Origin of the sequence: Paraburkholderia sp. RAU6.4a (assembly GCF_050435625.1) — a bacterium.
Taxonomy (GTDB): domain Bacteria; phylum Pseudomonadota; class Gammaproteobacteria; order Burkholderiales; family Burkholderiaceae; genus Paraburkholderia; species Paraburkholderia tuberum.
In genome coordinates, this window is sequence record NZ_JBNDKQ010000003.1 from 2,702,376 (window position 1) to 2,817,718 (window position 115,343).

Below are 115,343 nucleotides of genomic sequence, written 5' to 3' on the forward strand. Positions count from 1 at the left end.
CTGGTCGCGTTTTCATATGCGCCACGAAGTCGTGCTGCATCGCGCGCGTTGCGACGCGGACGGCGTGATCGTCGAAGTCGGCGACAGCTGGGGCGACGTCGAAGGCGCGCTGCTCAGGCAGCCGCGCTTCGTGTCCGACGAAGACCTGTCGATCCTCCGCGGCCTATGGCTCGGTCGCTCGCGCGAGGACCTGGGCCAGTTCGTGCTGCGAGGCACGAGTGGCGCGGAAACGCTGCAGAAGCTGATCGCGACCGGGCGCCTGTTCTTCGACTTCGGGATCGCGCCGGGCCAGGCCGGACCGACGCCGCTCGCGCGCGCCGCCGACCGCCTCGGGCGCATCGAATGGGAGCCGCTCGCCGACGAGCGCCTGCGCCCGGTACTGCGCACCGAACCGCGCGCGAGCATGGTGCTGCCGACCGAGCCGGTCTGGTACGTGGACGGCGTCGCCAACGAGGCGGGCGTCGTGCCACTGTCGCTGCCGTTCCAGCAACTGCCTGACTACCTCGCGATGCCGCCGATCTCGCTCGCCGAGGCGCCGCTCGTCGCGTCGGTGCTGCGCGAGATCGCTCCCGAGCTGCCGCTGCCGCCGACCCACGACGCGCCCGCGATTCGGGTGATCGACGTCGAACCGGTGCCGGTGCTGACGCTGAACAGCCATGCGCTGCCCGGCTCGGGGAAGGGCATCAAAACGGCGAAAACGGCGAAGGCCGCGAAGGCCGCGGAGCGCAAGTCCGCCGCGGTAGAGCTGGCGGCCGCGAGCTTCGACTACGACGGTGTCAGCATCAACGCCGACAGCAGCGTGACGCTGGTGCCGTTGCCGGGCGGCGACGTGATTCACATCCGCCGGCGCTACGACGCCGAGAAAAAGCGTCTGCTGGAATTGCGCAAGACCGGTCTGCAAAAGGTGCCGACGCGCAACCTGCATGCGTCGCGTCTGTTGCCCGACACGATGCTCGGTCTGCCCGACACCGACGCGTGGTCCGAGTTCGTCAACGACGCGGTGCCGGATCTGGTCGCGAAGGGCTGGCGCGTGACGATGGCGCCCGAGTTCCGCTACAACGTGATCGAGATCGACGCGATCGACGGCACCGCGCAGCAGGCCGGCGACGGCTGGTTCGATCTGGAGATGGGCATCCGCGTCGGCGAGCGCAACGTGCGGCTCGAACCGCTGCTGGCCGATCTGTTCCGGCGCGACCGGCGCTGGCTCTCCGGCGCGCTGGAGCGTATTCGAGACGACGAGCCGATCGAGCTGAAGACCGAGGAGAACAAGCGCCTGCGGTTGCGCGCCGATCGTCTGAAGCCGGTGGTGCGCGTGCTGGTCGATCTGTTCGATTCGCTCGGCGGCGCGCTTGCCGAAGGCGCGCCTCTGCGCGTGCCCGCGGTCGATGCGGGTCGCCTCGATGCGCTGCACGACACCGGCCGCTGGCAGTTCAGCGGCGACGATTCGATCCGCGAGCTCGCGCGCCGTCTGCAAGCCGGTCCGGGCCTGCGCGAAGTGCCGGTGCCGCGCGGGCTGAAGGCTGAGCTGCGCGGGTACCAACACCAGGGCCTGAACTGGATGCAGTTCCTGCGCGAACAGGATCTGGCCGGCGTGCTCGCCGACGACATGGGCCTCGGCAAAACCGTGCAGACGCTCGCGCACGTTCTCGCCGAGAAGGAAGCGGGGCGGCTCACGCATCCCGCGCTGATCGTCGTGCCGACCACGCTCGTGCACAACTGGCGCGAGGAAGCGCGCCGCTTTGCGCCGGAGCTGAAAGTGCTGGTGCTGAACGGGCCGCAGAGAAAGGAGCGTTTCGAGCAGATCGGCGAAGCCGAGCTGATCCTGACCACTTATGCGCTGTTGTGGCGCGATCAGAAGGTGCTCGCCGAGCACGACTATCATCTGCTGATTCTCGATGAGGCGCAGTACGTGAAGAACGCGACCACCAAAGCCGCCCAGGCGATTCGCGGCTTGCGGGCGCGGCATCGGCTGTGCCTGACGGGCACGCCGCTCGAGAATCATCTCGGCGAGCTGTGGTCGCAATTCGATTTTCTGCTGCCGGGCTTTCTCGGCAGCCAGAAGGACTTCACGCGACGCTGGCGCAATCCGATCGAAAAGAACGGCGACGACGTGCGCCGCGCGTTGCTCGCGCGCCGCATCCGGCCGTTCATGCTGCGCCGTCGCAAGGACGAGGTCGCGAAGGAGCTGCCGCCGAAGACGACGATCGTATGTCCGGTCGATCTCGAAGGCGCGCAGCGCGACCTGTACGAAACCGTGCGCACCGCGATGCAGCAGAAGGTGCGCGCGGCGGTCAGCGCGCAGGGGCTCGCGCGCAGCCACATCATCGTGCTCGATGCGTTGCTGAAGCTGCGCCAGGTGTGCTGCGATCCACGGCTCGTGCGCACCGCCAGCGGTATCGGGGACGGCGCTGCCACGGGCGGCGGCGAGCGCGCGATGCGCTCGGCCAAGCTCGATCTGCTGCTGTCGATGCTGCCCGAGCTGATCGAGGAGGGACGCCGCGTGCTGCTGTTCTCGCAGTTCACCGGCATGCTCGCGTTGATCGCCGAGGCGCTCGACGAAGCCGCGATCCCGTACGTCATGCTGACGGGCGACACGGCCGATCGCGTGAGCCCGGTCGAGCGGTTCCAGCAGGGCGAGGTGCCGCTGTTCCTGATCAGCCTGAAGGCCGGCGGCGTGGGGCTGAACCTGACCGCCGCCGACACGGTGATCCACTACGACCCGTGGTGGAACCCGGCCGCCGAGAACCAGGCGACCGACCGCGCGCATCGGCTGGGACAGGACAAGCCGGTATTCGTGTACAAGTTGATCGCGGCCGGCAGCATCGAGGAAAAGATCGTCGCGTTGCAGGAGCACAAGGCCGGGCTCGCCGACAGCATTCTCGCGGAAGATGCGGCCGGCGCCGCAAAGTTCTCGGACGACGATCTCGACGCGCTGTTCGCGCCTATGCCGGACCTCGAAGGCGCGCGTTGAACGCGTGGGCAAGCGACCGAACGAGGCAACGCAGACGGGCCACGCAGACACGCAAGGGGGAAATCTGACGCGCCGCGGCAACGACAATCGGGGCCACACTGTAACAAAGCGTCTGTGTATGTAAATTACCGTCGATGGGACTTCAAACTCATACCAATTTCGAACTCGCGCTGTGTAAGGCTTGCGCGTCGCGCGCGCTGGTGCGGCGCGTAATAACTACTTCGCCAACGGTTACAAAGGAAGTTCTTTCATCTTGAGCACGGCTGTTCTTCCAGCTAACGTGACGTTACTCGTGCGGTTAGACCCCGGCGAGCGTGTGTAGTGTTTGTGGGCGGCGTTGCTTCGACAGGGGCAGCGCCGCATTTTTTTTGCCGGCGACCCTAACGCTGCGCATCACCCGCTGACGGCCCGTCTCGCGGCGCGTCATCGCGTCGGCCAACAATGTGAAGCAGTCGAATGCCTCATGCAATACGAGGGCTTTGAGTCGCTCGCCCGACCAGGCCGACTGCCTCGAATGACAACTCGACCGGGACAAAATCTAACAATGTTTAAACGATTTCTTTTGAGATTATTCTTATACTGAACGCGCAATTGTTAAATAAGAGTACCTGAAAGGAATCTTAAAGCCGATAAGCGGGCGTGGTCAAAAAGCCGCTCCAGCAAGGATCTTCCGTCCGCAGTGTCACTTCCTTCCGGCGCCGGCTAGTGGTGGCAGACCAGAAAAACCTGAAAAGCGCGTCAGCCGTTTCTGATTAGGGTTTTTCGCGACGGATTGCTGGTACACGGCAAACGGGAAGAAAGAAGGTTTTCGATTATCATGATCTGCCCTGCATAATCGCTATGGAAATTACATTTATGCGCTGATTTCCGCTTCATGAAAGCAGCGTCATGGCGGGGGACGGCGAGGGACCATTAATCAGAAACTAACAGCCGGAATTTTTTGGGAAGCCGGATCGGCGGTGCTGCGCCGTCATCCCGGTCGTCAGCCGGTATACCGGCCGTCAGCCATGAAGGCGCTGTTGCGTTGTGGGGTGTTATGAGAATTGCAGTCCTCGATGATGATTCGGCTCAGGCCGACCTTGTGTGTCAAACGCTGTCCGCCGCTGGACACGTCTGTCACGCGTATGGCGCAGGGCGCGAACTCGTGCGCCAGTTGCGTCGTCAGACGTTCGATCTGCTCGTGCTCGACTGGAACGTTCCCGACATGTCCGGCGAAGAAGTGCTTCGCTGGGTGCGCGAAAGCCTGTCCGAGCGCCTGCCGGTGCTGTTCATGACGAGCCGCGGCCGCGAAACCGACATCACTTCGATTCTGAATACCGGTGCCGACGACTATCTCGTCAAGCCCGTGTCGGGCGCCGTACTGCTCGCGCGGGTTGGTTCGCTGCTGCGGCGCGCGTATTACCTGAAGCCGCCGGCAACGAGGGAAGTATTCGGCGACTTCGAGTTCGACCTGAGCGTCAAGCACGTCGTGGTCCGCGGCACCCCGGTCTCCGTCACGCAGAAAGAGTTCGAACTCGCGCTGCTGCTGTTCCAGCATATGAGCCGGCCGTTGTCGCGCGCACACATTCTCGACGTGATCTGGAAGCAGGCCACGGACATCCCATCGCGCACGATGGACACTCATGTGTCGATGTTGCGCAGCAAGCTCGGTCTGCGCCCCGAGCACGGTTATCGGCTCACGCCGATCTACGGCTATGGCTACCGCCTCGAGCGGATCGAAACCGACACACCACCGGCCGCCGACGACGAACCCACTGAAGAAGCGGGGGAAGCGTGACGGTCTGCGTGGATGGGGCGGCATCGGGCAGCGCCGCCATGCCCGGCCGCCGCGCCGCCGCGTGGCTTGCCGTGGCCTGTCTGATGGCAACGGGCGCGACCGGCTGGAGCGCGCTCGCGCACGCGCAGCCCGCGCGCGGCAAGACCGGAGCGAAGGCCTCGCCGGTCTACGCTTCGTACACGACGCACGAGGGCGACACGCTGTATGACATCGCCGCCCGCTACATGGCCGATCCGACCGACTGGGCGCTGTTGAGCAGCCTCAATCACGTGCCCGCGCCGCGCCGCATGGCGGCCGGCATCGTGCTGCGTTTGCCGTCCCGAAGGCTGCGCCAGGATCGGGACACGGCTCGCGTGGTCGCGACCAGCGGTCCGGTCGAGCACGCGTTCGACTCGAGCCCCTATCTGCCGCTGAAAACCGGTGAAACGCTTGCCGAAGGCGATCGCTTGCGCACCGGCGCGAACGGGTTCGCGACGCTCGAGCTGCCCGGCGGCTCATACGTGACGGTCGCGCAGAACGGCGAACTCAATATCGAGAGACTGCGGCACGTCACGCTGACCGGCGTCGCCGATCGCGTCTTTGAGCTGCGCGCCGGCGAGGTCGAGAGCCAGGTCACGCATGCGAAGCGACGCGATGATCGCTTCCAGATCCGTTCACCTTCGGTGGTCGCCGGAGTGCGCGGCACGCGTTTTCGCGTCGATTACGACGGCGACACGCAAACCACCGCGGTGGCGGTGCTCGACGGCGCGGTCGGCGTCGATCCGGCCACGCAGCATGGCCAGAGCGCCGCGCCGGCGCCAGGCAGGCCGTTGCAGGCGTCCGAGCAGCTGGTCGAGGCAAGCTTCGGCAACGTCACGCACTCGGGCGGCGCGGTCGGCAGTCCGGTCCAGCTGTTGCCCGCACCCGCGCTCGCGCGGCCGGCGCGCGTGCAGGACGGCAAGAGCGTCGCGTTCGACGTCAACCCGGCCGAGCACGCGGTCGGCTATCGGCTGCAGATTTCGCACGACGCCGATCAACTGGACCTGGTGCGAGACCTGCGTGTGAGCGCGCCGCATGCCGACTTCGGCGATCTGCCCGACGGCACGTACTTCGTGCGCGTCGCGTCGACCGATAGCAACGGTCTCGACGGCCTGCCGAACGTGTACGCGTTCGAGCGCCGCCAGCTGGGGCTGGACGCTTCGGCCGCGCAGCGCGCGGGTGGCCGCGACTACGAGTTCCGCTGGTTCGTCAGCCGCAGCAACGTGCCGACCCGTTTCCGCTTCCTGCTCGCGAACACGGCCGAACTGAGCCATCCGGTAATCGATCGCCCCGATCTGCCGGGCGGCGAACTCGTGATCAGCGATCTGCCTCCGGGCGTCTACTACTGGACGATCGTCGCCGAGCAGTTCGACAACGGCCGCTTCTACGAAAAGAGCAGTCCGGTCCGCTCCTTTACGCTTGCGCGCTGACGCTGGTAGATTCTCGGGGCCGGCCCGCTGGCCGGTCCGTCCTCCCGTTCCCGACTACATCGTCCCGTGCCCGCCACTTCTACGCGACTGAGCCTCGATCCGCGCACCCGTCTCGGACGGCGGGCGGGCCGGCGCTTTCTGATCGAGTGGGTCAGCGTTGGCTGTCTCGGCTTCGTGGTGATCCTGCTGACGTCGTTCGGGCGCGTCGGCGCCGGCATCGATCTGCTGGTGTACGACCAGTTTCTGAAGCTGCGCGAGCAGCCGCGGCTGTCCGACATCGTCGTCGTCGAGATCGACAACGCGAGCATCGACGCACTCGGCCGCTGGCCGTGGCCGCGCAGCGTGCACGCGCGGCTGCTCGAGCAGATCGCCGCGGCCAAACCTGCCGCGGTGATCTACGACGTGCTGTTCACCGAGCCCAATGTCGACGACGCCCAGCTCGCCCACGCCATTGCGCTGAGCCCGACCTATCTGCCCGTGCTGCTGACGCCGCCCGATGCAAGCGGCAAGCGCACCGTCGATGAACCCGTCGCGCCGCTCGCGCAGGCTGCTGCCGGGCTCGGTCACATCAATTTCGAAGTGGACAGCGACGGCATCGTGCGCAGCGTCGCGCGCTTCCAGGGCGATGAGCGCTCGCGCTGGCCGCAACTGACGGTGCTCGTCGCCGACGCGGTCGAACACGGCAAGCTGCATCTGCGCGGCGGCCTGCCGCCGCGCTCCTCGAACGAGCCCGCACGCGGCAGCGACGACGGCGGCGAAGAGCGCTTCCTGATTCCGTTCGGCCCGAACGCCGCGAACTACCCAAAGCTCAGTTTCGCCGACGTGCTCGCCGGCAAGGTGCCGGCCGATCAGTTGCGCGGGCGCATCGTCGTGATCGGCGTGACGGCGTCGGGTCTGTACGACCGCTTCGCGACACCGGTATCGGGCGAGCTCGGTCCGCTGCCCGGCGTCTACATCCACGCGAACGTGCTCGACACGCTGCTGAGCGGCCGCGAGATCCAGCCGGTCGCGCTGTGGGTCGTGTTCGCGGCGGCGCTCGGGCCGCTCGCCGCGCTGCTCGCCGGCTTCCTCGTGCTGTCGCCGCGCCGCTCGTTGTTGCTGACCGGCGCGCTGGTGCTGCTCGCCGCGACCGGCAGCGCGCTGCTGCTGTACGGCGGCAGGCTGTGGATCTCGCCGGTGCCGGCGATCCTCGGCGTCGTGATCGTCTATCCGATCTGGAACTGGCGACGCCTCGAAATGACGATGGCGTATCTGCGCGGCGAACTGCAGCGTCTCGCCGACGAGCCGCATCTGCTGCCCGAGACGCCGAAGCGCCGCCGCGAATTCGGCGGCGACGTGCTCGCGCAGCACATGGCGCTGATGGCTCAGGCCGCGCAACGGGTGCAGGACATGAAGCGCTTCGTGTGGGGCAGCCTCGATAGCGTGCCGGAGCCGATTCTCGTCAGCGACGTGGCCGGCGTCGTGCTGATCGCGAATCACGCGGCGAAAGCGCATTTCGCTCGGCTAGGCGCGCCGATGCCCGAAGGCCAGCCGATGCAGAGCGTGCTCGGTGGTCTCACGCTCGTGAAGACGATCGATACCGGCGCGGCCACGGACAACGAGCGCAGTCTGTCCGCGCACGCGCACTGGCCGGCGCTCCTCGATCCGACGCGCGGCGAGTTCGCGGCGCTGATGGCGCAGGGCGTCGAGGTGCGCGACGCGAACGAGCGCGACCATCTGCTGCGCTATGCGACCTGCACCAACGCGCAGGGCGAGACGACCGGCTGGATCGCCGGTCTCGTCGACGTGTCGGCGCTGCATGCGGCCGAGCGTCAGCGCGAAGACGCGCTGCGGCTGCTGTCGCACGACATGCGCTCGCCGCAGGCGTCGATCATTGCGCTGGTCGAGATCGAGCGCGCGCGGACCGAGCCTGCGCTCGCGCGCAGCGTGCTGGAGCGCATCGAACGCTACGCGCAACGCGCGCTCACGCTTGCCGACGACTTCGTGCAACTGGCGCGCGCCGAATCGCAGGCCTATGTGCTCGAGCCGCTGAGTCTGACCGAACTCGTCATCGATGCGAGCGACGAGGTCTGGCCGCAGGCGCATGCGAAGCGCATCGCGCTGCATACGGAATCCGCCGACGACGCCGACGACGATCCCTGGATCTGCGCCGACCGCTCGCTGATGACACGCGCGCTCGTCAATATCCTGAACAATGCGGTCAAGTACAGTCCGCCCGACACGCGCATCGTATGCAGCTTCGCTGGCCAGCCGGCGGCAAAGCGCGCGGGCAGCGAGGCGCCGCGCGTGTCGTGCACGATCCGCGACCAGGGCTATGGCATTCCTGAGGAGCAGCAAGCGGGATTGTTCGAGCGCTTTCGCCGTTTTCACGAGGCGGAGCGGCCGGAAGTGGGCGGCGCGGGACTCGGCATGGCGTTCGTCAAAACCGTCGTCACGCGCCACGGTGGCAGCGTCGAAGTCGTCAGCGCGCCCGGCGAGGGGACGGCCTTCACGATCTGGCTGCCCGCGCTCGACGACGCGCCCCTCGACGAATCGATCGCACCGCGCGTCTGATGCGCCTTTGATGTATTCGATGTACTAGAGAGAAAACAAACAATGGCAAAGATCGCTCACCTCTGTGCCGCGCTGGCCGCGGCGAGCCTCACCGCTTGCGCGGGCCTGAGCGCCGACGTGCACACCGTCTCCGCTAACGGCGCCGACCGCGCCGTTGCGCTGCAAGGCGAGCAGACCTATTCGCTCGCGCGCACGCAGCCGCAGGACGACAGCGCCGATCATCCGCAAGTCGAAAAGCTGTTGCGCGACGAGTTGGCGAAACACGGGTTCGTCGATACGGCGGGCAAGCCCGCGCATTATCTGCTGTCGATGGCGTATAGCACGCGGCCGGCGTCGATCGGCATCGGCGGTGAGGATTGCGCGCCCGCCGATTGCGGCGCGGGCAGCGACGGTCCAGGCGCGCTGCTGTTTGGGCGCAAGTATCAGCACGCGCTGACGCTGCGCTTTTTCGACTACGCGAGCGGCGCCGAGCGCTACAAGGTCGGCGCGGTGTTCATGGATCGCGACGCGGACCCGCTGCATGCACTGCCGTTGCTCGTGAAAACCGCGCTCGCCAAGCTGCCGTTCGATGCGCCGGCCGACTGGCGTGTGAAGCTCAGCATCGACAAGACGAGCGGTGTGCCGAACGTCGACTCGATGGAGCCGCTACAGCGTTAAAACACAGCCTCAGGTCGCCGGGGCCGCGAGTATCAGTTATTCCTGCGCCGGCTCGTCTTGCGGCCAGCGGTTTTCGAACACGCAATCGGCGAGCGGCAGACGGCTCGCCCAGCGCTGCGTTTCGAGCATCGGCTCGCTATAGAAGGCAGCGACGTGGCCGAGGCACAGAATCGCGACCGGCCGCGCGCCTTCCGGCATCGCCAGTAGCTGGTGCACCGCGTCGACATCGAATAGCGACACCCAACCAAGCCCGAGTCCTTCCGCGCGCGCGGCGAGCCACATGTTCTGGATCGCGCACGCGACCGACGCGAGATCCATCTCCGGCAGCGTGCGGCGGCCGAAGACGTGTCGCTCGCGCCCGTCCATCAACGCGATCACCAGCAGCTCCGCGCATTCGCGCATGCCTTCCACCTTCAGCTTCATGAACTCGTCGCGGCGCTTGCCGAGCGCGTCGGCGGTGGCGAGCCGTTCGCGCTCGACGATGTCGCGCAAGCCCGTGCGCAGCGCCGCGTCGGTGATGCGCACGATGCGCCACGGCTGCATGTAGCCGACGCTCGGCGCGTGATGCGCCGCGTCGAGCAGACGCCGCAGCACCGCCGGATCGACCGGATCGGGCACGAAGTGGCGCATGTCGCGGCGTTCGTAAATCGCGCGATAGACCGCTTCGCGCTCGGAGTCGTCAAAAGGCTTCGCCATGAAAGAGGGCGGCCGTGAAAGCCGGGTTGGAGGGCCAGTAAGCGTGCATATAGGTTGCCACAATCGGGCCCACGCGGAACACCGCTTCGCCGGGCGTGTCGCTGTGCGCGCGCGTGGCGAAGCGCTGCGGCGCGAGCGGCGTCGCGAGCTTCGAGTAGTGGAACGTGTGGCCGGTCAGCGTGCCGTGGACGCCATCGATCTGCTGCATGCCGAGCGACGTGAAGCGCGTTTGCATCGTCGCGTGACCGGGCAGCAGGCCCAGCATCGGCGTGCTAGTGCCTTGCGCGTCGGTCAGCGTGTCGAGCAGATAGAGCATGCCGCCGCATTCGGCGACCACCGGGTTGTCCGCCTCGACGTGCGCGCGGATCGATGCCGCGCTGGTCGAGTTGCCCGCGAGCGTCGCCATATGCAACTCGGGGTAGCCGCCCGGCAGATAGAGCGCGTGCGTGCCGGCGGGCAACGCTTCGTCGGCAAGCGGCGAGAAATAGCTGAGCCGCGCGCCGAGCGCTTCGAGCAGCGCGACGTTGGCCGGATAGATGAACGAGAACGCGGCGTCGCGCGCGATCGCGATGTGCTTGCCTTCGAGCAGACGCGGCAGCACTTCGGGCGCGGGCACGCCGAAATCGACCGGGCGCGGCAGTTCGGCGAGCGCGGTCGACGCGAGCGTATCCGCCGCGCGTTCGAGGCGCGCTTCGAGATCGTCGATTTCATCGGCCTGGTGTAGGCCGAGGTGGCGGTCGGGCAGCGTGATCTCGTCGCTCGCGGCGATGTGGCCGCACCAGCGCAACTCGGGCGGCAGTGCTTCCTGCAACATCTGCGCGTGCCGAGCCGAGCCGACGCGATTCGCGAGCACGCCGTGGAACGGCAGTTGCGGTCTGAAGCGCGCAAGGCCGAACGCGACCGCGCCGAAGGTCTGCGCCATCGCCTGCGCGGAAATCACCGCGAGCACCGGCACGCCGAACGTGGTCGCCAGATCGGCGCTGCTTGGCGTGCCGTCGAACAGGCCCATCACGCCTTCGATCAGGATCAGATCGGCTTCTTGCGCCGCCCGCGCGAGCAGGTTGCGGCATGCGCTTTCGCCGACCATCCACAGATCGAGCGACAGCACCGGCGCGCCGCTCGCGCGCGCGAGGATCATCGGATCGAGAAAATCCGGCCCGGTCTTGAACACGCGCACGCGACGTCCGAGCCGCCGGTGATAGCGCGCGAGACCGGCGGTGATCGTGGTTTTGCCTTGTCCCGACGCGGGCGCGCTAATGAACAGCGCGGGGCACGCCCCGAAGGAAGTCCCCTGGGGGGGCGCCCCGGACGAAGCCCAGTTGGGGGATGCCGACATCGCTCAGAACTCCACGCCGCGCTGCGCCTTCACACCTTGCTCGCGATACGGATGCTTGATCGCGCGCATTTCGGTGACGAGGTCGGCGGCTTCGATCAGCGCGTCCGGCGCATGGCGTCCGGTCACGACGACGTGCAACATCGGCGCACGCGCGTTGATCACCGCGAGCACTTCGTCGAGCGGCAGGTATTCGTACTTCAGCACGGTGTTCAGCTCGTCGAGGATCACCATCTGGTAGTCGCCGCTTTCGATCATCCGCCGCGCTTCGTTCCAGCCTTTGCGCGCGGTCGCCATGTCGGCCTCGCGGTTCTGGGTGTTCCACGTGTAGCCGTCGCCCATCGTGACGAAATCGCATTGCGCGATCGCGCCGAGGAAATCGCGCTCCGACGTATGCAGCGCGCCTTTGATGAACTGCACGACGCCGAGCCGCATGCCGTGGCCGAGCACCCGCACGGCCATGCCGAACGCGGCCGTGCTCTTGCCCTTGCCGGTGCCGGTGTTGACGATCAGCAGGCCTTTTTCGACGGTCGCGCCGGCCTGCTTCTTTTCGTGGCCTTCGCGGCGGCGTTCGGTCATGCGTTGATGCGATTCCGGATCGGTTTTCATCGAGGGTCCTGGTTTTGAGGGGCGGGATGGGATGGGGGCGCGTCGCTAAGGGCAGCATTGTTCACCGCTGCGATCGCCACCGTGATGCCGGCGTGCGCGGTCTTGCGTACGATTAGGCGCGCGTTTTGCGCGGTTGTGGTGGAGTCCGGCGCCGTTGCCGCCAGCAGCGCACACGGCTCGCACACACCGTCGACGCCGAGCTGCGCGTGTGCCGCCGCCGACGGCGACGCGATCGGTACCGCGGCGATCTGCTCGCGGCTGAACAGTTGCAGCGGCAGCTGATGACGTGAGCAGAATTCGAGCAGACCGGCTTCGTTGGCTTTGGTGTCGATCGTCGCGATCGCGCGGATCTGCTCGAAGGCATTCGATCCGAGCGCTGCGCGGACGGCGGCTTCGATCTCAGCGGCTTCGCTGTGCAAGCGGCAACCGATGCCGACGCTCAGCGTTTTGATCGCGCGTCCGAGTCCGTGTCGTGTCGCGCTCGCTGCCAGTTCGTGAGCAACGCCGGCGTCGCGTTTGGCCGCATCACGCGCCAGTGCGAGCGACGCCACACCGCCGATCACGACGATCGCCGGCGAGCCGAGCCCCGCGCGCGCCACCGCCTCGGCGAACTCGCGAAGCGGCGCGAGCACATGACGCTGCTCAGGCCGCGTCGCCGACTCGATCGCCGCGCACGGCGTGTCGGCGGACATGCCGGCCGCGAGCAATGCGCGGGCGATCTCGCCGAGCCGGCGCATGCCCATGTAGATCACCAGCGTCATGCGCGTCGCGGCGAGCGCGGCCCAGTCCGGTTCGCCACTGCCGGCGCCGTGGCCGGTGACGAACACGACGCCCTGCGCGTGATCACGATGCGTGACCGCGATACCGAGCGCCGCGGGCGCCGCGATGCCGGCCGTGATGCCGTTGATCACGTCGACTTCGATACCCGCGGCCTGTAGCGCCTGCAACTCTTCGCCGCCGCGGCCGAACACGAACGGATCGCCGCCCTTGAGCCGCGCGACGCTGCGCCCCGCGCGCAGATGCCCGAGCATTTGCGCGACGATGTCGGCTTGCGGCGTCGACGGATGGCCGCCGCGTTTGCCGACGTACACGACTTGCGCGCCGGTGCGCGCGAACTGCAGCACGTCGGGATTCACCAGATCGTCGACGAGCACGACATCGGCCTGCGCGAGCGCACGGGTGGCCTTCAGCGTGATCAGCTCGACGTCGCCGGGACCGGCGCCGATCAGCCAGGCGCGCGTCATCGCGGCGTGCATGGCGCGCGCCATGCGGTGATGGAAGAAGAGAAGCGGCGTGCGACAGCGCGCGCGGCGGTGAATATAGAGGTCATGCGCAACTGCGAATCCGGGCACGCGCGATGCCGCGCTGCTACGCCTTCACATCCGTTCCCCGCGGATTCCGGCGGCCGGCGGCGCCACGTGATGCACGGATGCAATGCGGCACCGCCTCCGCGTCTGGCCGGTATCCGGGCTGGCGGCCTCATGCGCTTCGCCTTCCCGTCCCGGTTTGTGGATTCGCGGGACAGTGGCATCAAAAAACGCATGCGCAGCACGGCGGAATCGAAGGCGAATCGAATCGCGCGCCGCAGGTCGCTTACCGTTGCGGGAACAGCACAGGTTGAACGCGCGAGGCGCTGCCTGTTTCCCGTTTAACTGCACACGCGAGCGCATGTGCGGGCACCAAACGCGCGCATACGATAGCACATGGCGCCTTGCCGGATAAGCCTCGGCGGCGCTTTCCGGCTCGCTGCGTTGCTTGACTGCGCAAGGCCGCGGGCCTACACTCGCACGCACTTTGGGTGCTCGCGTGCGCGCTCGTGCGCATGCAGTTAAACGGGAAACAGGGAGCCACCTGCTCTGGAGCGGCTAACCTGTGCTGTCCCCGCAACGGTAAGCGAAAAGCGGTTCCGGCTTGATAGCCGGGCACCGCAGTGCCGGCTTCGATGTCCTCGCGCAAGCTCGCGTGGACATTTCACCACTGGACGAGAAACCACTCGGCCGGGAAGGGGAAGCGGCGCTTTCGCCAGCCCGGATACCGGCCCAAAGAAGCAGAACGACCGCCGCGGGGATGCGGCGGCGCGTTCATGACCTCAGTTCCGCTTTCTGTATTTCCGTTGTCGCGGCAATGCCGTCGTTCGTCCCCGTGTCTGGTGATCGCTGGTACTGCTGCGCGTGCTTCATTCGCTCCATTCGCCAGCCGACGCGGACCCACGCGCGGACTTTCCGGCATACCGATCAACGCCAAGGGATGGACCTCACGATGCAAACTCAATTGCGCAAGATCCCCGTCACGATCGTCACGGGCTTTCTCGGCAGCGGCAAAACCACGCTGCTGCGGCACATTCTTCAGCATGCGGGCGGCAAGCGCATTGCGGTGATCGTCAACGAGTTCGGCGAGCTCGGCATCGACGGCGAAATCCTCAGGGGCTGCGGCATCGGTTGCGATGAAAACGGCGTCGAGACCGAAGCGCAATTGTATGAACTCGCGAACGGTTGTTTGTGCTGCACCGTGCAGGAAGAATTTTTCCCGGTGATGGAAAAGCTCGCGGAGCGCCGCGATGAACTCGATCACGTGCTGATCGAAACGTCGGGGCTCGCTTTGCCGAAGCCGCTCGTGCAGGCGTTCAACTGGCCGCAGATCCGCAATGGCTTCACGGTCGACGCGGTGGTGACGGTGGTGGACGGCCCGGCCGCCGCGAGCGGCCAGTTCGCCGATAACCCGCTCGCCGTCGATGCACAGCGCAAGGCCGATCCGAATCTCGATCACGAGTCGCCGCTACACGAGCTGTTCGAAGACCAGTTGTCGGCGGCCGATCTGGTGATTCTGAACAAGACCGATCTGATCGACGACGCGCGGCAGCACGAGGTCGAAGCCGCGATCCGCGCGGAGATTCCGCCGCAGGTGAAGATCGTGCGCGCTCAGCAGGGGCGGCTAGACCTGCATACGCTGCTGGGCCTCGAAGCGGCGTCGGAAGAGACGATCCACCTGCGTCATGACCACCACGGTTCCGCCGACGACCCCGATCATCACCACGATGAATTCGATTCGGTCGTCGTGCAGGCATCCGTACCGTCGCGCGACACGGCGCTCGCCGCCTTGCAGGCGCTCGTCGAAACCCACACGATTTACCGTGTCAAAGGCTTCGCGGCACTGCAGGGCGCGGCGATGCGTCTCGTGATCCAGGGCGTGGGGCGGCGCTTCGACAGCTACTTCGACCGGCGCTGGCAAGCGGGTGAAAATGGCGACGGCGCGTTGAGCCGCTTCGTGCTGATCGGCGCAGACCTCGACCAACACGCGCTGCAACAGGCGTTCGACGCGGCGCTCGGCGCGACGTCGAACGCGACGGCATAAACGGGCGCACCAGCATGCATCTGCTGCGCACGACGCCGGGCGGCTTCGTCGACGATACGCAGGGCGTGATCCGCATCGATCAGCAGCCCGCCGAGATCGTCGTGCTCAGTTCCGCCGACACCACGCTGTCGCTGCTCGCAAGCGTGGTGCCGCGTCTCGGCGACGGCTTTCCGAGCGTGCGGCTCGCGAACGTCACGTATCTGCGTCAGCCTGCCTCGGTCGATTTCTATCTGGACGACGTGTTGCAGCATGCGCGCGTGGTCGTCGTCGATCATCTCGGCGGCGAAACGTATTGGCCGTACGGCATCGAGCAGGTGGTCGCGCTCGCGCAGCGCAAACAGCAAACACTCGCGATGTTTTCCGGCGATCTGCAGGAAGACCCGAACCTGCTCGCGCGCAGCACCGCGAGCGCCGAGTTGTGTCAGCAGCTGTGGCGCTATCTGCGCGAGGGCGGTCCGCAGAACGCCGAGGCGTTTTTGCGCTGCATCGCGTATCGCGCGCTCGACTGGGGGCGCGAACCCGATCCGCCGCGCGCGTTGCCGGCCGCGTCGCTGTATCACCCCGAGCGCGATACCCCCATCGTCGCCGACTGGCAGGCGCGTTGGCGGCAAGACGCGCCGGTCGTCGCGATTCTGTTCTACAAGGCGCATCTGCAGGCCGCCAATACCGCGGTGTTCGATGCGCTGATCGACGCGCTCGAAGCGCAAGGGCTCAATCCGCTGCCGCTCGCGATCACGTCGCTGAAGGATGCGGTGAGCCGCGATGTCGTGCAGTCGCTGTGCGCGCAACATGGTGTCGCGCTCGTGCTGAACACGACCGCGTTCGCCGCTTCCGCGATCGACGACCCGGAACCGCTCGCGCTCGCCGGCGACGCGCCGGTGTTCCAGGTGATCCTGAGCGGCGGCAATCGCGAAGACTGGCTGAAGGACAACCACGGCCTCAATTCGCGCGACATCGCGATGCATATCGCGCTGCCCGAAGTGGACGGGCGCATCATCACGCGCGCGATCAGCTTCAAGGGGCTCGCGTATCGCTGTGCGCATACGCAGGTCGACGTGGTCCGCTATCAGCCCGACCTCGAACGGGTGGGCTTTCTCGCCGAGCTGAGCCGGCGCTGGTGCCGTTTGCGTTCGCTCGATAACGCCGACAAGAAAGTCGCGTTGATTCTCGCCAACTATCCGATGAGCGAAGGGCGCATCGGCAATGGCGTCGGGCTCGATACGCCGGCGTCGGTGGTCGGCATTCTGTCGATGCTGCGCGATGAAGCTTATCGTGTCGGCGAACTACCCGAAAACGGCGACGCGTTGTTGAACAGGCTGACCGAAGGCGTGACCAACGATCCGGTCGTACGCGATCTGCGTCCGGCCCTGCAAAGCCTCGCACTCGACGACTATCTCGCGCATTTCAACGCGTTGCCGGCGAGCGTGCGCGACGCGTTGAACGCTCGCTGGGGCAAGCCCGAGCAGGACCCCACGCTGCGGCGCGGCCGCTTCATGATCGCCGGCTGGCGCTGCGGCCAGGTGTTCGTCGGCATTCAGCCTGCGCGTTCGCGCGAGCACGGCGACTACGCGAGCTATCACGATGCGGAGCTCGTACCGCCGCACGCATACCTCGCGTTCTATTTCTGGCTGCGCCATCAGTTCGGCATCGACGCGGTCGTGCACGTCGGCAAGCACGGCAACCTGGAATGGCTGCCGGGCAAAAGCGTCGCCTTGAGCGACGCGTGCTGGCCCGATCTGATTCTCGGACCGATGCCGCATCTGTATCCGTTCATCGTCAACGATCCGGGCGAGGGCAGCCAGGCGAAGCGGCGCGCGCAGGCGGTGATCATCGATCATCTGATGCCACCGCTTACACGCGCCGAAAACTATGGGCCGCTGCAGGACCTCGAACGCCAGGTCGACGAATACTACGAAGCATTGATGGTCGATTCGCGTCGCGCGAAGCTCTTGCGTCGCACGATTCTGACGACGATCGTCGAGCATCGGCTGCACGAAGAGCTGAGTCTCGCGGCGCCGAACCGACAGGACGATGAAGACGCGCTGCTCACCCGCGTCGATGCGTGGCTGTGCGAGCTGAAGGAAGCGCAGATTCGCGATGGCCTGCATACGTTCGGGCAGTCGCCGCGCGGCGTGCAGCGGCGCGACACGCTGCTCGCGCTCGGGCGCTTTCCGGTCGGCGATGGGCGGGCCGGCAAGGCGGGGCTCGTCGACGCGCTGGCGCGCGATCTGCGCATCGATCATCGGTTCGACCCGTTGACGGTGGATTGGGCCGCCGCATGGGACGGTCCGCAACCCGAGGTATTGCAGCGGGTCAGCGATGCGCCGTGGCGACATTACGGCGATACGCGCGAGCGGTTGGAATTGCTCGCGGGCGAGCTGTTGCGCGGTGTCTGCAATGTCGATTGCGATGATGCGGATCGTTCGCAGGCCGTCCCCGTAGCTGACGAAAATCTGCCGCAAGCGGCACAGGTGATCGCACGCCTGCGCGACGACGTGCTGCCGCGTCTCGACGCCTGCGGCCCGCAGGAAATGACGCAGCTAAAGCGCGGCCTCGAAGGACGTTTCGTGCCGCCAGGTCCGAGCGGTTCGCCGTCGCGCGGTCGGCCCGACGTGCTGCCAACCGGCCGCAACTTCTATTCGGTCGACACGCGCGCGGTGCCGACGCAAGCCGCGTGGGCACTCGGCCTGAAATCGGCGCAGCAACTGATCGAGCGGCATCTGCAGGAGCACGGCGATTATCCCCCGCGCGATCGGCCTGTCGGTCTGGGGCACCGCGACGATGCGCACCGGCGGCGACGATATCGCGCAGGCGCTCGCGCTGCTCGGCGTGCGGCCGAAATGGGCGCCGGGCAGCCACCGTGTGACGGACTTCGAGATCATGCCGATCGACGCGTTCGATCGGCCGCGTATCGACGTCACGTTGCGCGTATCCGGTTTTTTTCGCGATGCGTTCGCGAACGTGATGCATCTGTTCGATGCGGCCGTGCAAGCGGTTGCCGAACTCGACGAGCCCGCGGAGCTGAATCCGATTCGCGCGCGCGTGCAGCGCGAACGCGATGCGTTGATCGCGCGCGGCATGGACCCGGTCGAAGCGCGCAAGCGCGCCGGCTGGCGCGTGTTCAGCGCGCGGCCGGGCACGTACGGCGCGGGTCTGCAGCAGATGATCGACTCGCGCCAATGGCAGACCGACGCCGATCTCGCGAACGCGTATCAGGCATGGGGCGGATATGCGTACGCGCAGAAGAGCGCGGGCGAGGAGGCGCATCAAGCGTTTGGCACGCGCCTCGCAGTGATGGACCTCGTGCTGCAGAACCAGGACAACCGCGAGCACGACGTGCTCGATTCGAACGACTACTACCAGTTTCAGGGCGGCATGGTCGCGGCGGTGCGGCATCTGGCAGGTCAGCAGCCGCGGGTCTATCACGCGGATCACAGCAATCCGGCCGCGCCGCGCGTGCGGACGTTGCAGGAGGAGATCGCGCGCGTGATCCGCTCGCGCGTGGTCAATCCGAAATGGCTCGACGGCGTGAAGCGCCACGGCTACAAGGGCGCGGCCGAGATCGCCGCGACCGTCGATTATCTGTATGGCTACGACGCGACCGCGCGCGTGATCGCGGATCATCAATACGCGCTCGTCGCCGATGCTTATCTGAATGACGCCGATACGCGCGCGTTCATGCAACGGCACAATCCGCATGCGCTGCATTCGATCTGCGAGCGTTTGCTCGAGGCGATGCAGCGGGGGCTGTGGCAGCAGCCGGGTGACTATCGCGCGCAGGTGGAAACGCATCTGCTTGCGAGCGAACAGCAGATCGAAGGAAGACAAACATGAATGGAGCGATGCGAGGAACGGGCGACGCAGGTAGCTCCGCCTGTGTATCGGGTACGGCGGCGCGCCCCTTTTTTCCGTTTGCGGCGCTGATCGGCCAGGCCTCGTTGCAGCAGGCGCTGGTGCTCGCGGCGATCGATCCGGGCTTGGGCGGCGTATTGATCAGCGGACCGCGTGGCACCGCGAAGTCGACTGCCGCGCGCGCGCTTGCGGAACTGCTGCCGGAGGGAGAGCTCGTGAATCTGCCGCTTGGCGCGAGCGAAGATCGTCTGATCGGCACGCTCGATATCGAAAGCGTGCTGCGTGACGGCTCGGTGCGCTTCTCGCCGGGGCTGCTCGCGAAGGCGCATCGCGGCGTGCTGTACGTCGACGAAGTCAATCTGCTGCCCGATGCGCTCGTCGATGCGTTGCTCGATGCGGCGGCGAGCGGCGTGAATACCGTCGAACGCGATGGCGTGTCGCATAGTCATGACGCGAGCTTCGTGCTGATCGGCACGATGAATCCCGAAGAGGGCGAGTTGCGGCCGCAATTGATCGACCGCTTCGGTCTGATGGTGGAGTTGCAGAACGCGTTCGAGCCGCAGGTGCGGCAGGCGATCGTCAAAGCGCGGTTCGCGTTCGATCTCGATCCCGCTGGGTTTCGTACCGTCTACGCGGAGCAGCAGGCTTCATACGTGCAGCGAATTCGCTCGGCGCGCGCGGCGCTGCCGCTGCTGTCGTTCGATGACGCCGTCCATGCGCGCGTGAGCGCGCTATGCATCGACGCGGCCGTCGACGGTTTGCGCGCCGACCTCGTGATGCTGCGCGCGGCGCGCGCGCTGGCCGCATTCGAACGGGCAGGCGCGGTGACGGTGCGGCATGTGGAGCGCGTTGCCGATCCGGTGCTGCTTCATCGGCGGCGTCAGCATGATTCGCAACATGCGAATCAGCGCCGGCCAGAAAGCGAGGCGCCGGCACGGGACGTCGCTGAGGGTGCGTCTGGCGATACGGCTGCATCCACGACACCTTCCACCGACTCCGACTGGGGCTACCTGCCGCCCGAGCCGGCGGCGGCTTTGCCTGTCAAAGGCGTCATTGCGCTCGACGCAAAAAAACGCTGAGCCATCGGAAAGGCGCCGCCGCTGACTCGCGCAGCGGTTTTCGATGGCGACAAGGCGTGGGGGCGGATTCGCGCGACACGTCGCGCGGCGAACCGGGCAGGCGCATTGCATGGCCACCGACGCTCGCCGCGATGCGCGAGCACACGCTGCGTCGTGAGTATCTGCGCTTCGTACGGGAAGTGCCGCGTGGCGGTGTGCTGCATTGTTTCGTGCTCGATTGCTCCGGGTCGATGCTGGCGGGCCAACGCCTCGCGTTGGCGAAGGGTCTACTGACTGCCTTGTTCGACCGTGCGAGTGCGATGCGCGCTGAGGCTGCGCTGATCTGCTTCGGCGGTACGGGAGCGGATGTGCGCTTCGGCCCCGCCGTGCCGCGCTGGTGGAACGAGCGATGGCTCGCGCCCGTGGGCGGAGGCGGCGGTTCCCCGCTCGCGTCGGGCGTGCGCAGCGCCGCGCAACTGCTCGAACGCTGCGCGCGGCGACGGCCGGCCCAGCAGCGCTGGTTATGGATTCTGACCGACGGCCGCACGAGCGACGAACCCGCGCGGCCGGCCGACGTCGATGAAGTCGTGTTCGTCGATTTCGAGCGTGGTGCGATACGGCTCGGTCGTTGCGAGGTGCTCGCCAATGCCTGGGGAGCGCGGCGGTTGACGCCGGAAGAGTTGCTCGGCTGATCGATGTGTGCGCAGCGAGGTCGACGCTGCTGTGTCCGCACGCGCGTTGCTTTTGTGGCCGTACCGCTTATTTCAGTCCGTTGGACCAGTGCTGCACATCCTCCTGACGATCGAACACGAACACCTTCATCGCCATCTGTTGAACGGAATCGAGTTGATCCAGTTCGAGCCCATGCATGGACGGCTCGCCAGGCGCTTTGCCCTTCTGAACGTTGCGGATCACCGCCGTCGTCTCGATCTGTGAATCGTATTCGGCCGACTTCAGCCGGAACGCGATGCGCAGCCGCTCGCCGACTTCGCCCAGTGTCCATGACGCACTCAACGACATGCCGAGCGCGCTGATGCCCTTGGCGAGTCCAAGGCCTTCGTAAGTGTCACCGCTCCCACCGATGCCAAACCGCACGGGCAGGTGCGCATGGACGCGGATCGATTTGCGCTCACGGAGCCGGCGGACCATACCGGGCCTCGACAACACGGCATAGTCGAACGGCACGCGGCAGACCGCTTCGACCGTGCAGACGAAACGGAACACGGCCTGACTCGCGATCGCGACGACCTCGACGTTCTCGCCGGGCGTGAGCGGCAGCGGTTGGCCCTGCAGCATCGGCGGCGTGACGAACAGCGCATGATTCGGCGCGAAACCGATGATGCCGCAAGGTTGCATCGGCGCGCCGCTGCCGGGTTGCGAACGCATGCCGATCAATGTGCCGATCTCGAGGTGCATGTCCTTCAGCGTCAACTCACCGGCGTGGTCAGGCTGGGCGGTTGGCGCCGGCGGTTGTTGTGCGCCGAGGTCGAACAGGTCGCCGCGTTGCGGGCGGAAGTGTTGAAACAGAAAGGCGCGCTCGTCGGTGGTCGCGAGCGTCGTCGCGCTTGCGAAGAGCAGCGTGCCGTCGGCATCGACGATCGGCCATGGGAGCGGCGTGCCTACCGGCACCGTATCAGGCTCGAGCATCGGGGATGCCGCGGCGGGCTGGGTGTCCTCGACGTGTGCGTCGACGAGATTGTCCATAGTCGGCAGCTAATTTAAGTGGCGGGATGATCTGATTGACGGCGGGGAAGGGTAGAACTTTAATTTGGGGAGCCGTGGTGAGTTCGAGCCGTGCTCGGACTACTTTGTTTTGTCGGTATCAGGACTTCGGCAGGTTGAATCGGATGACTAACTATTTTCGCTGATTTCTTGGTCTGGCCAGAGTTGACTCTTTTGAGGGCTGGCGGCAATGCGATGGAGATGGCAGTCTTTGTTCCCAAAAGAAATTCGCAGAAGGGTATTGACGTGTTGTTGACCGCTCTCCATAATCTCGTTTCTCTGCTGCAGACGCAGCGACGCAAACGAAGCGGTGCCGGGTAGTGGTGGTTCAGGCGCGGCGGGTTTGGCGGACCGATCTTTAAAAACTAACAGTCGATAAGTGTGGGCACTTGATGCGGGATGCGGCGGCGGATTCTCCGGAGTCTGCTGTCAGGCAGAAGTATCAGAAGCCTCACACAGTATTAGAGGAAGGTTTGTCTGTCGAAAGACGGATCAATCATCGTCAGTACGTTGAGTGAGCGACCGGGTTCGAGAGAACCCGAACACAGTAACAGGTTTGAACTGAAGAGTTTGATCCTGGCTCAGATTGAACGCTGGCGGCATGCCTTACACATGCAAGTCGAACGGCAGCACGGACTCCGGTCTGGTGGCGAGTGGCGAACGGGTGAGTAATACATCGGAACGTGTCCTGGAGTGGGGGATAGCCCGGCGAAAGCCGGATTAATACCGCATACGCTCGGGAGAGGAAAGCGGGGGATCTTTCGGGACCTCGCGCTCAAGGGGCGGCCGATGGCAGATTAGGTAGTTGGTGGGGTAAAGGCCTACCAAGCCGACGATCTGTAGCTGGTCTGAGAGGACGACCAGCCACACTGGGACTGAGACACGGCCCAGACTCCTACGGGAGGCAGCAGTGGGGAATTTTGGACAATGGGCGCAAGCCTGATCCAGCAATGCCGCGTGTGTGAAGAAGGCCTTCGGGTTGTAAAGCACTTTTGTCCGGAAAGAAAACCTCGTGGCTAATATCCGTGAGGGATGACGGTACCGGAAGAATAAGCACCGGCTAACTACGTGCCAGCAGCCGCGGTAATACGTAGGGTGCGAGCGTTAATCGGAATTACTGGGCGTAAAGCGTGCGCAGGCGGTGCTGTAAGACCGATGTGAAATCCCCGGGCTTAACCTGGGAACTGCATTGGTGACTGCAGCGCTGGAGTATGGCAGAGGGGGGTGGAATTCCACGTGTAGCAGTGAAATGCGTAGAGATGTGGAGGAACACCGATGGCGAAGGCAGCCCCCTGGGCCAATACTGACGCTCATGCACGAAAGCGTGGGGAGCAAACAGGATTAGATACCCTGGTAGTCCACGCCCTAAACGATGTCAACTGGTTGTCGGGCCTTCATTGGCTTGGTAACGTAGCTAACGCGTGAAGTTGACCGCCTGGGGAGTACGGTCGCAAGATTAAAACTCAAAGGAATTGACGGGGACCCGCACAAGCGGTGGATGATGTGGATTAATTCGATGCAACGCGAAAAACCTTACCTACCCTTGACATGTATGGAATCCTGCCGAGAGGCGGGAGTGCCCGAAAGGGAGCCATAACACAGGTGCTGCATGGCTGTCGTCAGCTCGTGTCGTGAGATGTTGGGTTAAGTCCCGCAACGAGCGCAACCCTTGTCCCTAGTTGCTACGCAAGAGCACTCCAGGGAGACTGCCGGTGACAAACCGGAGGAAGGTGGGGATGACGTCAAGTCCTCATGGCCCTTATGGGTAGGGCTTCACACGTCATACAATGGTCGGAACAGAGGGTTGCCAAGCCGCGAGGTGGAGCCAATCCCAGAAAACCGATCGTAGTCCGGATCGCACTCTGCAACTCGGGTGCGTGAAGCTGGAATCGCTAGTAATCGCGGATCAGCATGCCGCGGTGAATACGTTCCCGGGTCTTGTACACACCGCCCGTCACACCATGGGAGTGGGTTTTACCAGAAGTGGCTAGTCTAACCGCAAGGAGGACGGTCACCACGGTAGGATTCATGACTGGGGTGAAGTCGTAACAAGGTAGCCGTATCGGAAGGTGCGGCTGGATCACCTCCTTTCCAGAGCTGTGCATTCATTGCACTCAAGTGCTCACGCTTATCGGCTGTGGTTAGAAGCAACGCAGACAGGCTCAGGGTCTGTAGCTCAGCCGGTTAGAGCACCGTCTTGATAAGGCGGGGGTCGATGGTTCGAATCCATCCAGACCCACCAGTGTCTTGTCTGGTGAGCTGAAGGGCTGGGGCCGCTGGACTATCTGTGGGACTGGGGGATTAGCTCAGCTGGGAGAGCACCTGCTTTGCAAGCAGGGGGTCGTCGGTTCGATCCCGTCATCCTCCACCAATCCTCAATGCGCAGGGTTCTGCATGAAGGCAGAGCGTTGCGCATTGGCGATTGAGCCAGTCAGAGCGGTATGAGGCACAGGCTTCATACCGGCTGCCGTTCTTTAACAATCAGGAAGAAGTAGTAAAGAGATTCACGAAAGCGTACCTGGAGATGGGTGTGTGAGTAGGTGAATCAGGGTTGTGATTGTATCGATGTATTTTAAAGGTGATCGAGAGATCGCTTTGGAATACGGCGCAACACGAATACTCAACCTGTAGCGAGTGCGTCTATCCCCTCCGGGGATGGGACCCACGTAAGCGCTAAAGCGCTAACGTGGGTCGACACAGAGACACACCCGTTATAGGGTCAAGCGAACAAGTGCATGTGGTGGATGCCTTGGCGATCACAGGCGATGAAGGACGCGGTAGCCTGCGAAAAGCTCCGGGGAGCTGGCAAACGAGCATTGATCCGGAGATGTCCGAATGGGGAAACCCACTCCTAATGGAGTATCCGTAGCTGAATCCATAGGCTGCGTGAGGCGAACGCGGTGAACTGAAACATCTAAGTAACCGCAGGAAAAGAAATCAACCGAGATTCCCAGAGTAGTGGCGAGCGAAATGGGATCAGCCGGTACACGTTATCCGTATTGTTAGTCGAACGCTCTGGAAAGTGCGGCCATAGCAGGTGATAGCCCTGTAGACGAAAACAGCATGGAAGAACTGGGTGTACGAGAAGTAGGGCGGGACACGTGAAATCCTGTCTGAAGATGGGGGGACCATCCTCCAAGGCTAAATACTCGTGATCGACCGATAGTGAACCAGTACCGTGAGGGAAAGGCGAAAAGAACCCCGGGAGGGGAGTGAAACAGATCCTGAAACCGCATGCATACAAACAGTCGGAGCCTCTGCGAAGGGGTGACGGCGTACCTTTTGTATAATGGGTCAGCGACTTACATTCAGTGGCGAGCTTAACCGATTAGGGCAGGCGTAGCGAAAGCGAGTCCGAACAGGGCGTCCAGTCGCTGGGTGTAGACCCGAAACCAGGTGATCTATCCATGGCCAGGTTGAAGGCACGGTAACACGTGCTGGAGGACCGAACCCACTAACGTTGAAAAGTTAGGGGATGAGCTGTGGATAGGGGTGAAAGGCTAAACAAACCTGGAAATAGCTGGTTCTCTCCGAAAACTATTTAGGTAGTGCCTCGTGTCTCACCTTCGGGGGTAGAGCACTGTCATGGTTGTGGGGTCCATTGCGGATTACTACGCCATAGCAAACTCCGAATACCGAAGAGTGCAATCACGGGAGACAGACATCGGGTGCTAACGTCCGGTGTCAAGAGGGAAACAACCCAGACCGCCAGCTAAGGTCCCCAAATATGGCTAAGTGGGAAACGAAGTGGGAAGGCTAAAACAGTCAGGAGGTTGGCTTAGAAGCAGCCACCCTTTAAAGAAAGCGTAATAGCTCACTGATCGAGTCGTCCTGCGCGGAAGATGTAACGGGGCTAAGCCATATACCGAAGCTGCGGATGCACAGTAATGTGCATGGTAGGAGAGCGTTCCGTAAGCCTGCGAAGGTGCACTGGAAAGTGTGCTGGAGGTATCGGAAGTGCGAATGCTGACATGAGTAGCGATAAAGGGGGTGAAAGGCCCCCTCGCCGTAAGCCCAAGGTTTCCTACGCAACGTTCATCGGCGTAGGGTGAGTCGGCCCCTAAGGCGAGGCAGAAATGCGTAGCTGATGGGAAGCAGATTAATATTTCTGCACCATTGTGAAATGCGATGGGGGGACGGATCGCGGAAGGTTGTCCGGGTGTTGGAAGTCCCGGTCCTTGCATTGGAGAAGGCGCTTTGGCAAATCCGGGCGCGGGATTCAAGGGTGCGAGGCGAGCCACTTCGGTGGCGAAGCAACTGGAAGGGGTTCCAGGAAAAGCCTCTAAGCTTCAGTTTCACAGTGACCGTACCGCAAACCGACACAGGTGGGCGAGATGAGTATTCTAAGGCGCTTGAGAGAACTCGGGAGAAGGAACTCGGCAAATTGGTACCGTAACTTCGGGATAAGGTACGCCCTCATAGCCTGACTGGCCTGCGCCAGAAGGGTGAAAGGGTTGCAATAAACTGGTGGCTGCGACTGTTTAATAAAAACACAGCACTCTGCAAACACGAAAGTGGACGTATAGGGTGTGACGCCTGCCCGGTGCCGGAAGATTAAATGATGGGGTGCAAGCTCCTGATTGAAGTCCCGGTAAACGGCGGCCGTAACTATAACGGTCCTAAGGTAGCGAAATTCCTTGTCGGGTAAGTTCCGACCTGCACGAATGGCGTAACGATGGCCACACTGTCTCCTCCCGAGACTCAGCGAAGTTGAAGTGTTTGTGATGATGCAATCTCCCCGCGGCTAGACGGAAAGACCCCATGAACCTTTACTGCAGCTTTGCATTGGACTTTGAACCGGTCTGTGTAGGATAGGTGGGAGGCTATGAAGTTGGGACGCCAGTCTCAATGGAGCCGTCCTTGAAATACCACCCTGATCTGTTTGAGGTTCTAACCTTGGCCCGTGATCCGGGTCGGGGACAGTGCATGGTAGGCAGTTTGACTGGGGCGGTCTCCTCCCAAAGTGTAACGGAGGAGTACGAAGGTACGCTAGGTACGGTCGGAAATCGTGCTGATAGTGCAATGGCATAAGCGTGCTTGACTGTGAGACTGACAAGTCGAACAGGTGCGAAAGCAGGTCATAGTGATCCGGTGGTTCTGTATGGAAGGGCCATCGCTCAACGGATAAAAGGTACTCTGGGGATAACAGGCTGATACCGCCCAAGAGTTCATATCGACGGCGGTGTTTGGCACCTCGATGTCGGCTCATCTCATCCTGGGGCTGTAGCCGGTCCCAAGGGTATGGCTGTTCGCCATTTAAAGAGGTACGTGAGCTGGGTTTAAAACGTCGTGAGACAGTTTGGTCCCTATCTGCCGTGGGCGCTGGATATTTGAAGGGGGCTGCTCCTAGTACGAGAGGACCGGAGTGGACGAACCTCTGGTGTACCGGTTGTCACGCCAGTGGCATCGCCGGGTAGCTATGTTCGGAAGAGATAACCGCTGAAAGCATCTAAGCGGGAAACTCGCCTTAAGATGAGATATCCCCGGGGCTTCGAGCCCCTTGAAGGGTCGTTCAAGACCAGGACGTTGATAGGTCAGGTGTGCACGTACAGTAATGTACTGAGCTAACTGATACTAATTGCCCGTAAGGCTTGATCCTATAACAGGTGTGTCTCCCCGAAGGGGATTGGTGTGAACTCCCGCGGGAGCTCACAGAAACGCACGGTTGGGATTCAGTGTTGTGCCAGAAACAACACAACCCCCCACACTCGAATCCTTTACGCTTCTTCCCGATTGGCTGTGGCGCAACCGGTTGACTCCAGCCCTGCGACGCAGCAACCCGTCATGCCTGATGACCATAGCGAGTCGGCCCCACCCCTTCCCATCCCGAACAGGACCGTGAAACGACTCCACGCCGATGATAGTGCGGATTGCCCGTGTGAAAGTAGGTAATCGTCAGGCTCCCCCCCAGTCAGAAACCCCACCCGCCGCGGTGGGGTTTCTGCGTTTACGCGGCCGACTTTGCGCGCTTCACTACTTTCCGATCCGCAACGCATCCGCGTAACCCGTCAGTTCCAGATAGGCTCGCCCTACATCCGCATTCTGTTGACTCACCCGTACCGCGCCTTCCCAATACACGGCACCGGTCGACTGTCGTGAGTCGAGTTCCTGATCGTCCATCAGCGGATCGAGTTGCCATGTCAGCGTTCCCGCTCTAACCGTCATCGAGACCGGATACGAGGTATTCGTGTGCGGCGAGCGCCACATGCGACGCGGCGTGAAGTCGACTTCACCGGGGTCGAAATTCGTTACCTGACCATCGGGTCTGCGAAGCGTCGCGTGGGCCCATATTGCATGTCCGTCGCGGCTGCGGATCTTGAATGCCATTAGCGCCGAGCCGTCCGTCAAATTGGCGCCGAGCCAATCCCACCCGACCGCATTGGCGTCGAGCAACGTGCTCGACCACTCGTGATCGAGCCATGCGGTCCCCGTCACTGCTGCATCGCGCGTCGTGTCGTTTCCACCTCCGGCTGGGCGCACCACAGTGCCCGTCACGCGGAGTTGCGGTTCGCTGTAGTAATAGCTCGCCTGTTCGGGCCGCGGTCCTTTGCGCGAGTAACCGCGCTCGCCCTGAATCAGCGGAGGCTGCGTTGGCGTGAGTTGGAGGTGTAGCGAGAATCCACTTGCATCGGCGGTGACGTCGTAGTGGCCGTCCGCGGCGCGAATCATTTTCCAGGCGTCGAGTTTGACGTCGGTGTTGGCGGTCTTCGCGTAGGCGAGCCCGAGACCCTGCCGAGCGATGCGTTGATCGTGAACGAGGTGTCCGATGGCCGGATCGCTCAGCGCAGCGTGCGCGATGATCAGTTGCGACGGGGCGAAATCGCTTGGATCGGCGGCATCGTGACCAGTCGCCGTACGGAAGAACGTGATCTGGAATCCGAGCGGTCGGTTGTCGGGCGTCGTGAGCCAGCCTGTCGCGTACCACCACTCGGTGCGGAAAGCCGGATGAGCACCGCTGTCCCGCGGAAACGAGATCGGATGGTCTGGCGTGACTGCCGCGAAGGCGACCGGGGTGGATCCAGTGGAGTCGCTACTAGCGGCGAAAGAGGGCGACACAGCGGCTATGCCAATCCAAAGTAGCCCTCGGAAAAAAAGCTGAAGGCGCCGCGGAGGTGACCCGCCGTGTCGGCGCGCGATGCACGTCGCGCAGCCATCGAGCGCAGAGCAAACCTCGCGAATGGCCGCGCTATCCCAGATCAACCGCATTTTCCACGCACGCCGCGCAACTGGCATCACCAGTCCTCCTTCACCGCGCGCACTGCATCCACCGACACCGCGCCGCGTCCCGCGACCACCGCCGTCGTACACGACAGCACCAGCATTACCAACGCGACTGTGCCAAGCACTAACCACGGTACATGCAGCGACATGCTCCAGTGAAACGACTGCGGATTGACGACGAACACGAGAATCAGGCTGATCGCGAAACCAAGCGCGAAACCGAGCGCAATGCCGCATGCGGTGAGCAGACCGCCCTCCGAAGCGAGGATCGCGAGAATCTGCGCGCGCGTCACCCCGACGTGGCGCAACATCCCGAACTCACGGGCGCGCGCGAGCGTCTGCGCGGAAAACGTCGCTGCGACGCCGAACAATCCGATCACGATCGCCACCGCCTCGAGCAGATACGTGACCGCGAAACTGCGATCGAAGATCACCAGCGTGCGCGCACGGATCTCGCCCGGTTGCGACACCTCGAGCGAAGCGCCGAACGGCAACGCCTTCAAACTTGCGACGACGCGTTCGACAGTCACGCCCGGCTCGACGGTCACGGCGACATCGGTCGCGGTGGAGTCGCCGGTCAGCCGCCGATAATCGGCAAGCCGTATCTGGATCGCGCCGCTCTGCCGCGCGTAGTCGCGCCAGACGCCGGCTACGACGAACGTCTGGCCATGCTCGCCGAGCGACAACCGCACGCGTTGACCTAACTCATACCCATACAGGTCGATCATTGCTTCGGAGACCCAAATAGGTATGTCGCCGGCCCGAAGCGCGGACGGCGGCAGCACCGCGCCGGTCATCTGCAGAGTCGCGCCCGGATCGGTCGCGTCGATTTCGCGGGCGAGCAGCGCGACGTCCGGGCGCGCGGGATCGAGCGTCAGATGTGTGATGCGCGCGAACGCGGCGTTGCCGATGCCGGGCACCCTCGCGATGCGCGTCTGTTCGTCGGGCCGCAAGCCGCCACTGTCGCCGCTATTGCCGCCCGACGCCACGCGCACATACAGATCGGCGGACAGCAGATGCGTGATCCAGTCGTCGACAGACACGCGGAAGCTGGCCACCATGATCGCCATCGCGACGATCAGCGCGAAGCTCGACAGCACGCCGCCCATCGCGATCGACGCCTGCCCCGGCGCATTCGCGAGACGCGCAATCGCGAGCGTGCCCGTCGCGCCCGCGCGGCGTCGCGTGCCGCGCGCGCGGCCTGCCGCGCCGAATATCAGCGCGGTCACGCGCGGCATCAGCGCAATGCCGCCGACGAGCAGCAACGCGACCGCCAGATAACCGGCGATCGGCGCATCGAACCACGGCGGCACGCGCGTCAGCGCGGCGGCCGCCAGCAAACAGCCGAACGCCGGCCACGGCGTGGCGAGCCGCGCCAATGCGCTTTCCTCGGCACCGGCCTTGAGTGCCGGGGCAGGCCGTGCGCGCGCCGCGTCGATGGCGGGCGCGACGCTGCCCAACACCGACACCGCGATCCCGAGCGCGAGAAACACCGCGCTCGCGAGCGGCTCGAAGCCGACTCGCGGTTGCACGCCCGGAAAATAGCCGCCGCCGAGATCGCTGCCGAAGAAGCGCAGCGCACCGCTGGCCATCGCGTAGCCGAGCGCAAGTCCACACAACGAGCCGAGCAACCCGAGCAGCGCGCCTTCAAGCAGGATCTGCCGCAATAGCTGAGCTCGCGTGAGCCCGAGCACGCGCAGCATCGCGAATTGCGATCGGCGTCGCACGACACCGAGTGCCTGAGTCGAAAACACGAGGAACGCGCCCGTGAACAGCGCGACCAGCGCGAGCACGTTCATGTTGATCCGGTAAGCACGCGACAGGCGATCGGTGCGGCTCTCGGTGTCGCGCGTCTCGGCGACTACCCATGTGCTGCCGAGCTGCTGTTGCAGATCGCGTTTGAAGCGTTGCCGATCGACGCCGCGTGCGAGTTGCACGTCAACGCGCGTCAGCTTGCCCACCTTGCCGAATCGCCATTGCGCGGCGGCGATGTCCATCACCGCGAGCCGCTGACCCGGCCGCGTGCGCACGAGCCCGCCCGCGACGCGCAGATGCAGATCCGACGTACCGCGGCGTAGCGTGACGTCGTCGCCGGTCTTGACGTTCAGCCATTGCTGCGCGGCCGTCGACAGAAATATCGCATCGGAGGCGAGCGTGTCGAACGGGCGATCAGGCGAGGGCACGCCGATCAGATCGGGTGTGATCGACCTCGCCTTGAAGACGTCGATGCCGAGAACGGGCAGTGCACCGGTGCGGCCCGGCACCGCGACGTCGAGCGCGAGCACGGGACTCGCCAGCACCACGCCCGGTTCGTTGGCGAGTCGCGGATAGAGGGACTCGTCGACGAAAGGCTGCGCGCCGCGCACCTGCAGATCCGCTTCGCCTGACAGACTGCGCGCGGCCGCCGAGAATTCGTTGAAGGCGGCGCTGTTGATCAATTGCACCGCGTAGCCGAGCGCGACGCCTAGCGCGATCGTCGCGATGGCGACGATCGCGCGTCCGCGATGACTGCGCCATTCCGCGACCATCAGCCAGCGCGCGAGAACACGATATCCCGGCGCGCGCGGCAGTGGACGAAGGTCAACGGCCATCGTGGGTCGAGCGGGCCGCGGCGTGCGCGACGTTCGCGGCCTTGTCGCGCGCGCCATGCAAGTCGCCGTCGCTGAGGATCAACACGCGGTCCGCCACGGCGGCCGCGGCCTCGGAATGCGTGACCATGATCGTCGCCGCGCCGGTCGCCTTGCTTTGCGCGCGGAACAGGCCGAGCACGTCGCGCGCGGTGGCAGGGTCGAGGTTGCCGGTCGGTTCGTCGGCGAGAAGCAGCGTCGGACGATGCACGAGTGCGCGTGCAATGGCTACACGCTGCAACTCGCCGCCGGAGAGATCGCGCGGAAAGTCGTCGCCGCGTCCGCCGAGGCCGACCGCCGCGAGCATGTCGAGCGCGGCGGCCGTCGGTAGATCATTGAGCAGCAGTGGCAGCGCGACGTTCTGCGCGAGCGTCAGATGCGGCAGCACGTGAAACGCCTGGAACACGAATCCGAGCTTCTGGCGCCGCAGTCGCGTCGCGGCGTTGTCATCGAGTTGTTCGACCGGGCGTCCGTCGATTAGCACGCTGCCGCTATCGGCGCGGTCGAGCCCGGCGATCAGGTTGAGCAAAGTCGACTTGCCGACGCCCGAGTCGCCCATGATCGCGACGAACTCGCCCGCAGCGAGTGTGAAGTCGAGCCGCGCGAGCACGATGCGGCCGGTGCCGTACCGCTTGCTGAGGCCGCGGCATTCGAGTGCGGGTACGACGTCGTCACGAAGCGCCATGCGAGGAGGTCCGGAAAAGGAGTCGGGCGAGGGGAGCCCGCTGCGCGAATTGAGTGTGCCTCGCCGCGCGAGTTTCTGCAGCAGTTACCATGGCGCGGCGCTGGTCCGTGTAAGGAAAACGGAAGATTCGTGCGCCTGGAGTGGAACATTTTCAGCGCACCTTGATCGAGGCGCGCGGCACCGCTGGCGACCTCCTCGTCGGTCGGTTTAGACCGCTCGTACAAAAATTTTTTTATCGCCGACGAGGCAAATTTTTGTTTGGTTGCCGCCCGTCCGCGGCCGTCCAAAAGCATTCGACAGCACGATCCGTTCCAGTCGAACCAGCCCCATAAACAGCGAATGTCTAACAGCGGCCAACCTCCGGCTAATTGCCAGCTTTTGCTGCCAAACTGCCAAGGCCTAACGACGCATTTGTAACAATGTGCAAGTGCACATTTCGATCCATTTTGCAAGCGTCCACGTCGCAACAATGTATTGTGGCGCGGATTTCGCGGCTGTTGCGATGCAAAATTATTCTTATCTTGGTAATCTCCCACCCTTGGTCAGTCGGCTGCGGGTAAACGTGTAGCGGGAAACCGCTCCACGCGTCAATTTCAGCGAACTCCAACTTACATTTCCATTTCAATGTCTGCTTGTTTCAGGGGGCGTTGACGCGGCGTTTTGTACTTCAAGTTTTGACAGAGCACATGCCATTGCCTCTCCTAAGTCTTCTCATCTGGATCCCCATCGTCGCCGGGTTCGTGGTTCTGCGCGCCGGGTCGGACGCGGCGCGTAATCGCACACGCTGGCTCGCGCTGATCGGCGCGGTGGCGGGTTTCTTGCCGGTGATCCCGCTCGTGACGAGTTTCCGTAACGACGTGACCTCGATGCAGTTCGTCGAGAACGTCCGCTGGTCGCCGACGTTCGATATCGCATGGCATGTGGGAATCGACGGGATTTCGCTGTGGCTCGTCGCGCTGACCGCGCTGACGACGATCATCATCGTGATCGCATCGTGGGAGTCGATCACGCAGCGCACCGCGCAGTACTTCGGCGCGTTCCTGATGCTGTCGGGCTTCATGCAGGGTGTGTTCACGTCGCTCGACGGCATGATGTTCTTCATTGCGTTCGAGGCGACGCTGATCCCGCTGTATCTGCTGATCGGCACCTACGGTCACAAGAACCGCACGTACGCGGCGGTGAAGTTCTTCTTCGTGTCGTTCCTCGGCTCGCTGATGATGCTGATGTCGCTGCTCTATCTGTATAGCCTGACGCACAGCTTCGACCTCGCCGTGTGGCGCGAAGCGCACCTCGACATGGTGCCGCAGGCGCTGATCTTCCTCGGCTTCCTTGCCGCGTTCGGCGTGAAGGTGCCGATGTGGCCGCTGCACACGTGGCTGCCCGACGTGCACCTCGACGGCCCGACGGGCGCCGCGGTGATGATCGGCATGCTGAAGATCGGCGGTTACGGTCTGCTGCGTTTCGCGCTGCCGATCGCGCCGCAAGCGAGCCATTTCTTCGCGCCGATGATGATCACGCTGTCGCTCGTCGCGGTGATCTATTCGAGCCTGCTCGCACTCGTGCAGACCGACATGCGCCGCCTGCTCGCGTATTCGACGGTCGCGCATATGGGCCTCGTCACGCTCGGTCTGTTCGTTTTCAACCGCTTCGGCCAGTCCGGCGCAATCGTGCAGATGATCTCGTACGGCGTGGTGTCCGGCGCGATGCTGTTGTGCACCGGCATGCTCTACGACCGCACGAAATCCGCGTCGATCGCCGAATACGGCGGCGTCGCCAACACGATGCCGCGCTTTGCGGCTTTCGTGATGCTGTTCTCGATGGCCAACATCGGTCTGCCGGGCACGTCGGGTTTCGTTGGCGAATTCATGGTGCTGATGGGCGCGATCCGCTTCAACTTCTGGATCGGTGCGATCGCCGCGACCACCCTGATTCTGAGCGCGGCCTACACGCTGTGGATGTACAAGCGCGTGATCTTCGGTGCGATTGCCAACGCGCGCGTCGCGAAGCTGAAGGACCTCGGCAAGCGCGAGTTCGCGCTGCTCGGTGCGTTGGCGCTGCTAGTGCTCGCGATCGGTCTCGACCCGAAGCCGTTTACCGATGCGATCGATCCGTCGGTCGCCACGCTGCTCGCGCAATCGGAACGCTCGGCGCTGCCTTCGGACTCCGTGCCGACGGAGGGCGGCGAGCATCTGCAGGCAGCGGCGCCCGGACCGGTTCCCGTCGCTACGCAGACTCCGGGTTAAATGAACAGAGCGCAAGAGTCGTTGTCGCATCCGCGCGTCAGGATGCGGCGACGCTCTTGCGCTTTTGCGCGTCGTTATCAATCCCTTTGTGAATGCATGCGTGTTGCAGTACGTCGAAAACCGCTGCGCGTCCAGCGATTTTTTAGCGCTTATTTCAGGGGACTTTTGCGATGCGTCAGCTTTTCGATGCTTCGTTTCGAAGCGTCGCAAACGACGCTGGTGAATAGGGGCGCGGGGAAATGCGGCAACGTGTCGCACTGCGTCGCGACGCAATAGTTCGTTGCTAAATCGAGTGTTTATTAGCATCCGATGCCCCCCTATTATGCGAGCGCTTATTAATGGAGAGCCGTCGAATGACGTTCGTTGAAGTCAAAAAAACGAGGCAGTGGATATGAAAGGACGGACGCTGAGAAGGCCGGCAAGTTTCATTTCCGCCAGCCTCATGTTGCTGCTTTCGGGTTGCAGCAACCTCGATATTCTGAATCCGAAGGGGAGTGTGGGACTCGCGGAGCGTGATCTGATCGCGACTTCGGTGTGGGCCATGCTGATCGTCGTGGTGCCGGTGATTCTGATGACACTGTTTTTCGCGTGGCGTTACCGCGCATCGAACAGGAACGCCGACTACCAGCCAGGGTGGACGCATTCCACCGCGGTTGAAGTCGTCGTCTGGACGATTCCGACTTTGATCATTCTGTTCCTCGCAGTGTTGACGTGGCGGACGACGCATGAGCTCGATCCGTATCGCCCGCTCGAATCGCAGGTCAAGCCGATCAACGTCGAAGTCGTCGCGCTCGATTGGAAGTGGCTCTTCATCTATCCGGACCTCGGCATCGCGTCGGTGAACCAGCTCGCGATCCCGGTCGGCACGCCGGTGAACTTCCGGATCACGTCGGACACGGTGATGAACTCGTTCTTCATCCCGCAGCTGGGCGGCCAGATCTACGCGATGGCGGGCATGCAGACGCGCCTGCACCTGATCGCCGATCACGCCGGCGACTACGCGGGCACCTCGGCAAACTTCAGCGGCAAGGGCTTCTCGGACATGAAGTTCCGCACGCTCGCCAGCTCTCCTGAAGACTTCAACGCGTGGGTCGCCAAGGTTCGCGCTTCGTCGGATCGTCTCGACATGGACCGCTATCACGCGGTGTCCGAGCCGAGCGAAAAGGACCCGGTGCGGTACTTTTCGACGGTCGATCCGAAGCTGTTCAACAACATCATCGCCCGCTACAACAACGGCAACGTCCTCGACAACAAGGACGCTAACTGTGCGCCTAAGGGGTAACGCATGTTCGGAAAACTAACGCTCGATGCGATCCCGTATCACGAGCCAATCATCGTTACGGCGGGCGCGGGGATGATTCTCGCTGCGCTGGCCGTGCTCGGCGCAATCACGTATTTCGGCAAATGGCGCTACTTGTGGGCCGAATGGTTGACCTCGGTCGACCACAAGAAGATCGGTGTCATGTATATCGTCATTGCCTTCATCATGCTGCTGCGCGGCTTCGCCGACGCGATCATGATGCGTATGCAACTGGCGCTGTCGTACCTGGCCCCGGGCTTTTTGCCGCCGCATCACTACGACCAGATCTTCACCGCGCACGGCGTCATCATGATCTTCTTCATGGCGATGGCGTTCATGGTCGGTCTGATGAACCTCATCGTGCCCCTGCAGATCGGCGCACGCGACGTCGCGTTCCCGTTCATCAACTCGCTGAGCTTCTGGATGACGGCAATCAGCGCGATCCTGATCAATATCTCGCTGGTGATCGGTGAATTCGCGCAGACGGGCTGGCTCGCTTATCCGCCGCTGTCCGAATTGCAGTTCAGCCCCGGCGTCGGCGTCGACTACTACCTGTGGAGCTTGCAGCTCTCCGGTATCGGCACGTTGCTGACCGGGGTGAACTTCTTCGTGACCATCGTGAAGATGCGCGCGCCGGGCATGTCGTTCATGAAGATGCCGGTGTTCACGTGGACCGCGCTGTGCACCAACGTGCTGATCATGGCGTCGTTCCCGATCCTGACCGTCACGCTCGCGCTGCTCGGTCTGGACCGTTACCTCGGCATGCACTTCTTCACGAACGATGCCGGCGGCAACGCGATGCTGTACCTGAACCTGATCTGGGCATGGGGTCACCCCGAGGTGTACATCCTGATCCTGCCGGCGTTCGGTATCTTCTCGGAAGTCGTCGCGACCTTCACTAAAAAGCCGCTGTTCGGCTACAAGACGATGGTGTGGGCGACCTGCGCGATCATGGTGCTGTCGTTCCTCGTGTGGTTGCACCACTTCTTCACGATGGGTTCCGGCGCGGACGTCAATGCGTTCTTCGGTATCGCGACGATGATCATCTCGATCCCGACTGGCGTCAAAGTGTTCAACTGGCTGTTCACGATCTACAAGGGCCGTCTGCAATTCACGACGCCGGTTTTGTGGACGATCGGCTTCATCATCACTTTCACGATCGGCGGTATGACCGGCGTGATGATGGCGATTCCGGGCGCGGACTTCATGCTGCACAACAGCCTGTTCCTGATCGCTCACTTCCATAACGTAATTATCGGTGGCGTGCTGTTCGGCTATCTGGCCGGCTTCAACTACTGGTTCCCGAAGGCGTTCGGCTTCAAGCTGAACGAGAAGCTCGGCAAGGCCGCGTTCTGGTTCTGGCAGATCGGCTTCTGGGTTGCGTTCACGCCGCTGTACGTGCTCGGCTTCATGGGCATGACGCGCCGTCTGAACCACTACGACAACCCGACCTGGCATCCGTGGCTGATCGCCGCCGCGTTCGGCGCGGTGCTGATCGCGATCGGTATCGCTTGCCAACTGCTGCAACTGGTCGTCAGCATCCGCGATCGCAACCTGAAGGAAAACCGCGACCTCACGGGCGATCCGTGGGACGGTCATACGCTGGAATGGGCGACGAGTTCGCCGCCGCCGGCTTATAACTTCGCGCACATCCCGGACGTCCGCTCGCTCGACGCGTTCACCGAAATGAAGTCGCGCAAGGGCGGTGTGAAAGTGCCGGCGTATCGCGACATTCACATGCCGTCGAATACGTCCGCGGGTCTGTTGGTGGGTCTGTTCTCGCTGGTGCTCGGTTTTGCCGGTGTGTGGCACATCTGGTGGCTTGCGATCGTTGGCGCGGTCGGCGCGATCGCCACCGTGATCATCTACAGCTTCATGGACAACGACGGCTATTACATTCCTGCCGACACTGTTGCGCTGATTGAAGAGAATCGCAACGGCGGTGCTGGTGCCGTGGCCGGTGTCGGCGCAAGCGCCGGCAAGCAGGTCGCGCTGGAGGTGGACTGATGTTACAGAAGACAATTGCGGTTGAGCCGCAACTCGCGCCGGACCATGTGCCGTCGCACTCGGTGTTCGGTTTCTGGCTGTACCTGATGACCGACTGCATCATCTTCGCGGCGCTGTTCGCGGTGTTCGCGGTGATGAGCCACCAGTTCGCGGGCGGTCCGAGCGGCAAGGACCTGTTCGAGATTCCGGGCGTCGCACTTGAAACGACGATGCTGCTGCTCTCGAGTATCACGTACGGCTTCGCGATGCTCGGCGCGCACAAGAACCGCAAGGGCGTGCTGCTCGGCTGGCTTGGCGTGACGTTCCTGCTGGGCCTCGCGTTCCTCGTGCTGGAAATGCGCGAGTTCTCGCACCTGATCGCCGAAGGCGCGGGTCCGAGCCGCAGCGCGTTCCTGTCGTCGTTCTTCACGCTGGTCGGCACGCACGGCCTGCACGTGACCTTCGGCCTGATCTGGATGGTCGTGCTGGCGCTGCAGGTGATGCGTCATCGCGACCTGACCGAACGCGACATGATCCGTCTGACGTGCCTGAGCCTTTTCTGGCACTTCCTCGACGTCGTGTGGATCGGCGTTTTCACCTTTGTCTATCTTGCGAGCGTGATCTAAATGGACCATAGTCATAGCGCCCATGGCGCACACTCGGAAGGCGGTCACGGCAGCTTCGGCAGCTATACGGCGGGCTTCGTGCTCTCCGTCATTCTGACCGTCGCGGCCTTCGCGATCGTGATGACCGGCACGTTGACGGGCCAGAGCGCGTTGCTCGCGATCGCGGGTCTGGCGTTCGTGCAGATCCTCGTGCATCTGGTGTCCTTCCTGCACATGAACACGTCGTCGTCGCAGCGCTGGAATGTGACGGCGTTTGCGTTCACGGTGCTGACCGCTGTTATCGTGGTTGGCGGGACGTTGTGGGTGTTGCATAACGTCAGCATGAATATGATGTCGCGCTAAGCGGATAACGCTTTAGCGCTGGCCTCGATAAAAAGCCCCGCAAGATTTCGATCTTGCGGGGCTTTTGTTTGTGCGCCCAGCATGGGCGCACTCCTGCGGGTGCAAGTCCCGCCATAAGCTGGTCACAGCGAATGAAGTGAAGCGCAACTGCACGAGGGCGACCGGGTGTGGGGAGGAAGCGCGGAGCGTAAATCGTGAGCCGATGAACAAGAACTGCATAGAAGGCGCTGCTGAGCAGGGCGAGCGGGCAAACGGCCGCGAAGCTCTTGTGACCAAGGCGATGCGGCGTAGATGCGGCGGTTGTGCGATGAAGGAGTGCGTTCTTACCTGGGGAGATCTCGCCTCATGCCTGAAAGGGCGACGGTGCTGAACCGGAGCGAGAAGTCAGCAGAGGCCGTAATAGCTGGAAGGCGTGGCCGGGAAGGCTAAAGCCGCCAGCGAAGGGCCGAACGAGTAGGAGGGCCGAAGGCCGTGGTGCTCGGACGTGCAATGCATCCGAATTCCGCGAAGGCGGAGCGCGACGAAAGGAGGCGTGGTGAAGCCGCGCCGGAAGCGTCGCGTGATGAAGCACGGGCGGCGCACGATGAAGCCGGAAGCCTGGGGCGAGACGACCTGCTTGCGCAGGCGTTCGCGAGAGCGAATCTGGTGATGGCGTGGAAACGCGTCAAAGCCAATCGCGGCAGTGCAGGGGTGGATGGGAGGTCGATCGCTGAGACGGCGGCATATCTCAAGACGCACTGGCCCTGGATACGGGAAGCGTTACTGGATGGCAGCTACCGGCCCGAGCCGGTGAGGCGCGTGCAGATACCGAAGCCCGGGGGCGGGATGCGAGAACTGGGGATACCGACGGTGACGGACCGGCTGATCCAGCAAGCCCTGCTGCAAGTCCTGCAACCCATCATTGACCCTACGTTCTCCGAACACAGTTATGGCTTCCGGCCGGGGCGTCGGGCGCGTGACGCGGTGCTGATGGCACAGCGGCATGTGCAGGACGGCTATCGGGTGGTGGTCGATGTGGATCTGGAGAAGTTCTTCGACCGGGTCAATCACGACATCCTGATGGAACGCCTATCGAGGCGGATCGGCGACAAGGCGGTATTGCGTCTGATCCGGCATTACCTTGCGGCCGGAATCATGGATGGCGGCGTGCTCCGCGAGCGATACGAGGGTACGCCGCAAGGCGGGCCACTCTCGCCGCTGCTGGCCAATGTGTTGCTGGACGAGGTGGATCGGGCGTTAGAGAAGCGTGGCCACCGCTTCGTGCGCTACGCCGACGACTGCAACGTGTACGTGCGCAGCCGGAGGTCGGGCGAACGGGTGCTGGAGGGCCTGTGCAGGCTCTATGCACGACTCCATCTGAAGGTCAACGAGGCCAAGACAGCGGTCGCGCCAGCATCCCGGCGCAAGTTCCTGGGCTACACGCTGTGGCACGGGAAAGGCCGGCAGGTGAAATGCGCGGTAGCTGGCAAGGCCTTGGCGAACTTCAAACAACGCATCCGGGAACTGACACGCCGTTCGTGCGGGCGCAGCCTGCCGGAGGTGGCGGAGCGAATGCGGGCGTATATGCTGGGCTGGAAGGCGTACTTTAATCTGGCCCAGACGCCGCGGGTGTTCCGTGAACTCGACGAATGGATCAGGCACCGTCTGCGTGCGCTGCAGCTCAAGCACTGGCGCCGGGGCAAGACAATGTATCGGGAGTTGCGAGCGCTGGGTGCTTCGGAATCAGAGGCCAGGCTGGTGGCGGCGAACAGCCGTCGCTGGTGGCACAACAGCTACCTGTTGCTGAACCGGGCCATGCCAGTTGCTTACTTCGACCGTCTTGGCGTACCCCGCCTCTCATGACCTCAACTGCTCGAACCGCCCGGTGCGGACCCGCATGCCGGGTGGTGTGGGAGGGGATCGGTCAGGCTAACTGACCGCCCCTATCCCGATTGTCTGGACGGTTTGTTTTTTACTATGCTCGTGGCGCGCGCTTTTGCTGAAGGCGCCATATGGCGTGGCGAATTGCATTGCGGCTCCAGCGAAAAGCTTTGAGAAGCGGCCGCATCCGGTTGCCGCGTACTTTTTCGAGCGGCCGTGCGGCTTGTGGTGCGAGTTGTTCGACCACGGCTTCCGGGGTCGTGAAGAGACACGTTTTCCAATCGAAGTACAGTGGATAGCGCAGCAGCACGCCCGCACACAGCATGTCGAGCGTCAATGTGCGATGACGCCACGGCAGCGGCGCGAGCGCGTCGTGGGTGAGTCCCCAGCCTGCGTAGAACGGCAACCCGTAGGTGAACACCGCTTTGCCGCGCAACAGCGCGTCGAAGCCCGCGAGCGACGATAGCGTGTGAACTTCATCCGCCGCATCGACGAGCGACAGCAGGTCCGCTTCGGTATCGACGACGTCGGCGAGTTGCTGCGCGTCGATCAGACCATTGCGATTGCCTGATAGTACGTCGGGATGCGGTTTGTAGACGACGAATGCGTCGGGCCGCAGGCGGCGGACTTCGCGCAGCAGCGCATCGGCGGTGCCGATTGCGCGCGTGCCGAGGCGGATCGATGCATCGTCGGCGACCTGGCCGGGGACCAGCACGATTTGCTTGCCTGACGTTGCGGTCCATGCAGGGCGCCGGCGGCCGAGGTTGTACTTAGTGACGCCGAGTTGCACGACCTTGTTGCGAAGTGCCGCGGCGCGCGCCAACTCGGTGTCGCTGAACTCGGTCTCGTTGAGCAGCACGCTCAGATCGCTCGGCTGACTCGCATCGAAGTACAGTCCGCGGCGATCGATCACCTGACTGCGCGGCGCGATCATGTCGGAGCCGAGACCTGTCGAGTGGAAGAAGCCGTCTTCGATTCGGACGCGATGAATTTCCGGCGCGAGGCCGTCTGCGCTGCGCGCGCCCCACAGTACCGCGCATTCGTGGATTTGGATCGATTGCGGCTCGGCGGTCCAGCGTAACGCCGAATTTCCCGCCGTGATGTACGGCGTCGCGAAGGGGCGCTTCCACCATTGGAAACGTAATGCCGCGACGTTGCGCAGATCTGCGAAGCGTTGCTGGACTGCGTGCTGTAGTTCGATGCCGTCGAGAAGATCGGCGAGCGTACCGGGCGCATGCGTGGCGGGATTCAAATAGTTCGTTAAGCGCACGAATATGACGTCGAACAGCGTTTCGAGCGTAGGGCGCGCGGTGCGGTTCGGCAATGGCAAGTCGTCGTGCGTCAGGCCCCAGCCCGCGTAATACGGCGCGCCGAAGACATGGACAGGCGTGCCGACCAGCAAAGCGTGCATCCCTTCCGACGCACTCAGTGTGTAGATCCGGTCGACGTGAGGCAGCGCGGCGCACACCGATTCATGTTCGTCGAGATGCCGGGTGCCGGGCGGCAGCAGCGCTCGTGCGAATTCGGAAAGCCAAGTTCCGCGCCCGGGGTCGTCCGACCGGGCGATCCAGAATTCCGCGCGTGGGTGGGCGATTCGTGCGGCCAGTAGCATGCGCGCGAATGCGTCGCGAGAATGGCGCGTTGCGGTGGCGCCGAATCCATACGATCTTGCGCGTTCGTCGATGACCAATACGCGTTCGGTACTTTTAGGCTCGAGCAGCGCTGCCGGGCAGCAGGATTGCACACGACGTGTTGCCGACGCATGACTGCGCACGAATCGCCGCATCAGCCGGCGCAATTCTGCGGGGGTCTGGTCACTTTGCGCTTCCGGGAGCGCGGCCCTAAGCGCTGCATCGAGCGCATTGGCCAAGGCTTCGGCACCGGCATTTTCGACTGACATCGAAACCCATGACACCAACGGCGTGCCCGCCGGTCCGCGCGTCCAGATCGGCCCAGGCCACGCGGAGACGATTCGGTCGTTGAATAGACGGGCGACACGTAACGCGACTCGTCCATGCCAGCGGTGAATCCACCGCGGTTCGACACGTGGTCGGCGCAGGGCGGTCCACAGACGCGAACCGCGCGTAATCGCGCGCAGATCAATTGCGACGCGCGCTCGCGTCGCTTCCGTTGCGACGATGCGTTGCTTCATTTAGCGCAGCGTTTCCAGAAAGCGGTCGACGCGTCCGAAGTGCTCGGCCCAGGTCGGTTCCCGAAAACGTTCGATACGGGTCGACTGTGCGGCGCGTTCGGGGCTATCCGGCCGCGCGTAGTCCTGAATGCGGGCGAGCCAGCCGGGACCGTCGAGTGGATCGAGATAGTCCGGAATGTCGTCGGCGATTTCGTGAAAGACGTCGAGATCGCTCGCGAGCACCGGTACTTTCAGCGCAAGCGCTTCGGCGAGTGGCATTCCGTAGCCTTCGACGAAGGAAGGGAATAGCAGCGCCTGCGCGTGTTGAAGGTAGGCGTGGAGCTGCTCGTCGGAGCAGTGGGCTTCCTCCAGCACGACGCCTTTCAGGCTCTGGCAGCGCTCCAGCATGTCAATGACGTTTTCGCATTCCCAGCCACGTCGGCCGATTACCACGAGCTTCGGTGCCGATGCGCCGAGTTGTTCGACCAGGCGGCGCCAGACGTGCAGGATGAGCCAGTGGTTTTTGCGCGGCTCGATGGTGCCGAGCATCACGAAGTAGGGTTCGGGCAACGGGCGTGGTGTGAGGGGGCGTGGAGTCACGCCGGAGGCGAGGTGGGCGACGACGCTGCCAGGCAGCGGCAGGTTTGCCGAGCGTGCTGCTCCCTGTAAGGAATCGAGTGTGGCCTGCGAATTTGTGATGACTCCGCGCGCGTAGGTCAACGTCGCGTGAATCCGCTGCTGATGAGCACGATCCACCAATGGACGGCAGTATTCAGCGTGAGTCAGCGGAATAAGGTCATGAACCAGAATAACTGGCTGAATGCCGCGCTGGCGCATAGTCCGCAGGTATCGTGAGCGCTCAATACCAGAGTGGCTCGTATGAAGCAATATTCCGCCGGGAAAGTTGTGACGGCGCAACATTCGGCAGGCGGCATTTACGATAAGTTTCTGCGCTGCAAATTTAGCGGCGAAATCCTGCTGGAGAAGAATGTCGAAGACTCGGGCCGAGTTCTGCTGCGACAGCACCGAACTGAACCCACGCTCGCTTAGTACGGCGCGCGCACGCCCGCCGTAATGCCGGACATATTCGAGGCCGACTCGATCTACCCCAGTGGGTAATTGGCGATTGATTAGCCTGTCCACGAGGCGCGAGACATCCAGCAGAGTTACCGACAATTTTTCCGCACGACAAAAACGTGTTTGTGACAAAATCCGCTCCGACCGCTTAGCGCAGACCTCTGTGACTCGTAATAAATTCCGAATTCCGCAATTGTCCCAAAAACCGCCGGTTTGATACATGAATTCTCGTCGAATAACTAGATTAGTGTTGTTTTTTTCCACGCTCGCGTTGAGTTCATGTAGCTTGGTTCCTTCTTCCGGTCCGACGGCCGCACAAGTGATGAAGGCCGGCGAAAATGAAAACCCAGCAGGGATTCAGATCGTGGATATCAACGCCGATGTTGCGCGAAGATTGGTTGCAGAGAGAAAGACCACGGATTTCGCCGACGCATTAGGCCAAGGGCCGCTGGCCCGTCAGCAGTTCGGGCCGGGGGATACGCTCGAGGTGTCCATATGGGAGGCGCCGCCGGCCACACTGTTTGGCGCATTTTCGTCTTCCTCGTCGGACTCATCGAGCAGTGGCGGCGGAGCGAGAGCGACAGTATTGCCCGCACAAATCATCGATAGCGATGGCACGATCGCGGTGCCATTCGCTGGGCGTATCAAGGCAGCAGGCAAATCTGCGAACGAGTTGTCGCAGGGAATCGAAGCGCGACTTACTGGCAAAGCCAACCAGCCACAGGTAATGATCCGGTTGGTAAAGAACGCCACATCGTACGTCACCGTTGTCGGCGATGTGACGAAAAGCACTCGCATGGAATTGACGGCAGGCGGCGAGCGGTTGCTCGATGCGCTGGCCAGTGCCGGAGGCGCCCGACAGCCGGTCGATAAGACCACCATTCAGGTAACTCGTGGCGGCGAGGTCGAATCGTTGCCGTTGCAGACCATCATCCGCGATCCGCGACAAAACGTAACCCTGCATGCGGGTGATGTGATTACAGCACTGTTTCAGCCTTTGAGCTTCACGGTATTGGGCGCGACGGGCAAGAACGACGAAATTAATTTCGAAGCTCAGGGCATTACGTTGGCTCAAGCGCTTGCGCGCAGCGGCGGACTAAGCGACGCCCGTTCCGACCCAAAGGGAGTATTCATTTTCCGTTTTGAGCCGAAAGACGCATTGCCTTGGCCTCATCAGCCTGTGCAGACAACGGTGGACGGCAAAGTGCCCGTGGTGTACCGACTGGACCTGAAAGACCCGGCGAGCTTTTTCGTCGCCCAGTCGTTCCCGATGAACAATAAAGACCTGGTCTATATCTCCAACGGACCTGTGGCCGAACTGCAGAAATTCCTGAACTTGGTGTTCTCCGCGGTATATCCGGTAACGGGGCTGATTCGCGCGTACTGATTACTGATGCGTGCCGAGGCTATGAGCAGAAAGTTGCCAGACAGTAGACGACGCTCGACACGTCTGGGTCGCCGCTGTCTGCTTCTTTTCGCTTCTATGCTGGCGCATGCCGCGCCGCTGTGGCCCCGCAGGCTGATCAAGTTGACACGGGGATTCAGCCGGCGTCTTCATTATGAAGAAAGCGGGCGCGAGGGGCGAATGAAGCAATTGCTGGTGGATGTATCCATCATCTGTCGAAATGACGCCGGCACGGGAATACAGCGCGTCGTCCGCGCGCTGTTTCAGGAATTGCTAGCTGAACCGCCGACCGGGTTCAATATCCGCCCCGTGTGCGCAACACGTCGCAGTGGATACCGATACGCGGACGAATACTGCACAAGGGTCTCAGGCGAAGCAATTCAGGAAAGTGACCTCGGATTGAATATCTCGGTGAACGCCGGTGACATTTTTCTTGGGCTGGACTTCAGCAGCCGGATTCTCCCTCGACGACAGACGGAATTGCTCCGATGGAGAGCACGCGGCGTTAAATCCATGTTTATCGTGTACGACCTCCTGCCTGCGCTTCGGCCAGATTGGTTTACGCGTCCCGGAGCAAAAGCCTATAAGTCGTGGCTGACGACACTGGCGATGCATGCGGATCATCTTCTCTGCATATCCGCTTCAGTGAAATGCGATTTGGAACTCTGGTTGCGCAAGAAGTATCGTTTGACCGACTCGGAAATCCGGACCGGCTGGTTTCATCTTGGTGCGGATCTGCGCGGGAACGACGACGCGGGTTCGCTACCAGCTTGTGTGGCGCTGCCATCCACATGCCGGTTCCCCACTGTTCTGATGGTGGGCACCGTCGAACCGCGCAAAGGGCATGAACAAGTGCTCGATGCATTTGAGCTGCTCTGGCGCGCCGGTAACGAAGCCCGTCTCGTCATAGTCGGTAAGCCCGGGTGGCATGTCGATGAGTTGATGAAGCGACTGGATTGCCATCCTGAATCGGGTCAGAGAATCATCTGGCTCAAGTCAGCGAATGATGTGACGTTAACCAGTCATTATAAGTGTGCCGACGGTCTGCTCATGGCTTCCTATGGCGAAGGCTTCGGTTTGCCGCTTGTCGAAGCGGCAATCCATGGAATGCCTGTATTGGCTCGCGATCTCCCGGTCTTTCGCGAGGTGGCACAGGGCCATGTTACCTACTTTTCAGCAGATGACGCCGGGCAGATGGCGGCGATATTGCGTACTTGGTTCAGCGCGCTGACAGAGGGAACCGCGCCAAATAGCGGCCGGATACCATTGCAATCCTGGCGGCAAAGTGCGGCGCAATTGCGCAACTGCTTACTGGATGTTAATTTTTAAACATTCGTGTGCCCGTTCGATACCCGATTTCGTTCATTGTGCTTTGACGAAATACAGGTGCCCTGGGCATGATACGTAACGACAAGCAAAGCTGACGAGACAATATAAATCCATGTCCGACATTCAAGTGAACACACAAACCGAGGAATTTGTCCATTCTCTGTATAACTACGTCCTCGGTCGCAAACCCGACCGCGCTAGCTTCGACACATGGGTGTCTGCCCTCGAGTCAGGATCAATGCGTCCGCATGAAGCGGTAGCTGGCTTTTTCAAGTCGAGTGAACGCGGGAACCGCGAAAAGCAAGAATATATCCATGCGGTTAAATCCGGGGCCGATTCGTATCACGCACCGGCGGTCTTGTCTGAAACCACGGTGATGCCAAAGCGTGTCGCATTGCTCGGATCGTGTCTCGTTGAAAAATGGCAATCGGTGTTCTCTCGCTACACCGCAGTTGACTATTTGCAGGTGAACGGGATGGCACGCCTCCCGGAGCGCCCACCTGCTGCGCCGTCGGAATATGGGTTTCAGGTGATTCAATTGGGACTGCGTTTTGTGCTTCCGGAGCAGCGATATTTCGCGCTGGAGTACCGTAGTCCTGACGACTATGAAAAGCTGTTCGAGGCCACATGTGATCGGATGATCGGCATGTTGCGAGAAAATATGCGCTGGAACGTGGAGCACGGCATGCTTACGTTCGTATGCAATTTTCTGACACCGCAGCAAAATCCCCTTGGTCGGCTGATGCCACGGTACGATCTGCGCAATCTCGTTTACTTCGTGGAACAGCTCAATATCCGGCTGTATGAGGAATTGCAGAAGTACACGAACAGCTACATACTGGATATCAATCAAACCGCGTCGATCTATGGGAAAAAATATTTCCAGGACGACCAGATGACCACGGCAGTCCATCACGGATTGTCGAGCGATTTCGATTTTCAGCATGACCAGGCGCGTATCGAAACCGTTCCGAAGGCTTCCACGGTCTATGAGATGCGGCCGTTCGAGTTTATTACTGCGGTATGGGAAGAAGCGCTAGCAATGTATCGCACGGTGCATCAGGCCGAATCCGTCAAACTCGTGATTATGGATCTCGACGATACGTTGTGGCGAGGCATTGCCGCTGAAGGCGCGCTCGACACCTTCGGTGACAAGGTCCGCGAGGGCTGGCCCGTCGGTGTGATGGAGGCGCTGAAGTGCCTGAAAAACAGGGGCGTACTGCTTGCTATTGCAAGCAAGAACAGCGAAGAACGCATCGATCAGCTGTGGAATGAGATGACTGATGGGCGTATTTCTCTGAACGACTTTTCGGTTCGTAAGATCAACTGGCGCGCCAAGGTCGAAAACATCGAGGAAATTCTTCGCGAAGTCAATGTATTGCCGAAGAATGTACTGTTTGTGGACGACAATCCGGTCGAACGGGCGTCCGTCGAGCGCGCGTATCCTGGCATTCGTGTGTTGGGAGCAAATCCATATATCACGCGACGTGTCCTGATGTGGGCGCCGGAGACGCAGGTTGCGAGAATTACGGACGAATCTAGCCGTAGAACGGAAATGATTCAGGCTCAGGTTCGCCGTGAATCGGACAGAAAGCAGCTTTCACGTGAAGACTTCCTTGCGTCCCTGAAGATCAAGCTGAAATTTGCCGAGATCACCGACGTGAGTGATCCGAAGTTTGGCCGCGCGTTCGAGCTCATAAACAAAACCAATCAATTCAACACGACGGGCGAGCGTTGGACTCACGACGCAACAGTGTCCCTGTTCCGTGGCCGTGGTTCGTTCTTTACCTTTGAGGTCGAGGACGTCTATTCGAATTATGGACTCGTTGGCGTCGTCGTCGTCAAGGAAGACTGTGTTTTCCAATGGGCCATGAGTTGCCGCGTGCTGGGGCTGGATGTCGAGCTCGCGGCGCTGACCGAGATTACTCGCCGCATGGCGCGCGGTGGACTCGAATCGGCACGGGCCCGCGTGATCGAGACTGAAGCGAACTATTTGTGCCGCGATCTCTTCGAGCGTGGAGGATTTCAGCGCGACGGTAGCGACTGGTGGAAATCGCTGGTCGGCGACCAATGGACCGAACACGCGCACGTCGAAGTTCTGGAGATCTAAGGCAGGGATGGGCCCGGCGCCAACCGGGTCCGTTTTGTCAGACCCCGATTCGCTGATACAGCTCAATCGTACGGTCGGCGCAGTTCGTCCAACTGTGCCGCTTCGCAATTTCGATACCCCGTGAAATTGCTGCCGAGCGCCACGACTCGTTGCTCAGGACCTCCGTGATGCTCGTCACTAACGCATCGACATCATCGGGATCAGTCAAAAACGTCGCACCTTCGACAATGTTGCGAATCGGGGTGCGATCCGATGCCAAGGCTGGAACGCCGCTCGCGAGGCTTTCAAGAACTGGTAGTCCAAATCCTTCGTAAATCGAGGGAAAGAAAAACGCCCGCGCACCAGCGTAAAGAGAGGGCAGTACGTTTTCGTCTACATAGCCGAGGTAGCGAAGCCATCCTTCACATTCGGCGGCCCGTATCTGTTCAAGCAGCTGGTCGTTCAACCAGCCACTGCTGCCTGCAAGAATGAGCGGATATCTGGTACGAATCGTAGCGGGTATGCGCCGGTACGCATCAATAAGATTTGTAATACGCTTGCGCGGCTCGAGAGTTGAAACGCATAACGCGTAGCTTCCTGGAGTAAGACCAAGCGAGGACAGCTGTGGGGCGAGCGTTGAAGTAGATCGAGGGTGGAAGTCAGCGCCGACACCTAAAGGAATCGCAGTGATACGTTCTAGCGGCCAATTGAAATAATCCGCCACTTCATGACGCGTGCTCTCGGAATCCGTGATGATATGGCGGCACCTTGACAGCGTGGAGGTGAATGATCGTTCGAACAGTCTTATCCTTTCAAGCGGATGTGTTTCCGGATATTTAAATACGGAAAGATCGTGGACGGTCACGATTCCACTGTTCACTTGCGGTGGTAGAAAGTAGTTCGGTGAATGAAAAAGATAAGAGCGTAACCGCAAAGTCAGCTTCAGTCGCCCCAGCCACCGGCTGGCCGAGACAACTGGTCGGCGACTTTGTGGCTGAGCGAGCAGCAGCTTTCTCGGATCATCGATCCAATGGCCGTTTGCAAAATAGCGGGCCGCCTGCAGCTTTTCAGTTGTCTGAAAATGTCTGACCAATTCCCACGCGTATCGACCGATCCCCGTGAGGGGCGGCCGAATCGCGTCCACTTCCAGAATGGTCCTCAATTAGCGCCTGCCCGCATGCAGGCGGCCAACCACCGCAAAGAGGAGTTGATGTTCGTCCGCATCCTGGCAGATCAGAACGAAAAACCAAGCTTGTTGCGCCTGATATCCTGCTCCACCATCATCGCGCACAGTTCTTCAAGCGTCGTACGCGGCTGCCAGCCGAGCTTTGCTTGCGCCTTGGCTGGATCGCCGATCAACAACTCGACTTCTGCCGGACGGTAAAACTTCGGGTTGACTTCAACGAGTTGTTTGCCCGTTGCTGGATCAAACCCACGCTCGTCCACGCCAGTACCTTCCCAGATGATGTCAAAGCCAACGGCCTTCCCTGCCATGGTCACGAAGTCACGTACCGTTTCCGTCCGATTTGTTGCGAGCACATACGTGTCCGGTTCAGCGGCCTGCAACATCAGCCACATACCTTCGACGTACTCTTTCGCAAAACCCCAGTCCCGCTTGGCATCGAGATTGCCTAACTGCAACCGGTCCTGCTTGCCCAAATGGATTTTGGCCATGCTATCGGTAATCTTGCGCGTCACGAACTCTCTGCCGCGAAGCGGTGATTCGTGATTAAAAAGAATGCCACTACTGCCGAAAATGTCGTAGCTTTCTCGATAGTTCACCGTGATCCAGTGGGCGTAGAGTTTTGCCACACCGTACGGGCTGCGAGGGTAAAACGGCGTATCTTCAGTTTGCGGAATCGACTGCACCTTGCCAAACATTTCAGATGTGCTGGCCTGGTAAAAGCGGATGTCCTTATTGACGATGCGAATCGCCTCTAGCAGGTTAAGAGCACCGATCCCAGTGATTTCGGCAGTTGCAACCGGTTGATCGAATGACACGCCCACGAAGCTTTGGGCGGCGAGATTGTATACCTCCGTCGCTTGCGTGTTCTGCAGCAAACGAATATTCGCGCTGAGATCGGTAAGATCGTATTCGGTCAGGTGAAGATTGGGATGATTCAGCACCCCAAGTTCCTCCAGCCGCCAAAAATTGACTGAACTGGTGCGCCGATAGGTGCCGTATACCTCATAGCCTTTTTCGAGCAACAGTTGAGAGAGGTAAGCACCATCTTGCCCGGTGATCCCAGTAACGACCGCTTTTTTCATGCTGCAACTCTTCCTAAACATTATTGAACGTCGTATGACGTCACCGCTTGCGTTTAGATCGCTACCGTGATCACAGGCATCCGGTGCTCCGGACTGTTCCTGACAAGCGACTTGTTGGTGATGGTCAAAATATAGGACCCTACCGCAGCGGGCAGCTTGACCATTATTCCGGTCTTTCGGCTGACCAATTGAGGATGGTTCATTCCGTTAACCACCAGGTTGCCATTGCGGTCACGGATTTCATACACCACGTCCTTCATTTCATGCTGACAGGATGTGTCGAGTCGGCACCAAAGGCCGGGCGTGCCAAACGCCGCGGACTCCGTGATTCCGAACACGTTAGCCGCGTACGAGTTATAAGTGCTTCCGGTGAAAATTGCGTCCTTCAGTAGCTTCGAAACCATGCGCTGCGAACTGTATTGTCCGTATGCTTCCCTGCAGACGATTTTTTTCAGCTTGGGTGGCGTGTCGAAATCGACACCCGCCTCGTAAGCAGCGCCGCCGGGCTGATAGTTACTGTCGTAGTAGTTTTCGAAATATACAGTGTCGCTAAACCATTCGGGGGTCCATGACGAATAACTCATGGGCCAGAAGAGGGTGGTGCACTTTTCGCTGGCGACGAGATTCGAATATCGATGAGCAACAACATTGAAGTAGATAGACCATTCGTCAAAACAGTGAGGGTGCACGTGACGGAACTCGGAGACAACCTCGGAGAAGAGTTGCTTGTCAATCACTTGTGCCTGATGGCTGGAGTAGGCGAGCCGCGGATAGCCGTACTCTTCCAGCACCGTCGCCGTATACCATTGACCACGATCGTAGCTTGAATCGCCGAACGGGCTGGCCCGCCATTGAGTCATGTCGGGATAGAAATACTTACCGACATATCTCGAATTGCGAACGAAGTGATCAGCGGGGAGCTTCTCGATGACGATGCAATCGTCGTCGAGAGCGACAAATTTATCGTTGATTTCCGGGCGCTTGTAAAGGCATTCCCGCAGTAGGAAATTTCGCTCCTGATGATCCAAAACGTCGACGGATTCCGCCGCGAGTACTTCCTCGTCGCAAAGAACTGTTGCCTTGACTGGGTAGTTTCCAAGGAGTTCGGCGTATTGTGCGCGCTGAGTCCCGCGTGTCAGTACGACTACATCGTCGACTTTCGAATGGCGAATGAAGCTTTCCAGCGATTTCTTCAGGTTTTCCGGGTGCGTGGAGATGTACACCAACTGAAGGCTATGCGGAATCGAGGAAGCCCGCAGGCCGTCAGTCAGTACGCGGATATGATTCATCAGCACCTGAGCCGTGTCTTCCCACGAGGGCAAGGAAACCCGAGCGGCGTTTTCCTTCGTTGCAGCATAGAAGACCGGATCATTGACGATCTTCTCGAGCGCACTCGAGAACGAATTGAAGTCACGCGGATTGAAAAGCAGACTCAGCCCTTGACCCGCTTCCACCAGCGCGCCACGGTCGCTGGAAATCACGACGCAATTCTTTGCGAGCGCTTCCAGCACGGGAAGGCCATAGCCTTCGTACCATGAGGACGTAGCGTACGCGAAGGAGTTCTCGTAGAAGTACTGCAATGCAGCATCGTCCACGTTGTGAAGCCATTTGAGCGTGTCACCTTCATCCGACAGCGCCTGAATCTTCTTGATCAGCTTTTTATCTTCCCAGCCTTTCTTGCCAACGATGAGAACATTCAGACCGATCGACCGGAAGTACTCGATATTGTCGATAAAAAACGGATAATTTTTTCTCGGCTCAACCGTACCGACGCACAGCACATACGGGCGTTTGGTGAGAAACTGAGCGACCTCGTCTTCGAGAACGACTTCGCCACCTACGGCGTGGGAGAAATTGCCACCCATTGGGATGGTGACCATTTGCGGGCAGCGAGACCGGATCTCGCTCGCAATCTTCAACGCGTCGTCCCGGACAGCCTCGGAAATACAAACGAACAGATCGGAAAAGCTCAGCGCTGCGAAAAAATGTTCGACGTAGCGGATGACCGTGGTCGGATGCGAATTTTGCGGCGACAGAATCGGAACGGCATCGTAATGCATGTTGACGATGCGTACACCGTTGGTCTTCAGGTCACGATAAAGCGCCCACTTGGAGATTCCGTCGCCCCATGACGCATCGATATCAAAATAAATATCACCTTTTGCGAAGGTGACGAGTTCAGAGTTTGACGAAACGAAATCTCCGTCGTTCATCGCGACGGTGACGAACCCTTTGAGAGCGCGTTGATAGGTGACGAGTTGGACGTTGCTCGCGCGAAGCCTTATGGCGATTTCCCGAACCACTCGCTGAATTCCTGTTCTCGCACCAGTCTTGATGGTGTTCGTGACATCGACATACAACACAGGCGATGCCGACTGGCTCTTGAATTTCAGGGACGCCGTCGAGCGCCCATTCTGGGTATATTCCTCAGATGCGTGAATCGACTGCACCAACGCATTGAACTTGCGCAGTGCGGGAGCAGAATTGGAGATAAAACTGTTTCGTGTGCCCGTGTCGACGCGGCGGGTTAGAAGCCAGACGTACAGAATTTCGATGGCTTCGTCCGCACCGATTATCTCAGCGATGTTGTATTTGTCGGCGCCGAACTTGTCGCTGAGGAGCTCGCACAGTGCGTGACGCGCGGTCGCCGACCAGTTCGACGTGAAAAACGGCGTTTCGGAATTACGTTCAACGAAACGAAGCAGATTCTCCGCGACTTTTTCGATTGTGTGTGGCTGCGTTTTCATCGTTACTTCGCTTGCGTTATTTGTCTCAGCTTTTCTTCAATACGCTTGGCCAGGATCTCGGCCGCGACCGCCTGGTTCCCTTCGATGCGAAGCAGGTCGGCCTGTTGCGCCTGTACGGTCGGCGTTGCCACCTTGCCGGACTGCAACGCGACGACCTGTTGACTAAGTCCTGCCATCGTCGTACGAACTGCGTGTACCTCTTCCCGCAATTTCGTAATCTCACCCAACAACAGAACGGTACTTGCACTAACGCTGACGGATTCGAAGCGCTTTTTTCTTACTGTGTCAAAGAGCCCGCCAATCGCGGGAAGTCGCGAAAGCGTGAAAAGGATCCGATAGGACGTGGCCAACGAGCGGTGCTTGTGCCGTTTGCGAAACTCGCTGGATCCTAAAATGCTGTGCAGGATCGCTGCACGGCTCTTTCTTCTACCGAGCTCGGTCGAATAGTATTTCATCCCGTCCGCGTCAATGTCCCTGCCCAGCAGGGTCATGTAACAGCGCCGGATAAAATGTTGACCGTCGAACTGAAATAGTGCAGCGACCGACGTGGCGGAAAGGTCACCGGTATGATGTTCCATTGGTTTCCCTGTGTATGGGCTAACAGTAAGTTTCGTAGTAGGCGAATGCCGAGTCGACTTCGCTAAAGTCCAGGAGTTTGCCGTTGTGAATTACACAGGCACGATCACAATGCTCCCGGACGATGCGCGGGTCATGTGATACCAGAATCATCGCCCGGTCCTTTCTTTTCTGGAACAACTCAAAATTACATTTAGCATGAAACCGGGCGTCGCCCACGGCGATCACTTCGTCAATCAGAAAGCAGTCGAATTCGATCGCCATCGAGATGGCAAAAGCCAGGCGGGCACGCATACCACTTGAGTATTTCTTGACCGGTTCGCGCAAGTAAATGCCGAGCTCCGAGAATTCCTCCACGAACGGTATGGCTCGTTCAGGCGGTACGCCATATACACGACAAACAAAACGCAGGTTGTCCAGTCCAGTCAGGCTGCCTTGAAACCCGCCGGCGAACGCCAGCGGCCATGACACGCTCATGCTTCGCTTGATGTCGCCGGCACTGGGTTGTTCCGAGCCGCTGATCAGTCGGATCAACGTGGACTTGCCTGACCCATTCTTGCCGAGAATGCCGAGTTTGTCGCCCCGTTTGACCGTCAGATTCACCTGGTCGAGAATGGTCCGCTGACCTTGACGCGTTCCGTAGCGTTTCTGTACTCCGTTCAGTTCGATCATTGCGGTTCCACTTTGCCGGAAATATCCCGCACGACCCACAACCCTAACCATGTCAGAAGCAGGCAGACTACCGCCGTATAAGGCACGTCGTAGTATGGCGTGACTGCGTCACCAAAATAACCATAACGGAACAGTTCGACGCAATTGGGGACCGGAAACAGCATGACGATATGGCGGATCGGTGTCGGCAACCAGCTTGCCATCACAAGCGCGCCGGAGACGGGCAACTGAAAATAGGCGATCGGATGCCAAAGTCGTTCCACCAGTTCACTGTATTCGCAAAGCCCGCCGATAAGCAGACCCATGGCGCTGGCGTACCAGACGAGTAGCCCCCAGCCTGCCATCATCCTCAGGATATTGGCAGGAACGGGAATGGCTCCCGCCACGATGAAGATCAACAACAGGACGATCATCGATAGCGTGGCACCCGGAAATTTCTAGCAGGATCCGCGCGAGGAACAGATCGATCACTCTGACGTTGCGATGGAAGAGCAGCGCCGAATTCGGCAAGATCGCAAGCGTGCATCGTCCGATCGTGTTTCGCCACACCAGCACTGTGGAATAGCCCGTCAGCGTATAAGCAATGGCGCTGATATGGTGAGCCGCGCCGATGTCGTGAAAAAGACTCCACAGTATGGTTACGCCAAGCGTGAAAAGCATAGGCTCGGCAAAGAGCCATGCGAAGCCCAGATTGTGGCGTCCGTAGCGCGTGATAATTTCACGCATAAACAGAGCGTGCAGCACGCGCAACTGGATTTCCAGTGATCTGTGCATTGGAAAGGCTTCTTTGCGCATAAGCCGCTTAGTCGCGATGTTCGCGGACGCTGGAAATCAGTAGACTCAAGGTGCCCCACGACACGAGTCCAAGAATGAACGTAATAAGCACATTTCGCGCACGATGTGGCAATAGCGCTTCGTCAGGAAGGCTCGGCTGAGCAATTCTCTCCAGGTAAAGCTGTTGTTTGCGTGCATCCGCGCGGGCAGACTCGAGCGACACCAGGGTAGCGCTTAGCTGGCGGTCTGCAAAGTCTCGTTCGAGAGAAAGACGTTGATAAGCCGGCGCCTTGTTCGCCAGCGAACCCGATCCGCCAGCCACGCCATTGACCGCGCTATCGATCTCGGTTTGCAGCGCGGCGATTCTGGTCGTCAGGGCTTTCACCTGCGGGTTGTTCGGCGCAAGAGACTTTAGCTCCGCGAGTTGCGTTTTGCTTGTTATCAGTTCGCTCTTCAATTCGCCAACCTGCTGCAATTGAAGTGCGGATTGCTTGTCTGGATCGAAAATCGACTGCTTGTTTCTATATACCGACAGCGCCTCCGCAGCCGCCTTCACACGCGTTTCCGCCTGTGCGACCTGATTGACTGCATACTGAATCATGTCTTGCTGGGCGCGCTCGTTCATCCGGTTGACGAGTTGCTCGCCTAACACCAGCAGCTGTTCGTTGAAACGGTGCGCGTCTTGCGGAGTGAACGCATTGACTTTCAAGGTCGCGATCGAGGTAGTGGTATCGAACTCGACGTCGATCTGCTTCTGGTAGTAAAGCAATAAATGCTCATTGCTGCCATAAAAGCCAAGCGGATTGAAACGGCTGAACATATCGCCGCTACTGCCAGAATAGGCACTAACGAACGAATTCTTGTTATTTAGGGCTGATAGTGCGTCCCGCGATACGATGTAGTCATTGACGGCGTACGCATCGCTTTGCGAATCGCTAAGCCCGGAACCTTGCAGGAGTTGTCCGACGAGCCCCGACGACTGGGCTTGCTGGTTGGGGCTGCGAACGACGAAGCTGGACTCGGACACGTAAACGTCCGAGGCGATTAGGGAATAGTAAATCGTTGCCGCAAGCGTCGGAAATATGACGGTCAATGCAAAAAGACGATTAACTTTTTTGATTCGACTCGCCAACCCCCACCGATCTACAGGAATATGGCCGCTTCTAATAGTTTCCAACTTTATTCCACCGTCTACGGCCGAGCGGTGCTCGCATTCTCTACGCTCTGCCAGGAAATGATGTTCAGTGGCGCAGGGTTGTTGCGTGACGCCACTTGTGCGTTGCAGTAATGCGAAGGTGTCTTCGAGCTACACGAAGTACTTGCCAACGCATTTGCAAGGCAGCTTTTTAGGGACAGCGGATTGTAGCGCTCCAGGCAAGCAAACGGAAGATATTACGATCCTGTCTCGAAATTGCAACAATTTTGTAATTCGAAAGACGTTGGCGTTTTTTTTTTAGTAGGCTCGCGTCCAGGCTGCAAAAAATTTCAAGCTCCTCTTCAAAGAAGATCCGATCTGCGGTGTTATTTCCTGACATCGATCGAGATATCAGGGAGCGCATATAGACCGCTTGATTGTCCGCCCCGTCCATGTTTCGCTCTTTTCTTGTCCTACAGGGTACAGCCTCACCGTTTTTCTCCCGTCTTTCCGACGCGTTGATTGAGCGGAGTCATGCCGTACGCCGAGTTAGTTTCTGTGGTGGCGACTTGCTCTACAGCGGTATTCACGCGAGTTGGAATTTTCAGGATCACGTTGATTCACTGAATCGCTGGTATGTCAACAAGATAAAGTCCGCCAATTTTACCGATGTAATAATGTTCGGCGACTGCCGCGAAATCCACCGCCCAATTCACCCAATCGCCAAATCCCACGGTCTGCACGTCCACGTATTCGAAGAGGGCTACGTCCGCCCGCACTGGCTGACGATGGAGCAACACGGCGTGAACGGCCGCTCCCAATTGCCCCGCGACCCCGCCTGGTATCTGGAACAACGCCGTTTCACCCCTCCGAGCCCAGTGGGCGAACAAACGGGCTACAACCTGTTCGAACGCGCGTTTCACGACATCCGCTACCGCGCGGCCAATACGCTATACGCGCCGCGCTTTCCGCATTACCGCAGCCATCGGCCCAGAAACGGCTTTTTCGAATACGCGGGGCTCGCAGCCCGCGCATTGCGTCAGCGCCGGCATCACAAAGACTCCGATCAGGTTACCCGCGAGCTGCTGGACGCGAAGAAGCCTTACTACATCTTCCCGCTGCAGCTGAATTCGGATGCGCAGATCGTCGTCCATTCGCCGTTCGAGGGTGTCCGGGAAGCGATTACCCGGGTACTGACGTCGTTCGCGCATCAAGCGCCGGCGGACACCTGGCTCGTCGTCAAAAATCACCCGCTCGACACGGGCTTGATCGACCACCGCAGCCATGCGATGAAACTCGCCCGCGACCTCGGCATTGCCGATCGACTGCGCTTCATCGATGCCGGCCATCTGCCGACGCTGCTGGACAACGCTCGCGGCGCGGTGGTGGTGAATAGCACCGTGGGTTTGTCGGCGCTGCATCATCGCTGCCCGTTGATCGCGCTCGGCAACGCGATCTACAACATGCCGGGCTTGACCTGGCAAGGCACGCTCGACGATTTCTGGCGAGACGCCGGCCAGCCCGACATGAATCTGTATCAAGCCTTCCTCGACTACGTCGTCCACCACACGCAGATCAACGGCGACTTCTATACGAAGACCGGCATCGCGATGGCCGTAGCGGGAGCGGTGCAACGTCTAGAGGCGGCCGCGCATGCGTAAAGCCGCGCCACGCCACGTCGTGATCACCGGCGCGAGCGCCGGTCTCGGTCGCGCGCTCGCGATGGCTTATGCTGCGCCGCAAGTCGTGCTCGGTCTCATCGGCCGCGACGCCGATCGCCTCGAAGCGTCGGCGCAAGCCTGCCGCGCAAAAGGCGCAAGCGTGCAGACCGCCCTCATCGACGTGCGCGACGCGCAGGCCATGCAAGCCTGGTTGCAAGAATTCGACGACGCACATCCAATCGATCTGCTTGTCGCTAACGCCGGCGCCGCCAGCACGCTCGCATCCGCAAGCGACTGGGAAGACCAGGAGCGCACGGCTGCGATCGTCGACACCAACTTCTACGGCGCAATGCACGCGGCGCTCCCGGTCATCGCCCGCATGCGCGCGCGCAAACACGGCCACGTAGCGCTGATCAGCTCGCTCGCCGCGTTGCGCGGCATGGCAATTTCGCCCGCTTATTGCGCGAGCAAAGCGGCGATCAAGGCCTACGGCGATTCAGTCCGTCCGATCCTGTCGCGCGACGGCATTCGCATGTCGATCGTTCTGCCGGGCTTCGTGAAGACCGCAATGAGCGACGTGTTCCCCGGTGACAAGCCGTTCCTCTGGTCCGCCGACAAAGCGGCGGAACACATCCAGCGCAAGCTCAAAACAGGCCGCGCCGAAATCGCGTTCCCGAGCGTGCTCGCGTTCGGCATGCGGCTCTTGCCGTTGCTGCCCGCCGTCCTCGCCGACGCAATTCTCGGTGGCCTGTCGTATCTTCCGCGCGAGGAGCACTGAGTGAACGCGACGCTCGCGCTCAGTTTCGCGGCCGCGGCCGGCCTTGCGTTTCTGCCGGAAGCGCTCGCGCAGCCGCGCGCGTCGCTGCGCCGCGCGCCGTTGGCGTTCGCGTTGCACGTCGCGGCGATTGTGTTCCTCTGCGTATGCGTGTTGCTGATCACCGGGCGAGTGCGCTTTTCGGCCTTCGTCGCTATCGCACTGGTTGCACTGCTCGCAGGCGTCAGCAACGCGAAATACGCGTCGCTGCGCGAGCCATTCGTGTTCACCGACCTAAGTCTCTTCAGCCAGCTATTCGCGCATCCGCGTCTTTATCTGCCGTTCCTGAGCGTGGGGACCGTCATCGCGATCTTGCTTGGCATCGTCGTGGTCGTCGCGGCGTTTGTCGCAGACACGCCCGTGGCGCATCGGCCCATCGCCGCGCTTTTGCTCACCGCGTGCGCATCGATTGCGGCCGCCTACGCATGCGCCGCGCGCCTGCCGCTAACACTGCGTGCCGCCGACGATCAGCAACGCCACGGTTTTTTCGCGGTTTTCATCGGATATCTGCTGAACGGCATGCGCCTGGCCACCGTGCGTCAGTTGCGCACCGCGCTGGCCAACGGTCCTTTCGCGACCGGCAAGCCGCACACGATGCCCGACGTGATCCTGATCCAGAGCGAGTCCTTCTTCGACGCGCGGCGTCTATCCATCTCGATCGATCCGTCGATCCTGCGCAACTTCGATCTCGCGCGCCGTGAGTCGGTCCAGCATGGCGAGCTGACGGTGCCCGCGTGGGGCGCGAATACGATGCGCACGGAGTTCGCGGTGCTGACGGGCATGGACCAAACGCAACTCGGTTATGCGCGCTTCTACCCCTACGCTTTTGTACGGCGCGCGTGTGCGTCGCTCGCTTCATGGTTCAAGCACGGCGGCTATCAAACGCTCGCGATTCACCCGTACTACGCCGACTTCTTCGGCCGCGAGCGCGCGTTCAAACGCCTGCAGATCGATCGCTTCGTCGACATCGAGGCATTCGCGGACGCACCGCGCGCGGGCCCGTACGTCGCCGATATGGCGGTCGCCGATGTGATCGTCGAAGCACTCGACGAACCGCGCGAGAAACCCGCGTTCATCTTCTCGATGACGATGGAAAACCACGGCCCGCTGCATTTGGAAACCGTGCAACCCGGCGAGGCCGCCGCTTTCCATTCGCTCGGCGACGACGAGCAATGGCGCGACCTGACCGCTTATCTGCGGCATCTGGCAAACGCCGATGCGATGCTCGGCCGGCTGCTCGACGCGCTGCGCGCGCGGCGCCGCGACACGGTGCTGTGTTTTTATGGCGATCACGTGCCGGCACTATCGCACGTGTACGCGCAACTTGACGACGAGCCCGCACACAGCAACTACTTTATCTGGCGCAACTATGGTGATGCGCCTGCTACCCGAACAGATCTTTACGCCGCGCAACTTGGCGTCGCCCTCGTAGAAGCGCTCGCGCCGGCCGTATCGCGTGAGACGCCGACGCGTACGCTGCACCCAACAGAAGAATAATGACGAAACAGATTGCGATTGTGGGGATGGCCTGCCGCTTTCCCGGCCATGTTGAGAACCCGGAAGATTTCTGGGCGTTGCTTCGTGACGAAAAAGACGCGGTCACGCAAGTGCCGGCCGATCGCTTCGGCACGGAGTTTTACCAGCATCCGTCGAAGCGCGAAGCAGGCAAGAGCTATACGTTCTCCGCCGGCGTGCTAGACGACGTCGCCGGTTTCGACGCGTCGTTCTTCGGCATCTCTCCGCGTGAAGCGCAGCAGATGGACCCGCAGCAGCGTCTGTTGCTCGAACTCGCGTGGGAAACTTTCGAAGACGCGGGCGTACGCCCGCGCGACATGGAAGGCAGCAACTGCGCGGTCTATGTCGGTGTCGCGAGCCCGGACTACGGCAATCGTTTCGTCGACGACCTGAACGCGGTCGACCCGTATTCGGCGACCGGCAACACGCTCAGCATCGCGTCGAACCGTCTGTCGTATCTGTTCGACCTGCGTGGGCCGAGCGTATCGGTCGATACCGCGTGCTCGTCGTCGCTGGTCGCGTTGCACCAGGCGTGTCAGGCGCTGCAGGCAGGCGATGCCGAAGTGGCGCTCGCGGGCGGCGTCAATCTGCTGCTGCATCCGTTCGGCTTCGTGACGTTCTCGAAGGCGTCGATACTGTCGCCGCGCGGCCGCTGCCGTGCGTTCGACGCGACCGGCGACGGCTACGTCCGCTCGGAAGGCGGCGCGCTCGTGATGCTGAAAACGCTGGAGCGCGCGCTCGCCGACGGCGACACGATTCATGCCGTCATCGCGGGTACGGGCGTGAACTCGGACGGCTACTCGCAGGGCGGCATCAGCGTTCCGGGCGCGGCGACTCAGGCCGCGCTGCTGCGCACGGTTTATCAACGCGCGGGCGTCGATCCCCGCTCGCTCGCTTATGTCGAAGCGCATGGGACCGGTACCGCCGTCGGCGATCCGATCGAGGCCCGCGCATTGATGAGCGTCGCGTCGGCGGGGCGCCCCGTCGATCGGCCGCTGCTGATCGGTTCGGTGAAGACCAACGTCGGTCACCTCGAAACGGCGTCGGGCATGGCCGGACTGATCAAGGCGATCCTGTGCCTGAAGCACCGCGCGGTGCCGAAAACGCTGCATTTCGAAACGCCGAATCCGGCGATCGATTTCGTCGACGGCCGGCTGCGGGTCGTCGATCGTCTGACGCCGCTCGAATCGCCCGATGGCGCCGACGCGCCGCTCGTGGTCGGCGTCAACTCGTTCGGTTTCGGCGGCACGAACGCGCACGTCGTGCTGCGCGAGGCGCCGGTTGCAAGAGCGACTGACACGGCGCAGCCCGACTCCAGCAACGCAACGGCTGCGCTCACGCCGCTCGTGCTATCGACGCGCGCCGCGGTCGCATTGCCGAAACTCGCGGCGCGCTATCTGGCAGCGCTCGATCAAGGCGCGTCGTGGAATCTGTTGGCTGCGAATGCCGCGCATCGCCGGCAATGGCTCAAGCATCGCGCGATCGTCGCACCGTCGACGCTCGCCGAAGCGCGCGCGGCACTCGTCGAGCTGACCACGTCGGTGCAAGAGCACGCGGACATGGCGCTAGTGAAAGGCGAAGCACCGGCCGACGATGGCCGTCTCGCGCTGGTGTTCTCCGGCAACGGCTCCCAGTGGGCCGGCATGGGCAAGCAGTTGCTCCAACAGGAGCTGGTGTTCAGCGCCGCGCTCGAAAAGATCGACACATTGTGGCGCGCCGACGGCAGCGCCTCGCTGCTCGACATGTTGCGCGCAGGCGTGAGTGCCGAGACTCTCGCGGCCACCGAGCATTCGCAGCCGCTGCTGTTCGCGATCCAGGTCGGTGTGGTGCGCGTGCTCGAAGCGCGTGGCGTCACATATGACGTATGCGTCGGCCACAGCGTCGGCGAAGTCGCGGCGGCGTGGGCATCGGGGGCATTGACGCTCGCGCAGGCCGTGCGCGTCATCAAGATCCGCAGCCGCGCGCAGGCGAAAACGCGCGGCACCGGCCGCATGGCGGCCGCCGGTCTCGGCGAAGCGGCGATCCGTGCGTTGATCGCGCAACACGATCTCGACGCGACGGTGGAAGTTGCTGGCGTCAACAGTCCGCAGGCGGTCACGCTCGCCGGTCCGCTCGACGCGTTGCAAACGCTCGACGCGGCTGTCAAGGCGAGTGGTCGTTTCTTCCAGATGCTCGACCTCGACTACGCGTTCCACAGCTGTCAGATGGACCCGATCGAGTTGGACGTCCTCGTGGGTCTCGCGAACCTCGCGCCGGGTGAGACCACGCGCGGCTTCGTATCGACGGTGACGGGCGACGAACTGGCGGGCACCGAACTCGACGCGCGCTACTGGTGGCGCAATATCCGCGAGTCGGTGCGATTTGGCGACGCGATCGCGCGCATCGCGCAGAACGGCGTGCGTCTATTCCTCGAAATCGGCCCGCATTCGATTCTGCGCACCTATGTGACGCAAACGCTCGACGACGCGCGCATCGCGGGCCGCTCGCTGGCGACGCTCAAGCGCAATCACGACAACGCGGAGACGCTGCATCACGCGCTGCACGCGATGATCGCGAACGGCGCGAACGTCGACGTCGATCGTTTCGCGCCGCGAGCGTTGCTGAGCCGACAGGTGGCGCTGCCGTCGTATCCGTGGCAACACGAACGCCATTGGCTCGGCCCGACCGCCGAGGCCTACAACCTCGTGTACCGCCGCCGCGAGCATCCGCTGCTCGGCTATCGTCTCCACGAGCATGCGCTCGCGTGGGAAAACCAGCTCGACCCGGCGGGTCTGCCGATGCTGGCCGACCACGTCGTCGATGGTGGCGCGGCGTTTCCGGGCGCCGGCTACGTCGAGATGGCACTGGCCGCCGCGCGCGTGCATTTCGGCACCGCGAGCTGCGCGGTCGAGAACGTCGAAATCCGTTTGCCTGTCGTATTCCAGCCGCAGCATTCGAAGCTGTTCCGCTTCACCGTCGACGTGCGGACCGCCAACTTCACGATCGAAACGCGCGATCGCATGTCGGACGAAGCGTGGTCGCTGAACGTGACCGGCCGTTTGCTCGCGAGCGGTTGCGCGCTCGGCGACGCGGCGGCCAACTTGCCGCTTTTCGATCTGACGAGCCTGCTCGCGCAGCCTGCGATGTCGGGCGACACGCTGTACGCGAACACCGCCGCAATCGGCCTGAACTACGGGCCCGCGTTCCGTTGGGTGCGCGCGGTCCGCGTCGACGCAAACGCCGACATGGCGCTTGCCGAAGTCGACATGCCCGCGGTGCTCGCGCAGTCCGCCGACGCCGCGAACGCCTACGCATTGCATCCCGCGCTGATGGACAGCGGCTTTCATCCGCTGTTTGCGCTGCTAGCTTCGCCGCGCCATGGTGAGATCGAGCATGCGGCTTATGTGCCGGTGCAACTGGGCCGCATCGACTATCTGCGCGGCGACGCGATTTGCTATGTGCTCGCGCGCATCGAGCGGCGCAGCCCGCATTCGGTCGTCGCATCGTTCGAATTCGCCGACGCGCAGGGCGCGGTCGTCGCGCGTCTGAGCGCCTGCCGGTTCCGTCGCGTCGATCTGCTGAGCCGGCGCCAGCAGGCGCCTGGACGCTATACGTATATCGTCGAAGCGAAGCCGCTTGCCGCCGATGTCAACGCGCACGCGTTGCCCACGGCCGCCGCGTTGCTGGCCGATGCGGCGAGCGCGCTCGCCGTGCAGGAAGACGAAGCGCGCCGGCACACGCATCTGACCGAGATGCTGCCGCTGCTCGACGTGCTTGCCGGCGCGTACGCGTTGCAGGCGCTCGACGCGCTCGACGTGTTCGCGCAGCCGGCGCTGCCCGATTGCGCGCATCCAGCGTTGCTTGCGCGGCTCGTGCAGATCGTCGTCGAAGATGGTCTCGCACGTCGCGAGGGCACCCGCCTCGTGCGCGCCGACGACGCCTGCGCGAACCTGCCCGCCATCGACGAGCTGTGGCGCGAACTGCTCGCGCAATCGCCCGCGCATGTGGCGGAACTGACGCTGCTCGCGCATTGCGGCGCGGCGTTGCCTGCCGTGCTGCGCGGCGAAGTGAGTGGCGCGCAGATTCTGCCGCCGTCGCGCAGCAGCCTCGTCGAGCATTTCTTCGAAGCGTCGCCGACGTGGACGCATGCGAATGCGCTGACCGGTGCGTGTCTGCATCGCGCGATCGAAAGCTGGAGCGAGCCGCGCCGGCTGCGCGTGCTCGAACTCGATTCGCCGCTCACCGACGTGCTGCGACCGCTCGCGATCCACGTGCCGGTCTCGCGTTGCGATTACACGATCGCGGGAACGCGTGAGCAGTTGAGCGGCTTCGACACGACTGAGCATCCGTCGCTCCATATCGCGACTGTCGAATTCGGCGATGCGCCGCGTCTGGTTGGCGTCGACGCGGGCGAGCGCTACGACCTCGTGGTCGCGAGTCACGTGCTCGCCGGCCAAAGCGAGCCACGCGCGCTGCTCGCCGCGTTGCGCGGCTGGCTCGCGCCGGGCGCGCTGGTCGTGATCGCGGAACCGCGCAACAGCCGTTTCGCGGACCTCGTGTTCGATCTCGACGCGGACTCCGCGCATGCCAACGCGCGCCGCGCGGCGTGGCTGTCGCCGCAGGCGCTGACGCAACTGCTCGAACAGGCTGGCTTCGAACAGGTTGCGCGCCATACGGAGCACGGGCTCGACCTCGAAGGCGCGCCGACGCTGCTGGTAGCGCGGGCGCCGCTTGAAGTGGCTGGGAACGATGCGGCGGGCGCGACTCAGGCGAGCACGTCGCCTGCGCATTGGTCGTTGCTGTACGCGACGTCCGACGCGATCGACGACACGCTGAGCACAGCGCTGCGAGCCGCCGGCCACACGACGTCGAGCACGACGCTTCAGGCATTGCGTCACGATATGAGCAAGCTGGCCGCGCCAGCCGGGGTTGGGCAGCACATCGCGCATCACGTGGTGTTCGTTGCGCCCGATCAGCCGTTGTCCGCCGACGCGGACGGCGCCGAAGTGATGCACGCGCAGCGGCAGACCACGCTCGCGCTCGCACAGCTCGTGCGCGACCTCGCGGTGGCGTCGAACGAAATGCGCCCGCAACTGTGGATCGTCACGCGCGGCGGCGCGCCGGTCGCGACGCCGTTCGTGGATGCCGCGTCTCTGCGTCCCGAGCAGGGCGCGCTGTGGGGGCTCGTGCGCGTGCTGGCCAACGAGCATCCCGAACTATCGTGCCGTCTGATCGATGTGTGCGCGACGCAAGCGGACGCGGGCGCGTTGCTCGCGCGCGAACTGCTTGCGTCCGACGGCGAGGAAGAAGTGCTGCTGACGCCGCGCGGCCGCTACGTGACGCGTATGCTGCCCACCCCGAACGCGGCGCTGCGCGACATCGCGGCCGAGCCGCTGTGTGCGCGCAACGAAGCGGCGGTGCTCGGTTTCGCGTCGCCGGGTTCGTTGCGCAACCTCGAATGGTTCCCGCTGCCGCAGAGCGAGCTCGCTGTGGATGAGGTCGAGATCGAACCGGCCGCGACGGGCCTCAATTTCCGCGACGTGATGTACGCGATGGGACTGCTGTCCGACGAGGCCGTCGAAAACGGCTTCGCGGGCGCGACGGTCGGCATGGAGCTGTCCGGGCGCGTCGTACGCGTCGGCCGCGACGTGCAGCGTTTCGCGGCGGGCGATGCGGTGCTCGGCTTCGCGCCGGCGTCGTTCGCGAGCCGAGTGCGCACGAAAGCGGAAGCGATTGCGCTCAAGCCCACGCGTCTGACGTTCGAGGAAGCGGCGACCGTGCCGACGACGTTCTTCACCGCGTACTACGCGCTGTGCGAGCTCGCGCGTCTGCGCCGTGGCGAACGGGTGCTCGTGCACGGCGCGGCGGGCGGCGTCGGGATCGCGGCGATCCAGCTCGCGCGGCATCTCGGCGCGGAAGTGTTCGCGACCGCGGGCAGCCGCGAGAAGCGCGAGTTCGTGCGTCTGCTCGGCGCCGATCATGTGTTCGATTCGCGCAGCCTCGCATTCGCCGATCAAATCCGCGAGCGCACGCAAGGCGCCGGCATCGACATCGTGCTCAATTCGCTGGCCGGCGAAGCGATGGTGCGCAGCATCGATACGCTGCGTCCGTTCGGTCGTTTCCTCGAACTCGGCAAGCGCGATTTCTATGAAAACAGCCGCATCGGCTTGCGGCCGTTCCGTAACAACATCAGCTATTTCGGCATCGATGCGGACCAGTTGATGAGCGCGTTGCCGGGGCTGACCGCGCGTCTGTTCGAAGACGTGATGCGGCTGTTCGCGGACGGTGTGCTGCATCCGCTGCCGTATCGCGCGTTCCCGGCCGAGCGCGTCGAGGAAGCGTTCCGCCATATGCAGCAGGCGCGGCAGATCGGCAAGATTCTGGTCACGTATCCGGCCGGCACGCCGAGCCCCGCGCGTTCGGCGCAAGCCAGCGCGACGCTGCGACTCGATCCGGCGGCCGCGTATCTGATCGTCGGCGGCACGGGCGGGCTTGGCTTTGCGAGTGCACGCTGGATGATGTCGCGTGGCGCGCGTCATCTGGTGCTCGCGAGCCGTTCCGGCACGCTCGCGCCCGAACTGGCCGAAGAAACCGCACGCTGGCGCGCAAGCAACGGCACCGAAGTGCGCACGGTCGCCTGCGACGTGACCGACGCGGCCGCGCTCGATGCGTTGCTCGCCGACCTCGCGCAACGCGGCACACCGTTGAAGGGCGTGCTGCATTCGGCGATGGCGATCGACGACGGTCTCGTGCGCAATCTCGACGACGAGCGCTTTGCCGCCGTGCTCGCGCCGAAGGTGGCGGGCGCGTGGAACCTGCATCGCGCGACGCGCGACCTGGCGCTCGATTTCTTCGTGCTCTATTCGTCGGCGACGACCTTCCTCGGCAATCCGGGGCAATCGAGCTACGTCGCGGCGAACAGCTTCCTCGAAGCGCTGATCGCGCAGCGGCGCGCGGCCGGTTTGCCGGGCACCTGCATGGCATGGGGTCCGCTCGACGACGTCGGCTTCCTCGCGCGCAACGCGGAAACGCGTGAAGCACTGCAGGCGCGGATCGGCGGTGTGTCGATCAGCTCGGCCGAAGCGATGGCCGCGCTCGAACGCGCGCTCGTCGCGATGCATGCGGGCGAGGCGGTGGTGCGGCTCGATTGGCACGCCCTTGCGCTCGGCATGCCGGCGGCGCGCGCGCATCGCTATACCGAGCTGCAGACGCGCGGCAGACACGAACCGGCGCCTCAGGGCAGCGTGCAGATGCGCGAGCAGATCGCGGCGATGGCGTTCGACGATGCGCAGCGATTGGTCGAGGAGACGCTGCAGGCGCAGATCGCGCGCATTCTGCACATGTCGCCGGAGAAGATCGAAACCGGCCGCTCGATTCTCGACATGGGCATGGATTCGCTGATGGGCATGGAACTCGGCATGGCCGTCGAAGAGCGCTTCGAGGTCAAGCTGTCGATCATGACGATGGCCGAGGGCGCGACCGTGCGTTCGCTCGCGCAACGGATCGTCGAGTCGATCCAGACGCACGATGAGGCTGCGGAGCCGAACGGCGCCGCCGCGCAGATGGCGGCGCAGGTCGCGGCAGTCGCCGCGCAACATGCGCTCGATGTGGGTGCCAACGCGCTGGCCGACGTGGCGGATGCGCTGTCCGCTCAGTCGAGCGCGACGGAGCCCGTCTAATGCGCGCGCCCGCGGGCTGGAGTCATCGGGAGGGGACGCTCGCACGCGTGCTGACGGTGAGCGGTCACGGCTTGCACACGGGCCGGCGCGTGAACGTGCGGATCCTGCCGGGCACGGCCAACAGTCCGCGCGGCATCGTGTTCAGGCGCATGCAGCAGGGTCGCGTGCTGGCCGAATTCGCGGTGAGTCCCGCGTTGCGGCGCGGGCAGCCGCTGTGCACGATGCTCGAATCGGCCGATGGCGTGCGCGTGCGCACGGTCGAGCATCTGCTGGCTTCGCTGCTAACGTGCGAAATCGATCGCGCGACGATCGAGCTCGATGCCGAGGAAGTGCCAATTCTCGACGGCAGCGCGCAACCTTGGCTCGACGAGATTCGCGCGTGCGGACGCATCGAGCTACCGCATGCGAAGCGCTTCATTCGCGTGCTGCGGCCCGTGAAGATTGCCGACGGCGCCGGCACGCGCGACGAACGCAGCATGTCGATCGAACCGGCAGCCGCCTATGAATTGAGTGTGCGCAACGATCTGAAGGGCTTCGGCGAATTGCGCTGGGACGGCGCGCTGACGCCGGCGAGCTTTGCCGGCGAGATCGCGCCGTCGCGCTCCTATGGACGCGTCAAGTGGGCGATCCCGGCGATCGCGGCGGGCTACGTGCGCGGCACGCCGATTCTGCGCGGCGCGCGCCTGTCGTGCACGGCGGCGATCGTCGGCAATCGGGTGCTCGGCGGCATGCGCGTGCCCGACGAGTTCGTGCGGCACCGCGTGCTCGATCTGGTCGGCGACATGGCGATGGCCGGTGCGCCATTGCTGGGCCGCGTGAGCGCGTTGCGGCCGAGTCACGAAATGAACTACCGGCTCGTCGCCGCGCTGCTCGCGGATCGCGACGCGTGGGAATGGGCGGAATTCGCGAGCTGAACGTACAGGATTAGCGAAACACTATGGGACTGGGTGATCACCTTCGCCAGCAACTCGCCGCGAAGGCGTTGATGAGGCAACTGGAGCGCGTGTCCGACGAGGCGCGCGAGCCGGGCGCGCCGCTCGCGGCGAGCGGCACTCGCGCGGCGCAGGACGCCGCGCGCGCCGAGCTGTGCAGCTTCGAAAGCATGCCGGGTTATCAGCAGGTCGAGATCCTGCGGCAGATGGGCGACAAGCTGCAGGTTCAATCGCCGTTCTTTCGCGTGCATGAGGGCGTGGCCGGCGCGACGACGCGCATCGGCGGCGCCGAGTATCTTAACTACGCGAACTACAACTATCTCGGCCTCGCCGGCGATCCGCACGTATGTGCGCGGTCGAAACAGGCGATCGACCGCTATGGCACGTCGGCGTCCGCGAGCCGCATGGTGGCGGGCGAGCGGCCCGTGCAGCGCGAACTCGAAACGGCGCTCGCGTCGTTCTACGAGGTCGACGATTGCGTCGTGTTCGTCAGCGGCCACGCGACCAATGTGACCGTGATCGGCTCGCTGTTCGGTCCTGGCGACCTGATCGTGCACGACTCGCTCGCGCATAACAGCATCGTGCAGGGCGCGCAATTGAGCGGCGCCAAACGGCTGAGCTTTGCGCACAACGACTGGCAGGCGCTCGACGCATTGCTCGCGCGCGTGCGGCACGACTACCGGCGCGTGCTGATCGCGATCGAAGGCCTGTACAGCATGGACGGCGACGTTCCCGATCTCGCGCAATTCGTCGACATCAAGCGCCGTCATGCGGCGTTCCTGATGGTCGACGAAGCGCATTCGCTCGGCGTGCTCGGCGAGCGCGGCAAGGGCGTGCGCGAGCATTGCGGCGTGGCGAGCGGCGACGTCGATATCTGGATGGGTACGCTGAGCAAAACGCTGGCCGGTTGCGGCGGGTTTATCGCCGGCACGCAGGCGTTGATCGATATCCTGCGGCACCTCGCGCCGGGCTTCCTGTATAGCGTGGGGCTCGCGCCTGCGTTGGCGGCGGCGTCGCTCGCGGCGCTCGAGCGTCTGATCGCCGAACCCGAGCGGGTCGCGCGCTTGCGCGCACGCGGGCGGCAGTTCATCGACGAGGCGCGTGCCGCCGGTCTCGATACCGGCAAGAGCGCGGGGTATGCAGTCGTGCCGATCATTTCCGGCAGCACGCTGAAGGCCGCGCAATGGGCGAACGCGATGTTCGCCGAAGGCATCAACGTGCAGCCGATCTTCTATCCGGCCGTCGAGGAAAAGGCGGCGCGCCTGCGCTTTTTCATCTGCTCGACGCATGAACCCGAACAGATCAGCCGCACGATCGTCGCGCTCAGGCGCATCGCTCGCTAACCACACCGCAACAATCAAACACAGGGCAGCCTGTCATGTATGCCGTAGATCCTGCGCGCGCGGATTCGCCCGATCGCGAACCCGAACCGCCCGCGCTGCGCTGTCGTGCCGCGCGCGCAGACGATGCCGAAGCGTGCGCGCCGCTCGTGTTCGCATCGGGCATGCGCGAATTCGGTTTCTTTCTCGGCGAGCCAGCCGATGCGTGCACCGAGTTTCTCGCGTTTGCGTTTGCATCGAAGCTCGGGCGCTTTTCGTATCGACGCCACCGTGTGGCCGTGACTGAAGGCGACCAGCCGGTCGCGGTGCTAGCGCTCCATGACGGACGCAACACATGGTTCGACGATCCGCATGTCGCGCTGATGCTGCTGCTGTTCTTCGGCCTGCGCCGCACGGTTCGCATGCTGTTGCGCGGCCTTGTGCTCGAAAGCGAGTTGCCGGCACCGAAGTCGTCGCAGACGCTGATCGCCCACTGCGCGACGCATCAGCGCCTGCGCGGCACGGGCGTTTTCAGCGCGCTGTTTGCGGATGCGATGCGCGCGCGGGAGTTGATGAATTCGCAGACTCGCGCGGCGCATGGCGAACACGATCGGCGACAGCTCGTGCTCGACGTGTTGGTGAGCAACAAGCGCGCATACGCGCTGTACCGGCGTCTCGGCTTCGTCGAATTGCCGCGCCGCGCGCCGCTTTCGGCGCGCTTGCCGCGCGAGCTCAAGTCGGTGCGAATGGAGTGGCTTGGCAAGCAATAAGTGGCGCGGAAAAAAAGACGGCCAGCAACGGACGACGCAAGCAAGACGCAGATGCACGATGCAGTCGATTGATAAGACACAAACGAGGACCTGACATATGCACATCCATCCCGTAATTCTTTGCGGCGGCAGCGGCACACGACTGTGGCCGATGTCGCGTGGCGGCTACCCGAAGCAGTATCTGGCACTGACCGGCGAACACACGCTGGTCCAGCAAACCGCGTTGCGCCTGCGCGGCATCGATGATGTGACCGCGCCGATCGTCGTCACGAACAACGAGCAGCGTTTTCTTGTCGCCGAGCAACTGCGCCAGGTCGACGTGGGTTCGTCGCGCATCGTGCTGGAAACGGCGAGCCGTAACACGGCGCCGGCCATCGCCGTGGCGGCATTGCTCGCGTTGCGCGACGCGCCCGACGCGTTGCTGCTGGTGCTGCCGTCCGATCACGTGATCGCCGGCGAGGCCGCGTTCGTGAAGGCGGTCGAAGCGGCAGCACAGATCGCGAAAGACGGGCATCTGGTCACGTTCGGCATCGCGCCGACCGAGCCGCATACCGGCTACGGTTACATCCGCGCGGGCGCGGCGCTGATCGACGGCACGCAGACGTTCGCGGTCGACTCGTTCGTCGAGAAGCCCGATGCCGCGACCGCTCAGCGCTTCATCGACGAAGGCCGTTACTACTGGAATAGCGGCATGTTCATGCTGAAGGCGTCGACGTATATGGACGAACTGCGCCGCTACGAGCCGGAGATCGCGCGTCAGGCCGAACTGTCGCTGCAGAACGCGCAGCAGGACTACGATTTCGTGCGACTCGATGCCGAGGCGTTCGCCGCCTGCCCGAACCTTTCCGTCGACCACGCGGTGATGGAGAAGACCCAGCGCGCGGCCGTCGTCGCGGTCGCCGATCTCGGCTGGAACGACATCGGTTCGTGGACCGCGCTCGCGGACATCGCCGAGCGAGATGCGCAGAACAACGCGCTGATCGGCGACGTGCTGACCGAGGCGGTCAGCAACTCGTACATTCGCGCCGAGCATCGGCTCGTGGCGGCGATCGGGCTCGAGAACGTCGTGATCGTCGAGACCGCGGACGCGGTGCTGGTCGCGCATCGGGATCAGGCGCAGGACGTGAAGAAGATCGTCGCGCAGCTCAATGCGATGGGGCGTCACGAGTCGGTCACGCATCGTCGCGTGGTGCGGCCGTGGGGGTCGTATGAAGGCATCGATAGCGGCGAGCGCTTCCAGGTCAAACGCATCGTCGTCAATCCGGGCGCGCAGCTGAGTCTGCAGATGCATCATCATCGCGCGGAGCACTGGATCGTCGTGAAGGGCACCGCGCTCGTGACGAACGGCGACAAGGAAATCATGCTGACCGAAAATCAGTCGACCTACATTCCGCTCGGCGTCACGCACCGGCTGCTGAACCCCGGCAAGATTCCGCTCGAGTTGATCGAGGTGCAGTCGGGCGCGTATCTCGGCGAGGATGACATCGTGCGGTTCGAGGATACGTACGGGCGTGTGGCGAAGGTTTAACGCCGTCGACGTTTAGCCTCGGCGACGTGTTTCAAAGGCCACTGGTTGAAGGACCGGTGGCTTTTTTCATTTGCGTGAGCGCATCCGGAACCCGACTTACCGCACGCGAAGGGGACTTCAAATAAGAGCACGAAGCGCGCGATGCGGCCCGATCGTACCAACCCGGGCCGCAACCCATGCGTGATTGCGCCGTCGTACGCAGCGGCGCTGGGCCTCGTGCTTACAGCGGCACGATCTTGACCGGCTCCGGATGGCAGACCGGGGTGTAGACCGGCCCGCAGCCGTAATGCACGGGCTGGCAGGGGTTGTAGGAGGGCGGGTTTGTAGTACGACGGGCCGCGAACCGGCGGTTTTTCGCCGTAACACGAAGGCGGGTATTCGTGCGGGAAACACGAGTGGCCGCCGCGCACGGACTGTGCAGCTGCGTGGTCGAGGTCGTCGCAGCGCGACAGGTCGGCAAGGGTCAAGTTCGACATGATGAATCTCCGGCAACGTTGGATGGGTATCGAGCGCGCAAATGCTTTGCGCCCGGTCGTTCCAGTTGCACGCACCATGCCATGCGGCGGGATTCAACGTCTGTGCTGGGTCGAGCGCTGATCGACCGGATCTGCGCAGTCGAAAACTGATCGGCGTTGGCCAACTTGCGGCAAGCCGGTGTCGTTCAACCGCCAACACGTCGGTCGATCAGCGCGTGCCCCATCCCGCGAGCAACGCCGGTAGCTCGGCCATCTCCCTGAACACGTGCACCGCGCCCGCGCCATGCAACGCGGTCGCGCTGCTATGGCCGAGGTGCGTCGGGCAATAGCCGAATACCGTCGCGCCCGGCCGCGACGCCCGCGGTCGCGCCCGTCACCGTATCCTCGATGACCGCACAGCGTGTCGGCTCGACGCCGAGTGCCGCGGCCGCGGCGAGGTAGACGTCGGGAAACGGCTTGCTGCGCGGCGTTTCGTGGCCGCTGAAGATGCGTCCGTCGAAGCAGTCGAGGATGCCGGCCTTCACGAGCTGCAATTCGATCTTGATGCGATCCGCGCCCGACGCCACCGCGATGCGTCCATTCAACCTCTGCTGCAGCGCGCGAACCGCGAAAGGCGCGCCGTCGATCGCGCGCAACTCATTGTCGAGCGCCACGTTGCGACGCGCGCGGAACTGCGCCAGCCACCCGGCCGTGATCGCGAAGCCGGTGCGCGCCTCGATCAACGCGGCTTCGTCCCTGACCATCTTGCCGACGAAAATGCGCATCGTCTCTTCGACGCTCAAATGCCAGCCGAGCTCGCCGAGCATCTCGGTGAGCACGCGGTTCGTGATGGGTTCGGAATCGACGAGCACGCCGTCGCAGTCGAAGAGCACGGCGTCGAAAGGAAAATCGGCCATCGGGGAGGGTAGGGATAAGGTCGCGGACCGGCAAGGATACCGCACCGGGCCGCGTGCCGCAGCCTGGAAGCTGCAGCGGCGGCGTCCAGCGCGGCTGCTCAGTCCTTGTACCCGTCGCTCAGCGTCTTCATGAACGCGATGATGTCCTGGATGTCTTGATCGGTCATCGCGGGCTGGTCGCCGAACTTGCGGTCGAACGGCGCATCGGCCACATCCACGTTCGCATGGTATTGCGGCGGCAGATCGTCGTACTTCTGCACCTTGCCCGACGCATCGCGCGGATAGATTCTGTCCGGCGACGTATTGCGCAGGTTGTAGAAGTCCAGCACCTGCTTGAGGTCGTGATACACGCCATTGTGGAAGAACGTCTTGCGTTCGGCGGCATTGCGCAGCGTCGGCGTCAGGAACATGCCGCAATACTGCGTCTCCCTGGCCATGTCGGTCCGGAAGGGCCCACAAACGCCCATGTCGTAGAACTTCGGATTCCTGTTCGGCGCAAGTTCGCGATTGCGCGGCACGCCGAGCGCTTCATACTGCGTGTCGGTAAAGAGAGGTGGAAGGCCGTCCGACGTCGGCTGGCTCAGGTGGCAACCCGCGCAATTGGCCTTGTCCTTGTCGTTGAACAGACGCAAGCCACGTAGTTCGGCTTGCGTGAGGCGTGCACGTCCTTCGAGCCAGGCGTCGTATTTGCTCGAGAATGGATGGAACGCCGGGTCTTCGAATTCATACCGACCGATCGCGAACATGGCTTCCGACACGAGCAGATCGGGATCGTTGACGACGTGCGGACCGAAAAGTTGTCTGAGTGTATCGATGTGCTTCGAGTGCCTTAGCTTGTCGGCAACCGAAGCCAGATTGGGGTTCGCCATCTCGACCGGGTTGGTCAGCGGCCCAAGCGCCTGGTCCTGCAGCGTGCTTGCCCGGCCGTCCCAGAAGAGTCCCCCTTGCGGCACCATAGCCGGCGCGGCAGGCGCAACGCCCGCGGTTTTCTGGGCGCGCTGCACGCCTAGCGCGGCCGAGGCCTGCGTATCGAGGCTGACCGGTGCGGCGTCGGTATCGCCCTGATCGGGACCGATGCTGAACGGCGCCTGGCGATACAGGTACGCGAGCGATGGCACAGGCCGATAGCCCGCTTCCGTCATGTGAAGGCCGCCCGGTTGTACCGTCAGGTCGTTGGGAGGCGAGAAAGCGTGCGCGGCGCTATGGCACGACGCGCACGACTGTTTGCCCGACGCCGAAAGCGACGGATCATTGAACAGGTCCCTGCCGAGTACCGCGACCGCGCTAAGGGGCGCGACGGGGGGACGCAGGAGCTTGACCGGATGGGCGTTGAGGCCCGTCAGATTCTCGACCGTATCGCCGATCGCCGCGGGCATACGCTCGGGATAGATCAGCGCGTAGCCAACCAGAGCGGCGCCCAGCAGCACGATGCCCAGAATTATCCGGAGGATCAGGCGACGCCACATGCTGCTCGCAGCGCGAGGGGACGGGGCGCTTGCGGTGGGTAGTTGCGAAGACAAGGTGGCGTTCGAACGACGATTCATGGCGATAGCGGTAGGCAAGCTGAACTGCAAACAAGCACGTCGAGCCACCGTACCGGCTGGCTCGACGTCATCACTGATTGACGGGCATCAACAGCTCCGTTCCCTGAACGTCACACCGCGTACTTCCCTGTGCGGCAGAACGGACGGATAAACGGGTGGCTCCTTAGTTCGTTGCAGGAGGAGCCGACAGCTTGGTGCCAAGGTTCGTGTCGAGGTACAACGCCGGCGTTTTGCCACCGTTGGTGAAGTCGAACAGCGACGCGATGCTCCCCGTCGCCGCATCGTGCGATCCGTTGCCGATGCGGGTGCCGCCGAGCCAGTTGTCTTCGATGAACCTGACAACCGAAGCCTGAGTGATCGCCGTGTGGTCGACGTAGTTGCTACGTGCGTACGGCGAGATCACCAGAAGCGGAATACGCGTTCCCGGGCCGCAACGGCCGTTGACAGCCGCGCCTGTCACGCCGACGCCTTGCTTCGCGCCCGTTGCGTTGCAGGTGCCGGCGCCGTTCAGCTGGTCGGCGGTGGCGTCAAACGACGAAGTCGTCGGCGTCGCATAAGCGTGGTCGTACCAGCCATCCGAATCGTCGTACGTGATGATGACGGCGGTGTTCTTCCAGTCCGGCTGTTGTTGCAGGAAGTTGACGACCTTCGTGACGAACGCCTGCTCGTCGATCGGATCCGAGTTGCCCGGGTGCGCATCGCCGACGGCCGGTGCCTTCAGGTAGCTGACCGACGGGAAGTTGCCCGCCGAGACGGCCGTGAAGAAGTCGTTGACGTCGTATTGATGGTGCACCGGCGTCGCCGTCGAATCGAGCGGGTCGGTCTGTCCAATCAGCGCGGTCGACGTCGGGCGCGTGTGCGCCAGGTTGGCCGTCGTAGCGTAGTACTGGAACCAGTTGTGGTGAGGTACGTAGTCCGTCTTCGTTGCGCCGAGGACCGACGAGTAGGTACTGCGCTTGCACGCCGTGGTGCCGTTCGAGTTGGTGGCGCTCAGGTCGAAGCCGCCCATGAAGCCGCCCCACGTAATGCCTTTCGCGTTGAGGAGGTCACCAATGTTTTTGTTATTCGAGCTCAGCGTGGCCTGGCCGCTCGACGTCGAGGTGTTGCACACGTCCCCGGTCGGGTCGGAATCGCCGTTCATCGTGAAGCTGCCCGCGCCGTCGGCAATCACGTTGTCGCCTTGAGCGGCACCGTTCGCAGGAATAGCGCCGTTGGTCTGGCCGGAAACCACCTCGAGCGCGCCCGGTGTCGACGGACCGTACGTGTCGGTGTACATGTTGTCGCTCATCGCGAAGTTCTGCGCGTAATTCCACAGCGCGGTGACCGTGTTGCCGTCGAAATAGCCCATCACGAGACCCGGCGTGCCGAACGTCGAACCGCTGCCGGCGCTGTTGTTACCCGTGTACTTTGGGGAACAGGTCCGCCGCGCCATTGTCGTAAGCGAGCTGTTCCTTCATGTAGTCGTGCGACTGGCCGTTGGTATTGGCCTGGCTGCGGTCGAGGCGGAACGGATTGATACCGCTGCCTGCGGAGGCCGCGTTGTTCGCCGTGTTCAGGAAGTTCGGGTTGCTCGTCAGAAGCGAATTCTGATTCAGATTGTTGATCTGGGCCGGCGTGTTCGCCGCCGTGAACGCCGGTTCACCGACCGGGTTCTGCGCGTTCGGATAGGTGCCGAAGTAGTGATCGAAAGAACGATTCTCACCGAAGATCACGACGAGGTGCTTGATCGGCGTTGCCGTGGCCAACGCGTCCTGGGCGGATACGGTAGCAGCCGGTGTGGAGGCCGGCGCGGATGCAGTCGAAGGAGAGCTGACGCTGCTGTTTCCGCATGCGCTCAGCACGAACAGTGCGGCGGCAAACGGAATGGGCAAAAGGGCTTTACGAAACATTTTTTGGTGGCTCCACATTCGCGGTCCAGCCCTTCCATCGATAGGTATGAACGGTGCTGGAAATTGTTGTTAGAAGCGTAACGGCCGACGCCATTGATTGCAGCCCGGGCATTGGACCATCAAAAAATGAAAGTTTTCGGGCAATACGCCGACTATTGCCTTTCGTGAGCCCGACTGTATTCGTGCTTTTTTGCCAATAGCGCGACGGATTTCTTCCGCTGCCGCGTTCAAGTAGAAACGGGGCCGTCCTGGGCGCCGACTTGTTCCAGCCTTGAAGGGAGAAATCGACATGAATACCAACCGCATCGCTCGTCTGCTCGGTTCCACGCTGAGCGCCGCGCTGTGCTGCGCGGCCACGCTGACGGCCGCGCCCGCCTCCGCACAAGTGATGATCGCGCCGATGGCACCGCCGCCGCCGCGCGTCGAAGTCGTGCCCGCGCCACGGGACGGCTATGTGTGGGATCAGGGCCGCTGGCGCTGGGAGCACGGCCGCTATGCGTGGGTGCCGGGCCACTGGCAGCCGGTGCGCGTCGGCTATCACTGGGTGCCCGGGCATTGGGCGCAACGTGGGCCGCACTGGCGCTGGATCGAAGGACATTGGGCTTGAACGAGGCTTGCGATGAAAACCCTCGTGATGATTCTGCTGGCGGCCTCGCTCGCCGGCTGTGTGGTCTATCCGGCACGCCCGGCCTATTACCGGCCGGCGGTCGTCGTATATTGACCGCGTACGTGATACCTGGCCGGATAGCGGCGTAGCGGCACGACAACATAACGACACGACAGCTGAAGGAGCGGCGGCAAGTGAACGACGTTGATCCCGTGATGCGGTCCTCACGCGAAAGCGCGCGCGTGATGTCGCGACCGAGCCGCACGCCTTGAGCGACGCACCACCCGATCCGGACGCCGATCCGGACGCCGAGCTGATCGCGCGGGTGGGCCGCGCGGAGCCCGGCGCGGTCCGCTCGCTGGTCGCGCGCAAGCTGCCGCGGCTACTTGCGCTCGCCACGCGCATGCTCGGCGATCGCATGGAAGCGGAGGACATCGCGCAGGAGGTCTTCGTGCGAATCTGGAAACAGGCGGCGCGCTGGCGCGAAGGCGAAGCGAAGTTCGACACGTGGATGCATCGGGTCGCGCTCAATCTCTGCTATGACCGTCTGCGCGGCCAGCGCGAAGACCCGAGCGACGAACTGCCCGATTCGGCCGATCCCGCCGCGCCGCCCGACGCGCGGCTCGAAGCACGTGCCGACCACGCGCGCGTGCGCGCGGCGCTCGCCGCGCTGCCTGCGCGACAGCGCGAGGCACTCGTGCTGACCTACTACCAGGAGATGTCGAACCTCGACGCTGCCGCCTTGATGGGCGTCAGCGTCGATGCGCTGGAGAGTCTGCTGAGCCGCGCGCGGCGCAATTTGCGCGCTCAACTGGCCGGCAGCGGCCTTAGCAAGGACAAGTCATGACGCCCGAAAGATTCCATCAGATCGTTGCAGCGTACGGCGCCGACGCGCGCCGCTGGCCGGAGCGCGAACGCGAAGCCGCGCAGGCGTGGGCGCGCGCGCATCGCGACGAAGCCGATGCGGCGTTGAGCGACGCGGCCAGCCTCGACGCGTGGCTCGCCGCCGACGAGCTCGAGCCGCCGAACCTCGAACTGCAGCGTCGCATCATCGACCGTGCGCCGTCGCGACGCTCAGCCGCGCGCTGGCGTTTGTGGTGGTCGGGCGCGGCGGTGGCAGGTGTCGGGCTGCTCGGCGGCGTGGCGGGGGCGTTCGCGGTGTCGTTCTTCGTGCTGACCGGGAACGCGCCGGTCGTGCATGAATCCTCGTATCTGACTTCGAGCTTCGGCGGCAGCTCCGCCGATTGGAGCGGCGAATGAACGGGCGCTCGTGGAAATTTGCGCTGCTGGGCTCGGTGGTGCTCAACGTGTTCCTGCTCGGCGCGATCGCCGGCGGCGCGTATCAATGGTTCGCCGCGCACGGTGCGAATCCGCCGGCGGCGGCGCAGGACCGGCGCGCGCTGCGGTTCGCCGCCGAGCCGCTGTCGGCGCAGCAGCGGCAGGCGTTTATCGACGGCCTGAAGAGCGCGCGGCGCGACGGCCGCCAGTATGCGCGCGACGCTCGCGAAGGGCGTCGTGAGGTGCTGCGTCTGCTGGCCGCGCCGAAGTTCGATCGCGCCGCACTCGATGCCGCGCTCGCGCGCACGCGCGCGGCCGACGTCAGCCTGCGCGCGATGGTCGAAGCGAGCGTCGCCGATTTCGCGGCGACGCTGACGCCCGAGGAGCGCGTCGAATTCGCCGAGAGTTTGAAGTTGCGCGGGCAATGGCGCGAAGCGCAGCCGGCGCCGAACGCGAAAAAACCGGCGGCGAATGCCGCATCGAGCGAATAAAAAATGCGCGCGATGGCGACGGATTTCAGCGTGTCGGCCGTTTAACGGACATGCAGGTGTCCTACCTGCGACGAGGATCGTATGGCCAACTCACCGAACCTGAATGCCGCGGCGATCGCACTGAACCGCTTCGGCCTCGGCGCGCGCGCCGACGACACGCCGCCCGCCGATCCGAAGGGCTGGCTGCTCGCGCAGTTCGAGCAGTATCAGCCGCGGCCCGACGCGTGGGCGAACCAACCCGATTCGATCGCATTGTCGACGCAGCTCGTGCAGCAGCGCATGCAGATGGAGCAGCAGTCGAAACAGAAGGCGGGCGAGGAGACCAACCCGAGCCAGAATGCGAACCACGGCGCAGACAACAGCGCAAACAACAGCGCCAGCAACACCGCAGCACCCAGCCAGACCGACGCGCAAGCCGCCAGGCAAGCCGAAAGAAAAGCACTGCGCGTCGAGATACTCGACATATACCGCTCGTCGGTCAATGCGCGCGTCGCAAGCGCGCTGACCACGCAGACGCCGTTCGTCGAACGCCTCGTGCATTTCTGGGCGAATCACTTCGCGGTGTCGACCGAAAAGCCCGGCGTCGCGGCGCTTGCCGGGTCGTTCGAAGCGGAGGCGATTCGCCCGCACGTGCTCGGCCGTTTCGAGGACATGCTGGTGGCCGTCGAGCGTCATCCGGCCATGCAGCTGTTCCTCGACCAGACCCGCTCGGTCGGTCCCGACAGCATGGCCGCGCTGCGCGCCGCGCAGCGCAATCCGGACAACAAACGCGGACTCAACGAGAACCTCGCGCGCGAGATCATGGAGCTGCATACGCTCGGCGTGCGCAGCGGCTATAGCCAGGACGACGTGACCGAGTTCGCGCGTGCGCTGACCGGCTGGAGTCTCGTCGGCAATCCGGGGAACGGCGGCGCCAATGCGAACCGGCGCGCGCTGGAACAGAACGGCGAACCCGGCAGCTTCGTGTTTCGTCCCGCGCTGCACGAGCCCGGCTCGCGCACGATCATGGGACGCCGCTACGACGAAGCCGGCGAACAGCAGGCGCTCGCGATCCTGCACGACCTCGCGCACGCACCGGCCACCGCGCAGCATATCGGCACGAAGCTCGCGCGCCATTTCGTCGCCGACAATCCGCCACCTGGCGTCGGCGAACGTCTGGCCGATGCGTTCGCGCGCAGCGACGGCGATCTGCCGACCGTCTATCGCGCGTTGATCGATACGCCGCAAGCGTGGTCGCCGGCCGCGGTGAAGTTCAAGACGCCGTGGGAGTGGACCATCTCGTCGATGCGCGGACTCGGCTGGCACGAGCCCGGCAAGCTGCAGAGCGCGCCGATCCTCACGCAGCTTGGCCAGCCGGTGTGGCGGCCCGGTTCACCCGCCGGCTACGACGATATCGCCGCGAGCTGGGCCGCGCCCGATGCGCTCGTGCGCCGCGTCGAAGTCGCGCAACGTTTCGCCGCGCGCGTGGGTGACCGGCTCGATGCGCGCTCGCTCGGCAAGACCTTGCTGGCTGGCTCGCTCAGCGAGCCGACGGCCACGGCGGTGGCGCGCGCGGAAAGCGCATCGACGGCGATCGCGCTGCTGCTCGTATCGCCCGATTTTCAACGGAGATGAACGCCATGCTGTCACGCCGTCAGTTTCTGAGCGTCGCCGCCGCCGGTGCCGGCGCAATGCTCGTGTCGCCGCGGATTGCGTTCGCGCATGTCGCGACCGACCGCCGCTTCGTGTTCGTGATCCAGCGTGGCGCGGCCGACGGGCTGAACATCGTCGTGCCGTACGCGGACCCCGCGTATGCGACGCTGCGCGGGCCGCTCGCGATCGATGCGTCGAACGCGCCGCATCTGGACGGCACGTTCGCGCTGCATCCGGCGCTCGCGCAGATGGCGAAGCTGTACGCGCAGCGCGAGGCGTTGTTCGTGCACGCGGTCGCCTCGCCGTATCGCGACCGCTCGCATTTCGACGGACAGAACGTGCTGGAAACCGGCGGCACGTCCCCGTATCAGACGAAGGACGGCTGGCTCAACCGGCTCGCCGCGCAACTGCCCGCCACCCGCGAAAACGCGATCGCGTTCGCGCCGACCGTGCCGATGGCGCTGCGCGGGCCCGCGGCGGTGACGTCATATGCACCGTCGGCCTTGCCGCAAGGCGCCCGATGATCTGCTCGCGCGCGTGTCGCAACTGTACGAGCAAGACGCGCAGCTGCGTGCGCTGTGGGAATCGGCGATGGCGGCGCGCGGCCTTGCGGGCGACGCTGGCGCGCGCCAGGACCCGGCGAGCCTCGGCAAGCTCGCGGCCAGTTTTCTGGCGCGCGACGACGGTCCGCGCATCGCGATGATCGAGACCGGCGGGTGGGACACGCACAGCGCGCAGAACGCGCGGCTCGCGAACCAACTGAAGGCACTCGACACGATGCTCGCGGCGTTGCGCGACGGCATGGGTTCATCGTGGAGCAAGACCACGGTGCTGGTCGCGACGGAGTTCGGCAGGACCGCCGCCGCGAACGGCACGGGCGGCACCGATCACGGCACCGGCTCGGTCGCGATGGTGGTGGGCGGGTCGGTGCAGGGCGGACGCGTGATTGCCGATTGGCCGGGCCTCGCGCCGCATCAGCTGTATCAGTCGCGCGACCTGAAGCCGACCGCCTCGCTCGATGCGTTGATCGCCGGCACCGCGAGTGAAAGCCTCGGGCTCGATCCCGAACGGACGGCGGCAGCGCTGTTTGGTCGGACCATGGCGGGCAGACCGATGACGGGCATGGTGCGGGCGTGACGCGTCGATCGCACAACGGCGTGCAATGACGATGGCACGCAGGCGTGATGGGCGAGCGAGGATTCCGTCGGCGAGCGACCTGCCATCGCGGCGGACGGGGGTTCGCGTCGCATCGGCATGGCGAATCGCGTGAGCCGACGCTGACTGCTTTGCTCGACGCGTTGATCGTCGGTGCAGCGAGCGAAAGTATTGCGCTCGATCCGGAGCGCACCGCGGCCGCGCTATTCGGCCGGACGATCGCGGGCAGGCCGTTGGCGAGGGTGGGGCAGGGCAGGTGAAGCGGCGGGCGTCGCGTGAACCGAGCGCTCGCCGACGCGATGATAGCGGCGGCCGTAGTAGATCAGCGCATCGCCCGCGCCCTGCGTGCGCGCGGCTTTCACCGCGCAGAAGAACACCGTGTGCGTACCGACTTCGGTCACCGACTCGATCTCGCAGTCGAGCGACGCGAGCGCGTCCTGCAACACCGGCGCGCCGGTTGCGAGGTCGTCCCATTGCGCGGCGGCGAAGCGCTCTTCGATCGCGAGCGCGCTCGTGGCGAAGTGCGCGGCAAGCGCCTGCTGCTCGGCGCTCAGTACGTTCACGCAGAGCTTGCCGTTGCTGCGAAACGCCGCGTTGTTGCGGCTGCTGCGGTTGATGCAAACGAGCAGGGTGGGCGGCTCGTCGGTGACGCCGCAGACCGCGGACGCGGTGCAGCCCGCAAGGCCGGCTTTGCCGTCGCTGGTAATGATGTTGACGGCCGCGCCAAGCCCGGCCATCGCGTCGCGGAACGTGCTCTTGTCAAGCATGGGGACCTCTGCTGGAAGTCGGGTTCGCCAAAACAACGGTGGTCGAGTTAGCCGCGAGCCTCGTCGTCCGGCGCCGCCGCGCAAGCCGGCGAACGGAAGCGCGCCGCCGTGTGGCTGTCAGGCAGCCGCGCGTGGCCGAACAGCTTTTCGCGCAGCGTGCCGTCACGATACGCGCGCTTGTACGCACCACGCTCCTGCAGCAGCGGCACGACCAGTTCGATGAAATCGTCGAAGCACTCGGGCACGACGGTGCGCGACAGATTGAAGCCATCGACGCCGGTTTGCTCGGTCCACGCGATCAGCTCGTCGGCGATCTTGTCGGCCGAACCGACGAGCGGCTGCTGGCGGCTGCCGAGCACCATCTGTTCGAGCAGCTTGCGCTTCGTCCATTGCGGACCGACCGCGCGCGTCATCGCTTCGACGTTCGACACGATCGCCTGGCTCTTGCCCGTTTCGATCGGCTCGTCGAGGTCGTAGCGCGCGAAGTCGATGCCAAGCGACGCGGCCGCATGCACCAGCGCCGCCTCCGAGCTCACATAGCGGCGGTACTCCTCGAATTTCTCCCGCGCTTCCTGATCGGTGCGGCCCGTGATCACGGTCTGGCCGAGCAGTACCTTGATGTCGTCGGCGCGGCGGCCGCCGGCGACCGCGTGCGCGCGGATGTCGTCGACGATCGTCTTGACCGCCGGCTTCGCCTGACCGTTGACGAACACGCACTCCGCGTGTGCCGCCGCGAACTGTTTGCCGCGCGCGGACGAACCGGCCTGATACAGCACCGGCGTGCGCTGCGGCGACGGCTCCGCGAGATGCATCGCATCGACGCGGTACTGCTTGCCGTGGTGATGGATCACGTGGACTTTCGACGCGTCCGCATAGACGCCGCGCGCCTTGTCGCGCAGCACCGCGCCGTCTTCCCAGCTGCATTCCCACAGCTTGTACACGAGCTCCATGTACTCGTCGGCGAGATCGTAGCGGTCGTCGTGCGCCATCTGGCCGCTGAGGCCGATCGCGCGCGATGCGCTGTCCAGATAGCCGGTCACGATGTTCCAGCCGACCCGGCCGCGCGTCAGATGATCGAGCGTCGACATGCGGCGCGCGAACAGAAACGGCTGCTCGACCGACAGATTCGACGTGACGCCGAACGACAGATGCCGCGTGAGCGCGGCCATCGCCGGAATCAGCAGCGTCGGATCGTTGACCGGCACCTGCACGGCGCCGCCGATTGCCGCGTCCGGGCTGCCGCCGTAGACGTCGTACACGCCGACCACGTCCGCGAAAAAGATGCCGTCGAACAGGCCCGCTTCGAGCTTGCGCGCGTAGTCGGTCCAATACTGCAGATCCGTGTAGCGCGTGGACTGATCGCGCGGATGGGTCCACAGCCCTTGCTGGATGTGGCCTACGCAGTTCATGTCGAACGCGTTGAGAACGATTTCCTTCGGCATGGTGTGTTCCTGCTGACGAGCGGGTTCGGGCGATGGCGTTGCGTTTAATATAGTGGACGAAAAATCACTATGCAAGACATGGTTGGCTGGCTGTGCCGGTTGCGGTGGTCGTAGCGGCCTGAACTGGTCTGCGCTGATCCTGGCGCTGCTGCGTCAAAGGTAATCAGCCTGGCGTCGGCCGTGCCGGGGCAGCAAGCCCGCCAACGCAACCGGCATGGCACGGGAGGTGAAGGCATTGCGAGTCTCGACTCAATCGCTTATCGTCTCGATGAGTTTCGATAAGAAAGGATGCCCATGCGACCGTCCGTTGTTCTCGACATGAAGCGCAGCGTAGTGCGCGAAGCGACGAGTCGCTTCCGCGCAGCGAACCCGCGCGTGTTCGGCTCGGTGCTGCACGGCACCGACCGGGACGGCAGCGACCTCGATCTGCTGGTCGATGCGCTGCCAGGGGCGACGCTGTTCGACCTGGGGGGGTTGCAGGATGAACTGGAAGCGCTACTCGGCGTCCACGTCGATCTGCTGACCCCGGCCGACCTGTCGCAGAAGTTCCGGGCCAAGGTGCTTGCGCAGGCGCAGCCGGTATGAACGAGAACCGCTTGCCGGACTACCTCGACCACATGCAGCAAGCCGCAACCGATGCTTGCAATGCAAACGGCGCTACCAGAGCTACTGAAACAACTGCCTGCCGCGTGCCAGGATGCCGAAGATGAAGACCGCAAGGACGACGGAATAAAGCAATGACCGAGCGGATGGAGTTAACGGAACTGAAGGCAACTATCTCGACCGCCGGCGGCAACGAACTCGTCAATGGGCACTGTCACGCCACGATGATCGGCTACCCCCGTGTCTCGACGCAGGATCAGAACCTTGCGTTGCAACAAGAGGCCTTGACCAAGGCCGGTTGTCGAAAGGTCTTTGAGGATAAGGTGCCCCCCACTTGCGCAACGACAACCCGCCATGTCCGAAACTTCCGCCATCGATCTGACCCAGGCGATCTCCGCGCGCGTGAAGACCGAGCGCGAGGCGCGCAACTGGTCGCTCGCCGAGCTGGCCGAGCGCTCGGGTGTATCGAAGGCGATGATCAGCAAGATCGAGCGTGGCGAGGCGAGTCCGACCGCGATGGTGCTCGGGCGGCTGTCGGGCGCGTTCGGGCTGACGCTGTCCACGTTGCTCGCACTCGCCGAGCAGACCGGCGAGCGGCTCGTGCGTCATGCGGACCAGTCGCTGTGGGAGGACCCCGAAACCGGCTATACGCGGCGGCGTATTTCGCCGCCGACCGGCGGCGTGCTGGAACTGCTCGAAATCGAATTGCCGACTGGGGTGAGGGTGCCTTATCCGTCGGATGCGTTCGTGTTTCAGCATCAGCAGATCTGGGTCACGCAAGGGGTGCTGACGTTTCGCGAGGGCGCGCTCACGCACCGGCTCGAAGCGGGGGATTGTTTACAACTCGGTGCGCCGGTCGAATGCGAATTCTTCAATGCGGGCACCGAGGTATGCAGATATGTGGTGGGGTTGGTGCGGCGCTGAGTTTCGTCCAGCTTGTGCTCAGCTCCCGCCACTCCCGCGGGATGGCAGGTTCAGGGTGAGTCGGTTGGTCACCGAGGTCACGCCCGGCACGCCTTTCGCAACATCGCCGGCCTGCTGGATCATGTCGCCCTGAGGCACCGAGCCGGTCAACGTCACCGCGCCGCCGCGCGCCCGCACGAACACATTCGATACATTGAAGCCGGGCGCTTTACCGAGCGCGCGCCGCACGTCGCGGCCGAGCTTGCGATCCGCCGCACGCGTCGACGGGGCGGTCGTGGCCGGCGCGGCTGCCGTGGCGGCGGGCGCCTGCGCGTCGCTCGCCTGGGCATAGGCGCTGGATGCGGTTGCCACGCACAATGCAATACCGAGCACCTTCAAAAGATTGACTGTTTTCACGGTTTCACCTCCTCGATAAGATGATGTCGCTTCGCTGCATGTTAGAAACGCCGCGCTTTGTCGAGCAGGTCTGGACTCTGGGAAGCGTCTGTCTTGTAGAGGAGTGGTGGTGTTGGCGCTTCCGGCGCGGTTAAAAGATACTCCTGACGGCGCGGACATGCCAAAAAACCGAATCGCGGAAGGAAGTGCGTGCGCCTTGATTCCAGCACGGTGAGACACAGGCACCGGCATACGACGCAGCCGACTATAAGCGCGGGCGTGCGGCGGCTAGTTTGTCCCAGAGCGATGGAGGTAACGAAATACTCGAATCTCCTTCACCGCCATCTCCGCGGGAAAATTCGACGGCCGGACCGAGATAACGGGGCGGCGAATACGGATTCAGCGAGTATCGCAGACCCGTTGACCAGAAAAGATCGGGGACAGGCGTGCTGAACGTGCGCTGTGCAAGCAGCTTCCCAGTTTTTGCATCGAATAGCCTGCCGACATATTCAGGGCTTCCACTGCGGCCCGGAATCCATCGCAACAGGCAAAGCTCTGCCGTGTACAGGCCGTGGGCAGGTGCCGATTGGCGACACTCGCTTCCTTGCGGAGTATGGTCGAACAGACCGAGATAAAGCACGGCAATGAGACCCGCTAACAATGCGACACGCGTAGAGATGCGTTTCATAGATAGAGCACGATCGGCGGAAAGATGTGAACGAAGCGACGGTCCGAGTAGAGGATGAAATCGATCCGCGCCACTATTGTTCATGAGTCAATCTCGGCAAAACCCGGAGAATTCTGAAAGCGAGGCCGCCGGGAGCCGTCCACGCTCCCGACCCGCATCCCGCTATTTGGCAGTAAGCTCCCGTAGACGGGTTCGCGTGGAGGCTGCGCGACCCGGCGTGTGGTTCACGATTCGCAGCCGCAATTCGTACGTTATTGCCAATTTTTTCAGGGGATATCAGTGATGAAGAGCTTCGCCATTAAACGAATCATGCTGGGGGTTTCGGCCGTCGCACTGATGGCCGGTACGATTCCGCTCGCGCTCGCGCAGGGCTCGACGGATGCCGCAGCCCAGGAAGGCGCGACGACGACCACCCCAAAGCCGACCAAGGCCGAGCGCAAGGCAGAGCGCAAACAGGCCCGCGCGAAAAAGAACGCCGAGTTGAAGAAACTCGAAGACGCGGGCTACCAGCCGGCGCAGAACGATCCGAACTATCCGGACAAGCTGCAGGCAGCCCAGAAGAAGGCCGGCGTTGGTGCGCCTGCCAGCCAGTAACGGACAGGCGGACGCCCGGCGTGGCATTCATCGTTGATGAGGCGCCGGGCAGTTGCGAGGCGCGATCATGGCAACGAAACATGAAGTGAAACGCTACAAGGCGAATCTCTCCGACGAACTGCACAGCGCCGCCCTCTATGAGACGCTCGCGCAGGTCGAGAAAGACGAGACCCGCAAGCAGGTCTATCAGGATCTCGCGCAATCCGAACACAGCCACGCGCAAGTGTGGGCCGACAAGCTCAGAGCCAATGGCATCGAACCCAAGGGCCGTGGCCATGCGGTCAAGACGCGTCTGATGAAGGGGCTCGTGCGCGTGTGCGGCGCGGACTTCGTGCTGCCGACGCTCGCCGCAGCCGAATACGCGGACCGCAACAAATATCAAGGCCAACGCGACGCGGGCCACATGTCGGCCGACGAACATCATCACGCGGCCGTCGTGCAGACGCTCGCGAGCACCGGCAATGCCAACCTGTCGTCCGGCGCGCGCATTGCCGCGGCCGAGTCGTGGCACAAGGGCGCCGCGTCGGGCAACGATCTGCGCGCGGCGGTTCTCGGCGCGAACGATGGCCTCGTGTCCAACTTCTGCCTGATCATGGGCGTCGCCGGCGCGGGCACCGGCAACCAGGCGATCCTGTTGACCGGCCTCGCCGGGCTGATCGCCGGTGCCTGTTCGATGGCGCTCGGCGAATGGCTGTCGGTCACCAATGCGCGCGAACTCGCGAGCACGCAGATCGCCAAGGAAGCCGAGGAGATCGAAGAACAGCCCGAAGCGGAGGAGCACGAACTCGCGCTGATCTACCGCGCGAAAGGGCTCGACGCGAGCGAGGCGAAACGCGTGGCCTCGCAGATGATGCGCGACAAGGACAAGGCGCTCGACACCCTCACGCGCGAGGAGCTCGGTCTCGATCCGGCGGAACTGGGCGGCAATCCGTGGTCGGCGGCGGGTGTGTCGTTCTGCTTGTTCTCGCTCGGCGCGATTTTCCCGGTGATGCCTTTCCTGTGGACGCGCGGCGTCAGCGCAATCGTGCAGTGTGTCGTGCTGAGCATGCTGGCGCTCGCGTCGATCGGCGTGTTCACGTCGTTGTTCAACGGACGCAGCGCGGGGTTTTCGGCGCTGCGCCAGATCGTCATCGGGCTCATCGCGGCAGGGTTCACGTTCGGCGTCGGGCGCTTGCTGGGCGTGTCGATTTCCTGAACCCGGCGCCTCTCAGGCGCCTCGCGCCCGCCGCCGTCCGGGAGCGCCGCTTGCTATGTCGCGACACGCTCCGCGCGCGGGCCAACCCGCGTCAAGCCTTTCTCCCACAAGGGTTTGCTTGCCGCGCCGAGCGTCCACGGCATGGCCGGGTGTCGCATTTCCTCATGTGGTTGTCGGAATTAGTCGGTTAGCCGCACTTTTTTCTGGCAACTATGTAGGCACAGCGCGGACGGACGTCCGCGAGCGAGGAGAGCACTCGATGAATTCCCCCAAGGTCGTGGTCGAAGGGCTGTGCAAGGTGTTCGGCAGCAACCCGAAACAGGCGCTCGCGATGCTGGCCAGCGGCGCCACGAAAGAAGAGGTGTTTGCCCGCACCGGTCAGATCGTCGGCGTCCACAACGCGTCGTTCGAGGTTCGCGAGGGCGAGATCTTCGTGCTGATGGGCCTGTCCGGCTCGGGCAAGTCGACGCTGATTCGCCTGATCAATCGGCTCGTCGAGCCCAGCGCCGGCAAGGTGCTGATCGACGGCCGCGATGTCGCGAGCGTGCCGCGCGCCGAGCTGACCGCGCTGCGCCGCAAGGACATGAGCATGGTGTTCCAGTCCTTCGCGCTGATGCCGCAGCGCAGCGTGCTGGCCAACGCGGCGTTCGGCCTCGAAGTCGCGGGCGTCGGCCGCAAGGAGCGCGAGGCGCGGGCGCTGACGGTGCTCGAACAGGTCGGCCTTGCACCGTTCGCGCAGAAACTGCCGGCCGAGTTGTCGGGCGGCATGCAGCAGCGCGTCGGGCTCGCGCGCGCGCTCGCGGTCAACCCGTCGCTGATGATCATGGACGAGGCGTTCTCCGCGCTCGATCCGCTCAAGCGCAAGGAGATGCAGAACGTGCTGCTCGATCTGCAACGCGAGCAGCAGCGCACGATCCTGTTCGTGTCGCACGATCTGGAGGAGGCGATGCGCATCGGCACGCGCATCGCGATCATGGAAGGCGGCCGTGTCGTGCAGATCGGCACGCCGCGGGAAATCATCAAGAATCCGGCCGACGACTACGTGCGAGCGTTCTTCGAAGGCATCGACACGAGCCGCTATCTGACGGCCGGCGATCTGATGCAGACCGACGACGTGCCGCTGATGCACGCACCGCAGATCGACGCGTCGAGCGTCGCCGCGACGCTCAACGGCAGCGCCGACTACGCGTTCGTGCTCGATAGCGAGCGCCGGATTCGCGGCTTCGTGTGCCGCGATGCGACAGGCAGCGCGTCGCCGCAGCTCAACCAGATCGAATGCATCCGCCGCAACGCGCCGCTCGACGACGTGGTCGCGCGCGTGGTGGCGAGCCGCGCGCCGCTGCCGGTCGTCGAAGCGGACGGCTCCTACTGCGGTTCGGTCAACAAGACGAACGTGCTGAACGTTCTCACGCGCCATCGAGGTTCTCATGTCTGAAGTCATTCCAGTTGGCGCGTGGGTCGATCACGGCGTTCACTACCTGCTCGATCACGACGCGCAGACCTTCGACACGATCGGCAAGGTCATCGAGAGTTTCGCCGCGGCGGTCGAGCACGGTTTGCAGGCCGTGCCGATGTGGGCGCTGATGGCGTTTTTCGTCGGCATCGGCTTGTGGCGCGTCGGCTGGCGCTTCGCGCTGTTCACGCTGGCGGCGCTGCTGCTGATCTACGGCACCGGCTTCTGGGATCAGATGGTGATCACGCTCGGCCTCACGCTGTCGTCGACGGTAATCAGTCTCGTGCTCGGCGTGCCGCTCGGCATCTGGACGGCGAAGAGCCGCGCCATCGAAATGATCGTGCGCCCGGTGCTCGATCTGATGCAGACGATGCCCGCGTTCGTCTACCTGATTCCGGCCGCGATGCTGTTCGGTCTGGGCCGCGTGCCGGGCATCCTGTCGACGGTCATCTTCGCGATGCCGCCCGCGGTGCGTCTGACCGCGCTCGGCATCAAGCACGTGAATCGCGAAATCGTCGAAGCGGGACAGGCGTTCGGCTGCACGCCGTGGCAACTGCTGTACAAGGTGCAGTTTCCGAACGCGCTGCCGTCGATCATGACCGGCGTGAACCAGACCATCATGATGGCGCTGTCGATGGTGATCATCGCGTCGATGGTCGGTGCGGGCGGCCTCGGTAACGACGTGCTCGCGAGCATCCAGCGGCTCGATATCGGACTCGGCTTCGAAAGCGGGATGTCGGTCGTGATGCTGGCGATCATTCTGGACCGCATCACCGAGAGCTTCGGCCGGGCGCCGGGCAAGGTACGCGCGCCCCTGTTCGCCGGTTTGCGCAATGCGATGAAAGTGCGCCGCGAGCCGGCGGCGCAACACGGTTGACGGCCTGATTCGATACGTCCATGAAGCGCGACCCAATCGCCTCCGCCGAAGCCGATGCGCGGCTGTGCGCCGTCGCGCACGTCGGCTTCCTGACGCTGCCGAACTTCTCGATGATCGCGTTCACGAGCGCGGTCGAGGTGCTGCGCATGGCGAACTACGTGGGCCGCGCGCAGCACTACCGGTGGTCGGTGATCACGCCGGACGGCGAGCCGGCGCGCGCGAGCAACGGCATCACGGTGAAACCGACCACCACGCTCGCCGAGGCCGGCATGCCGGACCTGCTGTTCGTGTGCGCGGGCTGGCACGTGCGCGAGTATGTGAACGACGCGGTGATCGCGCTGCTGCGCGAGGCGGCCGCGCACCGCGTGCCGCTCGGCGGCATCTGCACGGGTCCGTATGCGCTGCTCGCGGCCGGGCTGCTCGACGGCTATCGCGCGACCGTGCATTGGGAGGACATGTCGCCGTTGCACCAGCGCTATCCGCATGTGCATTTCGACGACGAACTGTTCGTGATCGACCGCGACCGGCTGACCTGCACCGGCGGAACCGCGCCGCTCGATCTGATGCTGCATCTGGTGGGCATGCGGCTGGGGGCCTCGGTGGCCGCGCAGGTGTCCGAGCAATTCATCGTCGAGCGGATTCGCGGCTCGACCGATTACCAGCACATTCCGGTCGACGCGCGGGTTGGCCTGTCGCGCACCGAACTGATCGAAGTGGTGCGGCTGATGGAAGCGAACATCGAGGAGCCGCTATCGCTCGACGAACTCGCCCGGCTCGTCAACCTGTCGCAGCGTCATTTGCAACGGATGTTCAAGCTATTCCTGAACGTGTCGCCGACGCATTACTACCTGAGCTTGCGGCTGCGCCGCGCGCGCGATCTGCTGCGCAATACCGATGCGTCGATCGCGCGCGTGACCATGGTGTGCGGTTTTCATTCTCCGTGCCATTTCAGCAAGGCCTATCGCGCGCAGTTCGGGCATGCGCCGAGCGTCGAGCGGCGCATGCCGGAGTAGCGGGTGCCGCGGCCTCGCATGCCGCGCGGATTCAGATCGCCTGCGCGCGGCCCGGAAACGTTTCGTCGTAGCACGAGCCGTCGTCGGCTTGCTCCGCCGTGCCGCGCTGTTCGCGATACATCATCGGCGGCACGCCGAACTGTTTGCGAAATTCCCGTCCCAGGTGCGAGGCGTCCGAAAAGCCGCAGCTCGACGCGATATCGGCGACGGTTTTGTCTGAGCTCGTCAACAACCACGCGGCGGTGCGCAGGCGCACCTGCTTCGCGTAGGCCTGCGGCGCCTTGCCGGTCTGCGCCTTGAACAGCCGTTCGAGCTGACGCGGCGACAGATCGAGCTTGCCCGCCAGTTCGTCGAGCGGCAGCGCGCGGCCCACGTGCTGCTCCATCAGCAGGATCGCGCGCTTGACCTTTGGATGCGAGGCCGGCGCGAGACCGGGGGGATGAGGCTGCGGCGCGTTGCCTTTCTGCAGGTCGTCGACGAGCAGGATGCGCAGCGCCTTCTGCACCGTGGCGGTTTCGAAATGACGCAGCAGGATCGCGGCGGCGACGTCGATCGACGCGCGGCCGCCGGAACAGGTGATGCGCCGCCGGTCGATCACGAACAGCCGGTCGGCGACCAGCATCTGTTCGTCGACCGACGGAAAGCGCTCGATGAAATCCCAGTAGTGAAACCAGCTCACGCAGATCCGATGGCCGTCGAGCACGCCCGCGCGCATCAGCGAGAACACGCCGGTGCACATGCCGACCAGCGTCGCGTCGCGGGCGGCGGCGCGGCGGATGAACGCGAGCGTCGCCTCGCTCGCGGCCGGCCCCGAGTGCAGCAGTCCGCCGACCACCACCACGTAGTCGAACTTCCCGGCGGTCTCGAAGGTTTCCCACGGCGTGATCTGGATGCCGCAACTCGCCCGCACCGGAGCCAGGGTTTCCCCGATCACGCTCCACGAACAGCGCACCGGCTTGCTGAAGTCGCCTTCGTCGGCGGACAGGCGCAGCAGGTCGACGAAACCCGCGAATGCGGTCAGCGTGAAGTTCGGCAGCAGGATGATGCCGAAGCGGATGCGCTGCTTCGCGGCTGTGTCGAGTGAGGGAGGGGCAAGCGTTTCAGCGGAATTCATGCGCGCGGCGGGTCGGTGAAAAGAACGGCGAAAGAGGAACGAACGTTGACCGAAACGGTGAAGCCGAGGATAGCACCACGGACCTTCAGCATTGCCGGCCGCAATCGGGGCGCCTGTCGCAAATGCGTCCCAAGTCATCGCAAATGCGCCGGAAGACCCGCCTGGCGGTTCACCTGACGACGCCATCCCATTGCGATGCCGTTTTTATTCTATCGATCCGGCCCGGCGTGCGGTGCAATAGACGCACATTCCGTCCGGGCGCATGAGTCGAGTCGAAGCGCTTCCGGTCATCGCAACACGCAACACGCAAGACACAACGCACAAGGCACGCCATGAACGTCAGCGTCTTCGATCTGTTCAAGATCGGCATCGGTCCATCCAGCTCGCACACGGTCGGGCCGATGATCGCCGCATGCCGCTTCGCATCGCACATCGAGGACGCGAATCTGCTCGGCTTCGTGCGGCGCGTCAGAGCCGAGCTGTTCGGCTCGCTCGGCGCGACCGGCAAGGGCCACGGCACCGACAAGGCGGTGCTGCTCGGCCTCGAAGGCAATCTGCCCGACCGGCTCGATCCTGAGCTGATCGAGCCGCGGCTGCGCGCGATCCGCGAGACCCGCCAGCTCGTGCTGCTCGGCAAGCATCCGGTCGCGTTCGACGAGCGCGAACATGTCGGCTTCTTGCGCAAGCTGATGCCGGGCGCGCCGGGCTCGGGCGTCGTGCATCCGAACGGCATGCGCTTCCAGGCCTTCGACGAGAACGGTCAACTGCTCGTCGAAAAAGAGTACTTCTCGATCGGCGGCGGCTTCGTCGTCAATCGCGACGGCGATCGCGTGAACGGCCGGCGCGCCAACGCGGAGGTGCCGTATCCGTTTCGCACCGGCGACGATCTGATGCGCGTGTGCCGCGAAAGCGGCCTGTCCATCGCCGAAGTGACGTTGCGCAACGAATGCGCGACCCGGCCCGAGGACGAAGTGCGCGAGGGCCTGCTGGCGATCTGGCGCACGATGGCCGCATGTGTCGAGCGCGGTTGCAAGGCGCGCGGCGAGTTGCCCGGCCCGATGCACGTGAAGCGTCGCGCGGCCGAGCTGTGCGAGCGCTTGCGCGCACGCTCGGAGGAATCGCTGCGCGACCCGCTGTCGATGCTCGACTGGGTCAACCTGTACGCGATGGCCGTCAACGAGGAGAACGCCGCGGGCGGCCGGGTCGTCACCGCGCCGACCAATGGCGCGGCCGGCGTGATCCCGGCAGTGCTGCACTACTACGTGAAATTCATGCATGCGGCGAACGACGCCGGCATCGTCGACTTCCTGCTGACCGCCGCGGCGATCGGCATCATCTACAAGGAAACGGCGTCGATCTCCGGCGCCGAGGTGGGCTGCCAGGGCGAAGTGGGCGTGGCCTGCTCGATGGCCGCCGCCGCGCTCGCGGCCGTGATGGGCGGCACGCCCACCCAGGTCGAGAACGCCGCCGAAATCGGCATGGAACACAACCTCGGCATGACCTGCGATCCGGTCGGCGGGTTGGTGCAGATTCCGTGCATCGAGCGCAACGCGATGGGCGCGATCAAGGCGATCAACGCGGCCCGCCTCGCGATGAAGGGCGACGGCAAGCACGTGGTGTCGCTCGACAGTGTGATCCGCACCATGCGCGAAACCGGCGCCGACATGAAGACGAAATACAAGGAGACGTCGCGCGGCGGACTGGCCGTGAACGTCATCGAGTGTTGAACCGCTACACCGCATCTGCAAAACCGCAAAGGAACGACGATGAGCCGCTATTCGATATTCAGCCTGCTACGCAACGGGATGTCGTATCACGAGAACTGGGAGCGGCAATGGCGCAGCCCCGAGCCTAAACGTGAATACGACGTCGTGATCGTCGGCGGCGGCGGGCACGGTCTCGCGACCGCGTACTACCTCGCGAAGGAGCATGGCGTGCGCAATGTCGCGGTGCTCGAGAAGGGCTGGATCGGCGGCGGCAACACCGCGCGCAATACGACGATCGTGCGGTCGAACTACCTGTGGGACGAATCCGCCGCGCTCTACGAGAAGGCGATGAAGCTGTGGGAAGGGCTCGCGCAGGATCTGAACTACAACGTGATGTTCAGCCAGCGCGGCGTGATGAATCTCGCGCATACGCTGCAGGACGTGCGCGACACCGAACGCCGCGTCAACGCGAACCGCCTGAACGGCGTCGACGCCGAATTTCTCACGCCCGCGCAGATCAAGGAACTCGAGCCGACCATCAATCTGAACAGCCGCTACCCGGTGCTCGGCGCATCGCTCCAGCGGCGCGGCGGCGTGGCGCGGCACGATGCGGTGGCGTGGGGCTTCGCGCGCGGCGCCGATCAGGCCGGCGTCGATATCGTGCAGAACTGCCAGGTCGTCGGCATTCGCCGCGACGGCAGCCAGGTGACGGGCGTCGACACGACGAAAGGTTTCATCAAGGCGAAGAAGGTCGCGGTGGTCGCGGCCGGCAACACGTCGACGCTCGCCGACATGGCCGGCGTGCGACTGCCGCTCGAAAGCCATCCGTTGCAGGCGCTGGTGTCGGAGCCGATCAAGCCGGTCGTCAACACGGTCGTGATGTCGAATGCGGTCCACGCGTATATCAGCCAGTCCGACAAGGGCGATCTCGTGATCGGCGCGGGCGTCGATCAGTACACGGGCTTTGGGCAGCGCGGCAGCTTCCAGATCATCGAGGGCACGCTCGAGGCGATCGTCGAGATGTTCCCGGTGTTTTCCCGCGTGCGGATGAACCGGCAGTGGGGCGGCATCGTCGATGTGTCGCCGGACGCGTGCCCGATCATCAGCAAGACCGATGTGAAGGGACTGTATTTCAACTGCGGCTGGGGGACGGGCGGCTTCAAGGCGACGCCCGGCTCGGGATGGGTCTTTGCGCACACGATCGCGAAGGACGAACCCCATCCGTTGAACGCGCCGTTTTCGCTGGACCGGTTCTATACCGGTCATCTGATCGATGAGCATGGCGCTGCCGCCGTGGCCCACTAGTCGACAAGGAGACACAGATGCTGCTGATCGAATGCCCCTGGTGCGGTCCCCGCGCCGAAACCGAATTCTCGTGCGGCGGCGAGGCGGACATTGCCCGCCCGCTCGACACGGACAAGCTCACCGACAAGGAATGGGGCGACTACCTTTTCATGCGCAAGAACCCGCGCGGCGTGCATCGCGAGCAATGGTTCCACACGCAGGGCTGCCGCCGCTGGTTCAAGGCGCAGCGCGACACGGTCAGCTATGCGTTCCAGGGCTATCAGACGTTCGAGCGTCCGTTGCTGGCGCTGGACAGTACCGATACACAGGCAGCAAACGCACAGGTAAAGGCACAAGAGGGCAAAGCACCATGAGCCAGAAAGACCGACTCCCGACCGGCGGGCGCATCAATCGCGCGATCGCGCTGAGCTTCACGTTCAACGGCGTCGAGTATCAGGGTTATCAAGGCGATACGCTCGCGTCCGCATTGCTCGCGAACGGCATGCATTTCGTCGCGCGCAGCTGGAAATATCATCGGCCGCGCGGCATCGTGACCGCGGGCGTCGAGGAGCCGAACGCGGTCGTGCAGCTCGAGACCGGCGCCTACACGGTGCCGAACGCGCGCGCCACCGAGGTCGAGTTGTACCAGGGGCTCGTCGCGAGCAGCGTGAACGCGAAACCGAGCATCGAGAAGGACCGCATGGCGATCAACCAGAAGATCGCGCGCTTCATTCCGGCGGGCTTCTACTACAAGACCTTCATGTGGCCGCGCAAACTCTGGCCGAAGTACGAGGAAGCGATTCGCGACGCGGCCGGCCTCGGCACCGCGCCGCGACAGCGCGACGCGGACCGCTACGACAAGTGCTTCGCGCATTGCGACGTGCTGGTGGTCGGCGGCGGCCCGACCGGGCTCGCGGCCGCGCACGCGGCGGCCTTGTCCGGCGCGCGCGTGACGCTCGTCGACGATCAGCCCGAGCTGGGCGGCTCGCTGCTGTCCTGCGGCGCGGAGATCGCCGGCAAGCCCGCGCTTCAGTGGGTGCAGAAAATCGAGGACGAATTGCGGCAGTTGCCCGATGTGAAGATCCTGAGCCGCAGCACCGCGTTCGGCTATCAGGACCACAATCTCGTCACGGTCACGCAGCGCCTGACCGATCATCTGCCCGTGTCGCAGCGCAAGGGCACGCGCGAACTGCTGTGGAAGATCCGCGCGAAACGCGTGATTCTCGCGACCGGCGCACATGAACGGCCGATCGTGTTCGGCAACAACGATCTGCCTGGCGTGATGCTCGCGTCGGCGGTGTCGAGCTATCTGCATCGGTATGCGGTACTGCCGGGTCGCAATGCGATCGTGTTCACGAACAACGACGACGGCTATCAATGCGCGCTCGACCTGAAGGCGGCCGGCGCGCAGGTGAGCGTCATCGATCCGCGCGCGGGCGAATCGAAGGGCACGCTGCCCGCGCTTGCGCGCCGCCATGGCATCAAGGTGCTGAACGGCACGGTCGCCACGGCGGCGCATGGCAAGCTGCGCGTCGCGTCGGTGTCGCTCGCTTCGTATGCGAAAGGGCAAATCACCGCTCAGCAGGGCCAACTGCCGTGCGATCTGCTCGCGATGTCGGGTGGCTGGAGCCCAGTGCTGCATCTGTTCGCGCAGTCGGGCGGCAAGGCCCATTGGCATGACGACAAGGCCTGCTTCGTGCCGGGCAAGGCGGTCCAGCCTGAGACCAGTGTCGGCGCCTGCGCGGGCGACTTCACGCTCGGCCAGGGCATCCGCTTCGCGCTCGACGCCGGCGTCGAAGCGGCGCGCGCGGCCGGGCACATCGTCGCGCGGCCAAAGCCGGTGCAGGTCGCCGAACTGAGCGAAACGAAGCTGGAACCGCTGTGGCTCGTCGGCGGACGCGAGTTGGCCACGCGCGGGCCCAAGCAGTTCGTCGACTTCCAGAACGACGTCGCGGCGGCCGATATCTTCCTCGCGGCGCGCGAAGGCTTCGAATCCGTCGAACACGTGAAGCGCTACACCGCGATGGGCTTCGGCACCGACCAGGGCAAGCTCGGCAACATCAACGGCATGGCGATTCTCGCCCAGGCGCTCGGTAAGACCATTCCCGAGACCGGCACGACGACGTTCCGGCCGAACTACACGCCGGTCACGTTCGGCACCTTCGCCGGCCGGGAATTGGGCGAATTGCTCGATCCGGTGCGCAAGACGGCGGTACACGAATGGCACGTGGAACACGGCGCGGCGTTCGAGGACGTCGGCAACTGGAAGCGTCCGTGGTATTACCCGAAAGCGGGCGAGGATCTGCACGCGGCGGTTGCGCGCGAAGCGCTCGCGGTGCGCACAAGCGTCGGCATCCTCGATGCGTCGACGCTAGGCAAGATCGATATTCAGGGCCCCGATTCCGCGAAACTGTTGAACTGGGTGTACACGAATCCGTGGACCAAGCTCGAAGTCGGCAAGTGCCGCTACGGCCTGATGCTCGACGAAAACGGCATGATCTTCGACGACGGCGTGACCGTGCGCCTCGCCGAGCAGCACTACATGATGACGACCACCACCGGCGGCGCGGCGCGTGTGCTCACGTGGCTCGAACGCTGGCTGCAAACCGAATGGCCCGACCTGCGCGTGCGGCTAGCGTCGGTCACCGATCACTGGGCAACTTTTGCGGTAGTCGGCCCGATGAGCCGCAGGGTGCTGCAAAAGGTCTGCGACGACATCGACTTCGCGAACGCGGCGTTTCCGTTCATGACGTATCGTGAAGGCACCGTCGCGGGCGCGGCGGCGCGCGTGATGCGCATCAGCTTCTCGGGCGAACTCGCGTACGAGGTGAACGTGCCGGCCAACGTCGGACGCGCGGTGTGGGAAGCGTTGATGGCCGCGGGCGCGGAGTTCGACATCACGCCGTACGGCACCGAGACGATGCACGTGCTGCGCGCGGAGAAGGGCTACATCATCGTCGGCCAGGATACGGACGGCTCGATGACGCCGCACGACCTCGGCATGGGCGGGCTCGTCGCGAAGTCGAAGGACTTTCTCGGCAAGCGCTCGCTCGCCCGCTCGGACACCGCGAAGGCGGGACGCAAGCAACTGGTCGGGCTGCTCGCGGAAGATGCGTCGTTCGTGATACCCGAGGGCTCGCAGATCGTCGCCGGTCCGTTCCAGGGCGACACCGCGCCGATGCTCGGGCACGTCACGTCGAGCTATTACAGCCCGATTCTGCAACGCTCGATCGCGATGGCGGTCGTCAAGGGCGGTCTCGACAAGATCGGCACGACCGTCACGATTCCGCTCGCGAGCGGCAAACAGATCGCGGCGAAGATCGCGAGTCCGGTGTTCTACGACAGCGAAGGAGCACGTCAACATGTGGAATGAAACAGGCGGGACGGTGTCCATCGTGGACCGCACGCTCGGGCGGCAAAACGGCGCGTGGCAGGAGTCGCCGCTGGTCGGTGTGGATGGGCTGCTGAAACAGCATCAGGCCAACGCGACCGCCGCGTTCCGGCTCGGCGAGCGGCCATTTCTCGAACTCGTGAACGTGCGCGGCGATACGCGCGACGCGGCGTTCATTCGCGCGGTGGAACAGGTGATCGGCTGCAAGCCGCCGGAGAAGCCGAACACCGTCGCGCGCGGCAACGGCTACGACATGGTCTGGCTCGGCCCCGACGAATGGCTCGTGCGTTCGGAGACCGCGCACGATGCGACGCGCACGGCGCCGTTGCAGGCGAAGCTCGGCGCGGCGTTCGCGGGCGTGTTCGCATCGGCGGTCGATGTGGGCAGCGGCTATACGGTGCTTGAAATCACCGGCACGCGCACGCGCGACGTGCTCGCGCGCGGCTGTCCGCTCGATCTGCATCCCAAACTTTTCGGCCTGGGGCAGTGCGCGCAGAGCCACTATTTCAAGGCGTCGATCACGTTGCTGCCCACGGGCGCCGACAGTTTCGACATCGTCGTGCGTCGCAGCTTCGCGGATTACTTCGTCAGGATCATGCTCGACGCCGCCGAGCCGTTGATGTGCTGAGCGACGCGCGCTTCGCTTTGCTGATTTCGCGCCATGACGTCGGCACGCGCGGCCACCTCGCTTCTCACGGCACGCGCGTGCGATGAGCGCGATGCCGGCGCCGCGCTCGCGCTGCTCGATCAAAGTATCGCGCTGCGTCATCGGCGCATTGCGCTGATCCGCTATCTGCTCGCGCGGGAGCTCGGTGCGCCCCTCGAAGCGCGACATCATGCGTACGTCGAGAAAATCGCGGCTCGTCTGAGCGCGGATGCGCTCGCGCGGATCGCCGGCGCAGCGCGTGCGCGGCTGCGCCCGTAAGTCCACGCTGTATCAGGGCTTGCCGCCATCCAGTGCCGTGAGGATCTGATGCGCGGCGCTCACGCGGGCCTCGTTCGGGAAATTGCGGTTGGCGAGCATCACGATACCGATGCGCTTTTGTGGCACGAACGCGACATACGCGCCGAAGCCGTTGGTCGATCCGGTCTTGTTGATCCAGACGTTCTGCTGCGGCGGCAGCGGCGGTTTGATTGCGGTCGACGGCGTCCCGTTGAGGACCATCTCCGGCGAATTGCCGGCCAGCAAGGTCGGCAACGCGACCGGATACGGGTACTGCTCCCAGATCAGATCCTGGGTCAGCACGCCGGACTGGAAGTAGCCGGTATGCGTGTCCGTGATCGCGCGCTGCCACTGACTGTCGAGCGGAATCAGATTCATGTTTGCCTGCACGTAACGCAGCATGTCGGCGGCGGTCGACTTCACCCCGTACGCTTCGGCGGAAATCACGCCGCCCGTCAGGCGGATCGGCGCGCCGTCTTTCGCATAGCCCTGCGCATAGTCCGGCATTTTCGCCGCGGGGACGTCGATGTAGCTGTTCTTCATGCCGAGCGCCGGAAAGACGCGTTGCTGCATCAGCACGGTGAAATCCTGTCCCATGGTCTTCGCGGTGATCAGGCCGAGCGTGCCGATGCCGGGATTCGAGTAGGTGCGGAACGTGCCGGGCGCATGAGCGGGCTCCCAGTCGTGGAAGTACCGCAGCAATTGCGCGTCGTTATGGATGTCGTCCGGCACCTGGAGCGGCAGACCGCCAGGCGTGTGCGTGCCGAGGTTCAGCAGGCTGACTTTGCCGAACGGGCGGCCGCGCAGCGTCGGCAGATAGCGTTCCGTGCCGTCCGACAACGACAGCTTGCCGTCGAGCTGCGCATACGACGCGAGCGTCGCCGTGAAGGTCTTGCTGACCGAGCCAAGTTCGAACAGCGTATCGCGTGTGACCGGCTTGCCGGTTTGCGTCGATGCGACGCCGTAGTTGTAGACGTAGGGCTTGCCGTCGTCGATCACGCCGATCGCCATGCCGGCGATATGGTACTTCGCCATCAGCGGCCTGATCGCGGCATCGATGGTCGGTTGGAGTTGCGCGGCGGTGGGCTCGGCCGCGTGGCCGACGGGTGAGATCGCGCAGAGCGTGAACAGCGCGAACTTGGCGGTTGTTATCAGTTTGAGCGCTCGGGTCTTCATGGCAAACGGGTCCTCGGTCGGGGGAGTGTGAATCGGTGGATCGGCGATTCGGCTGAGGCAGCACTATCGGGCTTTTGCGAACCGCTGGCAAACGAGGATAAGTTAGGCGACGGTAAAGAAAAAGTTGTGGGCGGCAATCCGAGCGGCGCCGGCGTTGTCGGCTGAAGCCAAACGCGTGTCGGGTTCGACACAGGTGTCGCTCCGGGCGGCCGCTACGCTGGTGAAACGGTGCGCCGCGCGGCGTGCGGGGCGTGCCGCTCACGAACATGGAGACGAGACAATGAGCAGCAATCGCGGCGTCGTGTATCTGGGGCAGGGTATGGTCGAAGTGCAATCGATCGACTACCCGAAGATGGTCGATCCTCGCGGCCGTTCGATCGGCCACGGCGTGATCCTGAAAGTGGTCAGCACGAATATCTGCGGCTCCGATCAGCACATGGTGCGTGGCCGCACGACCGCCGAGGTCGGCCTCGTACTTGGGCACGAGATTACCGGCGAAGTGATCGAGGTCGGGCGCGATGTCGAGACGCTGAAGGTCGGCGATCTGGTGTCGGTGCCGTTCAACGTCGCCTGCGGGCGCTGCCCGACCTGCAAGGCGCAGCATACCGGCGTGTGCCTGAACGTAAACCCGTCGCGCGCGGGCGGCGCGTATGGCTACGTCGACATGGGCGGATGGATCGGCGGCCAGGCCGAATACGTGCTGGTGCCGTACGCGGACTTCAACCTGCTGAAATTTCCCGACCGCGCGCAGGCGATGTCGAAGATCCGTGACCTGACGTGCCTGTCCGACATTCTGCCGACCGGCTATCACGGCGCGGTGATGGCCGGCGTGCAGCCCGGTGCGAGCGTCTACATCGCGGGCGCGGGCCCGGTCGGCATGGCGGCGGCCGCGTCCGCGCGCCTCCTGGGTGCGGCCTGCACGATCGTCGGTGACATGAACGAGGCACGCCTTGCGCATGCGCGCAAGATGGGCTTCCAGACTATCAATCTGTCGAAGGACGCGACGCTCGGCGAACAGATCGAGCAGATTCTCGGCAAGCCCGAAGTGGATTGCGCGGTGGACTGCGTCGGCTTCGAAGCACACGGTCACGGCAGCAGCGCTTCACACGAGGAGGCCCCGGCCGCGGTGCTCAATTCGCTGATGGAAATTACCCGCGCGGCCGGCGCGATCGGCATTCCCGGACTCTACGTGACCGACGATCCGGGCTCGACCGATGCCGCCGCGCGCCAGGGCAGCCTCAGCTTGCGTTTCGGGCTCGGCTGGGCCAAATCGCACTCGTTCCACACCGGGCAGACGCCGGTCATGAAGTACAACCGCAATCTGATGCAGGCGATCCTGTGGGACCGTTTGCCGATCGCCGACATCGTCAACGTGACGGTGGTGTCGCTCGACGATGCGCCCGAGGGTTACCGGCAATTCGACGGCGGCGCGCCGAAGAAGTTTGTGATCGACCCGCACGGGTTGTTGAAGGCCGCTTGAGGTTCGTTGGCCGCTGGTATCAAGCGGCCATCACCGGCGCGTTCGATAGCGAAGGCACCTGCTTGCGACGCTCGCGCGTCGGCGCGGTGCCGAACGCATCGCGATAGCTCTTCGAGAAGTGGCAGGCCGACTGGAAGCCGCACGCCATCGTGATGTGCATGATCGACATGTCGGTCTGCAACAGCAGCTCGCGCGCGCGCCGCAGGCGCAGTGTCAGATAGTAGTGCGTCGGCGTCATGCCCAGATGCTCGCGGAACAGCCGTTGCAACTGCCTTTGCGACATGCCGGCGAGGCGCGCCAGCTCTTCGCGCGACAGCGGCTCCTCGATGTTGTTCTCCATTAGCGATATCACTTCGAACAGCGACTTGTTGGCCGAGCCGAGCCGCGCGACGAGCGGCATCTTCTGCTGCGCGCTGGTGTCGCGCACGTGTTCGACGATGAACTGCTCGGCGATCTGCGTGACCCGAGCGGTGCCAACACGCGGCGCGATCAGGTTCAGCATCATGTCGAGCGGCGCGACGCCGCCGGTACAGGTCACGCGATCGCGATCGATCACGAACAGTTCTTTCAGAAAGCGCGTATCGGGAAACTCTTCCTTCAGCGCCGACATGTTTTCCCAATGAATCGCGCACGCATAACCGGCCAGCAGGCCGGCGCGCGCGAGCGCATAGGTGCCCGTGCAAAGACTGCCCAGCACGCAGCCCATGCGCGCGAAACGGCGCAGCGCGGACAGATGCTCGGCGGTGGTGGAGCGCTGCACGTCGATGCCGCCGACCACGAACACGATGTCGGGTTGCCCGACGCATTCGACCGGCCCCGTATCGACGGATAACCCGTTGCTCGCCATGACCGGCCCGCCGGCGGGACTCACGATCGACCAGCGGTAAAGCGTCTGGCCCGTCAGATAGTTCGCCATGCGTAGCACTTCGATCGCGTTCGTGAAGGCGATCATCGTGAAGTTGGGGACCGGCATGAATGCGAAATGCGACAACGATGCCGTGCGATCGGTGGACATGGGAACGGTGATTCCTGATGTAAATGTCGCGTCGCCGTGGGGAGGGCGACTATCTGAATTCTGAGTATCAGGGCAACTACCGTGCCATCAGGCTAAACCCTTGGATACTGCGCACAAAGCCTGGAATAGCTAAGCAATCGACTGATGAAAGCATCCGCGCGGCACCGGAACAGCGCGGCGACGCCCTTGCAGCGCACCCGATCGGCGCAGGAATACTGCGTTGTAGTGCAGCGCTGAGCGCGCGGATCGCGCCGACTTGTCGAAAAAGGTTGCGCATGGCGGAAAAGGCAAAGAACGCGTCTGAATTCGTAAATAGACGCGCCGGGCGACCGTCAAGAATAGACCTAGGGCAAAGCGGTAGCGCGATCCCGCCGGCAACCCGTAGCGGCCTTCCCGTCAACGATCTCACGGACCTTCCATGTCGAACCCGAATCCCTTCTTCGACGACTCGCTAGCGGCGCGCGACCCGGCCGTGCGCGGCGCCATTCTGAAAGAGCTCGAGCGTCAGCAGTCGCAAGTCGAGCTGATCGCGTCGGAAAACATCGTGTCGCGCGCGGTGCTCGACGCGCAGGGCTCGGTGCTGACCAACAAGTACGCGGAAGGGTATCCGGGCAAGCGTTACTACGGCGGTTGCGAATACGTCGACGCGATCGAGACGCTCGCGCTCGATCGCATCAAGCAGCTGTTCGACGCGAAGTTCGCCAACGTGCAGCCGCATTCCGGCGCGCAGGCGAACGGCGCGGTGATGCTCGCGCTCACCAGGCCGGGCGACACGGTGCTCGGCATGTCGCTCGACGCGGGCGGGCATCTGACGCACGGCGCGAAACCCGCGATGTCGGGCAAGTGGTTCACCGCGGTGCAGTACGGCGTGCGGCGCGACACGATGCTGATCGACTACGAGCAGATCGAGGAACTGGCGCAACAGCACAAGCCGACGCTGCTGATCGCCGGCTTCTCCGCCTATCCGCGCGCGCTCGACTTCGCGCGGCTGCGCGCGATCGCCGATGGCGCCGGTGCGAAGCTGATGGTGGACATGGCGCATATCGCCGGCGTGATCGCGGCGGGCCGCCATGACAATCCGGTCCCGCATGCGCACGTGGTCACGTCGACCACCCACAAGACCTTGCGCGGTCCGCGCGGCGGATTCGTGCTGACCAACGACGAGGAGATCGCAAAGAAGATCAACTCTGCCGTGTTCCCCGGCTTGCAGGGCGGCCCGCTGATGCACGTGATCGCCGGCAAGGCGGTCGCATTCGGCGAGGCGCTGCAGCCGGACTTCAAAACCTATATCGACAGCGTGCTCGCGAACGCGCGGGCATTGGGCGAGGTGCTCACATCGGGCGGCGTCGATCTGGTGACGGGCGGCACCGACAACCATCTGCTGCTGGTCGATCTGCGGCCGAAGGGGCTCAAGGGCAATCAGGTCGAACAGGCGCTGGAGCGCGCGGGCATCACCTGCAACAAGAACGGCATTCCGTTCGATACGGAGAAGCCGACCATCACCTCCGGCATCCGCCTCGGCACACCGGCGGCCACGACACGTGGCTTCGGCGTCAGCGAGTTTCGCGAGGTCGGGCGTCTGATCGTCGAGGTGCTCGATGCGCTGCGCGTGTCGCCCGAAGGCGATGCCGCAACCGAACAACGCGTGCGCCGCGAGATTTTCGCGCTGTGCGAGCGCTTTCCCATTTACTGAGTACGCGTGGAGCAAACGGTGAGTCAACTGCACGAAAACAGCATCATCATCGACGGGCTGAACATTTCGAAGTTCGAGCGCTCGGTGTTCGAGGACATGCGCAAGGGCGGCGTGACCGCAGTGAACTGCACGGTGTCGGTCTGGGAGAGTTTTCAGAAGACCGTCGACAACATCGCCGAAATGAAGCAGCAAATCCGCCAATACAGCGAGATCCTCACGCTGGTGCGCACCACCGACGACATCTTCCGCGCCAAGAAAGAGAACAAGACCGGCATCATCTTCGGCTTCCAGAACGCGCATGCGTTCGAGGACAACCTCGGCTATATCGAAGCGTTCAAGGATCTCGGCGTCAACGTGGTGCAGCTTTGCTACAACACGCAGAACCTGGTCGGCACCGGCTGCTACGAACGCGACGGCGGTCTGTCCGGCTACGGGCGCGAAGTGATTCAGGAGATGAACCGCGTCGGCATCATGGTCGATCTGTCGCATGTGGGCGGCAAGACGTCGTCAGAGGCGATCGCGGCTTCGAAGAAACCGGTCTGCTATTCGCATTGCTGCCCGTCAGGGCTCAAGGAGCATCCGCGCAACAAGACCGACGAGCAGCTGAAGGAGATCGCGGACGCGGGCGGCTTCGTCGGCGTGACGATGTTCGCGCCGTTCCTGAAGCGCGGACCGGACGCGACCGTCGAGGACTATATCGAGGCGATCGAGTACGTGGTGAACCTGATCGGCGAGGACCAGGTGGGGATCGGCACGGATTTCACGCAGGGCTACAGCACCGAGTTTTTCGACTGGATCACGCACGACAAGGGCCGTTATCGCCAGTTGACGAACTTCGGCAAGGTCGTGAATCCCGAAGGCATTCGCACGATCGGCGAGTTTCCGAACCTGACCGCCGCGATGGAACGCGCCGGCTGGAGCGAGACGCGCATCCGCAAGATCATGGGCGAAAACTGGGTACGGGTGTTCGGCGAAGTCTGGAAGGCGTGAGCTTTAGCCCTTGTTTTCATAGCGGATACGAAACGGAGTCTCCACATGCAACCCCAACTGCCTATCGACGTCGATCCGGACACCGGCGTCTGGACCACCGACGCGCTGCCGATGCTGTACGTGCCGCGCCACTTCTTCACCAACAACCACGTCGCCGTCGAGGAAGCGCTCGGCCGCGATACGTACGCCGGGATTCTCTACAAGGCCGGTCACAAGTCCGCCTATTTCTGGTGCGAGAAGGAAGCGAAGCAACATGCTCTTGCCGGCATGGCGGTATTCGAGCATTACCTGAACCGTCTGTCGCAGCGCGGCTGGGGCATCTTCAGGATCATCGAAGCCGATCCGGCCAGCTCGCATGCGCGGATCGAATTGCGGCACTCGTCGTTCGTGCTCGCGCAACCGGGCAAGACCGGCAAGCTTTGCTACATGTTCGCCGGCTGGTTCGCGGGCGCGATGGACTGGGTCAACGATACCGCGCCCGACGGCGCGCGCAAGGGCCCGCCGTCGCAGTCGAAAGAAGCGCGCTGCGCGGCGGAGGGACACGAGCACTGCGTGTTCGAAGTCTCGCCGCTCGCGTCAATTTAATCCGGGCATTCCGAGGTCGATCGCGATGCGTTACCCGAACCTTTTCAAGCCGCTCACGTTGAACCAGCTGACGCTGCGCAATCGCATCGTCAGTACCGCGCACGCGGAGGTCTATGCGGAGCCGGGTGGCCTGCCCGGCGACCGTTATATCCGGTACTACGAGGAAAAGGCCAAGGGCGGAGTCGGACTCGCCGTGTGCGGCGGTTCGAGCCCGGTGTCGATCGACAGCCCGCAAGGCTGGTGGAAGTCGGTGAATCTCGCCACCGACCGGATCGTCGATCCGCTCGCGCGGCTCGCCGAAGCGATGCACGCGCATGGCGCGAAAATCATGATTCAGGCCACCCACATGGGACGCCGCTCGGCGTTTCACGGCGAGCACTGGCCGCATCTAATGTCGCCGTCGGGAGTGCGCGAGCCGGTGCATCGCGGCAACGCGAAGATCATCGAGGTCGAAGAGATCCGCCGCATCATCGGCGACTTCGCGGCGGCCGCGAAGCGCGTGAAGGATGCGGGCATGGACGGCATCGAGATCTCGGCGGCGCACCAGCATCTGATCGATCAGTTCTGGAGCCCGCGCACCAACTTCCGTACCGACGAATGGGGCGGCTCGCTCGAAAACCGCCTGCGTTTCGGCGTCGAAGTGTTGCAGGCGGTGCGCGCGGCGGTGGGTGCCGACTTCTGCGTCGGCCTGCGCATGTGCGGTGACGAATTCCATGAAGACGGGCTCGATCACGAGCAGCTGAAAGAGATTGCCCAGGCGATGAGCGAAAGCGGCCTGATCGACTATCTCGGCGTGATCGGTTCCGGCGCGGACACCCACAATACGCTCGCCAACTGCATGCCGCCGATGGCGCTGCCGCCCGAGCCGTTCGTGCATCTCGCGGCCGGCATCAAGCAGGTCGTCAAGGTGCCGGTGATGCACGCGCAAAGCATTCGCGACGCGGGCCAGGCCGAGCGGCTGCTCGCGAGCGGCATGGTCGATCTGGTCGGCATGACGCGCGCACAGATCGCCGATCCGCATATGGTCATCAAGATCCGCGATGGCCGCGAGGACGAAATCAGGCAGTGCGTCGGCGCGAACTACTGCATCGACCGTCAGTACAACGGGCTCGACGTGCTATGCGTGCAGAACGCGGCGACCTCGCGCGAAGCGACGATGCCGCACGTGATCGCCAGGTCGCGCGGGCCGAAGCGCAAGGTCGTGGTGGTCGGCGCGGGGCCGGCGGGGCTCGAAGCGGCGCGCGTCGCGAAGTCGCGCGGTCACGACGTGGTGCTGTTCGAACAGAACGATCACGTGGGCGGCCAGATCATGCTGGCGGCGAAAGCGCCGCAGCGCGAGCAGATGGCGGGCATCGTGCGCTGGTTCGACATGGAGACGAAGCGCCTCGGCGTGGACCGCCGCCTCGGTGTCGCCGCCGACGAGCGGACCATCATGGCCGAGAAGCCCGACATCGTCGTGCTCGCCACCGGCGGTTCGGCGTTCACGTCGCAGGTCGCGGCGTGGGGCGTCGACGCGGGGCTCGCGGTCAGTTCGTGGGACGTGCTGGCCGGCAAGGTCGAGCCGGGCAGGAACGTGCTCGTGTACGACGGCGTCAGCACGCATGCCGGCGCGGGCGTCGCCGATTTCATAGCGAGCCGCGGCGCCAACGTGGAGATCGTCACGCCCGACGTCAAGGTCGCCGACGACGTCGGCGGCACCACGTTCCCGATCTTCTATCGCCGTCTGTACGCGCAAGGCGTGATCCATACGCCCAATTACTGGCTCGACAGGGTGTACGAGGAGGACGGCAAGAAGATCGCCGTGATCCGCAACGAGTACACCGAGGAGCAGGAGGAGCGCGCGGTCGATCAGGTGGTGATCGAAAACGGCAGTACGCCGAACGACCGGCTTTACTGGAAGCTGAAGCCTGAATCGGTCAATCGCGGCCAGGTCGACGTGCACAAACTGTTCGCGTCCGAACCGCAGCCGTGTCTGGACGAGCAACTCGGCGACGGCCGCTTCCTGCTGTTCCGGGTCGGCGACTGCATCTCCATGCACAACATTCACGGCGCGATCTACGACGCGCTGCGCCTTTGCAAGGATTTCTGACGATGAGCCCCATGTTTGTCATCACCGTCCTGCTGTGGGTGTCGGTGGCCGGTCTCGCGTTCGCGCTGGCGCGCCGCGCCGCCTACTGGCGCGAGGGCCGCGCGACCGCCGCGGGCGCGTATGGCTGGGCCAATCTGCTCGCGATCCCGAAGCGCTACTTCGTCGACCTGCATCATGTGGTCGCGCGCGATCCGTATATCGCCCGCACGCACGTTGCCACGGCGGGCGGAGCGATCCTCGCGATGGCGCTCGTGTTCGTCAACTACGGCCTCGCGATCTACTCGCCGTGGCTCGACAAGCTGATCTTTCTCGCCGCGCTGGCGATGCTGATCGGCACGGTGTTCGTCTGGCGCCGCCGGCATGGCGCGAAGACGGTGCCGGCGCGGCTGTCGCGCGGCCCGTGGGATCAGTTGCCGCTGCTGCTCGGCGCGTTCGCGCTCGGTCTCGTGCTATTCGTCGGGCTGCCCGCGACGGCGATGTCCGGCGCGTTCGCCGTGATCGTCGCGCTGCTGATCGCGGCGGGCGCGTTCACGATGACGTTCGGCGCGGCGCGTGGCGGCCCGATGAAACATGCGGTGGCCGGTCTGCTGCACCTCGCGTTTCATCCGCGTCAGGAGCGCTTTGCCGATTCCAGCGCAGCGCGTCACGCTCGCGATGCCGTGCCGCCCACCGCGCTTAAAACCCCGCTGCTCGACGCGAAGGAATACGGCGTCGGCAAGCCAGTCGAATTCCGCTGGAACCAGTTGCTCAGCTTCGACGCCTGCGTGCAATGCGGCAAATGCGAAGCGGCGTGCCCCGCGTTCGCGGCCGGTCAGCCGCTCAATCCGAAGAAGCTGATTCAGGATCTGGTAACCGGCATGGTCGGCGGCACCGACGCGCAGTACGCAGGCAGCCCGACGCCCGGCATTCCGGTCGGCAAGCACGCGGGCGCGCCCGCCAAGCCGCTGATCTCGACGCTGATCGAAGCGGACACGCTGTGGTCCTGCACGACCTGCCGCGCCTGCGTGCAGGAGTGCCCGATGCTGATCGAGCACGTGGACGCGATCGTGGACATGCGCCGCAATCAGACGCTCGTCGAAGGCAGCGTGCCGGGCAAGGGGCCGGCGACGCTCGCGAATCTGCGCGAAACCGGCAGCCTCAACGGCTACGACATCGGCGCGCGCTACGACTGGGCCGTCGATCTGCAGGTGCAGGTCGCGCAACCGGGCCGTCACGTGGACGTGCTGCTGATCGTCGGCGAAGGCGCGTTCGACATGCGCTATCAGCGCACGCTGCGCGCGCTCGTCAAGGTGCTGAACCGCGCGGGCGTCGATTACGCGGTGCTGGGCGGTGTCGAGACCGATACCGGCGACACCGCGCGGCGACTCGGCGACGAAGCGACGTTCCAGCAACTGGCCCGTACGCTGATCGGGACGCTCGCGCAGTACTCGTTCGCGCGCATCGTTACCGCCGATCCGCATGTGCTGCATAGCCTGCGCAACGAGTATCGCGCGCTCGGCGGGTTCTATCAGGTCCAGCATCACACGGCGCTGATCGACGAACTGATCGCGAGCGGCAAGCTGTCGCCGCGCGCGGCCGCCGCCGTCGCGGCGCGCAACGTCACGTATCACGACCCGTGCTATCTGGGCCGCTACAACGGCGAGACGGAAGCGCCGCGCCGGGTGCTGAAGAGCATCGGCATCAAGGTGGTCGAGATGGAGCGTCACGGCCTGCGCGGACGCTGCTGCGGCGGTGGCGGCGGCGCACCGCTGACCGATATTCCCGGCAAACGGCGGATTCCCGACATCCGTATCGACGACGCGCGCGCGTGCGGCGCGGAGATCGTCGCGGTCGGCTGTCCGAATTGCACCGCGATGCTCGAAGGGGTGGTGGGTCCGCGACCGGAAGTGCTGGACGTCGCCGAACTGGTCGCCGCGGCGCTGGAGTAACGCGATGATGAATACGCTCAAACGAATCGATCCGCGCCGGCCGTTCACGGTGACGGCACAGGGACTCAGGCGCATCACGCTCGGCGTCATTGGCATCGTGGACGCCGGCGGCAGTGCGTCGCTGGCTGATGCGCGTCACGCCGCGCATCGCGAACAGCCGAAGCCGCGCCGCACGACGGCCGCGCCGCGCCATGTGCTGCTGGTCGCGGCGCACGCGGACCGCGGCGCGCTCGATCAACATGCGCGCCAGACGCTCGCGGCTGCCGCGCTGATCGCGGACACGCACAGCGAAGTCGTGCTGCTGGTGTTCGGCGAATTCACCGGCGATGCCGCCACGCTCGGCGCCGACAAGCTGATCGAATTGCCGATGTTCGAACCCCGCACGTACGCGCCGGACGATGAACTGAATGCGCTGGCGGCCTGCGTCGCGGCCTACGCGCCAGCCCATGTCTTGCTGCCCGACAACGCGACCGGCGACGGCGACCTCGGCCGCCGCTATGCGGCGGTGGCCGATGCAAGCGTCGCGACGCACGTCGTCGAGATCGCTGCCGGGCACGTGTGCACCTATATTCGCGCGAATACGGCGCTCGCCGGCCGCGCGCTGCCCGAGGTCGTGCTGCTCGAGCCGAATGCGGTCGATCCGAAGCTGCCGTTCGTCGGCGCGGGCGAGCGGGTCGCGTGGCGCTTCGACCGCGAAGCGGACAGCACGGTCGCGCCACGAGCGATACACGATCTCGGCATCGACGAAATCGACGCGGCGCAGGTCGCGCTGGAGGAGGCGGATTTCATCGTGTCGGCGGGCAACGGCGTCAGCGACGTGCCCGCGTTCGAGCGACTCGCGACGACCCTTGGCGCCGCGATCGGTGCAAGCCGGGTTGCCGTCGACGACGGCAAGTTCACGCGCGACAAGCAGATCGGCGCGACCGGCAAGACCGTCGAGGCGAGCGTGTATATCGCGTTCGGCATCTCGGGGGCGGTGCAGCATCTGCAGGGCATCAAGGATTGCCGCCATGTGATCGCGGTGAATCTCGACGCGAGCGCGCCGATCGCGAAGCGCGCGAATCTGACCGTGATCGCCGACGCGCAGGAAACCATCGCGGCGCTCGACGAGGCGGCGGCCGCGGCGCGCGGTGCCCGCGCCACCTCGGCCGCGCTGCTGCGGCCGGGCAAGCTTGCCGAAGGAGTGCTCGCATGAAGATCGCCGTGCTGGTTTCAGTCGGACGTCACCCGGTCAGCGGCGTCGCGCGCTACAGCCGCAACGATGCGGCGGCGTTGACGCTGGCGCTGTCGCTCGTCAGAACGCATGGCGCGACGCTCGACGTGCTGCACGCGGGCGATCCGTCGAACGCCGCGTTGAACGAGTATCTGGCGCTCGGCGCGCGTTCGGTCGAAGTGCTCGAGATGCCGCCCGACGCCGATCCTGCGCCGCAACTCGCCGGGCGTTTGCGTGGCTACGAGCTGGTGCTGACCGGCACGCGCGCCGAAGGCGGTTTCGATAGCGGCATGCTGCCGTATCGCGTCGCGCATGCGCTGGCGGTGCCGCTCGTCGGCGCCGCCGTCGATGTGGCGCTGCGCGACGGTCGAGCGCAGGTCCGGCAGTTCATGCCGAAGGGCCTGCGACGGCGCGTCGAAGTGCGGCTGCCGGCATTGGTTGCCGTGCATCCGCTCGCGAACGTCGCGACGTCGTACGCGTATGCACGGATGCGCGAAGGCACGATCGAGCGCGCCGTCGCGCGGCACGGGACCACTCCCGAACAGTCCGCATGGACGATCGGCCCCGCCACAGCGAAACCGGTGCGCCTCGCCGCCGCCGAAAAGCGCTCAGGCCACGCGCGCATGCTGTCGGCGACGACGACCGAGAGCCGCGGCGGCAGCGTCGTAATTGAAGGGAGTTCCGTCGAAAAAGCACAAGTGATACTCGCGTATTTGCGCGAGCATCAACTGGTGGATTACTGAATTCCGGCTCGGGCCAGCATGCGACCAGGAGGGCCTGGCGCGGCGCCAGACGTGACACGCAACGGAGCAAACAATGAAAGTTTCCGCAGACGTTCGCGCAATGATCGAACGCCGCAAGCAGAATTACACGCTGGAAGCGCCGTTCTATACCAGCGAGCCCATCTTCGCGCTCGACATCGACGCGATTTTCCGTCGGCACTGGATTCAGGTCGCGGTCGAGCCCGACGTGCCCGAGCCGGGCGACTATGTGACGGTCGAGATCGGCGACGATTCGATCCTGATCGTGCGCGACGACGACATGCGGGTGCGTGCGTTTCATAACGTATGCCGCCACCGCGGCGCGCGTCTGTGCAATACCGGCAAGGGCTCGCTTGGCAATATCGTCTGTCCGTATCACAGCTGGACGTATAGCCTCAATGGCGACCTGATGTTCGCCGAGCACATGGGCGAGCAGTTCGAGCGCTGCAAACATAGTCTGAAAGCGGTGCATGTCGAAAATCTCGCCGGACTGATTTTCATCTGCCTCGCCGAGCAGCCGCCCGCCGATTTCGCCGTGATGCGCGCCGCGATGGAACCGTATCTGTTGCCGCACGATCTGGCCGGCTGCAAGATCGCCGCGTCGATCGACATCATCGAGGAGGGAAACTGGAAGCTGACGATGGAAAACAATCGCGAGTGCTATCACTGCGTGGCGAACCATCCGGAGCTGACCATCTCGCTGTACGAATATGGTTTCGGTTATCAGCGCACGCCGGCGAACGAGGAGGGCATGGCCGC

At 63.6% G+C, this 115,343-nt stretch carries 75 protein-coding genes, 2 tRNA genes, 3 rRNA genes, 8 pseudogenes and 2 riboswitches (2 of these 90 cut by a window edge); of the genes and pseudogenes, 60 read left to right on the plus strand and 28 right to left on the minus strand.

The window, feature by feature from the left end:
• The 5 genes from OKW40_RS37065 to OKW40_RS37085 form a co-directional block, all read left to right on the plus strand.
• Nucleotides 1–2,971, plus strand: partial view of an SNF2-related protein gene (locus OKW40_RS37065; protein ID WP_429493831.1) — the 3' portion only. The gene continues 524 nt to the left of window position 1, outside the view; 2,971 of the gene's 3,495 nt are visible here — the last part of the coding sequence; its start codon lies off the left edge, out of view; its stop codon occupies nt 2,969–2,971.
• 1,036 nt (nt 2,972–4,007) lie between these two features.
• Nucleotides 4,008–4,748, plus strand: coding sequence for a response regulator transcription factor (locus OKW40_RS37070; protein ID WP_187618205.1), 741 nt, complete (start codon nt 4,008–4,010; stop codon nt 4,746–4,748).
• A complete protein-coding gene (locus tag OKW40_RS37075; protein WP_429493832.1) occupies nt 4,745–6,196 on the plus strand; it encodes a FecR domain-containing protein in 1,452 nt (483 codons plus the stop codon). Before OKW40_RS37070 ends, OKW40_RS37075 begins: the two co-directional genes overlap by 4 nt.
• A 66-nt stretch (nt 6,197–6,262) precedes the next feature.
• Entirely contained in the window at nt 6,263–8,749 is a 2,487-nt protein-coding gene (locus OKW40_RS37080; protein WP_429493833.1) for a CHASE2 domain-containing protein, read from the plus strand.
• 42 nt (nt 8,750–8,791) lie between these two features.
• Nucleotides 8,792–9,406 (plus strand): DUF4136 domain-containing protein, encoded by a 615-nt coding sequence (locus OKW40_RS37085; RefSeq protein ID WP_429493834.1) that lies wholly within the window; start codon nt 8,792–8,794, stop codon nt 9,404–9,406.
• 36 nt (nt 9,407–9,442) lie between these two features.
• On the opposite strand, the gene bluB is transcribed toward OKW40_RS37085, so the two are convergent.
• The 5 genes and pseudogenes from bluB to cobA all read right to left on the minus strand — a co-directional run.
• Complete coding sequence (bluB, locus tag OKW40_RS37090; protein WP_429493835.1) at nt 9,443–10,102, minus strand: 5,6-dimethylbenzimidazole synthase; 660 nt, start codon at nt 10,100–10,102, stop codon at nt 9,443–9,445.
• Complete coding sequence (locus OKW40_RS37095; protein ID WP_429493836.1) at nt 10,086–11,438, minus strand: cobyrinate a,c-diamide synthase; 1,353 nt, start codon at nt 11,436–11,438, stop codon at nt 10,086–10,088. Before OKW40_RS37095 ends, bluB begins: the two co-directional genes overlap by 17 nt.
• Before the next feature lie 3 nt (nt 11,439–11,441).
• Nucleotides 11,442–12,044 (minus strand): cob(I)yrinic acid a,c-diamide adenosyltransferase, encoded by a 603-nt coding sequence (gene cobO, locus OKW40_RS37100; protein WP_090805916.1) that lies wholly within the window; start codon nt 12,042–12,044, stop codon nt 11,442–11,444.
• Nucleotides 12,041–12,535, minus strand: coding sequence for a cobalamin biosynthesis protein (locus OKW40_RS37105; protein WP_429494003.1), 495 nt, complete (start codon nt 12,533–12,535; stop codon nt 12,041–12,043). The genes cobO and OKW40_RS37105 overlap by 4 nt, the downstream gene beginning before the upstream one ends.
• 15 nt (nt 12,536–12,550) lie before the next feature.
• Nucleotides 12,551–13,288, minus strand: a pseudogene (gene cobA, locus OKW40_RS37110) (uroporphyrinogen-III C-methyltransferase); the annotation flags it as partial.
• Nucleotides 13,289–13,483: 195 nt separating this feature from the next.
• Nucleotides 13,484–13,743, minus strand: a riboswitch (cobalamin riboswitch).
• Between the two features lie 80 nt (nt 13,744–13,823).
• A riboswitch (cobalamin riboswitch) is annotated at nt 13,824–14,101 on the plus strand.
• 202 nt (nt 14,102–14,303) lie between these two features.
• On the opposite strand from cobA, the gene cobW reads away from it, so the two are divergent.
• The 4 genes and pseudogenes from cobW (at nt 14,304) to OKW40_RS37130 (ending at nt 20,997) form a co-directional block, all read left to right on the plus strand.
• Entirely contained in the window at nt 14,304–15,395 is a 1,092-nt protein-coding gene (gene cobW, locus OKW40_RS37115) for a cobalamin biosynthesis protein CobW (protein ID WP_429493837.1), read from the plus strand.
• A gap of 14 nt (nt 15,396–15,409) precedes the next feature.
• Nucleotides 15,410–19,229: pseudogene (cobN, locus tag OKW40_RS37120) on the plus strand (cobaltochelatase subunit CobN).
• Nucleotides 19,226–20,326, plus strand: a complete 1,101-nt coding sequence (locus tag OKW40_RS37125; protein WP_429493838.1) for an ATP-binding protein — start codon at nt 19,226–19,228, stop codon at nt 20,324–20,326. Before cobN ends, OKW40_RS37125 begins: the two are co-directional and overlap by 4 nt.
• A gap of 56 nt (nt 20,327–20,382) precedes the next feature.
• On the plus strand, nt 20,383–20,997 hold the full coding sequence (locus OKW40_RS37130) for a vWA domain-containing protein (RefSeq protein ID WP_429493839.1): 615 nt from the start codon (nt 20,383–20,385) through the stop codon (nt 20,995–20,997).
• A gap of 67 nt (nt 20,998–21,064) precedes the next feature.
• Here the strand turns inward: OKW40_RS37130 and OKW40_RS37135 are convergent, their stop codons facing one another.
• On the minus strand, nt 21,065–22,009 hold the full coding sequence (locus OKW40_RS37135; protein WP_187610299.1) for a flagellar brake protein: 945 nt from the start codon (nt 22,007–22,009) through the stop codon (nt 21,065–21,067).
• A gap of 576 nt (nt 22,010–22,585) precedes the next feature.
• Between OKW40_RS37135 and OKW40_RS37140 the strand changes: the two genes are divergently transcribed.
• The 5 genes from OKW40_RS37140 (at nt 22,586) to rrf (ending at nt 27,928) form a co-directional block, all read left to right on the plus strand.
• Nucleotides 22,586–24,118, plus strand: a 16S ribosomal RNA gene (locus tag OKW40_RS37140).
• Nucleotides 24,119–24,192: 74 nt separating this feature from the next.
• A tRNA-Ile gene (locus tag OKW40_RS37145) sits at nt 24,193–24,269 on the plus strand.
• Between the two features lie 53 nt (nt 24,270–24,322).
• Nucleotides 24,323–24,398: transfer RNA gene (locus OKW40_RS37150), tRNA-Ala, on the plus strand.
• 346 nt (nt 24,399–24,744) lie between these two features.
• Nucleotides 24,745–27,626: ribosomal RNA gene (locus OKW40_RS37155) — 23S ribosomal RNA — on the plus strand.
• Between the two features lie 188 nt (nt 27,627–27,814).
• Nucleotides 27,815–27,928, plus strand: a 5S ribosomal RNA gene (gene rrf, locus OKW40_RS37160).
• Together the 16S, 23S and 5S rRNA genes with 2 tRNA genes alongside form the textbook arrangement of a ribosomal RNA operon.
• A 72-nt stretch (nt 27,929–28,000) precedes the next feature.
• Here the strand turns inward: rrf and OKW40_RS37165 are convergent.
• From OKW40_RS37165 to OKW40_RS37175, 3 genes are read right to left on the minus strand one after another with little or no spacing between them, the layout of a single operon-like run.
• On the minus strand, nt 28,001–29,233 hold the full coding sequence (locus tag OKW40_RS37165) for a lipocalin-like domain-containing protein (protein WP_429494004.1): 1,233 nt from the start codon (nt 29,231–29,233) through the stop codon (nt 28,001–28,003).
• 26 nt (nt 29,234–29,259) lie between these two features.
• Entirely contained in the window at nt 29,260–31,839 is a 2,580-nt protein-coding gene (locus OKW40_RS37170; RefSeq protein WP_429493840.1) for an FtsX-like permease family protein, read from the minus strand.
• On the minus strand, nt 31,829–32,560 hold the full coding sequence (locus OKW40_RS37175; protein ID WP_429353805.1) for an ABC transporter ATP-binding protein: 732 nt from the start codon (nt 32,558–32,560) through the stop codon (nt 31,829–31,831). Before OKW40_RS37175 ends, OKW40_RS37170 begins: the two co-directional genes overlap by 11 nt.
• Nucleotides 32,561–33,246: 686 nt before the next feature.
• Between OKW40_RS37175 and OKW40_RS37180 the strand changes: the two genes are divergently transcribed.
• The 6 genes from OKW40_RS37180 (at nt 33,247) to ltrA (ending at nt 40,899) form a co-directional block, all read left to right on the plus strand.
• Complete coding sequence (locus tag OKW40_RS37180; protein ID WP_184060281.1) at nt 33,247–34,803, plus strand: NADH-quinone oxidoreductase subunit M; 1,557 nt, start codon at nt 33,247–33,249, stop codon at nt 34,801–34,803.
• Between the two features lie 391 nt (nt 34,804–35,194).
• On the plus strand, nt 35,195–36,085 hold the full coding sequence (cyoA, locus tag OKW40_RS37185; protein ID WP_184060279.1) for a ubiquinol oxidase subunit II: 891 nt from the start codon (nt 35,195–35,197) through the stop codon (nt 36,083–36,085).
• Between the two features lie 3 nt (nt 36,086–36,088).
• Nucleotides 36,089–38,110: a cytochrome o ubiquinol oxidase subunit I gene (gene cyoB / locus OKW40_RS37190; protein WP_429493841.1), complete on the plus strand. Its 2,022-nt coding sequence runs from the start codon at nt 36,089–36,091 to the stop codon at nt 38,108–38,110.
• On the plus strand, nt 38,110–38,715 hold the full coding sequence (cyoC, locus tag OKW40_RS37195; RefSeq protein WP_018425052.1) for a cytochrome o ubiquinol oxidase subunit III: 606 nt from the start codon (nt 38,110–38,112) through the stop codon (nt 38,713–38,715). Before cyoB ends, cyoC begins: the two co-directional genes overlap by 1 nt.
• Nucleotides 38,716–39,057 (plus strand): cytochrome o ubiquinol oxidase subunit IV, encoded by a 342-nt coding sequence (cyoD, locus tag OKW40_RS37200; RefSeq protein ID WP_429493842.1) that lies wholly within the window; start codon nt 38,716–38,718, stop codon nt 39,055–39,057.
• Between the two features lie 471 nt (nt 39,058–39,528).
• Nucleotides 39,529–40,899 (plus strand): group II intron reverse transcriptase/maturase, encoded by a 1,371-nt coding sequence (ltrA, locus tag OKW40_RS37205; RefSeq protein ID WP_429490198.1) that lies wholly within the window; start codon nt 39,529–39,531, stop codon nt 40,897–40,899.
• Nucleotides 40,900–41,011: 112 nt separating this feature from the next.
• Here ltrA and OKW40_RS37210 read toward each other — a convergent pair whose 3' ends face one another.
• Nucleotides 41,012–43,069 carry a capsular biosynthesis protein gene (locus OKW40_RS37210; RefSeq protein ID WP_429493843.1) on the minus strand — a complete coding sequence of 686 codons (2,058 nt, stop codon included), beginning with the start codon at nt 43,067–43,069 and terminating at the stop codon, nt 41,012–41,014.
• Entirely contained in the window at nt 43,070–44,224 is a 1,155-nt protein-coding gene (locus OKW40_RS37215; RefSeq protein WP_429494005.1) for a glycosyltransferase family 4 protein, read from the minus strand. It abuts the gene before it with no gap.
• Between the two features lie 121 nt (nt 44,225–44,345).
• Between OKW40_RS37215 and OKW40_RS37220 the strand changes: the two genes are divergently transcribed.
• The 3 genes from OKW40_RS37220 (at nt 44,346) to OKW40_RS37230 (ending at nt 48,969) form a co-directional block, all read left to right on the plus strand.
• Complete coding sequence (locus tag OKW40_RS37220) at nt 44,346–45,512, plus strand: polysaccharide biosynthesis/export family protein (RefSeq protein ID WP_429493844.1); 1,167 nt, start codon at nt 44,346–44,348, stop codon at nt 45,510–45,512.
• Between the two features lie 198 nt (nt 45,513–45,710).
• Nucleotides 45,711–46,859 carry a glycosyltransferase family 4 protein gene (locus OKW40_RS37225; RefSeq protein ID WP_429493845.1) on the plus strand — a complete coding sequence of 383 codons (1,149 nt, stop codon included), beginning with the start codon at nt 45,711–45,713 and terminating at the stop codon, nt 46,857–46,859.
• A 112-nt stretch (nt 46,860–46,971) separates the two neighbouring features.
• Complete coding sequence (locus tag OKW40_RS37230; protein ID WP_429493846.1) at nt 46,972–48,969, plus strand: HAD-IIIC family phosphatase; 1,998 nt, start codon at nt 46,972–46,974, stop codon at nt 48,967–48,969.
• A gap of 37 nt (nt 48,970–49,006) precedes the next feature.
• Here OKW40_RS37230 and OKW40_RS37235 read toward each other — a convergent pair whose 3' ends face one another.
• From OKW40_RS37235 to OKW40_RS37265, 7 genes and pseudogenes are all read right to left on the minus strand, one after another.
• Nucleotides 49,007–50,110, minus strand: coding sequence for a glycosyltransferase family 4 protein (locus OKW40_RS37235; RefSeq protein WP_429493847.1), 1,104 nt, complete (start codon nt 50,108–50,110; stop codon nt 49,007–49,009).
• Between the two features lie 71 nt (nt 50,111–50,181).
• Nucleotides 50,182–51,216, minus strand: a complete 1,035-nt coding sequence (gene gmd, locus OKW40_RS37240) for a GDP-mannose 4,6-dehydratase (protein ID WP_429493848.1) — start codon at nt 51,214–51,216, stop codon at nt 50,182–50,184.
• A 53-nt stretch (nt 51,217–51,269) separates the two neighbouring features.
• Complete coding sequence (locus OKW40_RS37245) at nt 51,270–53,963, minus strand: glycosyltransferase family 4 protein (protein WP_429493849.1); 2,694 nt, start codon at nt 53,961–53,963, stop codon at nt 51,270–51,272.
• A 2-nt stretch (nt 53,964–53,965) separates the two neighbouring features.
• Entirely contained in the window at nt 53,966–54,541 is a 576-nt protein-coding gene (locus OKW40_RS37250; protein WP_429493850.1) for a DUF4214 domain-containing protein, read from the minus strand.
• 19 nt (nt 54,542–54,560) lie between these two features.
• The gene (locus tag OKW40_RS37255; RefSeq protein WP_429493851.1) at nt 54,561–55,211 is read right to left on the minus strand and encodes an ABC transporter ATP-binding protein; all 651 of its coding nucleotides are present in this window, start codon (nt 55,209–55,211) and stop codon (nt 54,561–54,563) included.
• Nucleotides 55,208–56,006: pseudogene (locus OKW40_RS37260) on the minus strand (ABC transporter permease). The gene OKW40_RS37255 and the pseudogene OKW40_RS37260 overlap by 4 nt, the downstream one beginning before the upstream one ends.
• 7 nt (nt 56,007–56,013) lie before the next feature.
• On the minus strand, nt 56,014–57,012 hold the full coding sequence (locus tag OKW40_RS37265) for a hypothetical protein (RefSeq protein WP_429493852.1): 999 nt from the start codon (nt 57,010–57,012) through the stop codon (nt 56,014–56,016).
• 560 nt (nt 57,013–57,572) lie between these two features.
• Between OKW40_RS37265 and OKW40_RS37270 the strand changes: the two genes are divergently transcribed.
• The 8 genes from OKW40_RS37270 (at nt 57,573) to OKW40_RS37305 (ending at nt 73,317) form a co-directional block, all read left to right on the plus strand.
• Nucleotides 57,573–58,781, plus strand: a complete 1,209-nt coding sequence (locus OKW40_RS37270; protein WP_429493853.1) for a capsule biosynthesis protein — start codon at nt 57,573–57,575, stop codon at nt 58,779–58,781.
• On the plus strand, nt 58,774–59,559 hold the full coding sequence (locus OKW40_RS37275) for an SDR family NAD(P)-dependent oxidoreductase (protein WP_429493854.1): 786 nt from the start codon (nt 58,774–58,776) through the stop codon (nt 59,557–59,559). The genes OKW40_RS37270 and OKW40_RS37275 overlap by 8 nt, the downstream gene beginning before the upstream one ends.
• Nucleotides 59,560–61,092, plus strand: coding sequence for an LTA synthase family protein (locus tag OKW40_RS37280; protein ID WP_429493855.1), 1,533 nt, complete (start codon nt 59,560–59,562; stop codon nt 61,090–61,092). It begins immediately after the preceding gene.
• Entirely contained in the window at nt 61,092–68,768 is a 7,677-nt protein-coding gene (locus tag OKW40_RS37285; protein WP_429493856.1) for an SDR family NAD(P)-dependent oxidoreductase, read from the plus strand. The genes OKW40_RS37280 and OKW40_RS37285 overlap by 1 nt, the downstream gene beginning before the upstream one ends.
• Nucleotides 68,768–69,682, plus strand: a complete 915-nt coding sequence (locus tag OKW40_RS37290) for a UDP-3-O-acyl N-acetylglycosamine deacetylase (RefSeq protein WP_184060275.1) — start codon at nt 68,768–68,770, stop codon at nt 69,680–69,682. The genes OKW40_RS37285 and OKW40_RS37290 overlap by 1 nt, the downstream gene beginning before the upstream one ends.
• 23 nt (nt 69,683–69,705) lie before the next feature.
• Nucleotides 69,706–71,043, plus strand: coding sequence for an aminotransferase class I/II-fold pyridoxal phosphate-dependent enzyme (locus OKW40_RS37295; protein WP_429493857.1), 1,338 nt, complete (start codon nt 69,706–69,708; stop codon nt 71,041–71,043).
• A gap of 35 nt (nt 71,044–71,078) precedes the next feature.
• Entirely contained in the window at nt 71,079–71,789 is a 711-nt protein-coding gene (locus tag OKW40_RS37300; RefSeq protein ID WP_429493858.1) for a GNAT family N-acetyltransferase, read from the plus strand.
• Nucleotides 71,790–71,886: 97 nt separating this feature from the next.
• A complete protein-coding gene (locus OKW40_RS37305) occupies nt 71,887–73,317 on the plus strand; it encodes a mannose-1-phosphate guanylyltransferase/mannose-6-phosphate isomerase (RefSeq protein WP_429493859.1) in 1,431 nt (476 codons plus the stop codon).
• Between the two features lie 684 nt (nt 73,318–74,001).
• On the opposite strand, the pseudogene OKW40_RS37310 reads toward OKW40_RS37305, so the two are convergent.
• The 3 genes and pseudogenes from OKW40_RS37310 to OKW40_RS37320 form a co-directional block, all read right to left on the minus strand.
• Nucleotides 74,002–74,689, minus strand: a pseudogene (locus OKW40_RS37310) (HAD family hydrolase).
• 98 nt (nt 74,690–74,787) lie between these two features.
• Nucleotides 74,788–76,233: a cytochrome-c peroxidase gene (locus OKW40_RS37315; RefSeq protein WP_429493860.1), complete on the minus strand. Its 1,446-nt coding sequence runs from the start codon at nt 76,231–76,233 to the stop codon at nt 74,788–74,790.
• 163 nt (nt 76,234–76,396) lie between these two features.
• Nucleotides 76,397–78,122: pseudogene (locus OKW40_RS37320) on the minus strand (phospholipase C).
• A gap of 289 nt (nt 78,123–78,411) precedes the next feature.
• On the opposite strand from OKW40_RS37320, the gene OKW40_RS37325 reads away from it, so the two are divergent.
• The 6 genes and pseudogenes from OKW40_RS37325 (at nt 78,412) to OKW40_RS37350 (ending at nt 83,267) form a co-directional block, all read left to right on the plus strand.
• Complete coding sequence (locus OKW40_RS37325) at nt 78,412–78,729, plus strand: YXWGXW repeat-containing protein (RefSeq protein WP_184060263.1); 318 nt, start codon at nt 78,412–78,414, stop codon at nt 78,727–78,729.
• Nucleotides 78,730–78,985: 256 nt separating this feature from the next.
• Nucleotides 78,986–79,576, plus strand: a pseudogene (locus OKW40_RS37330) (RNA polymerase sigma factor); the annotation flags it as partial.
• Nucleotides 79,573–79,989, plus strand: coding sequence for a hypothetical protein (locus OKW40_RS37335; protein WP_429403162.1), 417 nt, complete (start codon nt 79,573–79,575; stop codon nt 79,987–79,989). The pseudogene OKW40_RS37330 and the gene OKW40_RS37335, both read left to right, overlap by 4 nt.
• Nucleotides 79,986–80,498 carry a periplasmic heavy metal sensor gene (locus OKW40_RS37340; RefSeq protein WP_090805856.1) on the plus strand — a complete coding sequence of 171 codons (513 nt, stop codon included), beginning with the start codon at nt 79,986–79,988 and terminating at the stop codon, nt 80,496–80,498. Before OKW40_RS37335 ends, OKW40_RS37340 begins: the two co-directional genes overlap by 4 nt.
• Before the next feature lie 81 nt (nt 80,499–80,579).
• Nucleotides 80,580–82,112 (plus strand): DUF1800 domain-containing protein, encoded by a 1,533-nt coding sequence (locus OKW40_RS37345; protein ID WP_429493861.1) that lies wholly within the window; start codon nt 80,580–80,582, stop codon nt 82,110–82,112.
• Between the two features lie 5 nt (nt 82,113–82,117).
• Nucleotides 82,118–83,267 (plus strand): annotated as a pseudogene (locus tag OKW40_RS37350) (DUF1501 domain-containing protein).
• Nucleotides 83,268–83,488: 221 nt separating this feature from the next.
• Here OKW40_RS37350 and OKW40_RS37355 read toward each other — a convergent pair.
• Together OKW40_RS37355 and OKW40_RS37360 are read right to left on the minus strand one after the other, a co-directional pair.
• Nucleotides 83,489–84,052: a flavin reductase gene (locus OKW40_RS37355; RefSeq protein WP_429493862.1), complete on the minus strand. Its 564-nt coding sequence runs from the start codon at nt 84,050–84,052 to the stop codon at nt 83,489–83,491.
• 47 nt (nt 84,053–84,099) lie between these two features.
• Complete coding sequence (locus OKW40_RS37360; protein WP_429493863.1) at nt 84,100–85,494, minus strand: LLM class flavin-dependent oxidoreductase; 1,395 nt, start codon at nt 85,492–85,494, stop codon at nt 84,100–84,102.
• Nucleotides 85,495–85,788: 294 nt separating this feature from the next.
• Between OKW40_RS37360 and OKW40_RS37365 the strand changes: the two genes are divergently transcribed.
• The 3 genes and pseudogenes from OKW40_RS37365 to OKW40_RS37375 all read left to right on the plus strand — a co-directional run bounded on the left by OKW40_RS37365 (nt 85,789) and on the right by OKW40_RS37375 (nt 87,021).
• Nucleotides 85,789–86,079, plus strand: a complete 291-nt coding sequence (locus OKW40_RS37365) for a nucleotidyltransferase family protein (protein ID WP_429353774.1) — start codon at nt 85,789–85,791, stop codon at nt 86,077–86,079.
• Between the two features lie 242 nt (nt 86,080–86,321).
• Nucleotides 86,322–86,438: pseudogene (locus OKW40_RS37370) on the plus strand (recombinase family protein); the annotation flags it as partial.
• A gap of 13 nt (nt 86,439–86,451) precedes the next feature.
• Nucleotides 86,452–87,021, plus strand: coding sequence for a helix-turn-helix domain-containing protein (locus tag OKW40_RS37375; protein ID WP_429403156.1), 570 nt, complete (start codon nt 86,452–86,454; stop codon nt 87,019–87,021).
• A gap of 18 nt (nt 87,022–87,039) precedes the next feature.
• Here OKW40_RS37375 and OKW40_RS37380 read toward each other — a convergent pair whose 3' ends face one another.
• Both OKW40_RS37380 and OKW40_RS37385 read right to left on the minus strand, forming a co-directional pair.
• Nucleotides 87,040–87,417, minus strand: a complete 378-nt coding sequence (locus OKW40_RS37380; protein WP_429493864.1) for a BON domain-containing protein — start codon at nt 87,415–87,417, stop codon at nt 87,040–87,042.
• A 244-nt stretch (nt 87,418–87,661) separates the two neighbouring features.
• Entirely contained in the window at nt 87,662–88,168 is a 507-nt protein-coding gene (locus OKW40_RS37385) for a hypothetical protein (RefSeq protein ID WP_429493865.1), read from the minus strand.
• Nucleotides 88,169–88,366: 198 nt separating this feature from the next.
• On the opposite strand from OKW40_RS37385, the gene OKW40_RS37390 reads away from it, so the two are divergent.
• The 5 genes from OKW40_RS37390 (at nt 88,367) to OKW40_RS37410 (ending at nt 93,216) form a co-directional block, all read left to right on the plus strand.
• Nucleotides 88,367–88,678, plus strand: a complete 312-nt coding sequence (locus tag OKW40_RS37390) for a hypothetical protein (RefSeq protein ID WP_176078901.1) — start codon at nt 88,367–88,369, stop codon at nt 88,676–88,678.
• Nucleotides 88,679–88,745: 67 nt separating this feature from the next.
• The gene (locus OKW40_RS37395; protein ID WP_429493866.1) at nt 88,746–89,873 is read left to right on the plus strand and encodes a VIT1/CCC1 transporter family protein; all 1,128 of its coding nucleotides are present in this window, start codon (nt 88,746–88,748) and stop codon (nt 89,871–89,873) included.
• A 259-nt stretch (nt 89,874–90,132) separates the two neighbouring features.
• Entirely contained in the window at nt 90,133–91,308 is a 1,176-nt protein-coding gene (locus OKW40_RS37400) for a quaternary amine ABC transporter ATP-binding protein (RefSeq protein WP_429493867.1), read from the plus strand.
• Nucleotides 91,301–92,203 carry a choline ABC transporter permease subunit gene (gene choW, locus OKW40_RS37405; protein WP_090810035.1) on the plus strand — a complete coding sequence of 301 codons (903 nt, stop codon included), beginning with the start codon at nt 91,301–91,303 and terminating at the stop codon, nt 92,201–92,203. Before OKW40_RS37400 ends, choW begins: the two co-directional genes overlap by 8 nt.
• Before the next feature lie 20 nt (nt 92,204–92,223).
• Nucleotides 92,224–93,216, plus strand: a complete 993-nt coding sequence (locus tag OKW40_RS37410; protein WP_429493868.1) for a GlxA family transcriptional regulator — start codon at nt 92,224–92,226, stop codon at nt 93,214–93,216.
• A 31-nt stretch (nt 93,217–93,247) separates the two neighbouring features.
• On the opposite strand, the gene OKW40_RS37415 is transcribed toward OKW40_RS37410, so the two are convergent.
• On the minus strand, nt 93,248–94,330 hold the full coding sequence (locus OKW40_RS37415; RefSeq protein WP_429403151.1) for a GlxA family transcriptional regulator: 1,083 nt from the start codon (nt 94,328–94,330) through the stop codon (nt 93,248–93,250).
• 332 nt (nt 94,331–94,662) lie between these two features.
• Between OKW40_RS37415 and OKW40_RS37420 the strand changes: the two genes are divergently transcribed.
• From OKW40_RS37420 to OKW40_RS37445, 6 genes are read left to right on the plus strand one after another with little or no spacing between them, the layout of a single operon-like run.
• Nucleotides 94,663–96,057, plus strand: a complete 1,395-nt coding sequence (locus tag OKW40_RS37420) for an L-serine ammonia-lyase (RefSeq protein ID WP_429493869.1) — start codon at nt 94,663–94,665, stop codon at nt 96,055–96,057.
• 39 nt (nt 96,058–96,096) lie between these two features.
• Nucleotides 96,097–97,341, plus strand: coding sequence for a sarcosine oxidase subunit beta family protein (locus OKW40_RS37425; RefSeq protein ID WP_429493870.1), 1,245 nt, complete (start codon nt 96,097–96,099; stop codon nt 97,339–97,341).
• Nucleotides 97,342–97,358: 17 nt separating this feature from the next.
• Entirely contained in the window at nt 97,359–97,694 is a 336-nt protein-coding gene (locus OKW40_RS37430) for a sarcosine oxidase subunit delta (protein WP_429403148.1), read from the plus strand.
• Nucleotides 97,691–100,693 (plus strand): sarcosine oxidase subunit alpha family protein, encoded by a 3,003-nt coding sequence (locus OKW40_RS37435; protein ID WP_429493871.1) that lies wholly within the window; start codon nt 97,691–97,693, stop codon nt 100,691–100,693. The genes OKW40_RS37430 and OKW40_RS37435 overlap by 4 nt, the downstream gene beginning before the upstream one ends.
• Entirely contained in the window at nt 100,683–101,339 is a 657-nt protein-coding gene (locus OKW40_RS37440; RefSeq protein WP_429493872.1) for a sarcosine oxidase subunit gamma, read from the plus strand. The genes OKW40_RS37435 and OKW40_RS37440 overlap by 11 nt, the downstream gene beginning before the upstream one ends.
• A 33-nt stretch (nt 101,340–101,372) precedes the next feature.
• Nucleotides 101,373–101,636 (plus strand): hypothetical protein, encoded by a 264-nt coding sequence (locus OKW40_RS37445; RefSeq protein WP_018425089.1) that lies wholly within the window; start codon nt 101,373–101,375, stop codon nt 101,634–101,636.
• A gap of 12 nt (nt 101,637–101,648) precedes the next feature.
• On the opposite strand, the gene ampC is transcribed toward OKW40_RS37445, so the two are convergent.
• Nucleotides 101,649–102,830: a class C beta-lactamase gene (ampC, locus tag OKW40_RS37450; RefSeq protein ID WP_429493873.1), complete on the minus strand. Its 1,182-nt coding sequence runs from the start codon at nt 102,828–102,830 to the stop codon at nt 101,649–101,651.
• Nucleotides 102,831–103,110: 280 nt separating this feature from the next.
• Here ampC and fdhA point away from each other — a divergent pair, with 280 nt between their 5' ends.
• Nucleotides 103,111–104,310: a formaldehyde dehydrogenase, glutathione-independent gene (gene fdhA / locus OKW40_RS37455; RefSeq protein ID WP_184060221.1), complete on the plus strand. Its 1,200-nt coding sequence runs from the start codon at nt 103,111–103,113 to the stop codon at nt 104,308–104,310.
• A 19-nt stretch (nt 104,311–104,329) separates the two neighbouring features.
• Here the strand turns inward: fdhA and OKW40_RS37460 are convergent, their stop codons facing one another.
• Entirely contained in the window at nt 104,330–105,325 is a 996-nt protein-coding gene (locus tag OKW40_RS37460; protein WP_429493874.1) for a GlxA family transcriptional regulator, read from the minus strand.
• Between the two features lie 418 nt (nt 105,326–105,743).
• Here OKW40_RS37460 and OKW40_RS37465 point away from each other — a divergent pair, with 418 nt between their 5' ends.
• The 8 genes from OKW40_RS37465 to OKW40_RS37500 form a co-directional block, all read left to right on the plus strand.
• The gene (locus OKW40_RS37465) at nt 105,744–107,018 is read left to right on the plus strand and encodes a serine hydroxymethyltransferase (RefSeq protein WP_429493875.1); all 1,275 of its coding nucleotides are present in this window, start codon (nt 105,744–105,746) and stop codon (nt 107,016–107,018) included.
• 18 nt (nt 107,019–107,036) lie between these two features.
• Nucleotides 107,037–108,008, plus strand: coding sequence for a dipeptidase (locus tag OKW40_RS37470; protein ID WP_429493876.1), 972 nt, complete (start codon nt 107,037–107,039; stop codon nt 108,006–108,008).
• A 45-nt stretch (nt 108,009–108,053) separates the two neighbouring features.
• A complete protein-coding gene (locus OKW40_RS37475; protein WP_184060213.1) occupies nt 108,054–108,593 on the plus strand; it encodes a DUF5943 domain-containing protein in 540 nt (179 codons plus the stop codon).
• 25 nt (nt 108,594–108,618) lie between these two features.
• Entirely contained in the window at nt 108,619–110,682 is a 2,064-nt protein-coding gene (locus tag OKW40_RS37480; protein ID WP_429493877.1) for an FAD-dependent oxidoreductase, read from the plus strand.
• 2 nt (nt 110,683–110,684) lie between these two features.
• Nucleotides 110,685–112,610 carry a (Fe-S)-binding protein gene (locus tag OKW40_RS37485; protein ID WP_429493878.1) on the plus strand — a complete coding sequence of 642 codons (1,926 nt, stop codon included), beginning with the start codon at nt 110,685–110,687 and terminating at the stop codon, nt 112,608–112,610.
• A 7-nt stretch (nt 112,611–112,617) separates the two neighbouring features.
• Entirely contained in the window at nt 112,618–113,805 is a 1,188-nt protein-coding gene (locus tag OKW40_RS37490) for an electron transfer flavoprotein subunit alpha/FixB family protein (RefSeq protein ID WP_429494006.1), read from the plus strand.
• Nucleotides 113,802–114,566: an electron transfer flavoprotein subunit beta/FixA family protein gene (locus OKW40_RS37495; RefSeq protein ID WP_429493879.1), complete on the plus strand. Its 765-nt coding sequence runs from the start codon at nt 113,802–113,804 to the stop codon at nt 114,564–114,566. The genes OKW40_RS37490 and OKW40_RS37495 overlap by 4 nt, the downstream gene beginning before the upstream one ends.
• 73 nt (nt 114,567–114,639) lie before the next feature.
• Nucleotides 114,640–115,343, plus strand: the 5' portion of a protein-coding gene (locus OKW40_RS37500) for an aromatic ring-hydroxylating oxygenase subunit alpha (RefSeq protein ID WP_429493880.1). It continues 583 nt past the right edge of the window; 704 of the gene's 1,287 nt are visible here — the first part of the coding sequence; it begins with the start codon at nt 114,640–114,642; its stop codon lies off the right edge, out of view.

Excerpts from the sequence above, each read along its gene's own strand:
- OKW40_RS37070 (WP_187618205.1), top strand. The coding sequence starts at position 4,008 with ATGAGAATTGCAGTCCTCGATGATGATTCGGCTCAGGCCGACCTTGTG.
- OKW40_RS37085 (WP_429493834.1), top strand. The coding sequence starts at position 8,792 with ATGGCAAAGATCGCTCACCTCTGTGCCGCGCTGGCCGCGGCGAGCCTC.
- bluB (WP_429493835.1), bottom strand. The coding sequence starts at position 10,102 with ATGGCGAAGCCTTTTGACGACTCCGAGCGCGAAGCGGTCTATCGCGCG.
- OKW40_RS37095 (WP_429493836.1), bottom strand. The coding sequence starts at position 11,438 with ATGTCGGCATCCCCCAACTGGGCTTCGTCCGGGGCGCCCCCCCAGGGG.
- cobO (WP_090805916.1), bottom strand. The coding sequence starts at position 12,044 with ATGAAAACCGATCCGGAATCGCATCAACGCATGACCGAACGCCGCCGC.
- cobW (WP_429493837.1), top strand. The coding sequence starts at position 14,304 with ATGCAAACTCAATTGCGCAAGATCCCCGTCACGATCGTCACGGGCTTT.
- OKW40_RS37125 (WP_429493838.1), top strand. The coding sequence starts at position 19,226 with ATGAATGGAGCGATGCGAGGAACGGGCGACGCAGGTAGCTCCGCCTGT.
- OKW40_RS37135 (WP_187610299.1), bottom strand. The coding sequence starts at position 22,009 with ATGGACAATCTCGTCGACGCACACGTCGAGGACACCCAGCCCGCCGCG.
- OKW40_RS37165 (WP_429494004.1), bottom strand. The coding sequence starts at position 29,233 with ATGCGGTTGATCTGGGATAGCGCGGCCATTCGCGAGGTTTGCTCTGCG.
- OKW40_RS37170 (WP_429493840.1), bottom strand. The coding sequence starts at position 31,839 with ATGGCCGTTGACCTTCGTCCACTGCCGCGCGCGCCGGGATATCGTGTT.
- OKW40_RS37175 (WP_429353805.1), bottom strand. The coding sequence starts at position 32,560 with ATGGCGCTTCGTGACGACGTCGTACCCGCACTCGAATGCCGCGGCCTC.
- OKW40_RS37180 (WP_184060281.1), top strand. The coding sequence starts at position 33,247 with ATGCCATTGCCTCTCCTAAGTCTTCTCATCTGGATCCCCATCGTCGCC.
- cyoA (WP_184060279.1), top strand. The coding sequence starts at position 35,195 with ATGAAAGGACGGACGCTGAGAAGGCCGGCAAGTTTCATTTCCGCCAGC.
- cyoB (WP_429493841.1), top strand. The coding sequence starts at position 36,089 with ATGTTCGGAAAACTAACGCTCGATGCGATCCCGTATCACGAGCCAATC.
- cyoC (WP_018425052.1), top strand. The coding sequence starts at position 38,110 with ATGTTACAGAAGACAATTGCGGTTGAGCCGCAACTCGCGCCGGACCAT.
- cyoD (WP_429493842.1), top strand. The coding sequence starts at position 38,716 with ATGGACCATAGTCATAGCGCCCATGGCGCACACTCGGAAGGCGGTCAC.
- OKW40_RS37210 (WP_429493843.1), bottom strand. The coding sequence starts at position 43,069 with ATGAAGCAACGCATCGTCGCAACGGAAGCGACGCGAGCGCGCGTCGCA.
- OKW40_RS37220 (WP_429493844.1), top strand. The coding sequence starts at position 44,346 with ATGAATTCTCGTCGAATAACTAGATTAGTGTTGTTTTTTTCCACGCTC.
- OKW40_RS37225 (WP_429493845.1), top strand. The coding sequence starts at position 45,711 with ATGAAGCAATTGCTGGTGGATGTATCCATCATCTGTCGAAATGACGCC.
- OKW40_RS37230 (WP_429493846.1), top strand. The coding sequence starts at position 46,972 with ATGTCCGACATTCAAGTGAACACACAAACCGAGGAATTTGTCCATTCT.
- gmd (WP_429493848.1), bottom strand. The coding sequence starts at position 51,216 with ATGAAAAAAGCGGTCGTTACTGGGATCACCGGGCAAGATGGTGCTTAC.
- OKW40_RS37245 (WP_429493849.1), bottom strand. The coding sequence starts at position 53,963 with ATGAAAACGCAGCCACACACAATCGAAAAAGTCGCGGAGAATCTGCTT.
- OKW40_RS37250 (WP_429493850.1), bottom strand. The coding sequence starts at position 54,541 with ATGGAACATCATACCGGTGACCTTTCCGCCACGTCGGTCGCTGCACTA.
- OKW40_RS37255 (WP_429493851.1), bottom strand. The coding sequence starts at position 55,211 with ATGATCGAACTGAACGGAGTACAGAAACGCTACGGAACGCGTCAAGGT.
- OKW40_RS37270 (WP_429493853.1), top strand. The coding sequence starts at position 57,573 with ATGTTTCGCTCTTTTCTTGTCCTACAGGGTACAGCCTCACCGTTTTTC.
- OKW40_RS37275 (WP_429493854.1), top strand. The coding sequence starts at position 58,774 with ATGCGTAAAGCCGCGCCACGCCACGTCGTGATCACCGGCGCGAGCGCC.
- OKW40_RS37285 (WP_429493856.1), top strand. The coding sequence starts at position 61,092 with ATGACGAAACAGATTGCGATTGTGGGGATGGCCTGCCGCTTTCCCGGC.
- OKW40_RS37290 (WP_184060275.1), top strand. The coding sequence starts at position 68,768 with ATGCGCGCGCCCGCGGGCTGGAGTCATCGGGAGGGGACGCTCGCACGC.
- OKW40_RS37295 (WP_429493857.1), top strand. The coding sequence starts at position 69,706 with ATGGGACTGGGTGATCACCTTCGCCAGCAACTCGCCGCGAAGGCGTTG.
- OKW40_RS37300 (WP_429493858.1), top strand. The coding sequence starts at position 71,079 with ATGTATGCCGTAGATCCTGCGCGCGCGGATTCGCCCGATCGCGAACCC.
- OKW40_RS37305 (WP_429493859.1), top strand. The coding sequence starts at position 71,887 with ATGCACATCCATCCCGTAATTCTTTGCGGCGGCAGCGGCACACGACTG.
- OKW40_RS37315 (WP_429493860.1), bottom strand. The coding sequence starts at position 76,233 with ATGAATCGTCGTTCGAACGCCACCTTGTCTTCGCAACTACCCACCGCA.
- OKW40_RS37325 (WP_184060263.1), top strand. The coding sequence starts at position 78,412 with ATGAATACCAACCGCATCGCTCGTCTGCTCGGTTCCACGCTGAGCGCC.
- OKW40_RS37335 (WP_429403162.1), top strand. The coding sequence starts at position 79,573 with ATGACGCCCGAAAGATTCCATCAGATCGTTGCAGCGTACGGCGCCGAC.
- OKW40_RS37340 (WP_090805856.1), top strand. The coding sequence starts at position 79,986 with ATGAACGGGCGCTCGTGGAAATTTGCGCTGCTGGGCTCGGTGGTGCTC.
- OKW40_RS37345 (WP_429493861.1), top strand. The coding sequence starts at position 80,580 with ATGGCCAACTCACCGAACCTGAATGCCGCGGCGATCGCACTGAACCGC.
- OKW40_RS37355 (WP_429493862.1), bottom strand. The coding sequence starts at position 84,052 with ATGCTTGACAAGAGCACGTTCCGCGACGCGATGGCCGGGCTTGGCGCG.
- OKW40_RS37360 (WP_429493863.1), bottom strand. The coding sequence starts at position 85,494 with ATGCCGAAGGAAATCGTTCTCAACGCGTTCGACATGAACTGCGTAGGC.
- OKW40_RS37365 (WP_429353774.1), top strand. The coding sequence starts at position 85,789 with ATGCGACCGTCCGTTGTTCTCGACATGAAGCGCAGCGTAGTGCGCGAA.
- OKW40_RS37375 (WP_429403156.1), top strand. The coding sequence starts at position 86,452 with ATGTCCGAAACTTCCGCCATCGATCTGACCCAGGCGATCTCCGCGCGC.
- OKW40_RS37385 (WP_429493865.1), bottom strand. The coding sequence starts at position 88,168 with ATGAACAATAGTGGCGCGGATCGATTTCATCCTCTACTCGGACCGTCG.
- OKW40_RS37390 (WP_176078901.1), top strand. The coding sequence starts at position 88,367 with ATGAAGAGCTTCGCCATTAAACGAATCATGCTGGGGGTTTCGGCCGTC.
- OKW40_RS37395 (WP_429493866.1), top strand. The coding sequence starts at position 88,746 with ATGGCAACGAAACATGAAGTGAAACGCTACAAGGCGAATCTCTCCGAC.
- OKW40_RS37400 (WP_429493867.1), top strand. The coding sequence starts at position 90,133 with ATGAATTCCCCCAAGGTCGTGGTCGAAGGGCTGTGCAAGGTGTTCGGC.
- choW (WP_090810035.1), top strand. The coding sequence starts at position 91,301 with ATGTCTGAAGTCATTCCAGTTGGCGCGTGGGTCGATCACGGCGTTCAC.
- OKW40_RS37410 (WP_429493868.1), top strand. The coding sequence starts at position 92,224 with ATGAAGCGCGACCCAATCGCCTCCGCCGAAGCCGATGCGCGGCTGTGC.
- OKW40_RS37415 (WP_429403151.1), bottom strand. The coding sequence starts at position 94,330 with ATGAATTCCGCTGAAACGCTTGCCCCTCCCTCACTCGACACAGCCGCG.
- OKW40_RS37420 (WP_429493869.1), top strand. The coding sequence starts at position 94,663 with ATGAACGTCAGCGTCTTCGATCTGTTCAAGATCGGCATCGGTCCATCC.
- OKW40_RS37425 (WP_429493870.1), top strand. The coding sequence starts at position 96,097 with ATGAGCCGCTATTCGATATTCAGCCTGCTACGCAACGGGATGTCGTAT.
- OKW40_RS37430 (WP_429403148.1), top strand. The coding sequence starts at position 97,359 with ATGCTGCTGATCGAATGCCCCTGGTGCGGTCCCCGCGCCGAAACCGAA.
- OKW40_RS37435 (WP_429493871.1), top strand. The coding sequence starts at position 97,691 with ATGAGCCAGAAAGACCGACTCCCGACCGGCGGGCGCATCAATCGCGCG.
- OKW40_RS37440 (WP_429493872.1), top strand. The coding sequence starts at position 100,683 with ATGTGGAATGAAACAGGCGGGACGGTGTCCATCGTGGACCGCACGCTC.
- OKW40_RS37445 (WP_018425089.1), top strand. The coding sequence starts at position 101,373 with ATGACGTCGGCACGCGCGGCCACCTCGCTTCTCACGGCACGCGCGTGC.
- ampC (WP_429493873.1), bottom strand. The coding sequence starts at position 102,830 with ATGAAGACCCGAGCGCTCAAACTGATAACAACCGCCAAGTTCGCGCTG.
- fdhA (WP_184060221.1), top strand. The coding sequence starts at position 103,111 with ATGAGCAGCAATCGCGGCGTCGTGTATCTGGGGCAGGGTATGGTCGAA.
- OKW40_RS37460 (WP_429493874.1), bottom strand. The coding sequence starts at position 105,325 with ATGTCCACCGATCGCACGGCATCGTTGTCGCATTTCGCATTCATGCCG.
- OKW40_RS37465 (WP_429493875.1), top strand. The coding sequence starts at position 105,744 with ATGTCGAACCCGAATCCCTTCTTCGACGACTCGCTAGCGGCGCGCGAC.
- OKW40_RS37475 (WP_184060213.1), top strand. The coding sequence starts at position 108,054 with ATGCAACCCCAACTGCCTATCGACGTCGATCCGGACACCGGCGTCTGG.
- OKW40_RS37480 (WP_429493877.1), top strand. The coding sequence starts at position 108,619 with ATGCGTTACCCGAACCTTTTCAAGCCGCTCACGTTGAACCAGCTGACG.
- OKW40_RS37485 (WP_429493878.1), top strand. The coding sequence starts at position 110,685 with ATGAGCCCCATGTTTGTCATCACCGTCCTGCTGTGGGTGTCGGTGGCC.
- OKW40_RS37490 (WP_429494006.1), top strand. The coding sequence starts at position 112,618 with ATGAATACGCTCAAACGAATCGATCCGCGCCGGCCGTTCACGGTGACG.
- OKW40_RS37495 (WP_429493879.1), top strand. The coding sequence starts at position 113,802 with ATGAAGATCGCCGTGCTGGTTTCAGTCGGACGTCACCCGGTCAGCGGC.